Raw genomic sequence first — 115,343 nt, 5'->3', positions numbered from 1 at the left:
GAGTATTGGGTGGCGCAGCACTTGTATTCTTCGCTTACCTAGGATTTGATGCTGTTTCATCAGCAGCTGAAGAAGTAAAAAATCCTCAACGGAATATGCCCATTGGAATAATTGGTTCACTATTAATATGTACTGTTCTGTATGTCGTTGTCTCACTAGTACTAACAGGCATGGTGCCGTACACACAGCTAAACGTCAGTGACCCTGTAAGCTATGTCATGCAGCTCGTTCATCAAGATTGGATTGCTGGTATCATTTCATTAGGTGCAGTTGTAGGAATGATGACAGTTATTCTTGTTATGTCCTATGGAGGGACACGCTTACTATATGCACTAGGTCGTGATGGTTTACTACCAAAAAGCATGGCAGAGCTAAGTCCAAAATTCAAAACACCAGTGAAAAACACTTGGGTATTCGCAGTGCTTGTTGCTTTCTGTGCTGGCTTTGTTCCTTTGTCAAAGCTAACTGAGCTTGTCAATATGGGAACACTCGTAGCTTTCACAATCGTCTCAATTGGTGTCATTTATTTAAGAAAGAATAAAAACATTCCAGCAGGCGGTTTTAAAGTACCATTCTTCCCTGTGTTACCTATTTTGTCATTCTTCATGTGTTTATTTTTAATTTCACAGCTATCCGTACATACATGGATTGCTTGCGGACTATGGTTTATATTTGGCTTAATTATATACTTTGTATACGGGCTGAAGCATAGCACGATGAATTAGAGTGACAGGCACTCAAACAATTCTGAATTTTTTCTACTCATGTAGACTTCTGTGGGAACGCACGAAACGTAAGGCGCAACAAGATCGCATAAGTGTGAGTTGCGGGATAGGAATGCCCACGGAAGTGACAGGCACTCAAACAATTTTTTGTCCGATTAGAACAAATAAAATCCGCTGAAAGTTCAGCGGATTTTTACAATTTATAAGTCTTATCGAATTATTGCAACAATGTTTGTTCCTGAAGTTTTGCCGCAAAATATTTGCGCGCATCTGCGGTAAGAATTTGTAAATGCACTACCTCATCCTGCCGAGCAAACTCCACAAACATACCACTTAAGTTTTCATACACGTATTTGATTTTAAAGCCATTATCTAGAAAGTGGTCAACCTTTTTTATTTCTTCTGTACTTTGTAAGAAATCTGACATACCCACACCCCTCTTTTACATTCTACTCAGCACCTTTTATTTCAAGTATTGGATCAGCTTGATCTGCTGTCTCAACGTCATCTGAACTCGCTGCCGCCTGAGGCACTAATTCTTGCCCAAATAGTTCATCCAAGTTGTGACCGACAGTAATCCCTAAATACTTTACATCACTTGGATCTTCTATTTCAGCTTGTGGATACTTTTTGAACCACCAATACTTCGCTAACACATAGTAAACGAGTGCTCCTACAATAAATCCGACTAGCGACGAATACGCAGAAAAAACATTTGCAATTACACCACCGACAACCCAAGCGATTAAACCTGCTAAATTAAAGCCATTCATATATTTAAATTGGCCATTTAACTCATACAAATCTTTTACATTGACACGTCGTTTACGAATCAAATAATAATCTGCGAATAAAATACCGACTATTGCTGTTAATATACCGCCTATAATTAATAGCGCGTTCACTAAAACATCAAATAAGCTCCACGGCTGTGCAAGGATTCCGATAACCCCAGCAATGACAACGCCTACCCAGAACGGAACTTTTGGTCCGCCAATATTTGAGAATATAGTAGCTGCCGGTATTACATTAGCAGATGTATTCGTTGACCATTGTGCTAAAACGATCATTAATAAAAGTATCCCTAAAATAAAGCCACTCGCGCTCTGCTGTAATGCGTTGATTGGATCAGCAGATGCGACAGCCATATAACAAACCGCTCCGATTGTAACGATAAACGTATTCGTAATGGGCATAACAATTAACGAGCCGACTAACTGAGTTTTGTTACGTTTTAACCAATTGCGCTCATTTTTTGGTGCTTTAAAGAATCGAGAAAGGGACGGCATATCGGCTGCTAATGTAGCCCAGAAGCCCATATTTGCCATAATGACAATCATAAATGCTGTAAAAGCCGCTACACCTGTAGTTGGCGTTTCAACCCAAGACCAAACATCTTTTCCTTGAGCTGTGGCAGCATCTGCTAATGTTATATACATCCAACAGGAAATCAATATTATTATCGGCGCCGCTAAATCTGCAAAGCGCTCAATTGATTTAATGCCTAATGAAGTATTAAATAACTGAAGGGCGGCAAAGACAAGAAAGCATAGAAACCAATTATTAAAATCAAATAGTAAATTTAAAATACCGTTAATAGCCATTGCTCCGAAATAAGTGTTTATACCAAACCAACAGGCTGCTGTCACACCTCGAACTAACGACGGTATATGTGTTCCAAACGTACCGAAAGGAGCACGCATATATACAGGAAAAGACAAGCCATGCTCTATCCCGATATCACCAATTAACGTCATAAATACACCGATTAAACAAGAACCGATTAGCGTAGCCAAAATTACCATAGGTAAAGGTAAACTAATAATAGCAGCACCGCCAATGGCAAAGGCCGCTAATACTATAGCCATTCCTATCCAAATAACTGCAAAACCGAATGCTCCAATATTTCTTTGTTGATGTGTCACTGGAAGTAAATCAGGGGATTTCAAATAATTCCCGTCATGTTCCATACATTTCGCTCCTTTTTATTAGATTATGCATCGGCATCAAGCAATCCGAATGATGCGTACAGTCGATATCACTCAGACATGAGCCGCTAGCATGATTTTTCATTCAAGTAGCACATCATTACCTGGCATAGGGTAACTGCTCTACTGAATGAGATTTTCCGTGACATCTAATTGAGGTTTCCTCCCTTTACAGTAAAGGGAGGTGGAATAACAGTTACTAATTAACAGTCGAACGTTTTATTTAGATAGACTACTCATAATTAATTGACGTTCATTCCAAGTCATTGGTGCAATAGCAGATTTTCTTTCAACCATTGAAATTGCGCCATCGACTGGGCACACAATGGAGCATAAATTACAACCGACGCAATCTTCCTCACGAACCTTTAACATCGGCACTCCATTTTCTGTATATAAATCGATACATTGATGAGACGTATCTTCGCATGCAATATGGCACTTATTACAGTTAATACATACATCATTATTAATTTCCGGGACAATTTTATAATTTAAATCTAAATTGCCCCAGTCTGAATAGCGAGACACCGAGCGACCGACTAAGTCCATCACAGATGCAATCCCTTTGTCGTCTAAATAATTATTTAGTCCATCAATCATATCTTCGACAATACTAAATCCATGGTGCATCGCTGCTGTACATACTTGAACACCTGTTGCACCCATTAAAATAAACTCGGCGGCATCTTGCCAATTAGAAATACCACCTATACCCGATATCGGAACATTAATGTGAGGATTACGAGCGCACTCTGCTACCATATTCAGTGCAATTGGCTTAACAGCTGGACCACAATAGCCGCCATGCGCTCCTTTACCAGCAACATGAGGCACAGTGTTCCATGTATCTAAATCGACACCTGCCAAGCTATTAATTGTATTAATCATACTAATAGCATCTGCCCCACCTCTTGTCGCCGCTTCAGCCGTTACTGTTATATCCGTTATGTTAGGCGTTAACTTCACAATGACTGGTGTACGCGCTGCTTCTTTCACCCAATACGTTTGCTTTTCCACCAATTCAGGTACTTGACCAGAGGCGGAGCCCATTCCTCGTTCTGCCATCCCATGTGGACAACCAAAATTAAGCTCAAGACCATCTACCCCCACATCTTCTACTCGTTTTACAATTTCATGCCACTTTTCCTGCTTCGGTTCTACCATAAGGGAAGCAATAATGGCATGGTCAGGAAACCTTTTTTTCGTTTCATAGATTTCTTTTAAGTTTACTTCTAACGGTCGATCTGTAATTAATTCAATATTATTGAAGCCTGCCACTCGTTGTCCATTATAACTGACCGCTGCAAATCGTGAAGAAACATTTAAAATCGGTTCACCCAATGTTTTCCATACAGCACCACCCCACCCCGCTTCAAATGCGCGTTGCACTTGATAGCCTGAGTTCGTTGGCGGTGCTGATGCAAGCCAAAATGGATTTGGTGATTTGATCCCCGCTAAATCAATTCGTAAATCTGCCATGTCACTTCCCCCCTTATGCAATCTCGCTTGGTTTTCTTAAACGCTCATGAATCTTATAAGCTGCATCTTTACCTTGCTGAACTGCTGTTACAACCATTGCTTCACCTTGTCCGTTTCCAAACACAACATCGCCACATGCAAACACTTTTTTATTAGATGTTTGCATCGTCGTTTCATCAATATCGACAACCCCATTTGTATGCTGTATGCCAAAAGATTCAATTAATGATACGAAACGTGTTTGACCAATCGCTTTGATGACTGCATCCACGCTTATTATAAAGTTGGACCCAGCTATTTCTTCTGGTCTTTGGCGACCATCCGCTCCTGGTGCACCTAGCTTCATTTTCGTGCATTCAATGGCAACAACTTCACCAGCTTCATTGCCAATAATTTTTTTCGGCGCAGTTAACCAGTTAAACTCCACACCATCTTGCTTGGCAAATTCAAATTCAAAATTGTAGGCAGTCATTTCTTTTTGAGTTCTTCTATAAAGAATTTTCACATTGTCTGCACCTAATCGCACAGCACAAGTAGCACCATCAATTGCTGTATTACCAGCACCAATAACAGCTACGCGTTTCCCTACCATATCAGTTGGAAGCGCTCCCATTTTTGTTTGCTTTACAAACTCAATTGCATCGTGGACGCCGACAAGTTCTTCTCCCTCGATGCCAAGATTCGGCACTGCCCCCATACCAACTGCTAAAATAACACTGTCAAATTGTTCTAAAATTTCATCCGCGGAAATATCGATTCCAACCTTAGTATTTGTTTGAATATTTACACCAAGCTTCACAATTTGTTCAACTTCCCAATCAGCTACCTCATTTGGTAATCGGAATGACACGATACCATAGCTTCCTAGTCCACCTGCTTTCGATTCAGCTTCATAGATTGTGACACTATACCCAAAACGACTAAGCTCACGTGCCGCAGAAAGACCAGCTGGACCAGCTCCAATGATAGCGACCTTTAGTCCATTACTTTCGCCTTTCTTAAATAGCTGTGCATTTGTCTCCATTGCCCAATCAGTAGCATAACGCTGTAGTTCGCCAATTTTAATTGGCTTTGTTGAGGAATTTAATACACATGCCCCTTCACAGAGCTCTTCTGTTGGACAAACTCTTGCACAACTTGCACCAATTGGGTTTGCTTCTAATATAGTAGTAGCAGAGCCCTTCATATTACCTGATGCAATTTTTTTTATGAAATTTGGTATTTGAATACTCGTTGGACAAGCTTTAATACAAGGTGCGTCATAACAATAGAGACAACGATTTGCTTCTTCAATTGCTTCATTTTTTGTCATTCTGCTAGTTAATTCAACAAAATTACGTTTAAGTTGCTTCGTCATTTCATGTTCTTGAATCGGAACCATTTCCACATCCCCCTCATGTGTTCTTGATGTGACTCGCCATTGTTTAATAGCCGATTGTCTTGTTCTCCAGTCAAAACAATCGGCCATGTATAGCCTTTTATTGAATTATCACTTACTTGATTTAGTCCAGGGGTGACCCACTCAGACTGTAGGTCTCCTTGTTGGCATGCTTTCTCTACTTATAAAAATAGAGAATGCTGAAGCAAGTTATATTTTTATCGTTTCTGCAGCAGATGTTTTCAACTCTCGTTTTATAAAGCGCCCACTACCTAATACACCAACAAATTCTTTTTCTTTAATAACATATTCACCACGTACAAGGACAGAAATGGGTTCACCAGTAACTTCCCAACCTTCATACGCGTTGTAATCGACATTCATATGATGTGTTTTAGCTGAAATTTCGCGTTTTACATCCGGATCGAAAATAACAATATCAGCATCTGAGCCAATTGCAATTGTCCCTTTTTGTGGGAATAGACCGAAGATTTTTGCCGCACTCGTCGAAATCATATCGACAAATTCATTAATAGATATTTTGCCCTTTGCGACACCTTCTGAATATAAGATGCTAAAGCGGTCTTCAATAAACGGTCCACCATTCGGAATTTTTGAAAAATCATTTAATCCTAATTGTTTTTTACCATTAAAACTAAATGAGCATTGATCAGAACCAATTGTTTGTAATTGCTTTGCTTTTAGCGCATTCCATAGATGCTCCTGATGATATTTCGGACGAAGTGGTGGTGACCAAACGTATTTCGCCCCTTCAAAGCCTGGTTGTGCTAATGCAGACTGATCTAAAGTTAAATAAGGTGGACATGTTTCCCCATACACGTCGTAGCCTTTTTCACGTGCAGCAATAATTTCGTCTACCGCCTCTTTACAAGTAACATGGACAACATACAATGTTGCACCTGCTAAATGAGCTAGTTCAATCGCACGCTTTGTCGCTTCACCTTCTAACTCTGCTGGACGAGTAAGGGCGTGGTAAATAGGCTCTTTATGTCCCGCTTTTCTCGCCTCTTCAACAAGCTCGTCGATTACAGAGCCATTTTCACAATGCACCATAACGGTAGCGCCAACATCTTTTGCAATTTTAAAAGCTTTAAAAAGCGTGCGATCTGTCGCTTGGAATTCTTTTGCATAAGCCATAAAGACCTTTACAGATGTAATCCCTTCTTGCTCTAATAATACCGGTAACTCCACCTCTGTCTCTGGCGTTAAATCACCAATCATTAAGTGGAATCCATAATCAATCGCTGATTTCCCTTTTGCCTTTTCATGCCACTTCTCAACAGCTGTAGAAAGCTTGTTTTCACCAGCCGTTAAGCAAAAGTCTAAAATGGTTGTTGTGCCTCCAAACGCCGCCGCAATCGTACCAGATTTCCAGTCATCATCTGTCACTGTATTGTTAAAGGGCATATCTAAATGTGTATGCGGATCAATCCCTCCCGGCATAACATATTTGCCAGTAGCATCAATGATTTCTGCGCCTTCTACAGATAAATTTTTGCCAATTTGCACAATCTTTCCGTTTTCTATGAGAATATCTGCCTCGTACACATCTGAAGCAGTTATTACTCGTCCACCTTGAATGATTTTTTTCATGCTATCCCTCACCTTTCGTGTCAATTCAAGTAAATTATGTTGAATCTATTCTAGTAGCCTGATAGTTTGCAAAATCACCATAAAAATTTAACTTGCACTTAGCACAGCTGAGTCCGTCATGGTCCAATGTACTTATCTATTAATATTCTAGGAAAACTAATTTAACGTATACGATGCCCCTATACTAAATTTCGTTTGCATTGTTAGTACCGTTTCAAGTAGTACATCTGCTCCCTTTGCGCAATCTTCAAACGATGTTTCCTCCTCCTCGCAATGACTCTTGCCATGAATACTCGGTACAAAAATCATTGCTGAAGGAATCATACTAGCTATATATTGCGCATCATGTCCTGCACCACTAAACATCCGATAAGCGCTATAACCAAAGCGATGGCAGGACATTTCGATTTCATCACAAATTTGTGTATCAAACATTACCGTATCTCTACCCCACAGTTTAGCTGGCTGTATGCGGCAACCCATATCCTCTGTCGGTAAGGCATTCAAGATCTCTTCAACTCTTTGCATTACATCAGGCTTTTGATGACGCGAATCCATTGTAAACGTCACTTTATTTGGAATAACAGTATGAATATTAGGAAAAACATTCATTCGTCCAAACGTGAACACTAATTGTTCGTCAATTTCCCCAAGCTGTTCATGTAAAGACAGCATAGTTTTTGCTGCAACAATCATCGGATCTTTGCGCATTGACATCGGGGTCGTTCCAGCATGATTAGATTCACCTGTGATAGTAATTTCATAACATACCATTCCAAGTACCCCTTGGACAACGCCAATTTCTATTTGCTTTGCTTCTAGTACTGGCCCTTGTTCGATATGAAGTTCGATATAAGCGAGTGCTTCTATTAAACGATGCTGCGGGTCACCCTCATAACCACTAGCTTTTAATGCCTCTTGAAAGGACATGCCATTTTTATCAGCTGACTGTAGCATTTTGTCCTTGTCAAATTTTGAAGCAATTACGCCTGAGCTCATCATCGCTGGATCAAAGCGAGCACCTTCTTCATTTGTAAAATTAACAATCATTAATGGTACATCTAGCTCTACATCGTTGTCTTTCAATGTTCTGATCGCTTCTAAAGCTGTTAAAACACCTAAAACACCATCAAACTTGCCACCCTTTTCAACAGAATCTAAATGTGATCCCATGACAATTGGAGGAACTTCTTTTTTTCCTGGTAGAAGGGCATAGATATTGGCCATATCATCCACCTTGATTTCCATGCCTAATTCCTCGCAGCACTTACAAAAATAATCCCTAGCTAAAACATCCTCATTCGAAAGAGACAAACGCGTTACGCCACCGTTTATAGTAGCCCCAAACTGACTAAATTGTTCAATTGAATCTTGCAATCGTCTACTATTACATTTATACATATGCAAGTCCTCTCTTTCACAGTAGTTAATAAACATTCTAAAATAGATAAAATTTACGAGATATGGATATAAAACTAAAAAAATATGTGCATCTGCACATGATATATGGTAAGTTATGTTCATATTAAGGGGGGAAACTATGGGAACGATTCGCAAAATTGTGGAGGGAGTTCAATTCCCTATGCTGACATTAGTAGCTGGACAAAGTGGGGCACATCGTAGAGTTACCGGTATTAACGTAGTAGAGAGCATTGATTTAATTATGTTTTGCCGACCAAATGAACTAGTCGTCACTACAGGTATTAACTTATCACAGCAAGAAGATTCCTTAGAACAACTCGTTAAGTTAGCTTACGAAAAAAAAGTAGCAGGCTTTATTATTAACATAGGCCCTTATATTTCTGCTATTCCACAGTCGATCATCACTTTTGCTAACGAGCATGATTTCCCTGTTTTTCAAATGCCTTGGCATTGTCGCATAGCTGATTTATTAAAAACTACTTTTCAATTTATTGCGAACCATCATCAAGAGCACTCCATTGAAGAAAAGGTCCTTTATAATTTACTTTTTCACTATAAAAAACATATGGACACGACAAAAGAACAACTGGCGCAACTCGGATTCCCACAAGGTAGAGAGTTTGCCATCATCACTTGCTCAACGATAGGCACCCAGTCTAGCATTGACAGATATGAGGTCATGGTCCAATTTGCATTTCAACATCGCTATAAACGGTTTTTAAAACTAAAGCATAAAAATCACCTCATTTTTCTAATTGATAGAGCACAAATCAATACACCGAACATCCCCTTCTCGAAAATTGTTGAAGAAATCTATGATAAAATCAAACAAAAAAATGGCACTCTCGATATGATTATCGGTAAAGGAAACTATCAAAAAGAGCTCGAAAATATACGTAAAAGCTATGAAGAATCGTTAACTGTTATTCAACTAGCACAGCTTCATAACAATCGATTTTTATATAAATATAAAGATATTGGCGCCTATCAAATTATTATGGCCGTTCAAAACCAACCATTAATGCAAACCTTTAGCCAAGATATATTAGGTCAATTACATCGCTACGATGAGCTACACAACACGGATTATGTAGCATTTTTACGCATTTTTCTCGAGGAAAATGGCAGTACGAGTAAAATTAGCGAACGACAATTTATACATCGTAATACCGTCCTATATAAAATTAAAAAAATAGAAGTGCTTTTAGATATGGATTTAACAAATCCATTTACAAAAACTAATCTCTACTTAGCTTTTTTAATAGAAGATGTGTTAACACATCATTAATTATAGTTTGTAGTATGGCACTCCTCCCGTTATTAGTGTCTGAATTTTCAATCAATATATTGTCCTTCTAAAACAATTAAGCTATTCATATAAAGTAATAATGGAGTAAACGCCATCTGTTGCAAATAAGCGCAACATTAATGACTGGTAATAGGTTTTAGTAGTATTGCTATAAATTGAATAGTTCATCATTGCTAGAATTGAAGGAGGAATGTTTAGGATGGTAACGAATACAGGCGTAAAAGAACTAGGGCATTTTATTAATGGGGAAATTGTAGTTGGCAAAAGTGGGAACTTTTCAAATGTATACAACCCTAGTACAGGAGCAGTAATTGCACGTGTCCCTCTTGCAACAAAAGAAGAAGTGCAAGCGGCAATCGTTAGTGCTAAAAATGCTTTTCCAGCTTGGCGCGGACTTTCAGTTGGGAAACGTGCTGAAATTGTGCTGAAGTTTCGGCAATTACTAACAGCACGCATGGATGAATTAATCGACTTGATTTGTACAGAAAGTGGGAAAACGATTGAGGATGCCAAAGGTGAAATTACAAGAGGCTTAGAGTCAGTTGACTTGGCAATCAATGCCCCTCATTTAGTAAAAGGCGAATATTCAGTTAATGTAGGTGGGAATATTAATGCATATTCTGCAAAAGCACCACTTGGCGTTGTTGCAGCGATTTCCCCTTTTAATTTCCCCGTGATGGTTCCACTTGCTATTACAAGTATGGCAGTTGCAGTAGGGAATGCTGTTATTTTAAAACCGTCTGAGCGTGTTCCTTGCTCTGCACTCTTTTTATCAGAGCTTTGGAAGGAAGCTGGTTTACCAGATGGGATTTGGACAGTCATTAATGGTGACAAGGATACAGTCAATGAGCTTTTAACGAATCCTTCCATTGAGGCTATTTCATTTGTCGGATCAACACCAGTTGCTGAATATATTTATGCAACAGGCTCTAAACATGGGAAACGTGTCACAGCATTAGGTGGAGGCAAAAACAATATGGTTGTTATGCCTGATGCAGATTTAGAACAAGTTGCAAATGCCTTTTTAGGTGCAGCTTATGGTGCTGCATCACAACGATGTATGGCCATTTCTACAATCATTCCAGTTGGCGAAACTACAGCTGAAAAGCTTGTAAAAATATTAGCTGATAAAATTGCTGCTTTAAAAGTAGGACCTTATACTGATTCAGAAGTTGATTTTGGTCCTGTTATTACTCAACAATCGAAAGATGCCATCATCGGCTTTATTGAACGCAGTCTACAAGAAGGTGCTACTATCGTGTGCGATGGTCGTCAACCTGAAATTTCGAAAAAATCTAATGGTTTTTATTTAGGCCCAACATTATTGGATCACGTAAAACCAGGTATGGAAATTTATGAGCAGGAAGTATTCGGACCTGCTCGTAATGTCGTACGTGTTCAAACATTGGAGGAAGCTATTGATTTAATTAATAGGCACGAGTTAGGAAACGGCGTAACTATCTTTACTAATAATGGAGCAGCCGCTCGTAAGTTCACTTCTGAAATTGAAGTTGGTATGGTAGGCGTAAACGTGCCTATTCCAATTCCTGTCGGCTACCATAATTTTGGGGGATGGAAACGTTCAAAATTTGGTGAAGGTCATATGTTTGGACCAGATCAAGTCCGCTTCTTTACGAAAGCCAAGACAATTTCTGAAAAGTGGTTTGAGGATACTACAGAATCTGCTTCTTCCTTTGCTTTCCCAAGTAATAACGACTAAAAATACAAGCCGTCTCAGTTGTGCATATGAGACGGCTATTTGTTACGAAAAAACTGATGCACCAAAAGGGTCATCAGTTTTAAAAAGCTTACTTTTTCTTGTTATTATTATTGTTATTGTTATTTGTATCTTTTTTGTTCGTTTTTGGAACATCTGTGAAGTCTGCTTCTTCCCCAGCTTCCATACCATAACTCGGGTTGTTGTTAATACGAGTATGTGTATCGAAGTCCGCATCTTCATCCAAACGCTTCATTAGGATTGGAATTGATATAAGTCCAGCTATACCAACCAATGCATAAATCCACCTAGACAATACCGCAGTTTGTCCACCAAATAAATATGCGACTAAATCAAATCTAAAAAATCCGATAAGACCCCAGTTAATTGCACCAATAATTACGAGAACTAAGGCAATCCTATATACTGTTCCCATTCGTAGTACCTCCTTTCTTTCTTTAGTGGCAAAGCAAGTCAAATGTCTGGCAAAGCTAAACCTCACCATTATTCTGTTGTGACTAATAAGCCATTAGTGAATGTGTCATGTAAGTTATTTACAACACTCATAATGACGGTCTTATTTTTCGCAATAACTGTTTTTTTATACAAAGGTACGCTTTGCTAGTCCATAACTGCAAAAGAGCATACAAAAAGCACTAATAAATCTCCAAAATAAACATTTATTAGCGCTTAATATTTAGTTATAGTAAGTTACCTTTATGAAATGACTTTTCATGCTGAAGTAACCATTCTTTCCGCCATAAACCGCCAGCATAACCAGTTAAAGTTCCATTTGAGCCAATAATACGATGACAAGGAATAACAATACTAAGTTTATTTTTGCCATTTGCATTGCCAACAGCTCTTATCGCTTTTTCATTGCCAATTGACATGGCAATCGTTTTATAAGTCCCTATTTCAGCGTATCTTATATTAGTCAATGCTTGCCATACTCGTTTTTGAAAGCTGGTGCCTTCAACGCTATATGGAAAAGTAAAAGTAAAACGTTGTCCCTGAAAATATTCATCCAATTGCATTAGGCAATCAAGTAAAATTTTCGGTGTTGTATCTTTTTGGATATTTATTATTTGTTGTCGCTCGGAAAACATAATTGAACAAACAGCTTCATCACTTCCTATAATTTCTAAAATTCCGATAGGAGAATTGTAATCCACTTTATACTTTGTCATATAATGACCTCCATAAATAAAAGGTTGCATATGCTTGCCACCCTTGCCATTGTGCTTCAAACTTTTTTAATTCATCTATTGTCGGTTTTCGATCTAATGCTAGTTGCATTTTTAAGGCATTATGAAGTCCTACATCTGCAATAGGAAACGAGGTTGGATCATGAAAACATTTCATTAGGACATAATCCGCAGTCCATGCTCCAACTCCTCTTATTTCCATAAGCAATTTTTTCATGGTGGTACGATTTTGTTCCTTCAGCAATTTTTCTTTATTTAATGCACCACTTGCCATCGCATGTGCAATTGCAATGATATATTCGGCTTTTCGAACAGTAAATTGCAATGCTCTTACATCTTCTATTTGTAAAGACGCGATTTTTTCGCATGTTGGAAATACCCAATAGGTTTCCCCTTCATAAGTTACACTCTCACCAAAATGTTCAACAAATCGTTTTTTTAGTGTATAGGCGAATGTTAAATTTATTTGTTGTCCAACAATCGCCCATACAAGTGCTTCAAATAAATCAGGAATACCTATTATCCGTAATCCATAATATTTTTTTACAGGTTGCTGCAAAATAGCATCTTTTTGTGCCACTTTATAAAAAGGCGCCAAGTTTCGATCTAAGTCGAACCATTCCCTTATATAAGCTTTCACTTGTTCAACAGCAGCTTTGGAAGGCGCTTTAAGTGGAAAGTGAACCTGAATCTTTTGTGCGCTATAGCCAATTTTACATAAGATGAATTCATTATTAATTTTGAGTAATTTATATAAAATTTCATCTTTTATCGTATGCAGTACCTCTTGATTGGATCTAGCTAAAAATAATAAGCATTCATCATAGTTAAATAGCATTGGCGTACTGAGCTCGATGTGGCATTTTTCTTCAGACTGTTTCATAATCATAGCTCCTTATATTGAAGGCTTCGATATTCAGTAGGAGAGCATTTTTTTTGGCGACGAAAAACTTTGTAAAAATTAGAAGAACTGCGAAACCCAGTTTCAAAGCAAATTTCTAAAATGGTTAAATTCGTACTCTTTAGTAAATGTGCTGCTTTATCGATTCTTATTTTTTCTAAATAAGTTCGTGGTGTTTCAGCAGTTGCTTGTTTAAATAATCGTTCAAGATGGAATGGGCTTATCCCAACATGATTGGCAATATGCTGCAACGTAAGCGATTGCTTGTATTCCTTCATTAAAAATGATGTAACCGCTTTGATAAGCTGCGCATGTGGAGAGTGCTCAACTTCAGGTTGACACCGTTTACAAGCACGAAAGCCTGCTTGCTCAACCTTTGTTATATCATCGTAAAATGCTACATTTATTTTTTTCGGTTTTCTTGACCTGCACGAGGGACGACAATAAATTTTTGTCGTTTTCACTGCCGTAAAAAATAATCCATCATAAGTTCGATCACAAGCCATTATTTTCTCCCACATTTCATCAAATGAAAGATTTACGGTACTGTCCATTAAATGCCTCCTTGCCTCAGCTATTTTTCATATAAAAATGACGTATCTCTCGTCTCGACTAACTGAGTTGCATTTTTTGTCAAATAAGCAATGATTGTATCTGATAATGCATTGCCAAAGCTAAAACGTTTAACGCCTAGTTCTTGTAGCGTTTGACAATTCGTTAAACCTGGTAACGACATTAAATTAATGGGAGCATCTATAGCTGAAGTAATATCTTTTATTTCTTCATGATCTATCAGCCCCGGTATAAAAATTCCACTAGCACCACTGTCCACATATGCCTTTGCTCTAATCATTGTTTCCAAAAATGGCTGCTCTGTTTGAAAATATGTATCTGTCCTTGCATTAATAAAAAAGTCTTTATAGCCATTCTGATCTAATATTGTTCTCATTTTTTCTAATAGAGAGCAATGTTCATTCATATTTCTTAGTCCTTTTTGTTGTTTTAGTGAATCCTCAATATTGATACCTGCTACCCCAGTATCGGCTGTTCTTAATACATTATCCAAAATTGTTTTCGTATCGCTTCCATACCCTGCCTCAATATCTGCTGAAACTGGGATATTTACATTATCCGTAATCGCTTTAATTATAGCTAAATGTCTATTAAAATCTATACATTCACCATCTGCATAACCGAGCGAATTCGCGATTCCCCAGCTTGTTGTGCCAATTGCTTTAAATCCTACTTTTTCAAGTGTTAATGCTGATAGTAAATCCCAAGCATTCCCTAATAATAATAAATCTTGTGTGGTATGTAACGCATTGAATGTTTTTATTGTCGTCATATTTAATCCCCCTATACGTGATAGATTTCATCTTAACAGGGGTTCAACTGTCATTTCGTCCTCATTCTTGCTCTTATGGTCTACAGCAACAATTTAATTGTAATAATTTCTGTGTTATTTATTGGAAAACAAATAAACTAAAGAACAAAATATGGTATATTACTTAAGTAATACTTTGTTTAAGGAGCTATTTCCCTAATTTCCCAAGCATTATAAGGAATTTTATTTATGGAGAGTAGGCTAATAAATATGAAAAATAGAGTAGCAAAAAATTTTATATTCTTAAGTACAATCATTTTTATGTTTGGAATGCAATTACTCTTTCCTTTGAATAGTTATGCTACCAAACCTCCAGAACCTATTGTTTTAGGTAAATATTACGATATTTTTCGGGATTCTTCAAAATCTATTACGATTGAAGACATCTTATCTGATGAATATGACCAATCATTTATTAAAAGCACACAAAATTATTTGTTTTTCTGGCATACGAAAGATACGATATGGCTTAGACTTAATATCGATAAAATCATTCAGGATAAAGAAGAGGCCTATTGGTTGGAATCAATTGATAAACTAGACAATATTGAAATGTTTTTAGTAAAAGAAGATGGTTCATATGATATGCAAAAGAGTGGGATCTCCCATATAAAGGAGCAAAATATTCACTATCGTTCTAATTTATTTACAATTACAGACCCCTCTATCACAGAAATTTACGTGAAACTAGATGGCGCTCTACCAATAAGTTTAATATCATACCTTTATACAACAGAAAGCTTTATAGAAAAAATAATTTCCTATAAATTTTTTACTGGTACTTTTTATGGTTTTATGTTGGCTTTATTAATTTATAATTTATTTTTATTTTTTTCTTTAAAAGAAAAAGCGTATTTTTATTATGTCTTGTATATGTTCAGTTTTATCTTCTATCTAGCGACGATGAACTCCTTAGATTTAGAAATAGCAGGTCATTACATTCCTAAATGGTTCTTTGTTAGATCGTTAGTAATTGGTGGAAATTTAATACTTATATTTATGATCCTATTTTCTAAAGAGTTTTTAGAACTTAGAAAATATTTACCTAAATTCAATATTATAGCAAATACATTATTATTACTGTCTATTATCTCGTTGATATCAGTATTCATTATTCCTGATGTTGCCATCGTTAATAATTTCACAACTATTTTTGCAGTAGGCGTACTTTCATTTCTTTGGTTGTCGGGGCTACTTGTTTGGCTAAAAGGGCAAAAAATGGCCCGTTTTTATTTGGTTGGTTGGACGGTTTTATTAGGCTCCGTTATTGTCCAGGCGTTAGCTTTTCTAAGTATTATTCCATTTCATCCACGAATATTTGAGGATGTGCCTGCCATTGGCGCTATGTTTGAAGCTATCTTTTTATCATTAGCACTTGGAGATAAAATTAACCTAATAAAAAAAGAACATCAAAATATGCAGCAGCTGTTAAATGAGACGCTTGAACATAAAGTACAAGAACGAACGCAAGAATTGGAGAAAGCAAAACAGGAACTCGAAAATATTGCGAATACTGATAAATTAACGCAAATACCCAATCGTGTCCGTTTAGATTATGTATTGGATGAAGCTTTAACACAGGTACAAAATCATGCAACCCCACTCTCCATCATCTTACTCGATATAGATTATTTTAAAGCAGTGAATGATGAGTTTGGTCATCAAGTTGGGGATCTTGTATTAGTCAATGCTGCGGAGTTATTTAAAAACTCCATTAGGGCACAGGATACACTCGGCAGATGGGGCGGCGAAGAGTTTTTAGTGATATGTCCTCAAACGACATTAAATGAAGCACTACAACTAGCTGAGACGCTTCGGCATCAATTAGAACATTATTCTTTCCCAATCGTTAATCAAAAAACAAGTAGCTTTGGCGTGACGACTTATGTACAAGGCGATAATTTAACATCTTTATTAACAAGATGTGATCAAGCATTATACCAAGCAAAAAATAGTGGACGTAACTGTGTCGCATATTTAATTGGAGAAATTAATGTCTCCCCTACTCAGCAATTAGTACGATAGAGTCAATCCAAAAGCCGAATGGCCATCTAATCTTAAAAAGTCCCTTCTAGCATAATGCTAAAAGGGACTTTTCTTATTTCTGCCAATTACTTAATTCCTTTAAAAGCTCTGGTAATTGTAGTTTTCTTACATCTATCGGTGGTAATGCATGAATAAATTCTTTTCCATACGATTTTGTGCTAATACGGCGATCTAACACAATAAATGCACCCTTATCTTGCGAAGAACGAATTAATCGGCCAAAACCTTGCTTAAAACGCATAATCGCTTCAGGTAAAGACAGCTCCGTAAATGAGTTGCTCCCTTGCATTGTGAGGTGTTTGGCACGTGCCTTGAACACTGGCTCCTCCGGAGAAGAGAACGGTAGTCGTACAACTATTACAGATGAAAGTGCGTCACCTGGAACATCTACTCCTTCCCAAAAGCTATTTGTTCCAAATAACACTGCCTGGCTAAATTTCTGAAACGATTTGAGAATACGCATCCGACTACCACCTGTCACACCTTGTGCAAAGAGCATATAGTCATCGAGCAGTTCACTATCTTGTATTAGCTCAACTGTTTTTCGCAGCATATCTTGCGCAGTAAATAAGACAAAGCAGCGGCCTTCTGTCATGCGAACCGTGCGTGTAATGGCGTGCGCAACTGCCTCAATATATTCCGCCTGTGTAACTTTTTGAATATCCGGCATATCTGTGACGATAAACGCCTTCGCACCTGCATAATACGAAGGAGGTGCCTGTAACTGTACGACCTGCACACTGTCTGCAATACCTAGTTGCCGTGTAATAAAACGTTCATTGCCTGGTACAGTTAATGTTCCTGAAGTCCAGACGATACTTGCTTGGTTCCGTAGCGGTGCTAGTACCTTTTCGATTATTGGTGTAACATTTACCGGCTTTTTATAAACATGTAGACTACCTGGTACACTGCGCAAATCAAACTCAAACCACACTGAATTATCATCTTGTGATAAAAGGAAAATTTCCTCCCATTCAACAATTCTTAGCTTCATTTCACGAATCCAATAATGCCACTCAGATAATATAAATACTTCATTTTTGTCTAATTGTTCAATATTGTTTTCAAAAGCTTTGCCAGCTTCTACTGCAAGGTCTAGCCATTGCTGTAATAGTTTGCTTACTTGTAAAAGTGGCTCTTTTGCAAGTAATACATCCTCTAAAAACAGTGTACACTTGCTACTTGTCTGTTTGCCTTTAATTTGCTGTTGTACTTTTTGTACTACACGCTGGATTGTTTCGTCAAACACACGCTGGAGGCGTATAAATTGTTTATCGAGTTGCTGTAAGCTTTGCATCGGAATGCGCTGCTTCTTCTTTGCAGCCTGGCTAAATTGCTGAAAGAGCGCTGTTTCTTCCATTGTACCAATTTGGCCAAAAACATATTTCCATTGTGTATATGAAAAGACCGTTTCATCCTGTTGCATAGCTGCTTGAATAACTTGATGGGCTTCGTCAATTATCCAACCATCGATTTGTGTAAAAATTGGCGTTTGACGAACTAAATCACTAATGACCATCGAGTGATTCGTCACAATGCAATCCGCTGTTGCACTATTTTTTAATGCTTGCTCGTAGAAATCAAAGCCTTTTGTCGATTTTTCATCAGGTATTTTGCGGATTTTTTCTAAAAATAGCTGTCCTCCACCAGAAACATTAAGTTCACTTAACACACCAGTTTGGGTTTTTGTCAGCCATACAAGCAATTGTAAAATTGTAAAGGTATCGTCATATGATTCATCTGCATATGCTATACACTGCTCAAAGCGTGCAAGGTCAATATAATGTTGCATGCCTTTAAGTACTGCAACATTTACTTTTGTACCAAGAATTTTTTCGATTTTTGGTAGTTCCTCTTCTACAAGCTGCTCCTGTAAATGTGCTGTATACGTACTAATCGCTATCTTTTTATTGTGCTCTCGTGCATATAAAATACCAGGTAAAAGATAACCAACCGTTTTACCGATGCCTGTAGAAGCCTCTATAATACATTCTTCTTTCATGTTTAATGCTTGCCAAATCGTATCCATCATCGCAAATTGAGCTGGGCGTTGCTCGAACTTAGGCATAGCCTTTGTCATCATTGCTTCTTTGTCTTTTGCAGTTTGAGGATAAGGTGCTAGTTCAGGCTTAAAAACCTGTTTTTGGCGACCATCACAAATCGCAAAATTGCGATAGTAAGTAATATTTTCATCAGTCGAACTTTGATGGCGTTTTATTTGTAATGCCTCAAAGAAAAGCTGGGATAAATTAGATTTTAAACGGAACGAGCGTTTATGCATTTGTTCAAGCGTTAGCTGTGGAAGGTTTAGAAGCTCATTCCAACTACGTTTAAAAAGCTCAGCTGTTGCAAGTGCGTCATCGTCCGCTCTATGTGCATTTTCAAGTTCAATATTTAAATCCGCTGCTAAATCACCTAGCTTAAAACTAAGTGACATAGGGAATAAAATTTTTGCTAGCTCTACCGTATCCATTTTCTTACCATGCCATTTCGGTAAACCAGCTCGTTTGAATTCTGCTTGTAAAAAGGATAAGTCAAAATCGGTATTATGCGCGACAAAAACACAATCGGCAATCAATTCATATATGTAGTCCGCATGTGCCTCGAACGGCAAGGCATCTTTGACATCCTCGTCCGTAATATGCGTTAAATCTTGAATAAAGGACGGAATAGATTTACCCGGATAAATAAATTTCGTATAAGTTCGTTCTATTTCCCAATCCTTCATAATTACAATGGCAATTTGAATCATACGGTCACCATTTGCTGGAGAATGACCTGTCGTCTCCAAATCAACAATTGCATACTTTTGACTTTCCATCATACATCTCAACTCACAGTTCACATTAGATAGATGAATTTTATCATAAATTCATCGCGCTGGTCATCCTTCTGCCATTTTGAATGGAAGAAAAGACTTTTTTGCTAATGTTTTTCCATAAAACTCCTCTTAAATGTTTAAAAATTGTTTGAGTGCCTGACACTTGTGCATAGGCACCTAGCAAAACATAGGATTTTAAAAACGAAAAAATCCACTTCGCTTTCCCTGGGCACAGTGTAAGCCGCAGGAGTCTTCGTGGATTTTTACTTGGCTATACTGGAAAGACATGCATTGAAATTGTTTGAGTGCCTGGCACTTTTACATAGGCACCTAGCAAAACATAGGATTTTTACTTAGTTATAATAAATTCCCATACTTGCAGTGCTGCTTGATTTCAAAATTGTTTCAGAATTGTGTGAGTGACTGGCACTACAATATAGTTGCTTCAGGCTCGTAGGCAATCATTTCTTTTATTGTATTGCCCTCTCCCATAATCGCTACAGTTGGTTTATGTTCTTTTGCCTCTGCATTATCCACATAAACATAAGAGATAATAATGACGATGTCTCCGCGTTGTACGAGGCGCGCTGCTGCACCATTTACACAAATAACACCTGAGCCACGCTCACCTGCAATAATATACGTTTCAAAGCGAGCACCATTATTATTATTTACGATATGCACTTTTTCATTTGGTAGCATACCAACTGCATCTAAAATATCCTCATCGATTGTGATGGATCCTACATAATTTAAATCCGCTTCCGTTACAGTAGCACGGTGGATTTTGCTATTCATCATCATTCGTAACATGTTATTTTCCTTCTTTCACATTAAAGATACAATTATCGATTAATCGCGTTTGACCGATATAGACAGCAGCTGCTAAAAGGACTTGTGCCGTTTGAGCTGTTACTGGTAGTAGGTCTGGGTAAGCCAATAATTCAATATAATCAATTTTTCCATGTGTGCGTGCAGTGATGTGCGCCTTTGCTTTAGCCAGTGCGCCAGTTGCATCGCCATTTGTTAAAAAGCTATCTCTAGCAAGCTGTAAAGCCTCATATATAGCCGGTGCTTCACTACGATCTTTAGCACTCAAATAGACATTGCGCGAAGATTTTGCTAAGCCATCCTCCTCACGTACGATAGGCACGACACGCATTTCTAACGGGAAATGATAATCACGTACCATCGTAGCGATAATAGCCGCTTGCTGTGCATCCTTTTGACCGAAATACGCACGAGTTGGCTGAGTTAAGTGAAATAATATTGATACGACCTGTAATACGCCATCAAAATGCCCTGGTCGGCTTGCGCCACATAAAATTGTTGCCTGCTCGCCTGCATAGATGCGAATACCACCATTATGCGGGTATATCTCTTCAACACTTGGTGCAAAGACAATATCTACACCTACAGATTGTGCTAAAGCCGTGTCTCGTTCTAAATCACGAGGATAACTTTCAAAGTCCTCGTTTGGACCAAATTGCGTCGGATTAACGAAAATACTCATAACAACAAGGTCATTTTCTACACGTGCTTTAGACGCTAATGTTAAATGGCCTTCATGCAAATAACCCATCGTTGGCACTAAACCAATTGTTTTTTGCGCTTGCTTAGCCACTTGAATTTCTGCAGTTAGTGCTTCGATTGTCGTGATGACTTTCATTTATTTAACGCCTCCGTATAGCTGATCCAATGTTTCATCCTTCATCGTGAAGGAGTGGTTTAATGTAGGGAATGTCCCAGTCTTCACTGCATTTACAAAATTAGCAATACCACTACTTGCTTCACTTCCCATATCGGCATAGCGTTCCACAAATTTTGGTACATGATGTGATCCATAGCTAAGCATGTCATGGAAAACTAACACTTGTCCATCTGCTTCAAGTCCAGCGCCAATGCCAATCGTAGGAATAATTAGTGCAGCGGAAACTAGCTCTGTTAGCTGGTGTGGAATACATTCTAATACAATTGCACAAGCGCCCGCAGCTTCACACTTTTTGGCATCCTCAATAAGTTGTTTTGCCTGTTCGGCTGTCTTCCCCTGTACCTTATAGCCCCCAAGCACTCCTGCTAATTGCGGTTGCAAGCCTAAATGAGCAACGACCGGGATCCCAGCTGATGTTAATTTACTAATAACCGGCAATACATCCCCTGCCCCCTCTAGCTTGAGAGCATCTGCACCAGTCTCCTGCATCATGGATACCGCAGTTTTTAAAGTGTCATTAATATCACCTTGATAAGACCCAAATGGCATATCCACGATAACAAACGTATTTTTTGCCCCACGACGGACAGCTTTTGCATGGTGAACCATATCCGCTACGGTAACTGGCATCGTTGAAGGATAACCAAGTACTACCATTCCAAGCGAATCGCCTACGAGAATCATTTCAACGCCTGCTTCTTCTGCAAATATTGCGGAAGGATAATCGTACGCCGTTAACATAACAATTTTCTCTCCTGCTGCTTTCATTTTTAAAAAATCTGATGTCGTCTTCATTGTGTAGTCCTCCTTTTTTAAGGAAAAAAACAAAAAGACCTTTCTATTCCTTAAAATGGACAGAAAGGTCATGTGTTCGTTCAGAACCGTTTTACCTCATTGTTGTTAACATACCAGCAGGATTTTGTGTGCCTTTGCAACTAAAAATCCGTGACATGACGATAAGGTTTTAACTTCATTTAAACAAATAGAAACCAGCCATTTCAACTTTTTATAGTTAGACTGTTTCTACTTAATCAAGTTAAATTTTGAACGCATCGTTTTCTTCCGTCCCTGTCTATAAAGATCAAGGCAGATATTTGTTGTAATTTGTAAAATGCTTTTGAAGGTGCCGTTCACAAAGGATACTGCCCTTCAGCACTACTATAACAGATTCCAATTAATCTTCAAATATTTTTTTCTAGCAATGGACGTCCCATGGAAATTCGTCCGAACATTTTTTCACAAAAATTGACAAACACATATTATACGTCATATACTATCATCATACTATACAGCATATAATATAAAACCTTGTATAGGTAATTGAATGTGAGGTGGAAAGATGACATTTCAGCTAGGCTCCGCATTACTCGATGCTTGTGTACTTGCGATTGTTGATAAGGAGGATGTATACGGCTACTCATTAACACAGCAGGTACAATCTGTGATGGATATATCCGAATCAACGCTGTATCCGGTTTTACGCCGTTTACAAAAAGCAAACTACCTAACAACATATGACCAGCCCTACCAAGGGAGAAATAGACGGTATTATCAAATAACCGAGCAAGGGCGTATACGATTGCTAGAGCTTTTACAGGAATGGCAAATGTATAAGCAAAAAGTTGACTGTGTACTTTTAGGAGGGAAATTAGATGGATAGAGCAAGCTATTTAAAAAAGCTACGAAGCAAATTAAGCCGGCTTCCAGCGCACGAGCTTAATGCTGCGCTTGTCTATTATGAAGAATATTTTGATGAAGCAGGTGCAGAAAACGAACAGCAAGTCATTTCACAGTTAGGTTCTCCCTCTGTTGTTGCTACACAAATAATGGCGGACTTTGCTCTAAAGGATTTAGATGCAACACCCACATCTACAAAGAAAAATATGACCGCTATTTGGCTCATTATTCTTGCAATATTGTCGGCACCACTATCTTTACCATTACTTGCCGTTGCTTTAGCACTTATTATTTCGGTTGGCGCAGTTATTTTTAGCTTTGTTGTTGCCATTGTTGCAACGGTATTGAGTATCTTTTTAGGTGGTGTTGTTGCACTTATTGGAGGCGCTCTCGTATTAACTGAGCACTGGCCAACAGCATTACTCTTTATGGGAGTAGGACTAATAGTAACAGGATTAGGCGTCTTAATTTTCCCTGCCGTAGCCCGCTTAATCAAGAAAATTGGTATTGTTTGCGTAGAAGTATTGGCAAGCTTATTCCATAAAATCACGAAAAAGCGTAAGGGGGGATTTTAGATGATTTCTCGATATAAGCTCATTGCTATTAGTATGATTACTTTAGGCATTTTACTTGCCGTAATTGGTTTTTCCTCTGGAGGTAGATGGTCTATTGTAAAAGAGGAAAACGGCTTCACTGTACCAACTAAAAATGGGCTAGAAAATAATTCCTACAAACTCGAAGCATTTACAGACCTTCATGTAATCAATGACTATGGTGATGTCGAAATACTTCAGGCAGATAGCTTTGAATTAGAGACAAATGTTATTAAAAATACGGACGTAACTTATAGCTTGAAGGATGGTACATTGACAGTTGAAACAAAAAGTAAAAGAAAAAGCGGCATCTCCTTCGGTATTGGTACATTTAATTCACCTTCCATAAAAATTACTATTCCAAAAGGTGCAAAATTAACGTCGATTGTTATTGACAGTAATTTTGGCGATACAACGCTTAAAGGGCTTGACTACAAGCAACTAAGCCTTAATGAAGATTATGGAGATATTCTACTGAAGAATATTGTAGGAGAAAAAACGGAGATTACTCAGTCTTTCGGTGATTTAACACTCGAACAATTTACAAGTAACGGCTTTATTGTTGAGAGCGAGCATGGAGATATTGATATAGAGGGAACACTTAACGGTCAATCCAAGATTACATCTAGCTTTGGGGATGCCTCGTTGCACTTACAAAATAAAAAAAGAGAAGTTGGTTATGAATTAAAAACAAACTTCGGAGATATTACAGTGAATGATAGTTCACAAAATAGCAAGGTTTCCCAGCTACTTGCAGGAGAAAATCAACTCAATGTTTCGCTTTCTCATGGAGATTTAGAATTATCCCTAAAATAAACGACATCACTGACAAATGGCAAGTTGCGCTGGTAGAACAGCCATTTACTTAAAATAAAAGCTGCATGGAGAGTTAGGCAACCATGCAGCTTTAGTCATTTATAAAATTTTAATGTCACCCGAATAAACTGTACGTATTGTACCATCGCTTAGCGTTAGCTGTAGCACACCTTCATCTGTAATGCCGCTAGCAATACCTTCAAAACGTTCTCGTAAAGTCGTCACTTCGATACGCTGTCCTATTGTGCATGACATTTGCTCCCATAGCTCTTTAATACTGGCGAAGCCCTCTTTTACGAATAGCTCAGTAAACTGCTCTAAATATTGTAAAATCGTTGCGACAAGTGCAGCACGATTAATTTCCTCTCCTGCAGCTATGCGTAGCGATGTGGCAATATTTGTGATATCAGGAGAAAAATCTTTTTCTTGCTGGTTAGCATTGATACCGATCCCAACAAGTAATGCTTGTACAAGGTCTGCCTCTGCCTGCATTTCTGTTAAAATCCCCGTACATTTTTTGCCGTTTATAAGTAAATCATTTGGCCACTTTATTGCAGGCTCTACATGTTTATATAATGTTTTAATGGCCATTGTAACTGCAACGGCAACGACAAGTGTAAATGAAGATGCTTGCTGTGGTGATACATCGGGTCGTAAAATAATGGTCATCCAAATACCTGAACCTTTTGCTGATTCCCATGGTCTAGACATGCGACCACGTCCTGCCGTTTGTTCTTCCCCAATAACAATCGTTCCATCTGGGGCACCTTCTTGTGCTAGCTTATGCGCAATTGTTTGTGTAGAATCCACGACATCAAAATAGTGAATTTGTCGTCCTAATCGCTCTGTTTTTAAAAATAATTCTAATTGTGTTGGGCTTAAGCTATTCGGTACACCAGTTAACACATAGCCTTTTTTCTTAACAGTTTCAAAAGTGTAGCCTTCCTCCTGTAACGTCTGCATATGCTTCCAAATTGCAGTACGCGACACCCCTAGTGAATCTGCTAACTCTTGTCCTGAAACTGCCTCACCGCTAGCTGCTAATAATCTCTTTAAAATTTCATCCTTCATGGACATACTCATACTCAAACCAATCCTTTAGTATTTTTCTTCATTGCACCTAATCATAACAGGCAATAAGATTTACCATTCATGCTTTAAAATACTGTATAAAAGGGAATCTCGCCAGCCATCTCTTAATAGCAAATCTTGTCGTATTTTACCTTCTTTAGTCATGCCGATTTTTTCTAACACTTTTGCAGAGCCTAAATTTCTCGGGTCACAAGTTGCAAAAATACGGTGTAAATTTAATGTACTAAATCCAAATTCAATTAGTAGCTTCGATACTTCTGTAGCATACCCCTTTGCCCAATAATCTGGATGAATAATATAACCAATCTCACCTTGTCTATTCGTAAAATCTCGAATATTAATTTCCCCAGCACCGATTAACCGTTCCTTTTCCATAACAGCAAAAACAAAGCGACTTCTTGGCATGTTTGTAGCTTCCAACATTACTTGTGTGACAAACTCATATGACGCTTTTTCGGAATTCGGACCCCACGGTTGATATTGGCAAACAATTGGTTGAGATGCATATTCATGTACAGCTTTCCAATCGTGTTGCTCCATCTCTCTCAGTATAACTCTCTCACCTATTAAATGGTCAATCATCATCAACCCCCCTTGATTAAAATCTTATTTATGTATAAATCGTTTCTAGTTTTCACTCAAAATCCCAATAAAAAGATAAAGCAAGTGACCTTGTAATGACGGTATTTAAATGGTCACTTTTTGTCACTTGCAGTATTTTCATTATATAATCAACTATTTATCCTTTAAGATCATACTCCCGCTCAAACCAATCCTTAATGTGGTTTTGCTCATTAGTAAGTTCCCCATTCACAACGGCCGTTAAAATTAATTGCAAGGCTTCTTTTAACCATGGTCCCCGTTTTTGTCCAGACCATTGCAATAAATCCATTCCATTCACTACAAGTTCTTGGCGATGTCTTATTGGTAAGCTTGCCTGAACCTCCCGTATGCTTTGCTGCGAGTAGTTCATTAGCTCTTTCAACTGTGCAAAGTATTGTGCCGCTTCGAGCTCCTCTAGCGAATACGTAAAATAGTCCATACTTGTCCAGCCCTTTTGTAACGCATGGAACGCACCTAAAACAGCCTTAACAAATGCCATTTCTTTATTCGATAAACGATAGGCACGCAACACTTCCTGCCATTGGTCTCCTTGTATAAGAGCAAAATACGCCCAACCGCAAGTTGCATTTTGTACAGAAAAGCCTTGCCAATGTTCTACTTGAAAGTCACCTTGCAAATAGGACACTAGTCCACTTTTTTCAAGCTTTCGAATGCCATTATAAACATCTTTCCCTACCCACAGCTTATCAAGTTCAGCCTTAATGCGCTCTTTGGCAACCCAGGCAATATCGCAAGCCTTTTCCTGAATTGCCTGAAGTGTCTCAGCTTCGATTGTAAAGCCAAGCTGTGCTGAAAAACGCACAGCCCTTAGCATTCGTAAGGCATCCTCAGCAAAACGCACTTTTGCTTCTCCTACTGCTCGAATAACGCCAGCCTCAATATCCCGCTGCCCATTATAATAATCTACAAACGTGCCATCTCGACGCATAGCTATTGCATTCATCGTAAAATCACGGCGCTGTAAATCCTCTTTCAGGGACCTTACGAAATGAACTGCCTCTGGTCTTCGATGATCCGTATACTCGCCATCTGTGCGATACGTTGTAACTTCAACTGGTGCTGTTGGCTCAAGAACTAGCACGGTGCCATGTTGAATACCAATATCAACGGTACGTTTAAAAACAGTTTTAACTTCTTGTGGCAATGCATTTGTCGCTACGTCTACATCATGTGCTGGACGATTTAATAGGGCGTCTCGCACAGCTCCGCCTACGACAACTGCCTCAAAGCCTGCTTCCTCTAATTGTTCAATAACTGAGAAAGCAGCTTGCCATTCTTTATTGTTTTGCATGATTTTTTTCAGCAACCTTTTCATACAGTTGTTCATACTGCTCGACAATTTTTGATGAGTGGAATTTTTCACTAACTGCACGCATCGCTGCTTCGCGGAAACGAAGTAACTTATCTTCATCGTTCAATAACTGTACAGCATAGTCAGCTACAGCATCCGTATCGCCTAATTCCACTAAATAGCCATCTACACCATGATCAATGACTTCTGGTATTCCACCAACGGTCGTACCTATACATGGCACACCACAAGCCATTGCTTCAAGCAATACAAGTCCAAAAGATTCCTGTTGTGACAGTAATAGCTTCAGATCACTAATAGCGTACAATTCATCTAAATTTTCTTGTTTACCTAAAAATAAGACGTCCTTGACATACGGGCTTTCTTTTACTTGATCCATCACACGATGCTTTTCGGGTCCATCCCCTACTAACAATAGCTTCGCTTTTATATTTCCTCGGATTTTCATAAACGCATCAATAATATGAGGGAGATTCTTAATTTTACGGAAGTTCGAAACATGAATAATGACTTTTTCATCTTCTTGAATGCCAAACTGCTCTTTTAAGTTACCAGCATCTTGCGGACGATAGACACGCTCATCCACGAAGTTATAAATCGTTTCAATTGGCTTAACAGTATCAATAAGTTCGTAGGTTTGTTCTTTTAGGGACTCTGAAACTGCAGTTACAATATCAGACTTATCAATACCATATTTGATAGCTTGTGACAGCGTAGAATCCTGTCCAAGTACGGAAATATCCGTGCCATGGAGTGTTGTCACAATACCGATATTTTGCCCACTCATTTCTCGGGCTAGCACCGCACATACGGCATGTGGGATTGCATAATGTACATGTAGTACGTCTAACCCTTCATCTTTAATCACGTCCGCCATTTTACTCGCTAATGCAATATCATACGGCGAATACTGAAATACTGAATAATTGTTTACTTCTACTTCATGGAAAAAGACGGTCGGATAAATTTTATTCAATCGAAATGGTACGCTTGAGGTGATGAAATGAATTTCGTGCCCTCTCTCTGCAAGCATTTTTCCTAATTCTGTTGCAATAACACCAGAGCCTCCAACTGTTGGATAACAGGTAATGCCGATTTTTAGCTTTCTCATTCGATAATCATCCTTTCTAAATTCACGTCTTTTTATTCTCGTCTTTCTTGAATCAGTCTCCAATCCACAAAGCCCTCTTGTAGGCCTTTTAGTAGTATTTCTGCAGTTCCCATATTTGTTGCCAGTGGCACTTGGTAAACATCACAAAGACGGATAAGTGCAGAAACATCCGGCTCATGTGGTTGTGCTGTTAATGGGTCACGGAAGAAAATGACCATGTCCATTTCATTATTGGCAATCATAGCGCCAATTTGTTGGTCCCCACCAAGGGGACCCGAGCGAAAACGTGTAACCTCTAAGCTTGTAGCATCCATAACACGTTGCCCGGTTGTACCTGTTGCATAAAGCGTATGTTCATTTAAAATATCACGGTAAGCGATAGCAAACTGTACTAGATTATCTTTTTTGCGATCATGTGCAATTAATGCGATTTTCATAAATTTTCCATCCGTTCTTTAGATGATGTTTTCTAAACCATAAACTAGCTGATCCATTTTCATAACTTCTTCCACACAGAATGCAACGCCGGACATAAAGGAGTTACGATTTAATGAGTCATGACGGATTGTTAATAGTTGACCGTCTCCTCCAAACAATACTTGCTGATGTGCCACTAAACCAGGTAAGCGAACAGAATGAATTCGCATACCATCAAAATCAGCCCCTCTTGCTCCTTCAATCGTTTCTTTTTCCTGTGGATGACCTTGCGTTTTTTGTGCTCGCACCTCTTGGATCAGTTGTGCTGTTTTGACACCAGTACCAGATGGCGCATCCAACTTTTGGTCATGGTGCATTTCAATGATTTCTACATCTGGTAAGTATTTTGCTGCTTCTTTAGCAAATTTCATCATCAGGATTGCCCCAATTGCAAAGTTTGGTGCGATAATGCAGCCTAACTCCTTCTCATTAGCAAGTGCTGATAATTCTTCAAGCTGAGCATCTGTAAAACCAGTTGTGCCAATAACTGGTCGTACATTTAAATTTAAAGCCTCTTTTGTATGATTGTATACTGCATGTGGATTCGTTAAATCTACTAAAACATCAGGGGCAGTTGCTTCTACTAGCTCGTTCATATCTGTAAATATTGGTGCTGTATAGCTTGCTGGGAACATTTCTAAATCAGCTAATGTCTGGCCAACCTCTTTATAATCTAGTACAGCTACTAACTCCATTTTGGCATGTTTCATAACTGTATGTACAGCTTCAGCTCCCATTTTTCCTCTTGGCCCTGCAATTGCTACACGAATCGACATTATTCCTCTTCCTTTCTTGTCCAGCGATCCTTATCTCTCGTTTCAAATTTATGTATGACGCGTAAAAGTGCCTCATCTAATTTTATACCTTGTGCATTAGCAAAGCATACTAAAACAAAGAAAAAGTCACCTAATTCTTCTTCAATACTATTCGTTTCTTCAGTGTTTTTTTTCTTTTTCTGTCCGTAAACATCTTGCACTTCGCGTGACAATTCTCCAAGCTCTTCCGTTAAACGTGCGAGTAGTTCAAAAGGAGGGAAATAACCTTCCTTAAATTGCCCTATATAATCATCCACACGTTTTTGCAAGGCTTGCATCGTTATCTGTTCTGTCATCCAATATCACACTCCTATTTACCATCGTATAAAATTTACACCATTGTTGTCAAAAACAATAAAATGACAGATAATAAAACCACTACTTCATAGTTAGGAATTACAGGAGGTCTTATGTTTAAACAGATCAGAATTCGTAATATTATCGCAATAATGCTCGGAGCAGCCATTTTTAGCTTTGGTTTTGTACACTTTAACATGCAAAATCAGCTAGGTGAAGGTGGTTTTAGTGGGATTACCCTTGTTCTTTATTTTACACTAGGTTGGGATCCTGCATTACTTAATTTAATATTGAATATTCCAATGTTTATTTTAGGTTGGCGTCTACTTGGTAAAAAATCTTTTATTTACACATTAATAGGTACAATTTCAGTATCCATTTTCCTGAAAATCTTTCAGAAATATCAGTTCACAATTCACTTAGAGGATGATTTATTCCTTGTAGCATTGTTTGCGGGTGTTTTCGTTGGACTAGGGCTCGGTATTGTCTTCCGCTATGGTGGCACTACTGGCGGTGTGGATATATTAGCACGTCTAGGCCATAAATATCTAGGCTGGAGTATGGGGAAAACAATGTTCATGTTTGATGCTATTGTTATACTATTATCATGGCTAACATTTTTAGATGCACGTTCTATGATGTATACGCTTGTCGCTGTGTTCGTAGGTGCACGCGTCATCGATTTTGTTCAAGACGGAGCCTATGCAGGACGCGGAGCACTCATTATTTCGGAGAAGTCTAGCACAATTGCAGATTTGATTTCGTTACGCATGGAGAGAGGCGTGACGATTTTAGAAGGACATGGTCACTTTACTAAGCAGGCAAAAGAAGTAATATACTGCGTTGTTGGACGCAATGAAGTTGTACGTTTAAAATCGATTATCCATGAGGTCGATCCTCATGCCTTCGTCTCTATTTCTGAAGTTCGAGATGTTGCTGGTGAAGGCTTCACTCTCGACGATCAAAAACAACCATTACATTAAGAATACGTATAAAGAGCAAAAGTGTTAGATTGATGGTAGTTCAATCTAACACTTTTTATTGCTAAACACGATGTTGTCCGCTACGGCAGTTGCTTTCAGCAGATTTATTGGTGATTCGCGGACCTTTATCGGTGATTTCTTTCGTCTTACCGGCGATTCATGGACTTCTATCGGTGATTTCTCCTGCTTCACCGGCGATTCATCCCCACCTAGTAGTAGAGGCTTTCTACTCATTAACAAACAAATAAAAAAACTTGTTATAGTGGTCATCCCACTATAACAAGTTTTTCTTAGTCGTCATTACGCATATTTGTAAAGATTAAAATTAATCGTAATAATTCTAACACAGCTACTGCTGTAGCAGCTACATAAGTTAACGCAGCGGCACTTAACACTTTACGTGCTGGACGTTCCTCTTCATTCGTAATAATACCAAGTGAATTCATTTGCACGAGGGCACGCTTTGATGCGTCGAACTCAACTGGTAATGTTACTAATTGGAACACTACGCCTGCTGCTAGTAAGACGATACCTAACAATAACATATTAGATAAACCAGAAAAAATCCCGATCATAACGAAAACCCAAGAGAAGCCAGATGAAATATTCGCAACTGGAACTAGTTTACTGCGTAAAGTAAGCATAGAATATGCCTCTTTATGCTGTATGGCATGGCCTACTTCGTGGGCAGCAACTGCTGCACCTGCTACACTTGCCTCATAAAAGTTACTTTCTGATAATGCGACTGTTTTTGTCGCAGGGTTGTAGTGATCAGATAACACACCTTGTGTTGGCACAACTCGCACATCGTACAAGCCGTTCGCATCTAAGATCGCCCTTGCTACCTCAGCACCAGTTTGTCCCTTCATGGTACGTTCCTTTGCAAACTTATTATACGTACCTTTTACCTTCATTTGAGCGTACAATGGCAGTAGCATAATAATCGCAAAATAAACAATATACATGCCTGTTGACAATTTTCTAACCCCTTTCTACCTCGATACTATAATTCTATAGAGATTTCCCTAATTGGGCAAATATTTGCGCCACCTAATTGAGAAAATTGCGATGAAAATACAAGCAATTGATAACCAAAAAGTAAAATATCCAATGGCACTTGTATATTCAGCTAAATCACGATACATTGGCATTTGCCCAAATACATAGTCTATGACATCATTATGCAATGTCCATACAGCTGCAACCACAACATGCCAATATGAAAATACATATTTACCGATGTAAAGGACGCCTTGGAATGCCATCGCAAAATGTGAGCCGATAAGCATCCAGCCTTGCCAGCCAATGTAGCCTGTTTCAACGAGAGTCCAGAGATTCATTACATCTGCCCAAATACCATATTTAACTAATGTGACAAGTGCTAACACTTCCATTAATGGCCATCTTTTTCCTAATATCCATGCCAACAGCACAAAACAAAAAAACAAACTAGCAGTTGGACTATCTGGTACAAATATATAAAATATCGGCTTCGTAATCGCTAATTGCCAGCCATACCAATAATAGCCGTAAATTGTTCCTAATAAGTTGATAAGTAGTAATACGATTAAAAATGTTTTATGCGTAAGGAGGTACCAAATATTTGCACGTGTCATTTGCATGATTAAAACTCCTTTACTATCCGTCCATACTAAGATGTCTTTTTCTTTAATTTTTATGTATTTTTTGGTGGCTACGCCTCTATGGCACTTTTATGTTACAACAAGTGGCTCATTGCAAAATGAAGTTTTATCCATAGACTTTCCTAATTAATTATATCAAACCCATGTGCTTCATGTTTAATAAAAGCTAGAAAAAAAGAGTCAGTTTCCCGACTCTTTTTAAATTTATTCAGCTTTTAAGCTTTCGATAAATTCAGCTAGCTTTTGAAGATCTTCATCAGATCCTGTCCATAAACCTGCTGGCATTTTACCACTTGGTGAACCATTGTGGGCAATGTCTTTAATTTCATCAGCTGTTAAGCCTGTATTCATAAGTGTTGGCGCACCAGCACCACCTTCTAAGCCTTCACCATGACATGTGATACATGCAGAGCCAGCATAGATTTGGTAACCTTCTGAGCCTTTATCGAACTCTACAGTTTCCACGATAGCACCTTGAATTTTTTGAGCTTCCCAGTCATGATTTACAACTGACTCCCAAGTTAAATAGAACATAGCAGCCAATGTTAATAACATAAACGCAGTTGGTAACGGGCGTTTAGACGGACGGCGTTCTGGACTCTTATCTAAAAATGGCATTAATAATAGCGCTCCAAATGCTAGACCTGGAATGACAATTGCTCCGATAACATTATATGGACCAGAAGCAAATGAGTATTTTAAGAGTTGGTACATAAATAAGAAGTACCAGTCCGGTAATGGCGTGTATGCTCTTGTTGGATCAGCTGGCCCTTCAAGTGGAGATGGGTGAGCGACTGTTAACAATAAATAAGCGATTAAGAAAACAGCACCTACCATCCATTCTTTTAGTAAGAAGTTCGGCCAGAAAGCTTCAGTTTTACCTGGATATTCGGAATAATCCTTTGGAACGTTCGGCATTCTGTGATTCGCTTTAATTCGAGAATCGCCGACAAATTTCATTCCTTTTCCGCGATGCATAGTGTCCCCTCCTTTAAAAAATCATCGAACCGTCAAGAATTATTACAACGGCCCTGAAATTCCTTGACGTCGAATCATGATAAAGTGTGCTGCAAGTAACCCAAACAATACTGCAGGCAAGAAGAATACATGAATCGCAAAGAATCGTGTTAACGTTTGAGCACCAAGAATAGTACTGTCACCCGCTAATAATACTTTAATCATCGAACCAATAAATGGTACAGATGCCGCAATTTCGATACCTACTTTAGTAGCGAACAATGCTTTCATATCCCATGGTAATAAGTATCCTGTAAAGCCAAGACCCATCATTACACCAAAAATACCTACACCAACCATCCAGTTTAACTCACGAGGTTTCTTATAAGAACCTGTGAAGAATACACGAAGCGTATGTAAGAACATCATTACAATTACTAATGAAGCTCCCCAGTGGTGCATACCGCGTACGATTTCACCAAATGCTACTTCGTTTTGTAAATAATAAACTGATTTCCAGGCATTCACGACGTCTGGTACATAGTACATTGTTAAGAACATACCAGATAGAATTTGAATTACTGTGATGAAAAATGTTAATCCACCGAAGCAGTAAACGAATGCTGAAAAATGGTGTGCAGGGTTCACGTGCTCTGGCACTTCGTGGTCGGCAATATCACGCCAAATCGGTGTAATATCTAATCGTTCATCGACCCAATCATAAATTTTGTTTAGCACTGAATTCGTACCCCCTTACAAATTAAACTAGAGTATTTGCTCTTGCTGGACCAATCATTAAATAACCATCTTTTTCTTGTACTTCAAATTCATCCAACGGACCTAAAGGCGGTGTACCTGCAATGTTTTTCCCGTTTTTCTCGTAACGCCCTGCATGACAAGGACAGAAGAATTGATTTGGGTGTGCTGAATCGCCATTCCAGTCCACCATACATCCTAAATGCTTACAAACAGGTGATAGAGCAATTATTTGGTCGCCTTCTTTGTAAACCCAAGCTACGTTTGTAACATTAGATTTGTACCAAGCGTCAACTTGTTCAAATGTGAAGTCAACTTTAACTGGCTCTGCATTGATGTCCGTGACTTTATGTTCGGTTTTGATAAAATCCCCACCCTCATGCTTTTGTAAAACTGGGTCAATTGCAAAACGAACCATTGGCATCAACATGCCTGCCGCCATAAATCCGCCAACACCAGTAAGTGTGTAGCTTAGAAATTGACGACGTGAAACTCGATTGTTACTCATCCTTTTCCCCCCTCTAACTTTAAAGGTCAGTCCAACGGACATACTTTTACAAATAGTAATACTAGGACATATCTATGATATATCAAGTCCATAGCTTGGTCAATATAGCATTCTGTGGAAACCTGGAGAATGTGAACATTTATTGAAACAAATTGCTAAATTTGTGACCATTTGGTCGAAAATGCAGGTATTACTTGACGTAACTGATCTTCGAGAATGGTATTTTTCACGCTCATATCCATGGATTCTAGTGGAATAGCTGGTAACCAAATAATATTTACAACATCTCCAATATTTGTCCAAAAATGGTCACAAGTAATGAAGAACACATGCTTAAAGCCAGCAGTATGTAATTGTGTTTCTAATTGTACTGGCATTTCTTCGCTTTTCAAGGCAATACTATACGAAAATGGTGGCATGACTAGTAAGCGACCTTTAAACTGTTGTTCGATAAAAGCTGTAAGCGATAACAAAAAATCTGATTCTGCACCACTTTGCTTCAATTTTTCAGCACTAAAATCGATTCCTACGAGTGGAATAATTGCCGTATCGATAAAATCCTTCTGCGCTAAAAACGATGTCACATCGTTTGCGTTAAAATACATCCAATAACCCCCCAACTGTTACAAATATAAAAATGCCCTTTTCCACTCTTTTATAGGATAACCAATAAAAAGTGAAAACAATCATTCACTAGTCATGTTACCATATAGAGGTGGATAAAGGGCATTCAATTTTTACCTATTGACTTTAGACTATTGTAAATTGGCAGTTTCTTTTAAAACTTGTAACAAATTAGACAATTCATAAAATCGTTCTTCATCGCCTTTATCTAAGGCTTCATCAATTTGTGCGAGTAATTTTTCTTCTTGGAACACGAGTAAACTATTGGAAAGTAACTCTTCTGCCAGTAAACGGTCCTTTTCACTAACAATTAATGTTTCTGGCATATAAGGGTTTTCTTCAAGAACTGCTAAGTATTGTGCACTTGGCGGTATATTTGGGAAGTTCAATTGTATATACATATCTTCTTGTTCATGTAAACGTAAGTCATGGAACGATTTTTCAGCATCGGCTGTCATCACATTGCCTTTATAAAAACGAAATGGTACACCTGTTGAGTCTACTGTAGACATCACCATAGCTCTAGGACAATAGTGCGCTTCTTCTACAAACCGTATTCGTTTTAACAACTCATCATTACTTAATAAGTAATTTAAAATCCATACACACTCACGACGTTTTAATTGGTAATTTTTCAAAAACCAGCGAACAAATGCTTTTTTATCGACAACTGATACAGAAGCAGTCATACCCACTCCCTCCTTTACTCTAATTCTAAGCCTTCTAACATCTCTTGCCATTGTGGTTCACCCGGTTGAAGCTTGATTAAATGACCGAGAACTTCTTTAACTTCTGAACGCTTGCCTTCTTCTAATAAGAAATAAACATATTTTTCTAAAAATGCTGCGTCTTCCTTAAAATCAGTATATGCCAAATGGTAAAATTCGTATGCACGGTCGTACAATTCTAAATTTGCATATGCGTCTGCAGCGTAAGGATATAAAGTTATCCATTCAAAATCATTTTTTTGTAATGTCTCAAATAATTCAACGACATCTTCATAGCGTTCTTGTTGCGTAAATACGGAAATAAGTGTTAGCACGGCTTCCATATACTCAGGATCTAACGCAATTGCTTCTCGTAAAAATTTTTCTGCTTCTTCTGGCAGAGCGTTTTTTAATGCCATTTTACCTGCAAATAAGAATAATGATTTATCATACTCATCGCGCTTCAAGCCCTCTTTAATAGCTGCATAAGCTTTTTTATTGTCCTCTGTCATGGCATAGCTTTCCGCTAGCAATAAATAAGCTGAGAAATAGTCAGGGTCTAATTCTTTTAAGTCCTCTAATTGCTTAATCGCCAATTCATATTTTTGCGATTGGAACGCAGCATATGCAGCACCAAATAAAGTATCTGGCTTCACTTCGTCATCTAGAGCTGCTAAATAATAGTCTAAAGCTGTTTCATAGGCAGCGCCTGCACGATATACTTCAGCTAGTCGTTCAACGAGACTGATGCCTGCAAATTCCTCTTGTTGTTCATGTAATTCTTCGTAAAGGCGCGCAGCCTCTAGAAAACGTCCTGTCTCAAATGATAACTCTGCTTTAGCAAAATGTAGTAGTGGCTCATCAGGTAAAATTGCTAACGCCTCATTAATGCGCTTTTCTGCCACTTCAAATAAGCCTTGCATTTGATAATAATCGGCTAGCACTAGTAATGCTTGCGGATATTCTGGGGCTGTATCTTCGACTGCTAACAACATGTCTAATGCCTCGTCCTCATCACCAAGCTCCATTAAGACGTTGGCACGGTCAATTTTTAGTTGTGCCTCCTCTGGGAATAAAAATTGCAGATGCTCCAGTACACGGTCCGCTTCTTTCATGTAACCATATTGCATAAAAACTTCCGCTAGTGCGTATATTTCCTCAGGTAATTCCTTCATTAAAAAAGATTCTAGAAGCTGATCTATTAAAGCTAAATCCCCTTGCTCAAGTGCTTGCATCATTTCCGTCATTGCATTATTCACAGTCATTCACCTATTCTTTCATGTATATCTTTATGCTACAAAATATTTTCTTTTGAAACAAGAAAAAACTCCCCAAAAGGATTGGGGAGTCCAGACTATAGACAAACTCGAAGTTTTTCGAATTTGTCTATAGTCTTTTTTATTTAAAACTAATATAGGGGTTGACTACTGCCGTTGATTTCCGCTACGGGCGGGCGCTTTCCGCGGGCACACCGTAAGCCACAACCGTCGCAGTCGCGCCGTTTGTTGCGTCTTACGTTTTGTGCTGTTCCCGCAGGAGTCGCCACCCTTCGCTCCAATCAACTAAAAATTGTGTGAGTGCCTGGCACTAAGCAACTTATAAATAAGAAGTACTGCCGTTTATTTCTGCTACGGGCGGACGCTTTCCGCAGGCACATCGTAAGCCGCAACCCTCGCTAACGCGCGGTCTGTTGCGTCGTGCGTACTGTGCGTTCTGAGCAGGAGTCGCCTGTCCCGCAGTCTTATATAATTGCTACTTGGACAGGGCAAACAACCACTTTTTTACAATAAAAATAATAAAAGGATTGGGGAGTCTAGTGTTGACTATTTCTTCACAGACTCAACATGCTCGAAAAACGACGGGTAGGAAACAGCGATGCATTCTGCATCGTCTAATGTCACTGCCCCATCCGTTATTAACGCTGCCACAGCGCCCATCATACCGATACGGTGATCCCCGTATGTTTTCAGGCTTGCCCCATATAATGGCGTTGGTCCTTCGATAATCATACCATCCTCAGTTGCTTCGATACGAGCACCTAGTTTTTTTAGCTCATCCACCACTGCAGTAATGCGATCCGTTTCTTTGACCTTGAGCTCCTCAGCATCCTTGATAATTGTTTTCCCGTGTGCCTGTGTTGCTAAAAGTGCAAGAATCGGAATTTCGTCGATTAATCTCGGAATCATATTTCCTTGAATAATAGTTCCGTTTAAAGTAGACGTTTCAACAGTAATTGTTGCAGTTGGCTCAGATTGACCGTCTTCATTAGCTACTATTGTTATAGACGCTCCCATGTTCTGAAGAACTTCTATAATACCGTCACGCGTTGGATTAATCCCAACATTTTCTAAGACAATTTTACTATCATGACAAATTGCACCTGCTACTAAGAAAAATGCTGCAGATGAAATATCGCCTGGCACTGACACATGTGTGCCTGAAAGTGTTTGTCCGCCTTCAAAAGTAATTACCCCATCTGCTACAGTTATTTGCGCCCCAAATTGCTGTAGCATGCGCTCAGTATGGTCACGGGATACCTCTGTTTCACGTACAATTGTTGTACCTTGTGCACGTAAACCTGCTAGTAAAATAGCTGATTTCACTTGTGCACTGGCAACAGGCATTTGATAGTCAATCGCTTGTAGCTTTGTACCTTGGATGGCAAGTGGTGTATATTGTCCATCCGCACGACCTGTAATGTGAGCACCCATTTGACGTAATGGATCAATTACACGGCGCATCGGACGTTTACCGATGGATGCATCTCCTGTCATCACGCTATGTACTTTGGAACCAGCTAAAATCCCGAGCATTAAGCGTGTTGTTGTACCAGAGTTCCCTGTGTAAAGCACCTCGCTAGGTTCCTGCCAAGCTTCCATACCAGCGCTTTCGATTGTTACATTTGTACCGTCCACATCAATCTTCACACCAAGCTTGCGGAAACAATCAATAGTGCTTAAACAATCTTCACCAAGTAAAAAGCCGTCAACCGTTGTTTTTCCTGTTGCAATCGCCCCAAACATGACAGAACGATGTGAAACAGATTTATCACCAGGGATTGTTAATAGCCCTTGTAAAGATGGTTTATTATATTGTAATACTTTTTTACTCATAATTATCTCTCGCCTCCATATGAAGATAGAAAGCGCCGATATCTCGACGCTTTCTTCATTATATTTAGCCGTTCATCGCCTCTTATGAGACGTAAACGCACTAATCTATGAAATATACGTTTCAAAATTTGCTCGCTTTTGAATACATGCTGCGGCACGTTCACGATCACTTTCACTTTGCAGGCTAATCACAAGAATACCGAAGACATCTTCACGTGATTCTACAATTCGTAAATTCGTAATACTAATTGCTTCATCAGCTAGTAGGCCTGTTACCTCAGAAATCACCCCTGGATAGTCAGGAACATCGACGTACAAGTCAAAAGAAGTAAACATTGCTCCAGCACTAATTGGCAATTCATCACGTAGCTCTTTAGCAATAGCGAAATAACTTTCAATGTCTGCTGAGCTACCATTTAATAGCAGTTCCTTAACACGATTCATTTCAGTTTGCCAGCCTTCAAGCTGTGCTACTAATTCATCACGATTTTGAAGTGTAATATCACGCCACAGTATCGGATTAGAGGATGCAATACGTGTCACATCTCGGAACCCCCCTGCTGCAAGTGAGCGTGTCATTGGATATTCACCATTTTCCCCGCCTAATTGATGCACAAGGGATGCAGCAATAACATGTGGAAAATGACTAACTACAGCCGTCATATGATCGTGCTCACGTGCGGATACACTAACAACTTTTGCATGTGTAAATTTTAAAAGGCTTTCTAGCTGTGCCATATTAATAATTTCTTCGCCTGCAAGTGGTGTCAGCATATAATACGCATTTTCGAAAAGATGCGCTTTCGCAGCTAATACACCACTTTTATGAGAGCCTGCCATCGGGTGTCCACCGATAAACGTAATACCAAGCTCACGTAACTCCCCGGCTTTTTGCATAATCATTTTTTTCGTACTACCTGTATCTGTTACAATAACTTTATTTTTTAACGGCCATGTTTTTAATTGTTCCATCCACTCGAGCGTAGCGTTGACAGGCGTTCCAAAAATAATGATATCTACCTCTGCTGCAACGTCTTTTGGATCTGACACAATTTCATGAACAATGTTTAATGTTTTGGCATGTTCACGGGTTTTTTCATCCATGTCATAGCCAATAATTTTAGTTTCAGGTGCCTTTTGTAAAGCAAGAGCAATCGAGCCCCCAATTAAGCCTAAACCAATAACGAGCACTTTGCGTGTCATGCAAAAACCCCTTGTTCTTTTAACACTTCTTCAAGATGCTCTAATAATGCTGCATTTTGTGCTTCCGTACCAATGGTTACACGGATAAAACCTGGCGCACCTAGAGCATTACCACTACGAATAATAAAACCACGCTTCATAAGCTCTTGGAAAACAACATCACTATCAGCATTCGTGTTAAAGAAAATAAAGTTTGTATCAGATGGGTAGTATTTCAAATTATGTTTTTCACAAAAATCAACGTATTGTTTTTTACCTATTTCATTTGCTGCACAGCAAGTTTTTAAAAAGTCTTGATCACTTAATGCAATCGCCGCTACTGCTTGACTTAAAATTGTATTATTGAACGGTGCACGTACTGGATCCAGTTTTGAAATGACTTCTGGTTGACCGATTGCATAGCCTACTCGGAAAGAGGCAAGACCGTATGCTTTAGAAAATGTGCGCATTAATAGCACATTTGGATACTCATCAATTAAAGGTAGAGTTTCTTTATGACCTGGATGCGTCACATATTCGATATACGCTTCGTCTAAAACGACAAGCACATCGCTTGGTACTTTCGCTAAAAATGCACGTAAATCTGTATCTGCAATGACAACACCTGTTGGATTATTCGGACTACATACCCACACAATAGAAGTATGTTCATCAATAGCTGCTGCCATTGCGTCTAAGTCGTGTGCACCTTCTATACAAGGAATTTTACGAACTTCCGCACCTTCAATTTCAGCATTATGAATGTATTGTGAGAATGATGGATCTGCCATGACTGTATTCACGCCTGGATACAACAGAGCACGAGTAAGAATTGCAATAATATCATCTGAACCATTTCCAAAAAGAAGCTGTGTTTCTTTGACACCAACATGTTTAGCCACAGCTGAACGTAAATTTTGTGCATAGCCGTCTGGATAGATTGCATAGTTTACTGCACTATTTTGTAAATATGCTGTTACCTTAGGTGAGCAACCAAATGGGTTTTCATTTGATGCTAACTTTACGACTTCTTGTAAGCCAAATTCACGTTGTACTTCTTCAATTGGTTTACCTGGCTTATATGCTTGCATACCGTCCAATTGTTGTTTCCATTTCATCTCAAACATCTCCTCTTATTATTTAGCTTGGGCTAAATCTGGTCTTAATTTCACAGCATCATTTAAATAAATATGCTGAACATCTTTTTGAGCCATTTCCACATTCGCATGGATCAACACACGAATACATAATGGCAGGGCATCTGGCACATCCATTTCATGCATACACATAACAGGGACATACTGCCAGCCGTCCATTAACCTTACAGCACGCGCTGGAAACGCCGATGTAATATCTGGTGTCGTTGAAATAACGATTGATGCAATATCTTCTATCTCCACATGATTTGCTGCCACAACCTCACGCACTAATCTCGCTGTCTCATCCCATACAAGCTCTGGCTTGTCCAATTCAATTGTAATTGCACCTCTAAGTCCACGAATCATACAAGCACCTCCGCTAATAGCTGTCGGAATTCAGCATCTACCTCTTTGCATTCTGCTAAGTCAATTGGTCGCACAAAGGGATTTCCAATTTCTTCAAGTAACACAAATTGTAGGACACCATATTCCGCTTTTTTATCTTTTAATAAATAGTCTGTTAATTGTTCAAATGTATAATCATTCACCGCATCAAAAGGATAGCCATTATTCAGCGCAAAACGTAAAAATGCTGTTGTGAATTCACGATTCAACTTACCATATCGTTCACTTAATAATAGACAATATACAAGCCCAATCATCACAGCTTCACCATGTGCAACTTTCCCATAACCCGCAGCTGCTTCTATGGCATGGCCATATGTATGACCCAAATTTAAATATTTGCGCACTGACTGCTCTGTTTCATCCTCAGACACAATTTTCGCCTTTACTTCAATTCCAGCTTTTAAATGTTTGGCCAATTCAGCTGTACTAAAATGGATAACTGAATCTGCAGCCATTAGCTCTTGAAGCCAAATGGCATTTGATATCATCGCATGCTTAATGACCTCTGCTGTACCTGAACGCACTTCACGCTCAGATAAGCTATTTAAAAAGACTGTATCGTAAATTACCCCTTCTGGTTGATAGAACGCACCAATCATATTTTTGCCTAGTGGATGGTTAATAGCTGTTTTACCGCCTACTGCTGAGTCATGAGCTAAGATCGTCGTTGGTATTTGGATAAATGGCACTCCACGCATATATGTAGCTGCAACAAAGCCTGTTAAATCTCCAACTGCTCCGCCACCAAATGCAAAAATAAATGATTTACGTGAACATTTTTGTTCAAGCAAGAAAGTTTGTGCTGCATTGTATTGTTCAATTGTTTTACAAGCCTCACCACCTGGTAGCACAAATACCTCAAACGCATATGGGAAATTCTCCTTGAAATATTCCCCTTGGGCTGCCCACACATTGGCGTCTGTAAAAACAATAAGCTTATCTGCTTTTTGCAGTTTATCATCAAATGTTTTCACTGCTTCGGCTAAAAAATGATGCCCAAGCACTACCTCATATTGATGCGATTTTGTTGCTACTGGTACACGCATATATTAAAACTCCTTTGCGTAACGGCGTTGTTCTTCAATTTGTGCTTTTAATTGTGGTAGTTGGTCTCCATGGAATTGGTCCATAATTGCGTTGGCAATTTCCCAGGCAATAACATGCTCAGCTACTACTGAAGCTGCTGGTACTGCACAGCTGTCTGAACGTTCTACGCTTGCTTTAAACGGTTCTTTTGTCTCTATATCAATACTTTGCAATGGTTTATATAATGTAGGAATTGGCTTCATAACACCTCGAACAACAATCGGCATGCCTGTAGACATTCCGCCTTCTAAGCCGCCAAGTCGATTCGTAGCACGAGTATAGCCTTGCTCTTGGGACCAAATGATTTCGTCATGTACTTCTGAACCTTTACGGCGAGCCATTTCAAAACCAATACCAAATTCAACACCTTTAAAAGCATTAATAGACAACATTGCTGCTGCTAATTTTGCATCTAGTTTACGGTCGTAATGAGCATAAGAGCCAATACCAGCTGGCATACCTTCAACGATTACTTCAACAACACCGCCAATAGAATCGCCTGCTTTTTTCGCTTCATCGATTGCCTCAACCATTTTTGCTGAAGCAACAGGATCTACGCAGTAGCATGGATCTGCTTCGACGATTGCACGAATTTCATCTACAGTCTTTCCTTCAATGACAGATGTGTCTGCTTTAATGCCTACGATTTCCGTAACATGTGACACAATTGAAATACCGAGCTCATTTAATAATGCTTTTGCAACAGCCCCAACTGCAACACGGACAGTAGTTTCACGCGCAGAAGAACGTTCTAAAACATTTCGTAAATCTCGATGTCCATATTTCATGCCGCCTACTAAATCAGCATGTCCTGGACGTGGACGTGAAATTTGACGTTTAATATCATCAGGATTAACATCCTCTGCTAATGGTTCTGCGCCCATAATTTTCGTCCAATGCTTCCAGTCATCATTTGTGACAACTAGCGCGACAGGAGAGCCAAGTGTTTGCCCGTGGCGAACACCACCTACTATTTCTACTGTATCCGTTTCGATTTGCATACGACGACCACGGCCATGACCTCCTTGGCGACGTTTTAAATCATGGTTAATTTTTTCTGCTGTAATTGGTAAAAGTGACGGTAAACCCTCAATTATTGTAGTTAATTGCGGTCCGTGTGATTCTCCTGCTGTTAAGTAACGCATAAACGCTTTCTCCCTTCAACTCGCTAAAGTATGTATTTTTCACTATAACATATATTCTCTAAAAAAACAGTCCTTTTGCAAATGTCATAGCACGTATTCATAAATCAATAAAGATAGACAGCATAGCATTATATGCGAATATTCTGAACGATTTATTTAAAAAAAGAGGTCTTTTAACTAACTTAAGTGCCACACAATAAGTCCAAGATTTTTTTACGTGAAACCGATTTACTTTAATAAAAAATACGCTTTTTGCTTAAGCAAGCGAAAAGCGTACGGTCATCTATGTCTAGTGTCTTGGCAATTTATGTACGTGACAGTCATCTTATTTACTGTACGAAAGCTTTTCATCATTTAATTAATTATTTTTTTCGATAGAAGAATGTATCCTCTACTTCAAATTCGTAACGAGATGGATTAAAAATTTGCTCCGTTGACCCGACAAATAATATGCCATCTTGTCGTAATGCTTTACTGAAGTTCCCATATATTTGATCCTTTGCTTCTTCGGTAAAGTATATCATAACATTTCTGCACACGATTAAATCATAATGAGAATCGTAATGATCGTTAAGCAGATTATGCTTTTTAAATGTGACACAGCGCTTAATTTCATCTTTAACTCGGTAGAAGTTTCCTTCTTGCTCAAAATACTTTGCTTGAATATCTTTTGGCACCTCTGCTAAAGAACGCTCAGGATAAACACCTAGCTTTGCCTTTTGAATTACATTTTCATCTAAATCAGTGGCGATTATTTGAATTTGCGATAATGGTACTAATTGCGATAATACCATTGCTAATGAATATGGCTCTTCTCCAGTTGAACATGCAGCACTCCAAATTTTTAAACGCTTGTTGGATTGTAGTAACTTCGGGAAAATTTTCTTTTGTAACACTTCCCAACGCTTTCCATTTCGATAAAACTCAGACACATTAATCGTCATTCGATCTAAAAACTCATTCATCAAATCACGATCTTGCTCGAGTGCTTTTAGAAAATCAACAAAATTACGATATCCCTTTTTCTCGTAGAGTGAGGTCAATCGTCTTTTCATTTGCGCTTCTTTATATAACGCTAAATCAATTCCAGTTTTGCGCTTAATACCTTCAACAAATTGTTCATAATCAGACATACAGTCATCTTCCCCTCTAGCGTCGTATTTCCATTATAGCGGAAAAATGCCTTTACTGAAATAGTCTTTCCATGTATTCCATGTTACTTTGTCGTATTTTTCTTTTCTTCTAGTAGTAGCACTTTCGAATGTTCTAATTCTAGTCGCAATTTTTCTGTTTCTTTTGTATATGATTCCAATCTTAGCTTTTCTAATTCAACTTCTTGTTCTATTGTTTTTAATTTTAATTTTTGCCCTTTTGTACGTGCATCAGTAAATATACCAGCTAAAGCGACCATAATGCCGCCAATAATAGCAACAATAGCAATTTCCATTTTTTCTCTTCCCCCTTTCTATATAGATTATACGATAAAACTAAAAAATAGTTTCCTTTTTTGAAAGTTCTTCTATCAATTCTCTTTTTAATCGGGAGAAAGCTCGGCTCTTCCGTGCAGCAATCGCAGTCCTCCATTCCAAAAACTAAAAGAAGGCATCGAGTTTTCACTTCCTGATGCCTTCTATCGCTACTCTAAAATGAAGACGGTCTATTTACGCTTTCATTGATAGTTAAATTTCTACACGATAGTCTTTTAAATTTTCCCTTAGCTTTGCTTTCATGAATTTTCCTACAGATGTTTTCGGTACTTCATCTAAAAAGACTACATCATCAGGAATCCATGTTTTATGGAACTGTGACCGCAAACTGTCCAACAGCTCCTCCTTTGTAATCGAGTCTTTATGCTCAGGTTTTGGAACAACACATGCCAAAGGTCGTTCCAGCCACTTTTCATGTGGAATTGCTACCACTGCCGCTTCAAATACTTTCGGATGTGACATCAAAGCATTTTCAAGCTCCACTGACGAAATCCATTCGCCACCACTCTTAATTAAATCTTTTGTGCGATCTGTAATTTTAATATAGCCATCCGGCGTCATTACCGCAATATCTCCTGTGTATAACCAACCATCTTTAAAGGCTTCTGTTGTGCGCTCATCCTTATAATACTCATTTGCAATCCAAGGGCCTCTTAATGTAATTTCGCCCATTGTCTTGCCATCCCAAGGTACTTCACCTTGCTCATTCACAATGCGCATATCAAGAAGGGGCATCGTTATCCCTTGCGTTGTACGAACATGCATTTTTTCGTCTGTCGTATAGTTTTCCATGTGTGTTAAGTATGTTGATAAGCTAACAAGCGGTGATGTCTCTGTCATACCGTAGCCTGTATAATACGGAATGTTCTGCTCCTCCTCAAAGCCCCGCACAAGACCTATTGGAGATGCAGAACCTCCACAAATAATCGAACGTAAGGAAGATAAATCTCGGGGCTGTTGGCGTTGCTCTTGTAAAACGCCTAACCAAATAGTTGGAACCCCCGCTGTTAACGTTACTTTGTACTGCTCAAACAAATCGAGTAATAGCTGTGGCGTAAACATCGGTCCTGGTAGTACTTGCGTCGCTCCAAATAACACACTAGCAAACGGTAAGCCCCAGGCATTGGCATGAAACATTGGTACGACTGGTAACACTACATCGCGCTCGCATATTGCTATGCTATCAGCAAGTCCCGCTGTAATACTATGAAGAACAATACTGCGATGTGTATAAACAACCCCCTTTGGCATACCTGTTGTGGCACTCGTATAGCACATACCTGCTGGTGCATTTTCATCTATATCGTCAGGGAAGACAAAATCATCATTTGCCACTGCAAGAAGTGCTTCATAGGAAAGAGCATTCGGTAATGGCGTATTTTCTAACTCAACATCATCCCCCATGATAATAAAATGCTTTACCGTTGTAAGCTGTGACACAATGGGTGCAATGACAGGCACTAAATTTTCATCAATGAGTAAAATTTCATCTTCTGCATGATTAATTACATACACGATATGTTCAGGCGCTAGTCGAATATTTATCATATGCAGCACAGCACCTGCACACGGTACGGCAAAATATGCCTCTAAATGGCGATGATGATTCCAAGCAAAAGTACCAACTTTTACACCACGATCCATTCCAAGTGTCGTAAGAGCATCTGCTAATTTACGCGTACGCTTGGCAAACTCTTTATAAGTAAACTCATGGATTGTTGTAGCGCTTGTACGCGAATATATTTTCTTGGCATGAAAATGTCGCTCAGCTCGATTTAAAAAACTTGTTAGTAGTAAAGGTGTATCCATCATATGCATAATATCGCTCCCTTTCGTTTTCACATTTAACTGCTTTAACACCAAAGCTGACTGCTGCTACAAAAAAGATATTTACATTTAAGAATGAACTCATTTACTTTACAAACATTAAAAACTTGTTAAACCATTATTTTGGCTGCATTCGTATCGCACCATCAAGGCGAATAACCTCACCATTGAGCATGACATTATGAATAATACTTTCCACAAGCATCGCATACTCAGATGGTTTTCCAAGACGTTTTGGGAATGGCGTCATGCTAGCTAGTGCTGTACGAGCCGGCTCTGCTAATGATGCAAACATCGGCGTTTCGATTAGCCCAGGCGCAATGGTCATTACTCGTATGCCTATATCTGCAAGCTCCCGTGCAATTGGTAATGTCATTGCAGCTACCCCACCCTTTGAGGCGCTATATGCTGCTTGTCCAATTTGACCATCAAAAGCGGCAACCGACGCGGTATTAATAATAACGCCTCGTTGTCCATCTTCGTCAGGCTCGTTTTGCTGCATTTTTTCGGCTGCAAGTCGAATGACATTAAACGTGCCTATTAAATTAACTGAAATTACTTTAGAAAATAGCTCAAGTGCATGTACGCCACGTTTTGAAATCACTTTACTTGCATCAGCAATTCCCGCACAGTTAACCGCCACGTTAATTCGACCAAATGTAGCGATAGCATGCTCCAGCCCATCAGCTACATCTGCCTCCTTTGTAACATCAACGCGTACATAGCGAACACTTTCGCCTAATTCCTGTGTAATTATATGCCCTCTTTCATCATTAACATCGAAAATAATCGCTTTGCCGCCTTCGTTAACAATTTTTCGTACAGTCGCTTCCCCTAAGCCTGAAGCACCACCTGTTACAACCGCGACAACGTCATGACATTTCATAGAACCCAACCCCTTTACATTTTTTCAATAATTGTGGCATTTGCCATACCCATACCTTCGCAAATAGCGAGTAGGCCATAGCGTAAGTTTTCACGTTGCATCCGGTATAACATCGTCGTTAACAACTTTGTACCAGTAGCCCCTAGTGGGTGTCCTAAAGCAATTGCTCCACCATCTGGATTTAGCTTTGCTTGGTCTGCACCAATTTCATGTAACCAAGCAAGAGGAACAGGGGCAAATGCTTCATTCACCTCATACGTATCAATATCTTCAATTGTCAGTCCTGAGCGTTTTAAGGCTTGTCTCGTAGCCTCGATTGGACCTGTAAGCATAAGCGTTGGATCTGACCCTATTACAACGCGTGTCACTATTTTCGCAAGCGGTTGAATACCTAGCTCCTGTGCTTTTGCTAACGACATTAGCACGACAGCTGATGCACCGTCACTCATTTGGCTTGCATTGCCAGCTGTAATAACTCCGTGCTCTTGAAAAACTGTTTTCAAGTCATGTAATCGTTCGAGGGTCGTATCTGCTCGAGGTCCTTCATCGACTTCAAATGTAATAACGGTTCCATCCTCTTGCGTTATTTGGACAGGCATAATTTCCTGTTGAAAATGGCCTGCCTCTATCGCTGCTAATGCACGTCTATGGCTTTCATAAGCATAGTTATTCAACATGTCTTTTGAAAACTGCCATTTTGCCGCCATTTTTTCAGCTGATAGCCCTTGATGAATCATATGATAGTTTTCTTGTAAGCGTTTTCCTTTATGGGCAGTTTGCATGTTTGAAAACATTGGCACCCTTGTCATACTTTCAACACCACCAGCAATCACTACATCCATATCCCCTGCTAAAATAGCTTGTGCTCCAAAATGTACAGCTTGCTGGCTAGAACCGCATTGTCGATCAATCGTTACACCTGGAACCTTCTCCGGGAAACCTGCCATTAATAAAGCTGTACGTGCAATATTTGCACCTTGTTCACCTGTTTGTGTAACACAACCTAAAATAACATCCTCTACTTGTCCTTTGTCGATACCTGCACGCTTTATAACTTCCTGTAGTACATCTGCTGCTAAATCATCTGCACGTACTTCTTTTAATGCCCCTTTGCTTCGTCCTACCGCTGTACGAACAGCTGCTACAATCACTACTTCTCTCATATAAATACCCCTTTTCTAAAACGATTCTGTCATACCCCTTAATCCATTTACGTTTAAGTTTATTTGTTTGGTAGAAAATATATACCGCTTTCTGAAACTATTTACTAGTTAACAATTGTCTGAATATTATATTATTTATTTTACATGACGAAGTAGTTATTAACAATTCTTTATGTATTTAAATAGTGTAGATTAAACCAAACGCGTAGTCCTTCTTCAGTAATCAAGATTCGTCTTTTAACTCCCCCACAAATGCCAAAGTGATAGCACTTACTGCTACTGTTTCAACATTATTTTGAGCAATAAAAAAAGAGCGACTCCAAGTTAATGGATATCGCTCTATATTTTATAAAATTAAACTAAATCTTCACCGAAGAATAAGCCAATTTCACGCTCTGCAGAAGCAAGAGAGTCAGAACCGTGGATGATGTTGTGAGAAACAGTTGTAGCGTAGTCTCCACGGATTGTACCTGGGTTAGATTCTTCTGGTTTAGTAGCACCCATCATTGTACGAGCAAGTTTAATTACGTTTTCGCCTTCCCATACCATAGCGAATACTGGACCAGAAGTGATGAAGTCTACTAATTCACCGAAGAATGGACGTTCAGCATGCTCAGCATAGTGTTTTTCTGCTAATTCTTGAGGGATTACCATTAATTTAGCGGCTTTTAATACAAAACCGCGACGTTCAAAACGATCAACGATATCTCCTACTACTTGTCGTTCTACGCCATCAGGCTTAACCATTAAAAAAGTTTGTTCGATTGCCATGTTTAAAACACTCCTTAAATTCGTCTAACAGGTTTTACACCTACCGATAAATATTAACAAAAAATGAGCTTTAGCACAACAAAAAGCTAGAATTTACGCTTGCCCATAAACAAAGCGATGTCACGAAGCTTTTTCTTAATTGGATGTTTTGGTAAAGCATCTATTTCTTGTAAAGCTTTTTTCAAATACTTGTCGCTCATTTTATTAGCTTGTGTAATAGCATCAGATTTACGCACATATTGCAACATTTTTTGGCGCTCAGGCTCTGTTAATGTTCCCGCAAACACTTTTGCTAAATAAGGCTGCATCTGTTCATCATCTTTTAATAACAAAATCGGTAAAGTAATATTTCCTTGTAATAAGTCACTACCTGCTGGCTTCCCTAATTCTTTATCTGTCGCCATAATATCTAATACATCATCAATTATTTGAAAGCTCATGCCCACAAAGTAACCAAAGCGTTTCAAATGGCTTACTGTTTTGGCATCTACACCTGCTGCGACTGCACCAATCTCACAGCTAGAAGAAATAAGTAATGCCGTTTTACGTTTAATACGTCTGAAATAATCCTTTAAGCCCTGATCCAATCTAAACTTGTCTTCGATTTGAATAACTTCACCGTTACAAATTTCCACCATTGTTCGTGCCAAAATTTGATGAACAAGTGGATCCTCGATTTTTGTGATGTATTCAAGTGCACGCGCAAAAATAAAATCGCCCGTGTACATTGCTACTCTGTTATTCCATTGGGATTTGACAGTTGGACGTCCTCGTCGCATATCGGAATCATCAATCACATCATCATGCACTAGCGACGCCATGTGAATGAGCTCTAAAGGCACAGCCACATTTTTCATCTTTTCGATATCATAATCGCCAAATTTTGCGCCAAGCAACACAAAAATTGGTCGGATTCGTTTGCCACCAGCTTGTAATAAATGGAGAGAAGCATCGTTAATTAAATGCGAAGACGAATTCACCGCTTTTTCTAATTCTTGTTCGATGATATCAATATCTGACTTCAAATCGGAATAGAGTAGTTTTAACTTCATCTTTTCCACGCTTGAAAACCTTCCCCCATTAACGTATCTTTTTAAAGCCCATATGCATTGCCGCAGCACCGCCACTGTATGCTTTGTACGTTACTTTTTCTAAACCTGCCTGTTCAAACATTGCCGCTAGCTTTTTCATACCTGGGAAATTATTTGCGGATTCCTGTAACCAGGAATATTCTTTATAACTTTTCGCAAAAATTTTACCAAATATCGGCATGATAAATTTAAAATAAAAACGGAATAGTTGTCGATAGCCAGGAATTTCAGATTGCGACGTTTCTAAACATACAACCATGCCACCAGGTTTTACGACGCGATGCATTTCTTTTAACACTTGCAAATAATCTGGAACATTACGTAGACCAAAACCAATCGTCACATAGTCAAATGTATCGTCTGGAAAAGGCAATTCCATTGCATTCCCTTGTATAAGCTCAATTTGCGGATAAGGCGTTATTTTTTGTTCGCCCACTTTCAGCATGTTTTTACTGAAATCCAATCCCTTTACTTCGCCACTTTTTCCAACTGCCTCAGCTAACGCAATTGTCCAGTCAGCTGTCCCACAACAAACATCCAGCGCTTTCGATCCAGGCTTGACGGCCATATGCTTCATCGTATCGTTACGCCAGCCAACATGCATTTGGAAGCTAATAACGCCATTCAATTTATCATAGTTTTCCGAAATACTTTCAAATACTTCGTGAACGTGCTCTTCTTTCGATTTAGCCATTTTAGTAAAACCTCTCTTATCCGTTTGTAGAAGCAATAGATGCCTCTACACGTGCTTGTAGAGCTTGTTTCACATCACTTTGTAAAAATGATGCTTGGTCTATCACCTGCAACAGCTCTGTTTTTAAGCGGGCAATTTTATCTTGTAAGACGCCATTGAAGGTCGTGCCTGCCTGTAATGCACTTTGTTCAAGCGCTTTACTCATTAAAGATTTTTGTCCACGCTGATACATAGCCCATTCTCTTTCTAATCGTAACAATAATAAACTTTTTTCCATTAACGGAATATAATGATGCAATGCATAAAGCTCAAAAAACTTTGCAATTAAACCTGATTCAATATTGCTTATTGAAGAACACCATTGTTCAAATGTACGCTGTTCTGCCTCATATACTTTGATTTGATGTTCGCAGCGTGTCACGATTCCTTGTGACAAATTCCGAATCAATGCGACATTTCCTGACATTGCTAAAATTTCATAATATCGTCCACTATAAAAGTCCCCAGCTAAAACGGTTAGCTGCTGTTCTTTTGAAGTGGCATCTAGTTCTTTAATATGATCATGTGCCGCTAGAGCTGCATATACAATTCCAACAGTTATTGCCGCTTCCCTTTGCTCTTGTTGCCACTCTTCGCCATTCAAAAAGGGAACTAACAAGTAAAACAGTTGATTTTCATCGAGCACAGGGACTCCTGTGTATTTTTGCAAAGTTCTATGACGAACATCCATGAAAATCTCTGTTTTTAACTGTGCAATTGAATTTTGAATGTATGTTGCATTCATAGACCTTACTCCATTTCACTTTCAAATACGTTAATCATCTATATGACTTAACGTTTGCTCACTGAGTCATTATAGCATAAGCATCGTTTCGGAATAAAAAGTTTTTACTTTCACCAACATGAACGGGCAGTAGAAATCCACCATAGAAATGCTCAGAAAAAATTGGTAGGAAATCTACTTGCCCGTAAAAACCAGTTTCAAGAACACATACTTATTGTTCTCGTATGTGTCATGTATCCGTGCACAATATAACTAACAATCATCGACACTGTATATGGACCTTACCGATAAAAGCTACAATACAATACCTACGTTACTTTTTTCCTTCACTTTGGATAACACCGTGTGCTGTATGGATTTGCGCTTTGCCACGAATTTTCATGGCAGATGTATGCTCAGTAAATTGAGCAATCATGACTTCCCCTGCATCTAATTTTTCAGAATGATGGAATTTCGTATCCGTACCACGTGTTAAGCCTATTACATGTACGCCATCTTCTTCTGCCTGTATTACTATATAATCTTGCGCCATTGTCTGTACACTCCTTAAATCCGACAAATTCTTAGTCCATCATAACATAATTAGACAAGCAGTTTAAGACATTTGAATAAATGACAAGACTTCTCTACGTTTTACCTCATCTTGTTCATAAATGCCTCGTGCCACAGATGTAACAGTTTTAGATCCTGGTTTTTTCAGACCACGCATTGTCATGCACATATGCTCTGCCTCGATTACAACATAAACACCTTTTGGAGACAGCATTTCCATAATCGTATCAGCTACTGATGAAGTAATACGTTCTTGTAATTGTGGACGACGTGCAATTGTTTCAACCGCGCGACCTAATTTACTTAGTCCCGCTACAATGCCATCGTTTGGTATGTAAGCCACATGTGCTTTACCATAAAACGGCACTAAATGATGCTCACACATTGAATAAAATGGGATATCCTTTACAAGCACTAATTCTTCATGATCCTCATGGAAAACAGTTTTAAAATAATCTTTTGCATCTTCATGTAAGCCACTAAACATTTCAGCATACATTTTAGCAACACGTTTCGGCGTATCAAGCAATCCTTCACGATTAACATCCTCGCCTACAGCTTCTAAAATCATTTTTACTGCTTCTTCTATTTTCAATAAATCAACATTCGACATTCGTAAAAACCCTCCTGCGTATCAAAGCATTACACATTTCCTTATGCATCGTAGCATATCCAAAAGTTAAGCGCAAAACGACTTACCTGATTTAAAAGAAATTCAACGTATCTTCTTAAAGTTTTCGTTCATCGTGCTATGTATACAATAAAAACAAAGCCATTTTGTGACTAAAATTTTGTATTTTATAGAATTACTGCCATTCATTATATTTTATAAATAAGTTAAAAAGAGCAGCCTTCATGCTCGTTTACATGAAGACTGCTCTATGTAACTACTAGACGTGTATTATTTTACAGCATCTTTAAGCGCTTTACCTGGTTTGAAAGCAGGTACCTTGCTAGCAGCGATTTCGATTTCTTTACCAGTTTGTGGGTTACGACCTTTACGAGCCGCACGTTCACGTACTTCAAAGTTACCAAAACCAATTAATTGTACTTTGTCACCCTTTGCAAGAGCATCTTGAATTGTATCAAATACAGCTTCAACTGCTTTAGAAGCGTCTTTTTTAGAAAGACCTGCAGCTTCAGCAACAGAGTTTACTAATTCTGTTTTATTCACACCATTCACCTCCTCTCAAAGGGTCATGAACCAATTCTGTAAAAAGAGTAACACATAGGAAACCGCGACGCAACTGTATTCATTCATGATTATAACCAAAATATGCGTTTTTCACCCAAAAAACAAAAATAACAGGACTTTTCGCATAAAAACGAATAGCCCTGCACTATTTTTTTGCGCTCTAATTTCCATTTTATCTCTATAAAATAAAAGTAACCAATCCTCTATCGCCTTCATTCACCATACGCTCGATTGTTTGACGCATACGTTTTTTAGCTGTAGTAGGCACTGCACTCATTTTATAGCGAATTCCTTCTTTTAACACTTCATGCAATGGTGTACCAAAAAGTTGTGTTTGCCACAATGCTTCGCGATCATGTAAATAAGCATGATTTAAATCTTTCAGAAGTTGCTGACTGTGGAATTCAGAGCCAATAAGTGGTGCAAATTCGGATTCCATATCAACGCGAATAATATGATAGGATGGTGCTGTTGCCCTCATACGTACGCCATAGAAATTATTTTGCTTAATAAGTTCTGGAGCAGTTGGTTCGAATTCTTGCATCATTGGCAAAGTCACACCATATCCACTCTTATCCGCTTCAGTTATTGCATCTTTAAAGCGTTTTTGTGCTTCTTTTGCTTCAGCAGCCTCTTTAATAAATAGCAACCAATCACGCTTTGTTTCAATCGGTTCATCTAACCATTCATTACATACTGCCTTATACAATTCTCCTTGTAATGACACTCGAATGACGGCTGTACCGATTCCTGAATCTACGTGAACCACTTCACTTTGATCAATAAAATCAATCTCTTTAAAGGCATCAGATGCTTGTTGCACGTCTCTAATTTTCATGACAGATGAAAGCACTTCTTCCATCGAATCAATCAATGCCACGTTTAATGGATGTGTCGCATCAAGGACATCAAGCCAATCTGGTTTCTCAACCTCAATCGTCCGAATTGGAAACTCAAATAACGCTTCTTGCAAAATATATTGAATGTCAGAAGCACGCATTTGATCGATTGAAATCGCAATGACAGGAACGTTATAACGTTCAAATAGCTCATTTCGAAGCTGTACTGTTTCTTCTCGTGCTGGCATTTGACAATTTAATACGATAACGAACGGTTTTCCAATTTCTTTTAATTGTGCAACAATTTCTTCTTCCGCTTTTTCAGCTGCACGACGGCTAATACCATTTACTGTTCCATCAGTTGTCACTACAATACCGATATTCGCATGATCACGAATTACTTTATCCGTACCAATTTTCGCTGCTTCTTGGAATGGAATTGGCTCTGTATGCCAAGGTGTATGCACAAATTTTGGACCATTCTCATCCTCATAGCCCTTTGTACCATCAATGACATAACCAACGCAATCAGCTAAACGAATTTGGAATGTCATTTCATCTTCGCCGACCGCTATACGTGTCGCTTGAGCAGGCACAAACTTCGGCTCAGCAGTCATGATTACTGGGCCTGGCGAGCTTTGTGGCAGCTCGTCCTGTGCTCGCATTCTTTCTGTATCATCCACAATATTCGGTAACACTACAGCTTCCATTACTTTTTTTACAAATGTTGATTTACCTACACGAACTGGACCTACAACACCAATATAAACATCGCCATTTGTGCGCTCTGCAATTTCTTTAAATACTGCTTCACTCAAGGTTTCTGCCTCCTTTATCTACGCTTTTTCACTATATGCATCCACCAAGATAAATATGAAAAGCTCCTCAGTAGCAATATAAATAGAATTTATATTTCCGTTGAAAAATTGATTCCGCGGAATGAGGTAGTTTTTCCGCGATCCAGTGTGATAATTCCGCGATGTAATGCAATTATTCCGAATTGTTTGAGTGCCTGGCACTAATTTCGGCATAAAAAAGCCTCAATCATTAAATGATCTCTAACGATTGAGGTACTTAAAACTTTATTTTGATTCAGTAGCTTTACTTTCACTCTCCTGAGCTGCTTCCGCTTCTTCCTTCGCCTTTTTTGCATCCGCTTTATAAGCATCCATCATATAAGTTGGCTCGCCTTTTTCATCTACAGTGTATGGCACTGAATAGGCTGGAACAACGGGATATTTATCGACAAGTAATTGACGAATATCCTCGCCTGGCTTTACATCTGGCTTGTCCTCTTTTAATAGCTGACCTAAATCGATTGAATAATCCACATGCATTTCGCCATCGCCTGTCATAAATATCGGTAATTCCGCACCCGAATACGGACTTTTGACTGTTACTTCTGATTTGTAGCCTAATTTTTCAAAGTTAATTTGGTAGACATTATCAGCAATTGCACCCTTTGTCGGAATATACTGTGTGCCCAATTTGCGAATATTAATCTCTCGCATACGCTCCGCAGAGTTTAAATCTACTAATTTTACTTCAGCACTGTTTTCTGGATCCCAAATAATATATTGATAAATACCGCCTTTTTCATATGCATTTCCTGGAATTTGCGTAATATATTTTGGCATAAGTTTTTCAAAATCGATTAAATATTTTATATAGATATCCGTATCCAATTCACTGTTTTTAATTGGTACTAGGCCACCTGTAGCTTCACGATATTCATTGACAGCGCGTTGGACAGATGCTAATTGATCGACATCTGGCACTTGGTTTGCGGCCTTTTCCTCCTCAGGATATGCGCAACCACCTAGCAAAACGGCTATTGCCACTGTCAAAAGAAAAGCATTTAGTTTTTTCATTTCACGTTTTTCCCCCTTTTTAAGCTGGCCATGTGGCAATTATAAGTACCATTAAAAATGTTCCAAGTCCAAACAGTATGTATGCTAATAAATTTACGATTGTACGTAATAAACCATTTGAAATTTTATTGCGACCTAGATAAATTAAACCAACTGAAATAATCATAAAGCCGATACAATAAAAAGATACCCACATGATATCCAGTGCTGGCATATGTGCTAACGGACCCATTTAAGTCTACCACCTTTCTTCAATGACACGAGACAATCAACGTTTATTATACTATGGGCATCCTTAAAAAAGAAGGCGCTTTCCCAAAAGTAAAAAAGGAGTGCTATAAGGTGCTTAACATGCTATTTTTTTGATATACGAAAAAAATAATCCTTTCAAGCTCATATAAATTAAGCTGACCGCTACAACATATAACTCTCCGTGGAAATCATATCATATTTTTACTATAGGTGGAGAAATTCATCATTATAAAAATAACTTTTAAGGCAAAAAAAGTATTATTACCACCTATTACTTTACAATTTGTTCAAAAAAGAGACACCTCAGATCCTACTGAGATGCCTCTTTTGTGTCCATTTCATGACAAGTTATATATCGCTTACTAGTTCAAAACATTATGATTTAGTTCATCAGTTCATCGATTTCACGCTTTTTCACTCGCATCATTAATGCATCGACTGCCACTTTTGGCTCTACATCGTTAAACAATACGCCATAAAGTTCCGTCGAAATTGGCATGGCAACATCAAATTTTTCTGCCAGTTGATACGCTGCCTTCGTTGTGCGAACGCCTTCTACTACCATCCCCATTTGATCGAGTACTTCTGGCAGCTTCATGCCTTTACCTAACATATTTCCTGCTCGCCAATTTCGAGAATGCACGCTTGTACACGTTACGATTAAATCTCCCATGCCTGTCAGCCCCGCAAATGTAAATGGATTTCCGCCCATTTTAACACCTAGACGAGTAATTTCAGCAAGTCCACGTGTAATAAGTGCAGCCTTCGCATTATCACCATAATTTAAGCCATCTGTTATGCCCGCAGCTAACGCTATAACGTTTTTTAATGCCCCACCCATTTCCACGCCTATAACATCCTCATTCGTATATACGCGGAAAAACTGGTTCATAAACAAGTCCTGTACCTTCTCAGCCGCCTCTATATTGGCACAGGCTGCTGTAATCGTTGTTGGGGAATGTAATACTACTTCCTCAGCATGACTTGGCCCTGAGAGCACTACAATGTCTTCTACAAATTCAGAAGGCAAGCTTTCGGCCAAAATTTCAGATATACGTTTTAATGAATCTGGCTCAATTCCCTTTGAAACATGGACGAATAATACTTTTCTGTTTAATGTAGCAGTCATCTTTTCACAAGTTTCTCGTATAGCCTTAGTTGGCACTGCTACAACGATTGTATTAGAATGTGCTACTGCCTCTGCAATATCGTTTGTAGCATGTAAATTCTCTGGTAGTACCGTTTCTGGTAAATACTTTTTATTCGTATGCTGTGTATTAATTTCTTCTGCCTGATCGGCTCTATGTGTCCACACAAGGGTATCATGTCCATTTTCCGCAAGTACCATTGCAAGTGCTGATCCCCATGAGCCGGCTCCTAGTACACAAACTCGTTCCATTCAAATTCCCCCTCCTATTTCCTGTAGGTTAATCTTCACGGGCAAAATGCATGTTATCTAACAAATTTTAACCAAATTGTGATTTAGCCTAGTCCTTTGAAAAAAGACGCCACCCAACAACAATTGTCGGGTTGGCGTACTGAATAAGTTATATTTTAGATTATGCACGCGCACGTGTAATTAAACGAATTGGCGTACCTTCAAAATCAAATGTATCACGAATTCTATTTTCTAAAAATCGCTCATAAGAGAAGTGCATTAATTCCGTTTCATTTACAAATACCACAAATGTTGGTGGTTGAATCGCCACTTGTGTTGCATAGTAGATACGTAAGCGACGACCTTTATCAGTTGGGGCTGGATTACGTGCAACCGCATCTTCAATCACTTCATTTAGAATAGATGATTGGATACGCATCGCGTGATTTTCACTTACGCGCTGTACAATCGGTAATATTTGATGTACTCGTTGTTTTGTATTTGCTGACACGAAAATAATCGGTGCATAGTCTAAAAATAAAAAGTGCTCACGGATTTGATGTGTAAATACATTCATCGTTTTGTCGTCTTTTTCAATGGTATCCCATTTGTTGACAACAATGATAATTGCTTTACCAGCTTCATGCGCATAGCCTGCAATTTTTTTATCCTGTTCTTGAATGCCTTCTTCAGCATTAAGAACAACTAAAACAACGTCAGAACGCTCAATAGCACGTAGCGCACGTAAAACAGAATATTTCTCTGTCGTTTCGTACACTTTCCCTTTTTTACGCATACCGGCCGTATCAATAATTACATATTCATTCCCATCGTATTCGTAAGGCGTATCAATAGCATCTCGCGTTGTACCCGCAATGTTACTTACAATGACACGATCTTGACCTAGGAACGCATTCACTAATGATGATTTCCCGACATTTGGACGACCAATTAAAGAGAATTTAATAACGTCATCTCCGTATTGGTTTTCATCTTCTTGTGGGAAGTGCTTTGCACACTCGTCTAATAAATCTCCTAAGCCCAATCCGTGGGAGCCTGAAATTGGCCAAGGTTCACCAAATCCAAGTGCATAGAAATCATAAATCATTTCACGCATATCTGGATTATCAATTTTATTAACTGCTAAAACGATCGGCTTTTTTGTTTTGTATAAAATTTTTGCAACTTGCTCATCTGCTGCTGTTACGCCTTCACGACCATTCGTCATAAAAATAATAACATCTGCTTCTTCAATAGCGATTTCAGCTTGTTGACGAATTTGTTCTAAAAACGGCTCGTCTCCAATTTCGATACCACCTGTATCAATAATATTAAAATCATGTGTTAACCACTCTGCCGAACTATAAATACGATCACGTGTTACTCCCGGAATATCTTCTACTATCGAGACACGTTCTCCAACGATACGATTAAAAATCGTCGACTTACCTACGTTCGGACGACCTACGATGGCTACTACTGGTTTCGTCATCTGTACTTCATCCTTCCAACTTCTTGTCTTTCGCTATTATACACGAAAAATGCCATTATATCATAACATATCCATCATGGAGAGTACTTTTTAGCTTTCTCTTTAATATAACCGTTATTTTTTGTTCCAAGCGTTTCCTTTTTAGCAGGCATGGCTCCAGCTTGTTTATCCTGTTGTGGCTTACGATATGCTGAACGGAAAGCCCCGCCCGCAGCGAAAATCAACGGAAACTAAATGAAAAAAACTTTAGATAAAATAAAGCGAGGATACGATTGTATGCTCGTTGCAGCTTGTCATGTCCAAGTAGCCAGCTTTTTCAAATTCATGGCAGCAAAAGTAAACATCGCTTGCATGGACAATTTTTTAAGGCCTCTTAAGGTTGTCCATCGCATACCATACTTTTCTTTTGCAGCAACAAAGACACGTTCAATCGTTTCTTTGCGCTTTGCATAAATTTGTTTGATGTCATCTGAATGTCGCAAATGTTCAGCTTCTTCCACGTATGTTTCCCATATATGTCGTTGAATAAGTTTTTGATGATTCTTGCATTCTGTACCTTGTGATAACAATGGGCACAAATTGACGGATTCGATTTATATACTTGGGCGACCTAAAGATGAATAGAGGTTTTCCACTAATGGATAGAAACGAAAAATCAAGCGCTGCCTCTAGATCCATCACCTCAAATAGATTATTTTATTGATAGTAGACTGTTAGCATTACATATCAAGTTGATTGAAGCGGAGGTCGGGCGAATCCTGCTCAGAACATACAGTACGTAAGACGCAACAGAGCGCGCGTTAGCGAGGGTTGCGGCTTACGGTGTGCCCGCGGAAAGCGCCCGTTCGTAGCGGAAATCAACGGCAGTAGTCATCACTTCTATATTATTTTTTTTAAAAAAAGGTTCTTACTATCGTCTTGACCATACTGTCCGGACTCGATTTATATTGGCATACTCTTCCTTCATTTATAGTAGACTGCTAGCAATACATATAAAGTTGATTGGAGTGGAGGTCGGGCGAATCCTGCTCAGAACATACAGTACGTAAGACGCAACAGAGCGCGCGTTAGCGAGGGTTGCGGCTTACGGTGTGCCCGCGGAAAGCGCCCGCCCGTAGCGGAAATCAACGGCAGTAGTCATCTATTTTTAATGTAAATGAAAAAAGACTGTAGACAAACTCGAAATTTTTCGAGTTTGTCTACAGTCTGAAGCGAGGATACGATTGTATCCTCGCAGTTTGTTATTATTTAAAGTTTTTCAGTTGGTCGCCAATTACATCACCAAGAGAGAAGCCTGTGTTTTCTTCTGGTAATTCATAGTCGATTACTTCTTCCGCCTCTGGATTTTCCAATAAATCTTTAATACTTAATGCAAGGCGCCCTTCGTCAACGTTGACATCTAGCACCTTCACTTGTACCTCTTGCGCTTCTTTCAACGCTTCATGAGGCGTGTTAATATGCTTATGCGCAATTTGTGAAATATGCACTAAACCTTCCACTCCAGGGAACACTTCTACAAAAGCACCGAATGACGTCAGGCGTTTTACTTTGCCTACAAGTACAGTGCCTTTCGCAGCACGCTCTTCAATATTCGACCAAGGTCCAGGAACTGTATCCTTAATCGATAACGAAATACGCTCATTCTCTGGGTCTACTGAAAGAACCTTAACTTTTACTTCTTGTCCTTCTGATAATACCTCACTGACATCACTCACATGCTCATGTGATACTTGTGAAATATGGACAAGTCCATCGATACCACCAAGATCAATAAATGCACCAAATGATGCTATACGTTGCACTTTACCATCTAATACATCGCCAGCTTTGATTTGATTAATAACATTTTTCTTCTGAGAGGCTTTCTCTGATTCTACTACTGCGCGATGTGATAAAATTAAGCGATTTTTTTCTTTATCAAGCTCGACAATTTTAAAACTTAGTACTTTCCCTTTATAATCTTCAAAATTATCGACAAAATAATCTTCTACTAGGGATGCTGGAACGAACCCACGTACTCCTAAATCTACAACAAGACCACCTTTAACAATATCCTTTACTTCCGCTTCGAAAATTTCTCCAGCAGCAAATTGTTGTTCTAGTGTATCCCATGCTTTTAAGGCATCTACTTTACGTTTTGATAATACATAGTTTTCTTCTTCAACCTTTGTAATCATCAATTCTAACTCATCCCCAACGGAGATAGCGTCAGACGCTTTTTCAATGTGTAAGCTCGATAATTCACTTATTGGTACGATACCGTCAAACGGTGCACCCGGAATTGAAACAGTTACTGCTTTTTCATCAACCTGCTCTGCAATACCTTTGACGATATCACCTTCGTTAAACGTTTGTTCTGCATAGTTCATTTCTTCAGACATATGTAACCCTCCTTCGCATCTTCCCTTACTATTTTATTCGATATTGAAGACAAAGACAAAAATAAATCCTTTAAATTCAAAAAATGTCTGAAATTTTAGGATTTATACCATTTTTTCTTGTGCTAATTTTAAAATGGCTTGCGCTGCGGCATCAATTGATAGCTCCGTTGTGTCTAAATAAATAGCATCCGCTGCTTGAATCAATGGTGAAGCTTCACGCTCACTATCCATTTTATCGCGTAAAGCAATATCTTCTTGGAGCTTTTCTATTGAAGACGCTATCCCACGTTTTTCATTGTCAATATAGCGGCGTCTTGCACGTTCTTCTACAGTAGCAGACATAAAAATTTTAAGTTCTGCATTTTTTAACACATGTGTAGCAATATCACGTCCATCCATGACAACACCACCATTTGCGGCAAGTTTTTGCTGCTGCGCTACTAACAATTCACGCACTTTGGCATGTGCTGCTACTTGCGAAACAGAAGATGTCACTTCATTGGAGCGAATTGCATCAGATACGTTTTCGCCATCTAAAAAAACAAGTTGACCTTGAGGAGAAGGCTTTAATTCAATTGAGCTAGCTGCTAACATTTCTGCTAATTTTGCTTCATCATCTAAATGTATGTTTTGTTGCATTGCTTTATACGTAACTGCTCGATACATTGCTCCCGTATCGATATACGTGAATCCTAGTGATTCTGCAACGATTTTCGCGATTGTACTTTTGCCAGCACCTGCAGGACCATCAATCGCAATTTGAATGTTTTTGTTCATTATGCTTCCCTACTTTCTTTCACACCATATTGTAACATACTAACAAAAAAAAGCCCTCTACAAGCAAGAGGGCTACTGTGAATTTAATCATCGAATGGATTTATTTCTTTACGGCGATTTAATAGCTGTCGTTCAAAGCAAAAACGTACGATATGTTGTTGATCAATATCATCCGTATCCGTTAATTGAATGGTAGCAATTGTCTTGTCATCTTTTTCAAATATTCGAACAACTGCTGCTTCTGTAACGACGTAATTTACATCACCATTGGCAAATGGTAAGGCAATCGTTAACTTAATGTCATCGTCATCTTTAAAGGCTACATCACCTTTTAAGATAAGTGCGAGTCCACCTGCACTTATATCCGTTGTTACTAGTTGGTATTTATAATCTTTAAATTGAACTGCCACATCGACAGGTGTCTCAACACGAACGTATTCACGACGTTGAATTTTGATAAACTCATCCTCTTGTGGGCAATGCAACATAATCATCGGTATATTGCCTGCTTTGCGTCCAATTACTTCTGTATTGAAGGCGTAGGATTGTTTATCTTCTGTTCGAAAGGTTGCTCTAAATTCTGAACCATCTATTAAAAAAGCTGTTTTTTTAGTTATTACATTTGTTGGATAATCAATGTAAATTATATTGTCTCTTTGTTCAACCACCTTACAGCGGAATTTTTCAATACGTTCTGTATAAGTAGGTTCAAGTTGTAGTAGTGTACCAATTTTTATTTCCATGAGCATCTCCCCGAACAATATATATACCTCTATTATTGCATGGGATGTAAATTTTGGCTATATGAACTGGGAGCTTTTTCTATACTTAAGTTAAATATTCTACTTTTAACACATTGTGATTTTCCGCATCCACTACAATTCGGAATGTTTCTTGCGCTTGTTCGTCTCGAACTGCAATAACTTCATAGCAAAGTCGTTGCTCGAATTGTCCGTTATCCGTATAAATATTTCTCACTTCTTCTACACGTACATTGTCATCAAAGAAAGTTTTCCAATCAATTGGAATGGCTTTTTGTGGTTTTATCGCTTCTTCTTGTATATATTCCATTGCATTTGCGCCAAGTAACTCACCATTATCTTTTGCGATTTTTAACTGAACGCCGTCTGCATAAATTAATGCATTATCACCAGGATTAACGCGTGCAAAAGTAACATGCCAAGCTAAATGGTTTTCACGTGACTCAACAAATGCAACATCTTTCATCTCAAGTCTCTTTAAATGTTCTTCCGCTTTTTTAATAATTTCCTCTTGTGACAACTTAGCCTCATCTACAGGACGTTCAACTAAATAAGATAGTAAATGTCCTCCCTTTTCAGTTAAGTCAACATAGCCTAAGCGAATACCTTGGTGGAACTGTATGTGGTAAAACGGATATGGTGCTGTATCACTACTTTTTGTTACAGTAAACGTAGCATCTTTAATAATTGGGAATAAATATTTTACTTTTTCTAAAGCTTCTTTTTCCGTAATGACTGAATCTTGTAATGCTTTTAAGTCTAATTTTTTCTGCCAATCTGATTCACTCAATGTAAGCGGGAAATCACTTTCGCCATAATCTTTTAATGTCTTCTTAATATTATCAAATCCTGTATTAGGATTTTTATTGTCTACTTGACGCATCCAGACATCCATATTTCCATCTTGTTTATAATAATCAACAGTTGCTGTTGTCCATTCGTCAGATAAAGCTTGTAAATTCGTAGAAATTTGTGGCATCTTTTCGCGCCAAGCTTCATAATCTCCGGACTTCGCTGTTTTTTTCGCTTCATCACCAAGTCTTCCTAAATACCCCAGCCACTGATTAGAAAGCTCTTGCCCAATTGGAATATTCGAAATAGATGAACGCACTTCAGAGCTTAGTCGCCAAATAGAATCGAGCTCACTGTGTATTGCCTGTTCATCCTTAAATAACAGGGACTGTGAAACGGATCTTTGTAAATACGATAATTTTTCTGAGGCATCCGTTAGTTTTTCTGTATACTGCGCATGCACTGTACGTTGTAAACTTTCTTTATCTCCATGTAAATCAATACTGTATGCTCCTAAACCGATAACTGCTATCGTTAAAATAACGAGCATTGTTCTCATCTATTTTCCTCCTTTCTTATGAACAGAAAATATGCTCACCTATTTGTTTTATTTGAGGACGAGACCAAATCCACTTACTTGTTGCTGTTTTAGGGTTAAAATAATACAATGCATTCTCTGACGGATCCCAGCCATTCATTGCATCGATAACCGCTTCTTTTGCACGCTGGTTCGGTTCTAGCCAAATTTGTCCATCCGCTACTGCTGTAAACGCTAAAGGTTGGAAAATAATACCTGAAATCGTATTAGGAAAATCAGGGCTTTCTAATCTATTTAAGATTACAGCCGCTACGGCTACTTGGCCTTCATATGGTTCTCCCCTAGCTTCTCCGTAAACTGCATTGGCGATTAGCTGTAAATCACGTTCCGTATACTTTGGTGGAATTTGTGTATCGGTCCCATTACTATTACTACTACCAGTGCTTTCATTATTTGCTGTACCACCACCAGTATTCCCAGCATTCCCAGTATTCCCAGTACTTTTCACCTGTTGATCAAGTGGAACGCCACCATAATAGGTAAACTGATTGCCAGCTTTTAATTGCGCTTTCACCCAGTTTTCATCATAATCTGAATATCCTGCTAACGCTTTTTTCGTCTTTGTGCCTGCTATTCCATCTACTGGTATTCCATATTTTTCTTGGAAATTTCGTAATGCCCAGTAAGTGTTGTAGCCAAATTTCCCGTCAATTTTACTTTTATAAAATCCTAAGTATTGTAGTCTAGCCTGTAGCTCAATGACGTCATCTCCATAAGCACCACGGGTAATTTGTTGATCGCTAAACGCTGTTGCGTTGTTTTGTGGTATTGAGACTATACTAATCGCAAGTAGGAAAGCAAAAAGTATACTTATTAAACGCACAATCATCACTCCTTTTTTTATAGCTTGAAACAAACAGCACTTTTTATACATGTATAAAATAGAAAAAACGTAGAAATCATTTTTAGATTCCTACGCTTTCATATTTTTTTATGCATATGCAAATGTTGGATAAGATGATAATGTGCAAGCTTTACTTTACGTAAACCAAACCACCATAAAAATAGCATAAACGGTATCATTAAATATACCCAATGTCCTTTAAATGATAATATTGTATTGTATAAAATGTGTAATACTACGGGTGCGCAAATGGCCATCGCAATCATTTCTTTCGTCTTTGCATGCTTTGAAAACTTTGCACGACCATAATAATAGCCCATTACTACTCCAAACAGAGCGTGACTCGATACGGGTAATAATGCTCGCATGAATGCTGTATTCAAACCGAAAGAAAATAAATACAATACATTTTCAATCGTAGCAAACCCTAGAGATATACTTGCACCATACAATATGCCATCATAAGGATCATCAAATTCTACATGATTGTAGATAGCTATTAACAGAACAAACCATTTAAAAAACTCTTCAATGACACTTGAAAATAGTACATCTTGTAAATAAAGATATTGAAAAACCCCTTCTTCTGTTAATACATACTGTAAAAACAAGATAGGGAATGTTAAAAAAGCACCATACAAAAACGTTTGAAGTAAAGTTTTTCTTGGCTCCGTTGCCATTTGATTGCGCAAATAGAAGTAACTAAAAAGCGCTAGACCTGGAGCAATGGCAGCTGATAAAAGAATGATCATGTTGCCGGCTCCTTTCAACAGTAGACTGATAACATTATACCATGTAATGACAAAAATTTTTAAAAAGGAGATTTATTTTTTATGAGAAAAACAATTTTATTAATTCATACTGGCGGAACGATTTCCATGGCAATGAGTGAAGAGGGTGCGGTCATGCCAAACAAGGAAAATCCACTAATAAAAGAAAGTAAAAAATTAGATACACTTGCATCTATTAAGGAAGTGGAGGCATTTAATCTTCCTTCACCACATATTACACCAAAAGAAATGCTTAGTTTACGTAATTTAATTATGGAAAAAACTTCAACTGAACAATTTGATGGTGTCGTTATTACACACGGCACGGATACATTAGAAGAAACAGCATATTTCTTAGAGTTGACAACCAATTTATCCATTCCCATTGTCTTGACAGGTGCGATGCGTTCCTCTAATGAGTTAGGTGCAGATGGCATCTACAATTTAGTTGAAGCAGTTCGCGTAGCTGTAGATGACGAAGCCCGGGACAAAGGAGTACTCGTAGTAATGAACGACGAAGTCCATCTAGCAGTCAATACTACAAAAACGAGTACTAGTTCTGTCAATACGTTTCAATCGCCACAATACGGTCCAATCGGACTTATTACAAAATCGCGCATTTTGTTTCATCATGCCCCGATTCGCCGCCAATATGTAGACATACAGGGCTTAGCGAAACGAGTAGCCATGCTGAAAGTTTATGCAGGGATGGAGGTAGATTTACTCGACGTTGTCCTCGCCTGTCAATATGACGGTGTTGTACTTGAAGGACTTGGACAAGGAAATGTTCCACCAACGGTTGTAAAGGGCATTGAAAGTCTATTGGAACGCGGTATCCCTGTTGTGCTTGTATCCCGTTGCTTCAATGGCATTGCTGAAGGCGTATATGGTTACGTTGGTGGTGGTAAAATGCTAGAAGACTTAGGCGCAATTTTTGCGACAGGCATTAACGGACAAAAAGCACGATTAAAATTGCTAATTGGTTTAAATAAAGAAGGAAATCCATTGGACTTAAAGGAATTTTTCCAGTAAGTCCAATGAATTTCTCGTAAACGCCACTAAAAACAGGTGAATCGCCACTAAATCATGTCATAACGCCAATAAAACAAGCTAAATCGCCATTAAATCGAGAGAAACCGCTCATAAAGACGGCAGCTCGCCGATAAATCATTATTTAATATTAATAAAACATTGCAACTTATTCATCTACTGTTTGCTCATAATAAGTTAACAGATCATGTAAGCGACTTAGTGCTAACTCAAAATCAGGTTGGATTACTGACAACTGTATAAAATTTCGGTTGCGTAAATATTCACTATCTCCATGGACAAATAATCCGTTTAATTTTAAATCGGTTGATAAATTAGTGAGTTTCCTTGGGCATTGTATTGTCAAAATCATTGGATACGCTGTAGTTGCTAAGCGATAGTCCATAAATGGTAGCTGCAACAGCGCTTCATAGTGCTGTTGTAGCTGACAATAGCGAGCTGGATATGCTTGTAAAGCATTTACTACATTACCAATAAGCACTGCTGGTAACGTAGAGGGAATCACACCTTGCTGATAATTAGCTAAATCCAAGTAAGCAGGTATAGTAGAGGAAGGCTCCACAAGTTGTTGTGAAAATACAAATGACAAGCCACTAAGTGCCCCAATCGCTTTACCACTCACCGCTGTAGCTAAGTAGCATTCAGCTAATGAAAATGGCATTGCCCCAAATGAGCTAATACAATCAACACATAGCTTTAAATTATAGCGCTTAACTAATTGTAAAATGCCTTCTAAATCATTACATGTACCTGTTGAAGTTTCCCCGTGCACCATTAGTAGCCATTGATAGGAACCCGTTTGTAATAAAGCCTCCAATGACTGTAAATCAAATGCGCTTCCCCACTCTTGTGTAACGACGTCAAAATCTAATGACCATCGCTCAGCCTGCTTGTGAAGGCGTTCTCCAAATTCCCCATTCGTTAAAATAAGTCCATGACCCACTTTTTGTGCCTTGAGTTGTCCGAGCATCACCTCATTCGCTAATGTCCCTGTTCCTACTAATGTAGCGATATGGGCGGCATTTGATAATTCGAGAAGCTTGCTGCGCATACGTTCATATAGTGATTGAAAAGCTTGAGATCGGTGTGACATCTCAGAATACATAATAGCTCCTTGCTGTTTAACTGGCCCTGGGTAAAAGGTAAAACTTTCTTGTGCAAGTTTTTGTTGTAAGGATTGTTCGAATTGTTGCCTCGTTAATACCATTGGTAAAAACATAGCTTCAGCTGTACCTACTGCTGGTGCGAATTGGGTAAAGCCCATTTGCTTATACAGTTTTTCCTCACGCGTAGTACCCGAAATGACAGCTGCTGAGTAGCCTTTTTCATAAGCAAAAGCATTCAACGCCTGTGTCAATCTTAATAATACCCGTCCTGTACGATATTGCTTTTTCACTGCAAGTAAGCGAATTTCACAAAGCTTTGTACAAATTTCCTTTGGTAAATACTGCTCCACTTCACCAATTTTTTCATCAATTGAAAACGGTCGTTGATCTCGAAAGGCTAACATGCCAATAAGCTCAGTTCCTTTATAAACAACTAAATACGTATTTTCTTGATGGAAACGGTCTACTTTTCTTTTCATCGTATTTGGTTCATGCTGTGGAATTTCTTCAACAAAGGTTTCATAATTCAACTGCGCGATCGCATCAAATTCCTTTTCTGTCTGTGCGACTTTACACCAGTACATAAAATCACTTCCCTCTTCTTAAAGACTCCTTAATATTGGATGTATGATTAATCAACATACAAATAATTGCAGCTAGCATCGGTATGTATAGCGGTAATTGACCTGTTAGTACAATTGCTCCAATGTAAAACACAAAGCCACCCAGCATGCCAAGTGTAAGGCTTCTTGTTACACTAAACACAATTGCTGTGCCGACAATCATCAAGGAAAATATAGTCGGTGATAAGGCAAGCCCAACTCCTATAAATGTTGCCACGCCCTTGCCCCCATTAAATTTCAGCCAAATGGGATACATATGTCCGAGTATAACGAGACAGCCTCCTACAATAATTGCCCACTGTTCCAGATGCCAAATACTTCCTAGTAACACAACGAGAACACCTTTTAATGAATCCCCCAAAAATGTCCACATAAATGCAGCCTTACCTATTACACTCCCTGCATTTCGTGCACCTAGGTTTTTACTGCGTTCCTCTTGCAAATTGACACCATATACTTTTCCAACGAAAAAAGCAGTCAAAAAGTTTCCAATAAAATAGCTAATTATCCAATATAACCAAGTCATTTTCCCCCACCTTTTATAGCCTCTATTCTAAAAGAAGCTGTATAAGCAGTCACGCCTATACAGCTTCTTATATTATCTTCTTTCTGCAATTGTTTGTGCGATACAATCACCATGGAAGCGTCCATTTTCAATAAAAATTTCATTGGCATTATTGCCTGCTGCGATGACCCCAGCAATAAATAGCCCTGCTACATTTGTCTCCATTGTGTCAGGTTGACAATATGGTCGACCTGTTTCCTCATCAATTGTAACACCCATCGCTCGAATAAATGAATGGTCTGGGTGATAGCCTGTCATAGCAAAAACAAAGTCATTTTTTAATACTTCTTGACGACCGTCAATATTTACTACAACTTCATGCTCTCGAATTTCTACTACATTTGTATTAAAGTGCATTGTGACTTCCCCACTACGTACAACCCCGTCAAATTCAGGTAAAACCCACGGCTTAACGCTTGGAGAATATTCACTACCACGATACACAACTGTGACACGGGCTCCAGCCTTGTTCAATTCTAATGCTGCATCTACAGCTGAATTTTTCCCGCCGATTACAAGGACATCAGTATCAAAAAATTCATGTCCTTCTTTAAAGTAATGGTAAACTTTCGGTAATTCCTCACCAGGAATATCCATATAGTTAGGATGGTCGTAGTAACCTGTTGCTACTACAACATATGGAGTTTCATATACATCCTTATCGGTCGTTACCGTAAAAATCTCTCCATTTTTCATAACACTTCCGACTTTTTCAAAACGGTTAACTTGAATATTTTTCAAGCGCACTACTTCACGATAATAAACAAGTGCTTGATTTCGCTTTGGCTTGCGCCCCTCAATAATGAACGGTACGTCACCAATGGCTAAACGTTCACTCGTACTAAAGAAAGTTTGATGTGTTGGATAATTATAAATGGCATTTACGATATTTCCTTTTTCAATGACAATCGGTCGTAAACCAATTTTTTGTAAAGATATTGCTGCCGCTAAACCACAAGGGCCTCCTCCAACAATTATTGCATCAACTTGTTGCATTGTTTGACACTCCTATCAAATAGGCATCTGCGTATTAAACACAGATGCTTCGCTTTCATGCAGATTACATACTCATTTTTGGCATCTACATTTTAAAAAATAACTCTCGTCTATATTATACGCCTTCTACGCAATATTGGTTGTTTATTTACCCGAAATTTCAATGTCAATTATATGGCATTCAGGTTTCGCTCCTAAACGGAATGGCAATAGCGTTGTGCCATAGCCGTTACTCACAAGTGTCATCACACCGTCCCGTTCTCGATAGGAACCAAGCGGATGAACACCATACGGTCCAACTCTTATTTGACCACCGTGCAAATGTCCACCGATCATTAAGTCAGCTCTAAATTTCGCACGCACTCTGGCAAAGACACCAGGATTATGTGAAATAAAAACGACTAAATCATCCTCGCAAACTTTTTCAAAAGCGGCATCAAAACTATATTTCATCGTAGAAGTATCTTCAATAGCGCTTAGCCATAATCGATTCTTTTTAGGTAATAAGACAGCATCATTGGCAATAATTTCGACACTGTGTTGTTGTAAAATATCCCGAAATTGCTCCTCGCCTACTTCTCTATCATTATTCCCCCAAATAAAATAAGTCGGTCCTAACGGTGTCAATAAATCGAGATTGTCATGGATACGTTGAATAGGAGTGCGCCCATCTGCAAAATCTCCACCAATTATTACCGCATCAAATGTACCTTTTAATCGTTCTATCATTGGACGATTAATTTTTCGCAAATGCGTATCTGAAATAAAAAATAGTCGAATCTTTTCTTGTTCACCTTTGAGTGATAATTGATGATGCAACACATTATTTTCGTGCGCGACCTTCCACATATAGAGTAGGAAGGCGATAACTATTAAAAGAAATAGTCCAATATATATCATTCCCTCACTTCTCCTTATGACAGCAAAAAGGCGATTCATTATGCTGTAGAATCGCCTTTCTGCTAATCAGACGTTTGCCTCAACCATTCATTGGTGTTGACGTTTGTCCTTTATTTTATACTAGAAAAACAACATTGCCAAAGAATGACACCATTTTTCTTACGGTAGTTTAATGACTTGCCCAACAAATACAGTGTCATTAGGCATACCGTTCGCCGCTCGGATTTTCGCTAATGTTGCTTCACTACCATCACCGTAGTAATTTAATGCAATACGATATAGGTTTTCATTTGCTTTAACTGTATGTGTTTTCGCTTTTGCAGCATTTTGCTTTTCTTGTTCTGCTTTACGTGCTTGCTCAGCTTTTTTCGCTTCTTCTGCTTTTTTTGCTGCCTCAGCCTGTTGCTGTGCCAATTTAGCTTCCTCGGCTTTTTTCGCCTCTTCAGCTTTTTTCGCTTCTTCAGCAGCCTTTTGTTGTTCAGCTAACTTTTCAGCGTCTTTTTGTGCCTGTTCTTTGGCTTGGTCGTTTGCTTTAGCATCTTTGTCTTTATCAGATGATGTGGATGCTTCCGCTTTACTACCAGTCTTATCAATTTCTACAACAGAATCCAGCGTATCCTTTTCGGCTTCTTCAATTGTTTTACCAGGATCATAGAATTGCACGAAATAAATTAATATAGTTAATGGAATTAAAATAAATGTAACAAAAAGTATCGTCATTAACGGTGATTTACGTTTTGTATTTTTCGGCTTTTTGTTATTGCTTCCATTTTTATTCATTCTTGAAACTCTCGATAGATTTTGCTGTTCTTGTTGTTCTTCTTCAAATGACTGACGATGTTCTTCGATTTTATCACGATAGTCTTCTTTACTCATTCGACTTTCCTCCAACCTTGCTACGCATTCTTCTATCATTCTATTATGACGAATTTTGCGAAAAAAGTAAATGACCGTCAATTATAGTCTAATCGCTTAATAAAAGCTGTTTTAATCGACTTTCCCATGCAATCATGTCTACTTTTTTCTCTTCCTTAACGCGTACTATATTGATTTCATCATAATAGATTCCACAATTTTCACAACAGTTTTCAGGTTTTTTCTGCAATTTTTGCCCAAAATACCCGACAAGCTGCTCGCGAATACAGCCTTTTGTCTGAGTAATTTTTAACATTTCATCAACCGCCTGATATTTTTCAAGTGCAAAATAATTAAGTCGCGCTTTCACTTCCTGAACAGATTCCTGATGGTACCAGTAATCTAGCACACGAAAGGCAGTTTCACTCAACTCACCATTTTTCAACATTTGCGATGGCTCGATATGTTGTATTACAAGCTCTTGATAACGGTCGACATGACTTGCTGACGGCAAATCGCCTGTTACAACAAATTTCGCAAGCTCTTCGTCACCATCACTATAAAGTAAAATTGCAAGAGCTGGTTTTCCATCACGACCTGCGCGTCCTATTTCTTGCATATAATTAGCGACATTGGCTGGCATTGTTTCATGGATCACTTGTCGAATATTTGCCTTATTGATGCCCATACCAAAAGCATTTGTCGCCACAATCCAATCTAACTCTCCATCAATAAATTGCTGTTGAATAAATTGACGATCCTCTGCACTATACCCCGCATGATAGGCTGCTGCCCGAATACCTGCTTGCATGAATGTTTCACAATACTGCTCTGCACGCTTACGTGATGACATATACAAAATACCCGGTCCAGCTGTTTTTTTGACATGTTCTAAAATCCATCGTGCCTTATCAGCCCTATCCTCAAATCCAACACGCCCAAGATGAATATTAGGACGATCGACGTTATACATAAATTGAAACGGGGCGTTCAGCGACAGTGTCGTATGAATATCCTTTACTACTTTTTGCGTTGCAGTCGCTGACAAAGCTAACACTGGCGGGCGATTGTTTCGCGAAAACCAGTCACCAATTCGCAAATAATCTGGACGAAAATCAAATCCCCACTGCGATATACAATGCGCTTCATCAACGACAATGAGACTTAATGACATTTTCGCGAGTTTTTCCTGCACCTGTTGTTGCAAAAGCATTTCTGGTGACGTAAAAATAAAGCGATACTGTTCTAAAAAATGGAGTGCATATCGTTTTTCATCTGCTGCTAAAAATGAATTTAATGCTACTACTCTTTTTTCGCCAAAGCGTTTAAGTTGCTCTACCTGGTCCTGCATTAAAGACAATAAAGGTGACACGATTAACACTGGCTTTTGCAATATATATGCTGGCAGTTGATAGCACAGTGATTTACCCATGCCAGTTGGCAATAACGCAATTACATCTTTTCCATCAAGAATTGCTTCAATTACTTCCTTTTGACCTGGTCGGAATGTTGTATAGCCAAAGTGCTTAGCTAATGTTTGCTCTAGTTCCATTTATACTTCCCCTTTCGCGAGGACAAGTCTCAGCTGGAAATAACTCAAATCTTTTACTACTTCATGCAATGCCTTTAATTTTTTTGTTTGGTATTGCTTGGAAGCCTGCCAAACTTTTTCCGCTTCTTCATATGAGACGAATGGGCCAATCGAAAAGTTCGGTTCATTCATCGCTAACTCTACTAAATGATCCTCAATCGTACTTTGTTTCAATTTTCTTATTTGTACAATTTGTTCAATTGAATATCCTTGTTCATATAAAATGGCAGTTTGCTGTGCAGAATCAGTCAGCAACGCTTTAACCCGAAGTTCCTCAACCATTTGGCCAAGTAACGGGTAATTATTTGTTGCATGCACTTCATTCATTAATGTATGTAGTAATTCGATAAATGCTAATTGACTATCAAGCACAGTTTCCTTACGTTCACTAGAAAGCTGCTGCCATGTCCAACCAGGTAAACTATGGCCACTTAATCGATAAAGAACAAGTTGTTTATTATTATCTGATACAGGTAAGGTAGCTAATACACGAAGACACTCTTCAAGTAGTTGTTTTTGCAATTTTCCTGATTGATACTGATAGTCCTGCAAAAACTTACGTACCCATGACTGAACTTGGGCATCCTTACTAATAGGAGAAAATGAACGAATCCCCTCTTTTTGATAAGACAGACTTTGGACGACTAAAGAAAGACGAGCAAAAAATACATGCTCATTTCCTCGATAATGCCAGCCGTCAAATAAAAAAGCAGATGTTTGCTCTGCTCGCTGTAAACCGAGCTTTTTCATGGAATAATGACCAGAATCCTGCATACTTAACCAACTATATTGCAAAAAGGTTGCTACAGCCTCGTCAAATATCGCACGTGGTAGCTTTGGGAGTAATCCAAAAAAGTTATGTAGCTGAAACAGTCCAACATCTTGAATTGTCTGACCTGAACGCTTTCCTCTAAGGATATGATAAGCCGCAGAAACTGTTCGTTCATTATTAAGTTTTTGAAAGATTTGCAATAAAATTTGATAAAACATTGAAGCAAATTCCTCCAATTTAATAGTATTAGGTTGAAATGTAAGTTAAACATCTTTAAAATGAGTATGAAGCTTTGTAGGACCATCGTAAAAGGAGAGAAAGAAATGGCTAAATACACAATTGTTGATAAAGATACATGCATCGCTTGTGGCGCATGCGGAGCCGCAGCACCCGATATTTATGATTATGATGATGAAGGAATTGCCTTCGTTATTTTAGATGATAACATGGGAACTGCTGAAGTTCCAGAAGATCTACTAGAAGACATGCAAGACGCTTTTGAAGGTTGCCCAACAGATTCTATCAAAGTGGCTGAAGAACCTTTTGATGGCGACTCTTTAAAATTCGAATAGTAAAACATCATTACTAAATAAAGGCATCCTTCATTGGATGCTTCAGCTTGTCAACAAAAGGGATTAAGAATAGAAATCTTAATCCCTTTTGTTATTTTTATAGTAAAAAATGGGTCTTACTTTCGTTCTTGCCATACGCTTCGAGCATCCCCTCTCTATGAAGCTATTTGCCATGTCCAAGTTGCCATTATAGTAGACTGTTAGCAATACATATAAAGTTGATTGGAGCGGAGGGCGGGCGACTCCTGCGGGAACGCACAAAACGTAAGACGCAACAGACCGCGCGTTAGCGAGGGTTGCGGCTTACGATGTGCCCGCGGAAAGCGACCGCCCGTAGCGGAAATCAACGGCAGTAGACCTCTAAATTTATTTAATGATTAGAGCAGACGACTATCATATATAATCATAAGTGCGATAATCGTACTGTATTTTCACTTTTTCCTTTGAAAAAGCGTGTTGACACTAGTTGATTGGAGCGGAGGGCGGGCGACTCCTGCGGGAACAGCGCAAAACGTAAGACGCAACAAACCGCGCGTTAGCGAGGGTTGCGGCTTACGGTGTGCCCGCGGAAAGCGCCCGCCCGTAGCGGAAATCAATGGCAGTAGTCATCACTTCTATATTAATTTTTTTAAAAAAGGGTTCTTACTATCGTTTTGACCATACTGTCTGAACTCGATTTATATTGGCGATACCCTTCCTTCGTTTATAGTAGACTGTTAGCAATACATATAAAGTTGATTGGAGCGGAGGGCGGGCGACTCCTGCGGGAACAGCACAGTACGTAAGATGCAACAGACCGCGCGTTAGCGAGGGTTGCGGCTTACGATGTGCCCGCGGAAAGCGACCGCCCATAGCGGAAATCAACGGCAGTAGTCATCCCTATATTAGTTTTAAACAAAAAGGCATCCAATGAAGGATGCCTTTTTGTTTGAGTTTTATTTGTATTTTGGTATTAAGATAAAAAGTGGGTATATGTAATTTTAAATGAAATTGTAAGCTCTTTTCATCTTGTTATTGCAACCATAATTTATGTATGATAAGATTTTAGTAGTTGGTACTAATAACAGATATTATTTCGTAAAGGGGTTCTTATAAATGATGGACAATTTATTACAATTAAAAGATAAAAACATTGTCGTAATGGGTGTTGCAAACGACCGCAGTATTGCTTGGGGTATTGCAAAACGTTTATTTGACGTAGGTGCAAATGTTATTTTCACGTATCGCCAAGAACGTTCATTAAAAAAATTACAAAAGCAACTTGAAAACTACGGCCAAGCAGATGCATTTGTCGTACAATGTGACGTTAATAGTGATGAAAGCACAAAAGCAGCCTTCGATACAATCGGTGCAAAAGTTGGCGTTATCCACGGTATTGTTCACTCTGTAGCATTTGCCAATGCAGAAGACTTACACAATCGCTTTTTAGAAACAACACGCGATGGCTATGCATTCGCTCAAGATACAAGTGCGTACTCGCTTATTTCAACTGCAAAAGCAGCACACCCGTACATGACAGAAGGTGGCTCTATTGTAACGATGAGTTATTTAGGCGCTGAACGCGTACTTGATGGCTATAACGTAATGGGTGTTGCCAAAGCTGCATTAGAAGCGTCAATGCGCTACTTAGCTGCTGATATTGGTCAAGACAATATCCGTGTAAATGCAATTTCTGCTGGTGCTATTCGTACACTTGCGGCAAAAGGTGTTCCTTCATTCAATACGATTTTACACAAAATCGAAGAAACAGCGCCGTTAAAACGCAATGTTCAACAAGATGAAGTAGCTGATATGACAATCGTAATGTTATCTCACCTATCACGTGGGGTAACTGGCGAAACAATCTACATCGATGCTGGCTACAATATTATGGGTTAATAAAAGACAAAAAGTGTGAGATTGACCACAATCAATCTCACACTTTTTCTGTTGCATCCGTTGATGTCCGCTACAGCGCGTGCGTTCCCGCAGGAGTCACTCACCTCCGCTACCATCAACTAGTATTCTCTTGTAATTTTATTTACTACTAAAGATAGAAATTATATGCCGATTTTCCGCATTTCCTCTAGAATCTTTTCCATTTTGTCTTCAATATTTGTGTCAGTAAGTCGGTTAAAGTGTACCTCATCAACTATTTTTCCGTCACACATAAACAGTATACGATCTGTCCTTGCTGCAATCTTTGGATCATGCGTTACAAGCAGCACCGCTGTCCCTTCTGCATTAATTTCAGTAATGATGTCCATTATTTCCTGTGCTGATTTTGAATTAAGCGCACCAGTCGGCTCATCACCAAAAATAATTTTAGGATTGCTTATTAGTGCGCGGCAAATACCTGCACGTTGTAGCTGTCCTCCCGAAACTTGTGTAATATCACGTTTTTCAAGATCGCTTATACCTACCTTTTTCATAAGCGCTCTTGCTTTTTTTGTAATCTTATCAACTCTTTTTCTGTTATCTCGCATTGAAGGAAGTATGATATTATCCATAATATTTAAGTTTTTAAGTAAAGTCGGCTGCTGAAAAACAAACCCCATTTTTGTTCTCCGTAAATCGGCTAGCTCCTGTTCACTAAGTATTGACAAATCCATTCCATCAAAAGACACCTTTCCAGTGTCAATGCTATCCATTCCACTTACTGCATACATAAGTGTAGATTTCCCTGAGCCAGATGGACCCATAATGGCAACGAATTCCCCCTCGTTGATTTCAACGGACACACCATTGAGAACATTGTGCTTTTTTTCTCCTGCACCGAAAGATTTTACAATATTGTCTCCGATAATCATTTTTTTCATAAACTACTCCTTTATATTTTCGGATATTTTTATTTTCCCAGCCCCAGAAGTACTAATAATTGTTGCAATTAGTACCGAGCATGCCATCAGGAGCGGACAAAGTAAGTACGCCGCTAACGGATTGACCGAAAATGTAAATGACGAAGCCCCAAAAGAAGAGATAACCGCGCCTGCTAGTAATCCTCCGAGCGTGTTAGCAAGAACTGTACCAACAACAATTCCAATCATTAGAACGAATAATGAACGGGCGGCATACTGTGACGTAATATTTGAATTTGTAAAACCTAACGCTTTCATTACAGCAATAGAGTATCTATCCTTTACGATAAGCATTTTCATAAACAATATCGTAACTAATACAGTAATAAATAGCGCCACGGCAATTGCGGCACGTGAAGCCTTTCCAACTGCATCCATTGTTGAGCCGAAAGTTTGTAAGACGTAATCATTAATGTCTGAAACTTTTGCATAGGTAAAGCGATTTGTATACTCAATCATTCTACTATCCAGCACAGCTTTATCGGAAAATTCCACGCTAATAACACTCCACATCATGTCTGTAGAATTATCATTAAATATAGCCTTTGCGGTTTTTCCACCGTTTGTAATATCGGAATAAATGCCGCTTATCGTGAAATTTTGCTCCTTTCCTGCAATGATAAGTATCATACTATCGCCTATTTTTTTACTAAGCTCATCGGCATTTAACTCTGAAAGTGCAATTTCATTTTGTGAAACGGGTGCCCTCCCAGTTGAATATTTTATTGGAAAGATCGAATGGTCACCAAGTTCGATTTTTATATTCCGCTCTGTTCCTTCTTCCATTTTTACTTTAAATGTTTTTGTCGAAAGAACAGTATGCTTTGAAATGGTACTGTCGTTGTTTATGGTATATAAAATTTGTTCAGTTTTTTGAGAAATATTATCAGTCTGCTGAATGTCAATACGCATATCGTAGTTTCCAATACCCATATACTTGATGAAGTTATTTGAGGAAATCGTGTTGTAAAGGTTTAGTGGAACAATCATGATAAATGCCGAAATTACAAGCACTGTTAGCATTGTGGCGTAAAGTCTTTTTCTTGACAGTACATCTTTAATGCCAAGAAAAATATTTGTGTTAAAGAGACGGTTGCTGCTCAAGTAAAACCTCCTTGTAGCACCATTTTTTTCTTGGGAAATGCCATGGCGTATTGCTTCAGCAGCGGAAATTTTACGAAAGCGTTTCAACACCCCATTTACATAAGCAATAATTGCAAAAAATACAATAACTATACCAATTATTCCGAAAAGCGATGCAAGAGAAGAATTGTCGCTTTCCCCCATATAAAGCCTGATATTTTCAAGAAGCATGTTTTTGAACAATAAGGAACATACATAGCCGATAACACTACCTGCCAACGCAATGGCTGCATATTTTGCAAGATATATCTTCTTTATGTCTGAGACTGGTAATCCGATTGCCTTCATAACACCAATCTCGCGGTAGTCTACTTCGATTTTCGCAAGGAGGGTGAAACGAATGCACATAAATGCAATGGCTACGACTAGTACACTTATAAGAAGTATGATTGCTATCATCATCCCGTCTGAAAGTGCATTAATCGTTTTAAACAATGGAAATGTTATCGTCGGTCCATTCGCTTCAAGTCCAGCGGAAGCATAGGCGTTTTCAAATTCGCCGAGAGACGATAAATCCTTTAATCTAAACTCAATTAAATATTCCGTACGGCCAAAATCTTTTATGCCTGCATAATCATTTTTACTAATAAGAAATCTCTTCGAAGAGGAGAGCATGGAATTCATCTGTGAATCTCTTAGAAATCCTGCAACAGTGAATGATTGCCCACTTATCGCCGCAATGTCCCCGACCTTTACATTGTTTTCCTTCATATAACGTAATGGAACATAAAGCTCACCATCAGATGCGTTGATAATATTCCCATCAAGATCCAACAGGTAATCGAATTTCTCACTTTGAATGCTAAAACCATTATCCTGAACATTATTTACTAACGAACTATTGCCTAAAATAATTTGCGAGCCGTCAATATTAAGAAACTCAAGCACTTGAAAATCTTGGACGTTACTATGCTGTTCAGCAAATCCTTTAAGTCGTACTGTATTAATATCACCTACATGCATTTGCATAAAATGCGGGGTTTTCGCCTGCTTCATAAGTGTATCTAACGCCCCCGAAAGATTTACAACAAGTATCGCTGATAGCGCAACAAGCATAGCCGCGACCGCAACAAATATCATTGTTGTTAGCGAAATTAGTTTGCTATTTGAAATATCATTGCGGATTATTCTGTAATACATACGTCACCTCTGTTCGAGATTTTTAACAGATTGAAAAACATACCCCCACCAACTAGCCTTCCTGACCTAAGAAAAAAGGAATTTCCTGATAAACAGCCGAATTAATCTGTATTTTTCTCAACTCGGCTGCCTCCTTTTCCACTGTCAAACATCCTCATCATGTGCATAAGACTTCCACTTTCAACTCCTAAAAGTCGTTCGACGTTAAATATTAATGCTTGTATTCGACCGGCGAACTCAACATTCGTCAAATTGACCATCGCACCATCAAAAACAGTATTGGTATATGCAACAATCATTTCCATACACTCATACGGATATGGCGTATGAAATAGTCCTTGCTCAATACCTTCACGAATAATCCCCGTTAATACTGGTGGAACCTCGTTAACTATAACTTTTTGTATTTTCTGATGCATAAGAGCATTCTGTGGCTTATGCATATGCTCTATTACTTCTTTGCCGTTACCGTCACTAATATTCAATGCCATGACAACGCCTATAATACGCTCATAGACGGATATATTCTTATCTGCAGCAATTTTTTTGGCAGATTCTAAAATTTGCACCGTATAGCGTTCAATCAACGCATCCATAATATCCTCTTTCGACTTAAAGTGATAATACAGCGTACCCCGTGCAATACCTACTTTTTCTAGAATTTCGTTTGTACTTGTGCTATCAAAACCTTTTTGACCGAAAAGCTTATCAGCTACATCCAGTATTTCGTTTCGACGCTCTTCAGCTTCTTTTCGCATTTCTTCCCCCTTACTGACCGACTGTCTGTCTATACCATTTTATGGTACAACTTTCCATTTTGTCAATAATATATGCTAAATATTGTTTTCGAGGGGATAAAAAATCACCCCCTCTCTACGAACAGTTAGAGCTGAGGTGATTGTTCAATTTTCCGTCATATGAAAAATAAAATGGTTCTATCAACTTAATACTTCACTTTACTAAGTCGATAATTAACCGTTGTTTCGCAATGACGCTCTTTAATACAAATGTTAGCACACAAGCAATGACTAAAAATACTGTTATCATTGCGATTACGCCTACCCAGCCGAAGTGCATCCAAAACACACCCCCTGCGGTTCCACCCACACTCGAGCCAAAATAATAAAAAAATAAATACAGTGATGATGCTTGTGCCTTATCATGAGTGGCACGTTTGCTTACCCAGCCACTCGCTATTGAATGGGCCGCAAAAAATCCAAATGTAAAAACTGTAATACCTAATATTTTTAACGAAAGAAGACCTTGTAATGTAATAATTGCACCTGCAAGCATAATAGCAATTGCTAACAATAACATTTTTTGACGCCCAAACCGATCGGCCAAACTGCCAAACCATGCCGAGCTAAATGTCCCTACTAAATAAATAACGAATATCCACCCGACAATGGTGGCACTTAAATTATATGGTGGTGCCATTAATTTAAAACCAATATAGTTGTAAAGTGTCACAAAACTTCCCATTAACACAAAGCTGATACCAAATAAACAAAGCATAGATGGATCCTTTAAATGCTGAATAAGTGATTTTGTTAGCGCCTTTATTTGTAACGGCCGTGCCGTAAAATTTTTGGAATTCGGTAGCATCCATATAAATAACACACTTATCATCAAACTAATTATACCAAGCACAATCATGCCAACTTGCCAGTTATACAAGTCTGTCAACGTACCTATAATGACACGACCACTTAGCCCCCCTACAGAATTGCCGCTTATGTAAAGCCCCATCGCAACGCCTAAACTAGTCGGAGCAATTTCCTCACCTAAATAAGCCATAGCAATAGCTGGTAGCCCAGCAAACACAACCCCTTGAATAACACGCAATACTAATATAGTTTCAAAGTTTGGTGAAAAAGCTAGTGCTAACGTTAAAGCAGATGCTGCAAATATAGATATTGTCATTAACGACTTTCTTCCCCAAGCTTCAGATAACGAGCCGACAATTATCATACTAATCGATAGTGCCAATGTAGTTACCGATAATGACAAACTTGCAACTGCTGGTGAGACATGAAACTCTTCGGCAAACGTCGGTAGTAACGGTTGCGATACATATAAGTTCGCAAAGGTAATAAACCCTGCTAAAAATAAAGCCCAATTTGCTCTGTTAAATGCTTTTGTTCCCTTCTCTATATAGTCCATCTCTATCTCCTTCCAGTGACGAGTCCTATCTATCTATTATTCTAATACAACATTCTGTAAAAAACACTGGAAGGTTGTCAAATTTTAGACAAACTATACGAACTTTTCTTTTTGTCCCTCTATTTTTATTTGACAATTTCATAGAAATCATAATTCTGTGTCACTAATTTTTTAAATAATACATATGCCATAGAAAAATATCTTTTTTCTGTTAAATGAATGTTTTTACTATTTTGAATTAGCATTTAGTATGCTACAGTGAAGGAATAATCTAGAAATCAATGTTTTTATAAAGACTTGGAGGTATCTCATGAAAATGATTGAAGCTTTAGCTCTATCCGCGCACTATATCCATCTTGCATTAAAAGAGGAAGCGATTGTAGCTGTCATTGAGAAGGAAAGCGAAACAGTTGTAAAATATTTAGCAGGCAAACGTGTAGACACAGGTTATGTGGATGGACAAAAAGTAAATGCGAATGATCAAAATGTGTTTATCGCCTTTGCTGGAAAAAATGCAGATGTCATCATTCCCGAGGACGTATACGGCATTGCCATCAACGCTTTTGCATTTCCGATTCGAGAAAATGGTAAAGTTATTGGGGCACTAGCCTTTGGTTTACCAATTGATAATGAGCTCAAACTCGAACGTTATATGAATACAATGGATAATATCGTGAATAATCTTCAAGATAAAGTACATACTATCGCCTCCCATTCAGAAGAGTTAGCAGCAACGAGTGAGGAAATTAACAAACAGGCGCAACACGCGCTTGAGGATTCTGAAAAAACAAATGATGTTACAGATTTAATAAAAAGTATTTCTCGTCAAACAAATTTACTTGGCTTAAACGCATCGATTGAAGCGGCTCGCGCAGGTCAGCATGGAGCAGGTTTTAATATCGTAGCACAGGAAGTCAGAAAACTTTCATTTGAGACTTCTAGTGCAACGGAAAATATCGAAGCTTCACTTCGCAATATTAATAGAAATCTTGATAATCTAAAGCAAAATATGGGACAAATCAATGATGCAACAAATGAACAGGCCCAACTTGTACAAGATTTTAGTGAAATTATTGAAGAACTAACGACGCTAAGTCAAGAAATGAAGGGCTTTATGCATAATGCTTTGAAATAAAATATAGAATTGAGGCGGCAATAGTATGGAAATTATTATCAATCATGAATTATCGTTACGAACAGTCACTTTAGATGATGCAGAGGCTGTTTTCGCGCTAACAGATAATTCGAGAGAATATTTACGAGAATGGTTACCGTGGTTAGATTTCACAAAAGAGCTTTCGGATACAAAAAGCTATATAGAAGGCTGTATTGCGGGCTACGAAGCAAAAAGCAGCATGTCGCTAGCTATTATTTTCCGCGGTAAAATTGTAGGAATCGCGGGCTTTAATACTATTAATTATACTAATAAAATTGCAGCAATCGGCTATTGGCTAGGTAAAGACGCTCAAGGCCATGGCATAATGACCAAAACAGTACAAGCATTATTACAATATGCGTTTGACGAACTACAACTAAATAAGGTTGAAATCCGTGCTGCTGTGGGCAACTCAAAGAGCAGGGCTATCCCTGAACGACTTAATCTCACAACAGAAGGAACAATTCGTGCTGCAGAGTGGCTATACGACCACTACGTCGACCACGTCGTTTACGGCATGCTTGCGAGTGAGTGGAAATAAACGGCGATACCTACAATGTAATGAGATAGATTGCTGATAGAGTGTTGACAAGATGTTAGTAAATTTCCGTTATTCAAAAGCAATAAAATCTTAATTATTCCTTTTTTTGAAGTGAATTAAAAATTAGCAGAGAGCATTAGTTGATGGCAGCGGAAGCGTAGACTCCTATGGGAACGCACGCCACGTAACACACAATAAACCGCCGTAGCGAACATCAACGACAATACAAAAAAGTGTTAGATTGACGGCCGTCAATCTAACACTTTTTCTAATGGTTATTGTTCAACTGTTTCTTTTTGTTTTTCTGCAGTAGCAACAGGTTCTGGCTGTTTCACTAGCTCTGTCGCAATACGCTCTAGCTCTGGTCTCAATGTATGCTTACCAGCATAGCTTTCGATTAATTCCTTCACATCAATACCTGACGTTTCCTTTAATGTTTCCTGTAGTGTTGACATTAAGTTCGTGGCATAAGAAGTCACCTTATTGGCACCACTTCCGCCTTCTCCGCCACCAGTATCAACAACTGTAATTTTATCGATATTGCCTAGTGGACTTGCAAGTTCTTTCGCGTACTCTGGCATCATGCGAACAACCATATCAAGAACAGCTGCTTGACCGTAGTACTCGAAGGCTTCTGCAATTTTACGTTTCGCTTCAGCTTCTGCAAGACCTCGTAGGCGAATAATATCGGCTTCTGTTTCACCTTGCGCTCGCTCAGCATCCGCTTTCGCGATACCATCTAAACGAATCTTCTCCGCTTCTGCTTTTGCTAACGACTCAATACGATATTTCTCTGCATCTGCTTGTGCAAGCTCACGCATTTTTTCAGCTTCTGCATTTTGCTCTATAGCATAACGATCAGCGTCTGCCTTTTTCTTCACTTCTGAATCGTATTGCTTTTCACGACGTAAAATTTCTTTTTCTTCTAACTCAATTTGCTTTTGACGTTCGATAATGCGAATTTGCATTTCTTGTTCCGTTACTTCCTGTTTAGCACGTGCCGTTTCTAATTCATACGCTTGGTCGGCACGAGCTTTTGCAACATCTTGCTCACGACGGAATTCCGCCACCTTTAATTGATTTTCTTTTTCCGCTTCCGCAATTTCTGTTGCACGTTCAAGCTCAGCCTTTTGCGCTTCTTTCGATGCTTCTGCACGCTTAATACGCGTTTCTTTATCTGCTTCAGCAGTTGCAATATCTGCATCTCGTTTAACTTGTGCAATTCTTGGCTTACCAAGTGAATCAAGATAGCCATTTTTATCACGCACATCTTTTATTGTAAAGGAAACAATGACAAGACCCATCTTCGCTAAATCTTGAGAAGCTACACGTTGTACTTCCTGCGAGAATTTATCACGGTTTTTATAAATTTCCTCAACCGTCATGGAGCCTAAAATAGAACGTAAATGCCCTTCCAATACTTCACGTGCTTCCCCTTCACGTTCTGACTTTTGCTTGCCTAAAAACTGCTCAGCTGCAGTAGCGATTTCTGAAATCGAACCACCAATTTTAATAATTGCTGTACCGTCTGCCATTACTGGAACACCCTGTTCCGTATAAACTTCAGGTGTTGTAACTTCTAATTTACTTGATAGTAAGCTTAATGGTTGAGCTTGTTGGAAAATCGGGAAGACAAATGTACCGCCCCCACGAATAATTTTAATTCGATTTCCTGACTCATCTTTATGTACATTTTTTGAGCCAAGATAGCTACCCGTTACAATCAGTGCTTCATCAGGACCCGCTGTACGATACTTTGTTACATATAGTGCCACAAGAGCGATTAAAATAAATGCTACAATTCCTAGAACAATCAAAATCTCCATCGACATAATAGTATCTCTCCTTTAAATAAATTTTTTTTCATAGGCTCTCACAAAAAGAGTGCCTGCCCTCACTTCAACAACAAGGACTGTCGTATCATAATCAATTACCTCATTGTCAAAGCCTGTTGCACGCTTTGCAATCATACCGCTCGTAGTCTCAATGACAACTTCACCAAAGCCATCAGACGGTATCGGTACTATAACCTTACCTAACTGACCTTCAAGTGATTCTTCTGTATAGGCTAATGAGACATCAGCGGATTTTAGTGGAACGAGAATAAATAAATAAAATAGGGCACTTAAAATAACTCCAATTACAGCAGCTACACCTATATTCCAAACGCTAGGGAAAAAGGCTAACTTTTCTAAAATAAATCCAGCTGCTGACATTAACGTAATGAAAGAAAGAATGACACTTGGATTAAAAATCGGTAGACCCTCTCCTATGCCCTCGACAGCATCACCGAAAAACATAAACAAAACCGTTGCCAGTCCCGCGAAAATTAATACCACTAAATAAATTTGCTCCAATGTATAGCCAAATAGCGTCAAATAGATCACCCCTTTTCAACGTATTACCTACTATACGGATGCACTCAGAAAAAAGTTTCAAAATTTTTAAGATTATATTAATTTTTAAATTATGCAATTAGTTGTACAAAAATTGGTCATTCATTTGCGTCTATTTATTGTTCACTTCAAACCATGTTACAATAGAAAAGAATAAAGGCATCGAAGGAGATATTGCATGAAGCTATCCACCGTTTTAAATGTTTGTATTTTCATATTTTTCACCTTACTATTTGTCAATGATTTTTTCCCTGCCACGACGCTAGCAGAGCTATTGTCGAAGAAAATTATCCTTGTCATATTAATCGTTCTTGTATGTATACAAATGATGACTTCAAAAGGTACATATAAAAAGTTATCCAAAAAGGCGTATGCTGGATTAACGCTCTATACAATTGGCCTTTGGATTGTGCTCACATTATTAGGCGGTGAATCAGAAATTGGTTTATCTTATAATAGCCCTATCTTCTATCTTATTGTGATAGTACTTGGCTTTGATTTACTACGAGTTTATCGTCAATGGAAACGTGAAGAAGCAGAAAAAAATAACGTAAAATAAAAGCATGTCAGCCGATTAGGTTTAAACCAATTGGCGACATGCTTTTATCTTTCAATTAGGATTCTAATACATTTAATATTGTATCTAGTTCCTGTACAGCGTGATCTAAGCGTTCCTTCGCCTCGATATTTTGTTGCTTCAATTGATTATACTCTAATAAATTTTTTTCATGCTTTAATTTAATAGAAGATAAGCGTTCAATACGTGCCTCGACCTTGTCAATCGCTTGCTCACAAACAGCAGTCCATAATTTTTCCGATTGTTGCATTTCTGTCGTGGACGGATTATGTTGGCGCAAAATGCGTGCGTATACCATTTCGATTTGTTCAATTATCTCTGAGTAAAAATGACGCTCTACACGCGTAGTTTGGAACGTTGCATTCTCTACATCTTTAGCATATGGCGTAATTTGACGTAGTATCTTCCCAGCATTTTCTCCAAAACTATGCGATAAATTCAATACATTCATTAATTGCAATAGTAAGCGAATTTCTTCAAGATTAATAAGCTGTGAATCGATATTTTCTTTTACCTTTAATGATTCCATATATCGTCGACCGAAATGCTCAATTTCACCATTATGTTGTTCCACTAAATGTAAACTCGCATTTTCTTTTAAACTTTTAATATAACGAATCGCATGACTTCGTAGCTCCTCCATCGAAAGCATGTTGTCATTCCCTTGTTGTGGCTTACCTCGTTGAACATATGCAAATGCATCCACTTTGCGTGGCCATGTTGCTTCTTGGTTTTTTTCTGAGACATTGTAGCGTATATAAATTCCGTGCATTTCATATCCTCCAAGTCCATTAAACAAGTATCTCTAAAGACAATAAATCGAATACCACTTTTTTTCAAGTAATATACTTTTAAGATTCAAAAGTTTTTTGAACAAATGTTTATTTTGCTGACCTTATTTCTTGAATACTTTTTCCTTCAGTAAATGCATGGATAGATGTTATTTTACCTAATGACTGGAAATTCGCTTTTGTATAGACATTAGCGACTTGCTCACTAATAGGCAAAATCCACAAATAATTTAACCTGTTTATAACCGATTCTTTTTGAATATGTTGTAACAAATAACCGATCAAACCTTTTCCACGATAGTTTTCTAAAGTTGCTACACTTTCTATTCTTCCTTGTTTACCAGAAACAAATATATTTGCCGTGCAGCAAGCTACCCCGTCCATCCTTAATAAATAATACGTAAAATGCTGTGAACGATAAGTTTTATCGAACGCCTCTTTTATTATAGCAGGTTCACCAAATGTGGAAATGCTCATTTCAACTGCCAGTGCTTCCTGTACATTAGCATTTGTTACACGTTCAATTTGAATTGCTGGATTAACCGGTAATTGAACAGTTACTCCATTCCAGCATTGTACCTCATCTGTAAAAGATTCATATTGAAAGCCATGTGCCTCTAATGCCTCGATACAATGATGATTTTCCTCTAAATTGTATAAATACATTCTTGGTATAAGTCCTTTTGACGTATAAAAATGTTTTAAGTCTGTTAAAAACTTCTCCTCTTGCTCAATCTTTTTCCAAATATGCGCATGATTAGCGTCAAAGTATGTTGGCATTTCCTTATTGTAAAAGAATACACCTTGTGCACAACGTTCCATCTCACTAAAACTATTGATATAGTCAATGTCTAGTTGCATGATGTGCTCTAGCTTATGCATAGTCCGAACCCCCTTCTAGCCATTTTTCATATAGTGCTTCTAGTTGTTGCTCTAGTTTTTGACGTTGTTCCTTAACAAGTGTTGGTTCAGATAATTTAAACTCTAGCTTTTCAATTTGTTCATCAATTGGTAGCTCTTTATTACTTTGGACAATTGTCTTTGTGATTTTTTCTACTGCCAGTACTTGTTCCATCGGTAAATGCTTCTTCCTCGCCCATTCATAATCACCTTCATACACATGTATTGTTTGATGGTCAATCCATGCAATTTTTGTAAAGATCTTTTGTAAGAAGTAACGGTCATGCGATACACCGATGATTGTACCTTCAAACGATTCAAGCGTATCTTCTAATACTTCTCTTGCCTCAATATCTAAATGATTAGTCGGCTCATCTAAAATGAGTAAATTAATCTCTTCATGCATCAACTGTGCTAGACGCAGACGCATCTTTTCACCACCACTTAAGTCCTTCACTTTCTTGAATACGTCATACCCATAAAATAAAAACTGTGCAAGCATATGACGCCCCTCTGCCTCTGATACGGATACACACTCTCGAAAGGCATCAATTAAACGAATGGTCGGATTTTCATGTTCAAATTGTTGAGACAAATAGCCAATCGTTACACTATTACCTACTTTACACGTCCCTTGATTCGGTACAATTTCTCCTAACATCATTTTTAATAACGTAGATTTCCCACTACCGTTATTGCCCACAATCGCCAACCGTTCTCCGAAATAGATCGATAAATGACTATCCTGCAATAATGGCTTATCAAAAGCATGACTTACCGCTTTCATTTGTACAACTTCCTTGCCACTTCGTTCCGCCATCGTTAAAGCTAAATTCATTTTCTTTTTCGTGATTGGCTTTTTGACACGCGCTATCCGGTTTAATGCCTTTTCCATACTTTTAGCACGGCGATACAATGCAGCATTCGGTGGATTCGCTTCATTTGCCCACTGTCTTAAGCGCTTAATTGCTTCTTGCATTTTTTTTATTTTCTTTTGTTGTTCTTCATATTCAGCAAACTGCTGTTCAACTTTCGCTTCTTTTTGCGCAATAAAATCGTCATAATTCCCCTTATACGTAAACGCCTCTCCATCCTCAATTTCGATGATTTTTTGTGCCATTTGGTTCATAAATTGACGATCGTGCGATACGGCAATGACAATGCCAGAAAAATTACGAGTATAGTTTTCGAGCCATTCGATTGCTTGCATATCTAAATGATTTGTTGGTTCATCTAATAGTAAAATAGACGGGTTACTTAGCAGAATTTGACCAAGCATGACCTTTGTTTTTTCACCGCCACTTATACTTGCAAATGGCAATGGGAGTAATGGCGTAATACCAAGTCCATTTGCAATGGTCGCTAGTTGAGCATCAATTTCATAGCCCCCTTGCAACATAAATTGTTCTTGTGCATGACCATATTGTTGTAATACTTTGTCTGAAACGTTCACTTGCATTTCCTGTTCCATCGTAGTCATTTTTGCTTTTAGCGCATAGATGTCAGCAAATGCTTGCTCCAGCACTTCCTTTACTGTAAGCAAAGGGTAGCTAGGAATTTGATGTAGATAGCCAATTGTTGTTCCTTTACTTTTGATAATACGACCACTATCAGGTACATCTATACCTGCTAGTAATTGTAATAAAGTCGTTTTACCACTGCCATTTACGCCTACAATAGCTACATGTTCCCCTTTATTGACTTCCAGTTGAAGCCCTTCAAATAATATATTGCCACCTATTACCTTTTGAATTTGTTCAGCCTTCATTTGCATTGTTTTTCCTCCATAAAACGTGCGAAAAAACTTCTTTAGACAACAAAAAAGACCGCTCGATTAACAAGCAGTCTTTTCCTTTTTTATTTGTGAAAAAGAATGGCTAATCCGCTACGTGTAGTATTTGATTTTGCTTAAAAATAGACAGACCTATCCCGTTGTTAGCAAAATCGAAAGTTAGAACACGTGCAAAATACATAGCGGTATCCACTTTTACACTTGTTCTCGTAGCGTTTTGATTCATTCCTTTTCACCTCCGTTCTTATAATTAGTGCTATCATACCATATTACATAGAAATTGGGAATGTATATTTTATTTGTAGTAATCGAGTAGTAAGACGACACTTCGAAAGGATTTCTTGCGGTTCATTCAAATAGGAAATATGAATGCAAAAAATGTCTTTAACATCAACCCTTTTAGTACAATATTCTCAAAAAACGCAGCCTAAAATTCACTAATTATATTTAATTTAGAAATATACAAAAAGCTTAAGTAATTATATACTAATAGAAATGTTTTCCTTAAATGCATTTAAAACAGCAAGTATTTTTGTAATAACTTGCTGTCTATTTATGTGGATTAAAATGTGGAGGGATCTATGAAAAACTTACGTATGCAAACGAAAATGAGCTTGCTAATTGTGACGATTATTTTATTTGTTTTAATTGCTGTTGGACTTGTAAATATTAGTGAAATGAAAACGACCCTTGAATCAGAAAATAATACACGCCTTAGCCAAATCTATGATCTAAGTGTCTATAATTTGGAGCAAACATTGCCAGGTGAATGGCATTTGGAAAATGGTGAACTTTACAAAGGAGACGCAAAAATAGCGAACGAAACTGCATTAATCGATAAATTAGGAGAGTTATCTGAAGCAGCTATTACAATTTTTGCTAATGATACACGCGTTAATACAAATGTTATGGTAGATGGACAGCGTGCAATTGGCACAACTGCCGATCCGAAAGTAACAGAAGTCGTTATTACTCAAGGAAACATATATAGTGGAACAGCTGATGTAGTTGGTAAACCATACTTTACTCAATATGGACCGATAAAAAATGCTAATGGAGAAACAATTGGTATGATTTTTGCTGGTGTTCCCTCCTCTGAAATTAGTGCGGTAGCACAAAAAATGATGCTCAAAATGGGGGTAGTAGCCTTCATAGCTGCAATTATTGCTGTAATCGCAGGTACGTTACTTGTGCGTAATATTGTAAAACCTTTAAAACGTTTAAATACCCAACTCGAAACAATTTCTGCTGGAGAAGGCGATTTAACACAACAACTCGTTGTCAACACAAAAGATGAAATTGGAGATCTTGCAAAATCGTTCAATGCCATGCTCGAAACACTTCGTAAAATGATGCATCAAGTAGATGAAACAGCCAATCAAGTATCTGCTTCATCCGCTGAGCTATCTGCAACAGCAGGCTCCACAACAAGAACAACTGAACAATTAACAGCTAATATGCAAGAATTAGCAAGTGGCGCAAGTACGCAAAAACAAAGTGCCAATGAGAACGCCGAAGCCATGTATGATATTGCTGGCGGTATTCAACATGTAACGGAAACAAATATGGAAGTATCATCACATGCTACAGAAGCTTTTGATACGGCAAAACATGGTGAGAAAACAGCACAGGCCATGCAAGCGCAGATGCAGGCTATGACAGAGGCAGTTTTAGAAAGTGCCAAGTCAATCGTTGCACTTGATGCCCATGCTAATACAATCGGAAATATTGTCGAGGTCATTCATGCAATAGCTGACCAAACAAACTTACTTGCTTTAAATGCATCCATTGAAGCAGCACGTGCAGGAGAACATGGTAAGGGCTTTGCAGTCGTTGCAGAGGAAGTTCGTAAATTAGCTGAACAATCTAAAACATCTGCTGCTCAAATTACCGAGACCATTCATACAATGCAGCAGCTAGCACAAGAAGCGAGTGCGCATATGGAACAAAGTGAAAAAGAAGCCGCTTCAAGTGTAGACATTGTTCGTACAACAAATCTTGCATTTGAAAACATTACAACAAAAGTGGCTGTTGTCACAAATAAAATTCAAGAAGTTTCAGGGATTGCTGAAGAGTTATATGCTCGTATTGAACAGGCCAATGCATCTACTCAAATTATGGCTGAAATAGCCGTCGATGCACGAGAACAGTCAAAAGTCGTTTCACAGATTGCTGAGACGAACCTCTACTCGATGGAGGATATTAACAATGCGGCAACTACCCTTACAAAAAACGCAGAAACGCTGCAAAATTTAATTCATCAGTTTAAATATTAATAACTAAAGATTGTTCATCGATAAACCCGATGAGCAATCTTTTCACGTTTTCGCTTTTTTCACAAATAGTTTCACTAACGGTACAAGGAATATGGACACAATCAAAACACGGAATAGCTGAAATGCAGTCACAATGGTCACATTTGCATGAACAGATGCAGCGATAATCCCCATTTGGTCTAGCCCACCTGGTACGATACTCAAAAAACCTGTGCGAAAATCAAGCCCGTACAAGGTTTTCATAACAAATGATAAAGCATATGCAGAGCCTATAAAAAGACCCGCTGAAATAAATGCGTAAAAAATATGCTTCTTTGATAAATGTAAATCCTCTTTTTTCAGGAGCATGCCGATATAAATGCCAATAACGAGCTGTGCAATATGAAGAAATGATAATGGCATTTTGGGCACTTCAAGCCCAGCTATATTCAAGCCCATTAATAAAAATACTGGACCTAACATATAGCCTGTTGGAATTCTCACCTTTTGGGCTAGCCACCCTGCCATTCCACAAATAAGTAGTAAAATGAATAATCGCAATGAAAGACTTCCATCAACTGTGACGATATTTTCGCCTATGCCTGTCACCATTAATGGTACAAAGCCAACAATTAGCAGTACTCGCAACACCTGATAAAACGTAATCACAGCCATATTCATATTCCCTTGCTCCTCGGCAAAGGCAACAATTTGTGTCATTCCTCCTGGGACGCAACATGTTAGTGCAGTCGGAAAATCTAATTTAGTACGTTTTGCTACTATAAAACTAATAGCAAAAAATAACAGGATAAAAATCAAGTTAAGTACAATGATACTGCCTAAAAACTGTTGAATATCTTGTATCGCTTCTTTAGTAAAGGCAAAGCCAATGGAATATCCCGCTACGACTAAACCAATATTTCGAAAATATTTATGCCATTGCAATTGTACTTTTGTAAATAACTGTACACAAAGTACAGCGGCTATTGCCCCAAGCAACCATGGCATCGGAATATGTAAAAATTGAAATAACAGCGCTCCTAACAACCCAATACATAGTGTTAAGAACATCTGCTTATAAAATGTATACATTGCTCGCAACCCCTCAAGAATAATAGTTCTATTATGACCGCAACCTAGCCAATTTGCTACTCCTCCACACTTCTTAGAGAAAGCGCCTGCCACTAAAACAATTATGAATTTTCCGATATTTACAATCCTACGACTACACGCAATGGAAGTTAACAGCAGTTATTGAATAAAACCTACCTGTTAATCATTAATTTTTACCACTTATTAAACAATTTATCTTATCTAAAAATTTCTATGCTACATTAATATTAACCTGATTCAGTAAATAAATGCCTTTCCTTTTATAGGAGGTGAGGTACTACGTATTACCAAAGGAGGCCTCCAATGAAAATTCATTTAATGATTAATAGCGCGCTAGAAGAAACTGAGATCCACATACATGCAAAGGAGTATAACGAGCACATCGAAAAATTGATGAAGCAGTTGCAAGCAGCCCAAACGACCATGCTCGATGGTTATTTGCAGCAAGAAATTCATTTAATAAAAATTACAGATATTTATTCAATTTATGCTGAAGGCGCTAAAGTCTTTTTACAGACAGAGGAGCAAGAATTTGAATCAAAACGCAAATTATATGAGCTCGAAGCGCAATTAGGAAAAGATTTTGCACGAGTTAGTAAGTCCACCCTCGTCAACATTAATAAAATTGCTTCTATTCAGATGGGCAAAATTGGCGCAACAGAATTATTGCTAGATAATGATGTGTCCATTCATGTCAGCCGGAAGTATTTAAAAGAATTAAAACGCCAATTAGGTATTGGGAGGGATTCATAATATGAGAGTATTACGCATGATGATTATTGGTATACTCATCTCACTTAGCTCATCCTACACTTTAGTGACCTTAAGTCTCATTTCTAATCATGGAATGGCATCAGGACCGGAATTACTTGAGCAAATAATCATTGCAGCCATACTGGGGACTGTAATAGGTATACTATCTCTCATCTTTGAAATAGAGCGTTTACTTTTTTCTATTCAGCTCATTTTGCATTTTATTGCAGTTACGTTGTGCGTGATGATAGCAGGCTATTTTGGTCGTTGGTTCGAACATGGAGGCATTATGTATGTGCTCGTTTCAGAGATTATTATTTACTTCATTGTCTGGTGCGTTTTATATGTACTGCAAAAGAGCGATATTGAGAAAATCAATCATGTAATCCAAAAAAGAAAGGAATAGACAAATATGACGTTTGCGATTCAAGTCGAGCATTTACAAAAGCAATATGGCGAACAATTAGCAGTAAAAGGAATTTCCTTTAAGGTAGAACAAGGTTCTCTTTTCGCGTTTTTAGGTGCTAATGGTGCTGGGAAATCGACGACCATTGAAATATTATGCACATTATTACAAAAATCAAGTGGTACTGTAACGATTAATGGTTATACGCTCGATGAGAGGTCGCATAATGCAGAAATTCGTAAATCAATCGGCGTTGTCTTCCAGCAAAGTCTACTCGATGAACGATTAACGGTTCGTGAAAATATCATTCACCGTGGCAAAACATACGGTTTATCGAGAGCACAGCTTGCTGAAAACTACCAATTTGTCTCGACCTATTTACATCTAGATGATATTGAACAGCAAAAATATGGCACATTGTCTGGTGGTCAAAAAAGACGCGCAGATATAGCACGTGCACTCATTCATCGACCACAAATATTATTTTTAGATGAACCAACAACTGGACTCGATCCACAAACACGCCAATTCGTTTGGCAAACGATCAAACAACTCCAGGAAGAAACAAATATGACGGTATTTTTAACAACGCACTATATGGAAGAAGCTGCAGTTGCAGATCAGGTTATTGTGTTAAAACAAGGTCGCATTGTCGCTGAAGGAACACCTGATTCCTTAAAAACAAAATATGCTTATGACCAAATGGCACTTGTATTTCATGATCGTTCTTCAGGGTTAGAATGGCTGCAGGACACCACATTACATTTCACCGAAAAGCAAGGCGTTTTCTCAGTTCGAGTGGACTCTACTATGCATGCACTTACACTTTTAAAAAGTGCAGAACCCTTTTTAGCCTCGTTTGAAGTTATTAAAGGAACAATGGACGATGTCTTTATTCATATTATGGCACAAGGAGATGCTACGTAATGGAAGCAATGTTTAGCTTAATTCAACGTAATAACAAGGTTTTCAGGAGAGATAAAACCCAAGTCTTTTTCTCCCTCCTTTCCGTTATAATTGTCATCGTTCTTTACGCAGTGTTTCTTCAAAAAATGCAAGTCGATGCAATCGAGCAAATGACAGAGGCTACACCTGAATTGATTGCAATGGTCAATGAATGGCTAGTGGCAGGCTTATTATCAATGATGGCTGTTACAACAACTCTAGCAGCATTTGCTATTGCCATTCGTGATATTGAATCGAAGGCGACAGCAGACTTCCTAACTGCCCCTATTTCCCGTGCAACAATTCAGATGAGCTATGTCATGAATGCCTTTATTATCGGCTGCATCTTTTCTCTCATTGCCCTAGTAGGCTGTGAAATTTTCTTAGTGGCCACTGGCGGTCATTTACTTAGCTTTGGTGCCCTAATTAAAGTAATTGGTATACTGTTATTATCCGTGTTACTCGCGAGTGTATTTAATGTTTTTCTCGTACTATTTGTTAGCACACAAAATGCTTTTTCAACACTAAGTACAATCGTTGGCACAGTACTAGGCTTTTTATGTGGTGTCTACGTCCCTGTTGGCGTTCTACCAAACTTTGCCCAACAGCTTATTATGTATTTTCCAATCAGTCATACTACATTACTTTTGCGCAATGCTTTTATGGAAAGCTCAATAACGAAGGTTTTTGACGGTGTTCCTGTTGCACAGGTGGAAAGCTATAAGCTAAACTATGGTATTGTTTATGAGCTAAATGGGTATTCTCTTAGCACCTCAACAAGCTATATTGTTATTCTTGTAACAATCATTGTGCTTGCTATTTTATCAGTCTTTATTTTTAAAAAGAAAAATCCCTAATCGTCAATATGGGCACATCGCTTTCAAACGCGATGTGTCTTTTTATTGCTTTTTAACAAACGTTTTGTTATTTTAAATATAAATAAACAAACAAAATAAATTATTGTTTGTTTACAGGAGGTTTCACAATGGATGTAAATCAATTATTTTGGCAGGCTTCGATCGAGGACATTACGCATGGCTATACAAATGAAGCCACACACTACACTTGCCTTCTTTGTGGGGAGAAAATTGAAAAAGGTATTATTTATCCACATGAAGATTTACTATATGAGGCTGAAAAATTTATGCAACACCATATTACTGCTACACACCAATCAGTTTTTCATTACTTAAATGGTTTAAATAAAAAAATGACAGGATTAACAGAACATCAAAGTCATATTTTGCGCCTTTTTTATGAAGGCAAAACCGATCAGGAAATTAAAGAAGAACTAGAAATTGGGAGCGCAACAACTATTCGACATCATCGTTTTGCTTTAAAGGAAAAAGAGCGTCAAGCTAAAACATTCCTTGCCATGATGGAACTATTAAAACAACAAGATCAAAAGGAAGATTCTTTTGTGCCCATTCACAAAACGGCTACGATGGTCGACGATCGCTATAATATCACCCTTACTGAAGAACAACAGTTGCTTGAGAAATATTTTCCTAATGGCATCGGTCAAGAGCTCGTCCGCTTCCCAAAACGAGAAAAGCATAAAATCGTTGTGCTACGTGCTATTACAAAGCTTTTTGATGAGTCAAAAGAGTATACAGAAAAAGAGCTTAATGCAATAATTCAGCCAATATATGAGGACTATGTACAAATTCGTCGCTATTTAATTCAATACGGTTTTATGGATCGTCAAGATGATGGCAGTGCTTATTGGGTAAAAAAATAAGAAAGTAGGGTTAACAATGGACCACAAAAAAGAATTAAAAGAAATGTATAAAGAAATGAAAATTGAAGCAGGCGTTTTTACAATGACGAACAAACAAAATGGTAAAGTGTTTGTTGGAAGCTTCAATAACTTAAAACGATTAAACGGCTTTCAGTTTATGTTAAAAACAAATACTTATACGAATAAAGCATTACAGTCTGACTACAATACATTTGGCAAAGATGCTTTTCAGCTCGAGGTAGTGGAGTATTTGAAGGAAAAAGAAGATGGCTATTTTGATGCAAAAAAGGAACTCGAAAAGCTCGAAGAAAAGTGGCTTGAAGAGCTTCAGCCTTATGGTGAGCTGGGCTATAATTCTTAATTATATTTAAGTGACTGGCACTTCAAAATTCAGAATTGTTTCGGTGACTGGCACTTAGGGCACGACGTAAGCCGCAACACTCGCTATCGCGTGGTATGTTGCGTCTTACATTGCGTGCGTTCCCACAACCTACTAGAAAAATTCAGAATTGTTTGGGTGACTGGCACTTAATTGTGCTTTTTTTGTTAACTTTGCGAACACGAGGTCATAGGAGTGCTGGATTAAATTTTCAAGTAAGTCTACTGGAATATTCGCATCGATATAAATCGAATTCCAATGAGTTTTGTTCATATAGTAACCTGGAATGATTCCTTCATAGGTTTCTCGTAATTCTTCTGCTCGACTAGGTTCACATTTTAAAGTGATAATAGGCTTTCTTGTAGCATCTCCGCCCATCATCGCAAACATTTTCCCCCCTATATGATAGCGGTCTGCCTGCCATTCTTCTTTGTAATCATGAGTCGTTCCGCGTAGCTTTAAACAAAATGCATGAATCGTATCTTTTTGCATCGTTACCCCATCCTTCTATCCTAGAAAATAAAAACACACGTTCGATTATCATTATAATCAATAACGCGTGCTTTTAAAATACATTTTTTTCAAAAGTAACTATATTTAAGGTAATCATCAATGCATGTTTTTATTATTTAGAACCACGATCAAACACCCCGATTACTTCGGTCGTTTGCAAAATATTCACAAATGCTTTCGCATCTACTTCTTTTATTAAACTTTTCACTTCCGCCAGCTGGTAGCGTGTAATAACAGTAATTAGCACTTTTCGTCCCTCACCTGAATATCCGCCTTTAGCATCCATCATCGTAATGCCCCGATGCAGTCTAGTTAAAAGTTGTTGTTTCACATCCTCACCATTGCTCGTAATAATCATAAGCGTTAGCTTAATATTACTCGTATGGATTGTATCAACAACCTTCCCTGTGGCATAAATAGAAACGAGCGTCAGCAATGCTGCATCCCAACTAAAAACAAAACCTGAAATCGCCACTACTATCCCATTCATTGCTGAAATAAGTGCACCAAGGGGAAAATCTCTTTTGCGACTTAAAAGCATAGCAATAATATCAAAGCCGCCTGAGGAACCACTTGCACGGAAAATTAGACCTACACTCAGGCCAACAATTACCCCACCAAATAATGATGCCAATATCGGTTCCTCTGTTGCCTTATAAATCGGAATGATTAACAATGATAGGGACATTACCGCAACCGACAGTATTGTATACGCAATAAAGCGTTTCCCTAGCTTCATCACACCTAAAATTAACAACGGTAAATTTAATAAAAGATTCAATACACCAGTATTCAGAGGTGTAACAATACCAAGCATAATGGCAATCCCGCTTAATCCGCCACTCAAAATCTCATGCGGTATTAATAAAAAATTATATGCAAAAGCCATTAATATTGAAGCAAGCGTGATAATAATAATATTGCGCATGAATTCCCCTACCATTCTACAACGAACAATTTTGATAATCTTCACTTTAGAATACCCAACTTATTCGCCCGAAAAACCTAGACCTTCGTGTATTATTGTGACGTTCAAGCAATTCTATTTACTTTTTTTCTGCTCTTCCTTTAGCGGCTTTTCATTTTTCGGTTCTTCCGTTTCCGCCACTTTCATAATTCGATCAAGCATTGTGGGATGTGTATAGCGGAACCATTTAACAAGAAGCGGTGGATTGACTTCACTTAACCCTGATATCGTAAGCTTTTGGAATGCCGTTACCGCTGCCGTACGATCGCCCATCAATGATATGGCATAATTATCCGCTCTCGTTTCCTGATATCGTGATACATAGTTAGATAAAGGACTTGAAGCAAATAATAAAAAAGATGTAATGAGTAAAAATAGTGGCAAAGAATTGATGTCACCCATTTTCGTAATTTTCAATGCATGTCCGTACCGAGCAATCGCCCACCGCATACTTTTCGCTGTTATCCATAGCCCTATTAAGGTCAATAATAAATAACCCGCAATACCAAAATAAATATGCTTCTCAACATAATGTCCCATCTCGTGTGCCATGATAAATAAAATTTCATTATCTGTTAAGCGATTTAATGTCGTATCCCATAGTACAATTCTTGAATTACTACCGATTCCCGTAACATAAGCATTTAGGGCATTTGTCTTTTGGGCCATATTGACTTCATAGACATGCTCTGCCGGAATATTAGCTTGATCAGCTATTGCTAAAATTTTTGTTTCTAGCTCTTTGTTTTTTAACGGATAAAAATCATTGTATAACGGATCAATGACAACTGGCTGAAGAAACATAACAAAAATCGTAAATGGAATCGTTAATAGCCAAGCATATAGCCACCATCTCTTCGCGCTCTTTTTTATCAACCAATATATAACTGATACGACAATAAAGGTCATTCCAAAGTTGACCCAAAAATCAATAACTCCATCTCGCATCCATGAGGCAAATGCCTGTGTACTTATTCCATAGCTTTTACTTAAATTGTAGCGATAGTATTCAATTGGGAAAAGCACTACATAAAGCAAAAACGATAACAAAAATAAATAGGCAGCATTTTGTAGTAGTTTCCTTTTTGTTTGGGAAGTAGCAACTTTTTCAAAATAACGAGATACACCCATTAACAAAATGGCCATATAAGCGAGCCATTCAAACGGTGTTACTACAAAGAATAGGAAATTTCGTATTTTTGAATATTCACCACTTAAGTTTAATTCTTTTTCAGACATAAACATGACTGGGTCCGCAGCGGTACCTTGAAACGCCCGAGGTATTGTGCCACCGCCACTATGAAATATATACCAGTACATGCAAAGAACATAAGCACCAAATAATAGTAGCGCAACAATTCCCATTTTTTTCGCTATGTTATTTCCCCCTTACTCCACACAAAGTTCGTCCTATAGTAAGTGTAAGCTAATTTAAAAAAGTTAGAACAAACTTTATGTGTTTTTATTTCATCTCAAAAAAGATTGTCCATTTTTCAACATGAGAACAAACAGATGTATGTCTACTATCTTTTACCGTAACTCAATATTTATTACCTACTATGCTGTAAAAATATTTTACTGACTAAAGACTAGAAAATGATAAATAAAAAAATTTCGTATGTTTCTAACGGTTGCTTTGTCTCTACCGTAGAAGTATCACGAAATTTTTTTATGAAATCTTATTGAATCTTAATTGGAATATTAGTTCTCCATAACAAACGCCGTTTTCCCACGCTGATCCGCACTTAGAAAACCTGCTGCTTCTAGATGTTCACGCCATACTTTTTCAATCGTTGCAGCTTTTGCAGCATTGCTTTCTTTTGTCGATAGCTCTATCATGATCTCACCTTGATAATGCCAAACTTCAATATCTGCCTCATATCCTGCATAGCTTCCTTTATAAGTTGTTGCCTTGGCAGGTCCATACACGACCGCCTGTGATAACGTGTTATTAAACCAAGTAGCAGAGTCCCAATTTAAAATTTTCTTCGGCACATTGTCTAAAATTAATTTTTTTGCAGCACTTGTATCCACAGCATCGTAGTTAACTTTAGCAGTTTCCTTCAAGGACTCTTTTCGGCTAATTGTAAACGTACGATTACCGCCCTTAATATCCATTTCAAATTTATAGTTGGACTCGTCACCTGTAAAGCCGTGGCTTTCAGTTATCGCAAGCGCTTCTTCAAGTGGTGTATTGAGAAATCTCTTTTTATACGTAATGTCAATTTTATTGCTATCTTTATAAACACGCAAACGATTGTTATAGTCTGCACTTAGAAAATCTTTACTTTGTGTATCGAAGTAATAAATTTTTACTTCATCTTTTTTAGTAGCTGTGAAAAATTTCAAAAGATCTGACTCATTAAACAGCTCTGATTTCAAATTATATTTAATCTCATGCCCGGGCTCAATTGCCGCTTTTGCCTGTATAGTATTCAACACGCCAATTGTACATAATACCAATCCTATTACGCCTAATTTCATTGCAAGCCTGTTAAAATATTTTCTCATATATTTTCATCCTCATTTTCGATTATTTTTAAAAGTGTCGTTTCCATATTCGTTAACTGACTGTGAAAATAAATGGTTTGATGAGCATTTATGTGCTTTGACAGCACGATGGTATCTTGATAATCAGGATGTGTTTTGTAGAAAAAATGTTTTGTTTGATTTGGTGCTAATCGTTGCATATAACTGCCTTTATTAAAGTACCCTGTAAAGATTACAATTGCTGATGGTAAATCAGTTAGTAGCTTTGTAATTGTTACTTCATCTCGCTCTGGAACAAAATAAATAGCGTTACCTTCTATTGTAATATTTTGTAAACATTTACTTCTGAATGCTGGCAATAGCTTAGTAGATACTAGATTTTCGAGCGCATCGTAATACTCTTCAAAAAAAGGAAAAAAATCATTATCGATAGACACCTTTCTTGTAGTATGCTCAAAAAGGTAAAACGCAATATCAGCAGTTTTGCCTGAATAAGAAGAAGGAAAAATAATTGGTCTACTATCGTTGGTCTCGATAAAATCCGCTAATTGATGCAATATTTCTTTGTTGTTAATGTGCTTTTCAAAATGGCCGCTATCTATGAACGCAACGTTATAATCATTCTTTCCCATCATCGGAAGATTCGCCTTTAATAGATAGGAATCCATCACATAATCTCCTGAAAAAAATATCACCTCCTCTAAAAATCGAATGCTGTACCAAACGCTCCCTATTAAATGCCCGCTATAGCCCCATTGAAAAGAAAGATTATCGTTAATATTTATCCAACTGCCAATCGACTTTGGCTCAAACGTTTGAATATTTTTAAAAGATTGCTTTAATTGTTTCGCTGTTATTTCACTCATAATGAGTTGACCATCGTAGCCCAACTGTACAAGTAAAGGAAGCGCACCTACATGATCAATATGGGAATGAGAAATAAACACTGCATCTAGTTTTGCCACATGAGCTGCTGTTAAATTTGGCTTTGTTTTTTCACTATTGTTCATAACACCACAATCTAGTAAAATAGCACGCCCATCCTTTTCGAGATAAAAGCAGTTACGACCATACTCCCCAACTCCTCCTAAAATTTCTATATTAAGCACCGACGTGTCCTCCCCGTTTTTGAAGCCAATCTAATAGGAACATAAAAACAACGGTCATAGCGACTGTAATAACAGCAACAGCCATTCCTAGCCCAACATTGCCTTGTTCAAATTGGCTGTAGATAAACGTTGCTCCTGTCTCAACTGATGGTGGCAAAATAAGGAGACCTGCGACTAACTCACGCATTGAAATAATAAATGTCATCATCATGCCAGCAAGTATTCCCTGCATTAACAGTGGGATGAAAATATATCGATACATGTCCCAACTATTCCGTCCAAAAATAACAGCTGATTGGAAAATAGATTGATCTAACTGTGAAAATGTAGATTTTGTATATTGCACAGAGTATGGAAGGAAAAGCACACAATACGTCACAACTACCATTGTCTTTGTATTGTAAATTGTCGCTGGTAGCCAAGGTGCATTCCAAAACATAATTAAACCGACGACAAAAACAATTCCAGGTAAAATATTTGGCATTAGGCTAAAGAAATCTAACATTTGTTGCTTTTTCGTTTCACCCTTTTTAATGTATAGTGCAATAAAGAAACCAATTATCGCTGTAATAACGGCAGTTAAAATTGAAAAAACAACGCTATTTAAAAATGCTGCTAACCCAGCGCTTCCGCTAGTAAACACAGCCTGATAAGACGCAAAACTGAAATTGCCGGCACTTAAACCATCTCCTCGAACCTTTTGTAACGAAGTCACGATAATCGAAAAGTATGGAATGCCAATTGCAAACAATAACACAATACCTACATAAAACCATGCCCCAAGCTTGATATACCATCTATCTTTTATTTCACGAACAGCGGGTGTTTTCCCTGAAAGCACGCTATATGTAAACTTTCGTCCGATAAGATTTTGAACATACCAAACAACGAGACACACTGAAAGTAAAAATAATGAGAGCGATGTTGCCATCCGAATATCTACTGGCCATCTTGAAAGATAAGAGTGAATTTCTGTCGTAAAAACTTGAAATCCGATGCGACTTCCAAACGTTGCAGGCGTCCCAAATTCCGCCAGCGTTTTAATGAAAATCAGCAATACTCCTAGAACATAGCTTGAAACGAGTAAAGGCAATGTAACCTGCAGCCAATTTCTTAAAGAACTGCGGCCAAAAATAAGTGCAGCATCTAAAAATGAACCATTTATTCTAAGCAACGTATTTTTCAGCATTAAATATAAAAAAGGAAACAGGTGCAGGCTCATAACCATGACCATACCAAATAAAGAAAAAAAGGCATTCGATACCCAAGCGGTCCCCGGTACTAGCTGCTGTAAAAAACCATTATTTTGCATAAACAATATCCATCCCATAGAACCGATATAAGGAGGTGTCATAAAAGGAATCGTTAGGATAATATCTAGCCAATCATATTTATGTAAGCTTGTTTTTGTACGAATTAATGCCATAGGCAATGCTAGTATCGTAGTCCCTAAAATAACGAATATACCTAGCAATAAAGAATTGCCCAATGTCCGCCACAAACGATCATTGTCAAACATTCTACTAATTTGTGAAACGTCAACATGACCATCATGGACAAATGTATAATAAACAATGGCTACTAATGGCGCGATAGCAAACGTTGCGACAATCGTCAATAAGAGGCCAAAAGTGCGTTTGCCTTCCATGATCATCGTTGCCTCATTCCTTTCTTAGAAAACATAATATAGATAGTCCAAATAGAACATAATTGTTGTTTTAAAAAAATCCGCAATAGTCAGTGTTGTTTCTTAAAGATTAATTACTGACTAAAAGCGAATTTTTTCTCAACAAGTTAATCGCATCATTTAAAAGGAAAGATGCTTTTTGATTCCTTGGCTAGCCTTCTTAACGGAAAATATCATTAAACTTCGTTAATATATCAAGTTGCTTTGACTCTGAACCTTTCCAGTTCACATGTAACTGTGGAATTTCATCTAATGCAGCACGATCTTTTACAGCTATTTCGTTATTACCTGGCAGTAAATAAGCATCTGTCACTAGCTTTTGTCCTTCATCTGAAAGTAGGAAATTGACGTATGCTTTGGCACCTTCAACATTTTTAGCATCTTTCATAATACCTACTGCTCGAGGACTTACAACAGTTCCACTCTTCGGATAAACAATTTCTACTGGCTCCCCACTCGCTTTTGCTTTATAAGCCATATAGTCTACGCCTGAGATTGTTGCATTTTTATCACCTGTAATGACTGCATCTAATGCTTCCTTATTTGCACCATTCACTTGTAATCCATTGTTTTTCCATAATTGGATTGTATCCCAAGCCGTTTTTTCAGCTTCAGTATAGCCGTAAATAAAATCGACAGCAGAACCTGACAAACTTGGATCAGGGATATTCATTTTTCCTTGCCACTCTGGATTAGCTAAATCTGTCCATTCAGTTGGAATGTCTTTTGTATTTTTCGTATTGTAGGCAATACCTAATGCTGAGGCACTATAGCCATAGTAATAGCCCTCTGCATCTGACCAATCGCTATTCATTTTCGTAGCATTTTCTGCTTCTTTATAGCTAAGTAGCTGATTTGACTCCTTAAGTCCGTCCATCGATGCCACAGAAGCTAATACAACGATATCTGCCACAGGATTATTTTTCTCCGCTTCTAGACGAGATAAAATTTTGCCTGTTGTCCCTTGAAACATTTCTACTTTTATGCCCATTTTTTCTTCAAAAGCTTGTTGTATATTGGCAGCCAACCCATCTGGACCAGCTGAATATACCGTTAATGTTTGCACTTCTTTCGGCTTCGCGCTTGCTGCATCATTATTGACACTGTCAGCTGATTTATTATTGCCGCACCCCGCTAATGTTAATGCTACAAGAACCCCAGCAGTTGCTAGTAATTTGAAACGTTTTTTCACGTTAAACCCTCCAATTGATATATTTGTTTTGTATCTACAAAAACTTCGAGTTGCTTACCTTGTTCCAGTGGCACGGTTTCATAAAAGCTCCATTGCTTTCCTTCTACTTGTGCCTGTACTAAATATCGATCTCCAACGAAAGTACTTTTCACAATCATCGCTTGTTTCGCAATCGTTCCAGGATATTGTTTTCTCGATACACCCTCTGGACGTACAATACAATTACCTTTATCAAACCAATTAACCTTGCCTATAAAATCTGCTACATAAGGTGTTGCTGGTGCGTGATAAATCTCCTCTGGTGATCCAACCTGTGCAATTCTACCTGACTCCATCACAATAATTTGATCTGACATAGTCATTGCTTCCGTTTGATCATGTGTTACAAAAATAGCTTGGCAATCTAGTTCATGGATAATATGCATAATTTCATCCTGCATTTTTTCTCTAAGCACCGCGTCAAGTGCTGATAATGGTTCATCAAATAAAATTAACTTTGGATTCGTTGCCAGTGCCCGTGCAAGTGCTACCCGCTGTTGTTGACCACCCGACAATTGGCCTGGCTTGCGATTTTCATATCCTTCCATGTTCACCAAACGCATCACATACGCTACCCGTTCTGGTATTTCCGCCTTTGTTACAATTCCTTTTAAACCAAATGCGATGTTCTGGAAAATGGTCATATGTGGCCATAGCGCGAAATCTTGAAAGACCATGGCAATATTACGTTTATTTGGTTTGACATTTTTACGAAGCTTAGAAGAATAAATGATTTTGTCATCGAATGCAATTTCACCATTTGTTGGTTTCTCAAGACCAGCCAATATTTTCAATAATGTCGTTTTACCACAGCCCGATTGTCCTAATATTGTAATGAACTTACTGTTTAATTCCACATTAATGGGCCATAGCGCTTGGGCATGTCCATATTTTTTCTCTAAATTTGTAATTGAGATTTTCATTGTATCCTCCTCGTCTATCTCTACTATAGTTTCCAGATATTTAGAAAATATTAACCTATTATTAATATGTCGTTAAAAAAAATCTAATAAACTAAAGTTAATGCAATAGTTTATCGAATTTACTTTAGGGGGTTAAAATGAATCATCTTAAATTACAGGCATTTTGCTTACTCGTCGATTTTAAAAAATTAGCTCCCGTAGCTAAAGAGCTAGGTATTACACCACCTACTGTCTCCTTTCATATTCGCTCTATTGAAGAAGAATACGGTGTACGCTTATTTCGAACAAATGCAGGTGGCTATCGTTTAACTGAAGCGGGCGAAGGGCTTTTTCACTACGCACGCCAAATAGTACAATTACAAAACGATATGGATCGCTTCATGGAAAATCTACTAGCAGGAAATGTTGGCTCCATTCGTTTAGGTGCAAGTGCACTACCTGCCCATATTTTTATGCCTGAAATTATTAACCAAATCTCTACAGCTTATCCAGACATCAGAATTTCCTTAGAAGTAAAAACAGCACCTGAAATCGAAAAAATGGTAGCCTTGCAGGAGCTTGACTTTGGTTTAATAATGGAAACGAAGCAACAAAACCCAACACTTTCCTATGAAAAGATTGGTGAAGATTCGCTCGTTTTGGCTTTAAGCCCTAGTCACGAACTTGCAGCAAAAAAGGACATCTCACAATCAGATGTCCTTAAAAATAAAGTATTATTACACACTTCATCTAGTTCAACCAACCATTTTATTGAAAAGTGGCTAAATCCCTTCCAACCATCTTTCAATACAATTGAACTCGATTCTGTAAGTACGATTAAAAAAATGCTAACCTTTGGTAAAACAATTGCATTTCTGTCTGTTTCCCTGATTGAAGAAGAATTACAATCAGGCTTATTAGTGAAGAAAGACTTACATGATATAGCACTCAAACGGAAAATTCAGCTTATATACCCTCAGTCCAGACTAGACAATAAGATTGATGCATTTGTCAAAAGTGCCATTTACGATTTAGCACGAAAAATCCAGTCATAATACTCTTCATTGTAATTAATCAACTTGACTCACAGATACAAAACGTCTGTGAGCTCCTCCTCCTCTGTATGCACAAAATAGTTTCAGAAGCGGATCACTCCACACTCTCTCCCTTTTCAACAAATTCGTTAAAAATATTCGGCAATCTGACATAATTTCATAGCATGCTTTAATAACATGGATAGAAGACATGTTGATTCCTAATGAAAGGAGGGATAACAACTTGCTTACCGAGTTACTTAATATAGATACAATTCAAATTGTTAACAAAGTAGCTAACTGGCAAGATGCTATACACGTCGCTTCATCGCCACTATTACGGCAAAACAAAATAGAAAAGCGCTATATCCATGCAATGATACAATCCATCGAACAATACGGCCCATATGTCGTGCTTACACCTAAAGTTGCAATACCACATGCTCGTCCATCTGATGGAGTAAATGAATTGTCGATGAGCTTATTAAATTTACAAAACCCTGTACTATTTGGACCAGATAAGCCTGTATCACTAATTATCGTTTTAGCAGCTACTGATCCTACAGCACATTTACAGGCTTTAGTTGATTTAACACAAGTGTTACAAGAACCTAGTCAAATAGACAATATTATTGGATGCCAACGTCCAGAATGCATTATTGAGAAAATAAAAAAGTACGCTACAAAGGAGCAATGAAGATGAAAATTTTAGTCGTTTGCGGAAACGGCTTAGGCAGTAGCTTCATTATGGAACTGAATGTAAAAAAAGCACTACTTGCACTCGGAAAAGAAGCAGAGGTAACTCATACAGATTTAACATCTGCAACGGCAGAGAAGGCAGATATTTATATCGGTGCAGGAGATATTGTAGATCAATTAGATAATGGTGTGAGAAAAATCGTTCGTATCGTCAATATGATGAGTATTCCAGAAATAACATTAAAGCTTGGGCCGCTGCTTTAGGAAAAATTAATTTTACGGTTAATAGTCAGTGAGATTAACTATTTTCAAGTTTAGTTTTTAAAATTGGATAGGATGAGGTGTTGGTATGTTAGATGTTATGATGAATGACATTTTAGGTACACCAGCAATACTAGTCGGCCTATTTGCGCTTGTCGGCTTACTAATCCAAAAAAAGTCCCCTTCAACTGTTCTTTCAGGTACTTTAAAAACAATTATGGGCTTTGTCATCTTAGGTGCAGGTGCAGCCGTTTTAATTGGCTCTTTAACTCACTTTAGTAAAATGTTCGATCATGCTTTTCAGGTTCAAGGGGTTATCCCCAACAATGAAGCCATTGTAGCTGCAGCGCAAACAGCTTTTGGAACATCCACTGCCATGATTATGGTGTTCGGTATGATCATGAACTTATTGCTAGCGCGATTTACGCCTTTAAAATATATTTTTTTAACTGGTCATCATACATTATTTATGGCGTGTTTAATCGCGGCTTCGCTCTCAGTTGGTGGTATGAGTGGCATACCTCTTATTATTACCGGATCAATATTATTAGGTATTTGTATGGTTATTTTCCCTGCCATTTTACAGCCTACAGTGCGCCAAATTACAGGTAGTGATGATTTCGCAGTTGGCCATTTTGGAAGTATAGGCTACTATGTATCTGCTAAAATTGGGCAGCTATTTGGCAACAAAGCTAAAACAACAGAAGCGATACAAGTACCCAAGTCACTAGGATTTTTAAGAGATACATCAGTAGCAATTTCTTTAACAATGAGCATATTTTTTATTGTAGTGGCATTATTCGCAGGTCGTTCTTATATTGAAGCCCAATTATCCGGTGGATCAAATTTCATCGTTTTTGCAATTATCCAAGCGATTACCTTTGCTGCTGGAGTTTATATTATCCTTGCAGGCGTGCGCATGCTAATTGCTGAAATTATTCCGGCATTTAAAGGAATTGCCGACAAGCTCGTGCCAAATGCTAAGCCTGCATTAGATTGCCCGACGATTTTCCCATTCGCACCAAATGCAGTTATCATCGGCTTCCTCTTTAGTTTTTTAGCTGGTTTATTGTCCATGTTCGCACTCCCACTTATTGGGCTAAAAGTCATTATACCAGGTCTCGTGCCTCACTTTTTCACTGGTGCAGCCGCAGGCGTTTTTGGAAATGCGACAGGTGGTCGAATCGGCTCGATGGCAGGTGCCTTTGCCAACGGTTTAATCATTAGCTTCATCCCTGCTATTCTGCTTATCTTCATGGGTGACATCGGCTATGAAGGAACAACTTTTGGTGATTCAGACTTTGGCATTGTAGGTATTGTCATTATCAATATTTTAAAATTATTTGGTGCAGTGTAATAGTACCTCTCTATACCAAAAGTCTCGTTCTAAATATAAGAACGAGGCTTTTTCAACTATTTAATTGTCAGAATTGTTTGCGTGCCTGGCACTTCAAAACAGAAAGCATTCGAATCATCACTATGAAAAATACGATTACTGACAATTCAAGCGGGCTGTCCCACCCTGCCCATATACAAAGAGCACATACAATTGTTAGTACAGCATGAATTTCTTCTCTTAATGCAAGTGGTGTTCTCCCGGCTAACAAATCTCGAATCATGCCACCGCCAACACCCGTAAACATAGACGCAATAATAATAATGCCGATGTCATGCTGTAAGCTTTTTGCTAACAATCCGCCCTGTATAGCAAAAGAAGCTAAGCCAATTGAATCAAAGAAATAGCCCCAGCGGTTCCAGTGATGAATCCAATTCTTTTTGACAAATATAATAGTCGTCAGCGTAGCTAAAACAACTAATAAAGAATGCCGATCCCATATATCTGACACAGGTATATCCAATACAACATTACGGATAATGGAACCACCATAAGACGTAGTAAGACCGAGCACAAATATACCAATAAAAGAATATTTGGCCTGTATCGCAACAAATGCACCACTTATGGCGTATGCAATCATGCCAATGATGTGTAATACCATCCAGGTCACATGATCCAACCCCCTTTTTTATATACAAAAAAGCCCGCCCATAAAATAGTTGCGCATTAACAACGCAAGCTATTTTATGGCGGGCTAATATCATAGCAGTAATACCTACTAATTTATCCATCTCACCATATATCGTGAAAAATTTTATAGAGGCTGTGCAATATCCAAATGACACAACGACCATTAAATTTCCTAGTTAAAATTGTAATTGATTTTTATCATAAACTCAATATTAAATTTTATAATAGCGTTTCATACATAACTTGCCCCATTTGAGAGACGTCATAATCTCCTAATGCAGCCACTTCCGATTGGAAATCAGGTGCATTTAAAATCTCCTTCACCGCATCAATTAGTGGTCGGTTTTCAGGCGTCTTTAATAACACAATATCATAACGCTCTTTAACAACTGGAATAAAATCGACATGAATGAGCTTGGCGATTTTTTCAATTCCTATCCCAACATCAGCGTGTCCATTGGCAACAGCAGAAGCAACATCAAGATGGCTCATTTCTTCACGGGAATAGCCTTCAATAGTAGACGCTACAATATTATGAATACGCAATTGCTCATCTAACAAAGTGCGAGCACCTGAGCCTTTCTCACGGTTGATGAATGTAAATGACTTTGTTTGAAAATCTTCAAATGTGCGGATTTGCAATGGATTCCCTTTTTGAACATAGAAACCTGCTCTACGTGATACTACATTCATGAGGACAAACGGATGGCTCACAAAGATTTTCTTTACATAAGGCGTATTATAATCTCCTGTATCTCCATCAAACATATGTAAACTCGCTATATCACAGTCTCCATGATACAACGCCATTACACCATTAAAACTACCTTCATGTGAACGCAATACTTTCGTAGACTGCCTTTTCTCAATATATTTTGCTAAAATATCTAATACTAAATCTTGTCCACTAATAATTATTTTTGAATTATTTTTAGTCGGAGTAGCTACAGATGTCAATGGTGCACTACCTGTTTTTCGTTTTTGTATATAGGCTTGCAAGTCAGCACGATCTACCCGCATTTGCCTTCCTACACGGAAGACTGGCAATTCTTCCTTTTTCACTAAATCATAAATCGTCAATTTCGAAACTTTTAATAATTGTGCAACCTCTTCAATCGTATAGGATTGTTCTTGTGACATAAAACTTCTCCTCCTATATGCCTCTATTTACATGGTAACGTATTTATAGCTTTATGAACATCTTGAAATTTTCTACCAATTCTATCTTTCTTTTTTACTTATAACTGTTTATAATTTGTTATGTCTTGTTATAACGAGTTATAAAAGGAGTATTATCATAGTGAAAAAATTTTATAGTTTATTTGCGACACTAGCATTACTAGTTGGGCTACTTGCAGCCTGTGGTAACCAAGAAAAAGAGGTGACAGCAAACGAACCCGTTGAATTAACGATTTCTGCGGCAGCTAGTTTACAGGATGCCTTAGAAGAACTTAAAACAACTTATGAAAAACAACACGATACGATCAAAATCCTCTATAACTTTGGTGGTTCTGGTGCATTACAGCAACAAATTTTGCAGGGTGCTCCTGCAGATCTTTTCTTTTCAGCCGCAGAAGATAAATTCGATGCGCTTGTAGAAAAAGAAATGATTGATCAAAAGCAAGGAACGGATCTTTTAGCCAATGATTTAGTATTAATCGTTCCTAAAAATAATGACAAACAAATCAAATCCTTTGAAGATTTACAACAAGCAGGAAAAATCGCGCTTGGTACACCCGAAACGGTTCCTGCTGGGCAGTATGGCGTCGACACATTAAAAAATATGCAACTTTGGGATTCACTTGAATCGAAAGTAGTGTATACAAAAGATGTGCGTCAAGTACTTACTTACACAGAAACAGAAAACGTAGATGCTGGAATGGTTTATAAAACAGATGCCCTTGTCTCCGATAAAGTTGATATCGTTGCGACTGCTGATAATGCTATGCATGCACCGATTATTTATCCTGTAGGTGTCTTAAAAGCGAGTAAGCATGCTCAAGAAGCAGAGGATTTATATCAATTTTTACAAAGTGACGAAGCAATGAATATTTTTAAAAAGTATGGGTTTAAAGGAGCTCACTAAAAATGAGTACCGATTTTTGGTCTCCACTTAAACTTTCAATTGAAATTGCCTTTGTTGCGGGGATTCTCGCTATTATAGCAGGAATTTTACTGGGGAAATGGATGGCAACCCATCATTTTAAAGGAAAGCTATTGCTTGAAACCGTGTTGCTCTTACCTTTAGTATTACCTCCTACTGTAGTAGGTTTCCTGCTCATCGTTATTTTTGGGAAAAATAGTTTTTTTGGAAATCTAATTGTGTGGCTTTTCGATCAGCCAGTCATGTTCACATGGTGGGCGGCCGTTATCGCTTCTTCGATTGT

The 115,343-nt window shown here is 38.2% G+C and carries 114 protein-coding genes and 1 pseudogene (2 of these 115 only partly in view); 27 read left to right on the top strand and 88 right to left on the bottom strand.

Features of this window, described 5'->3' with window-relative positions:
• A protein-coding gene (locus tag ACQKNX_RS01760) for an APC family permease (protein WP_427427285.1) crosses the window boundary here: on the top strand, positions 1-725 show its 3' portion. 661 nt of this gene lie to the left of the window's left edge; 725 of the gene's 1,386 nt are visible here — the last part of the coding sequence; the start codon falls outside the window, past its left edge; its stop codon occupies positions 723-725.
• A 217-nt stretch (positions 726-942) separates the two neighbouring features.
• Here the strand turns inward: ACQKNX_RS01760 and ACQKNX_RS01755 are convergent, their stop codons facing one another.
• From ACQKNX_RS01755 to ACQKNX_RS01730, 6 genes are all read right to left on the bottom strand, one after another.
• Positions 943-1,152 carry a hypothetical protein gene (locus tag ACQKNX_RS01755; protein WP_401008216.1) on the bottom strand — a complete coding sequence of 70 codons (210 nt, stop codon included), beginning with the start codon at positions 1,150-1,152 and terminating at the stop codon, positions 943-945.
• Positions 1,153-1,174: 22 nt separating this feature from the next.
• The gene (locus ACQKNX_RS01750) at positions 1,175-2,695 is read right to left on the bottom strand and encodes an NCS1 family transporter (protein ID WP_427427284.1); all 1,521 of its coding nucleotides are present in this window, start codon (positions 2,693-2,695) and stop codon (positions 1,175-1,177) included.
• Between the two features lie 237 nt (positions 2,696-2,932).
• A complete protein-coding gene (preA, locus tag ACQKNX_RS01745; protein WP_427427283.1) occupies positions 2,933-4,195 on the bottom strand; it encodes an NAD-dependent dihydropyrimidine dehydrogenase subunit PreA in 1,263 nt (420 codons plus the stop codon).
• Positions 4,196-4,208: 13 nt separating this feature from the next.
• Positions 4,209-5,576 (bottom strand): NAD(P)-dependent oxidoreductase, encoded by a 1,368-nt coding sequence (locus ACQKNX_RS01740; RefSeq protein ID WP_427427282.1) that lies wholly within the window; start codon positions 5,574-5,576, stop codon positions 4,209-4,211.
• A gap of 207 nt (positions 5,577-5,783) precedes the next feature.
• Positions 5,784-7,187, bottom strand: a complete 1,404-nt coding sequence (gene hydA / locus ACQKNX_RS01735; protein WP_427427281.1) for a dihydropyrimidinase — start codon at positions 7,185-7,187, stop codon at positions 5,784-5,786.
• A 156-nt stretch (positions 7,188-7,343) separates the two neighbouring features.
• The gene (locus tag ACQKNX_RS01730; protein WP_427427280.1) at positions 7,344-8,588 is read right to left on the bottom strand and encodes a Zn-dependent hydrolase; all 1,245 of its coding nucleotides are present in this window, start codon (positions 8,586-8,588) and stop codon (positions 7,344-7,346) included.
• Positions 8,589-8,727: 139 nt separating this feature from the next.
• Here ACQKNX_RS01730 and ACQKNX_RS01725 point away from each other — a divergent pair, with 139 nt between their 5' ends.
• Positions 8,728-9,897, top strand: coding sequence for a PucR family transcriptional regulator (locus ACQKNX_RS01725; protein WP_427427279.1), 1,170 nt, complete (start codon positions 8,728-8,730; stop codon positions 9,895-9,897).
• A 220-nt stretch (positions 9,898-10,117) separates the two neighbouring features.
• A complete protein-coding gene (locus ACQKNX_RS01720) occupies positions 10,118-11,638 on the top strand; it encodes a CoA-acylating methylmalonate-semialdehyde dehydrogenase (RefSeq protein WP_427427278.1) in 1,521 nt (506 codons plus the stop codon).
• Between the two features lie 88 nt (positions 11,639-11,726).
• Here ACQKNX_RS01720 and ACQKNX_RS01715 read toward each other — a convergent pair whose 3' ends face one another.
• The 5 genes from ACQKNX_RS01715 to ACQKNX_RS01695 form a co-directional block, all read right to left on the bottom strand.
• Positions 11,727-12,071, bottom strand: a complete 345-nt coding sequence (locus ACQKNX_RS01715) for a DUF378 domain-containing protein (RefSeq protein ID WP_427427277.1) — start codon at positions 12,069-12,071, stop codon at positions 11,727-11,729.
• Between the two features lie 265 nt (positions 12,072-12,336).
• Positions 12,337-12,825, bottom strand: coding sequence for a methylated-DNA--[protein]-cysteine S-methyltransferase (locus ACQKNX_RS01710; protein WP_427427276.1), 489 nt, complete (start codon positions 12,823-12,825; stop codon positions 12,337-12,339).
• Entirely contained in the window at positions 12,812-13,726 is a 915-nt protein-coding gene (locus ACQKNX_RS01705) for a DNA-3-methyladenine glycosylase family protein (protein ID WP_427427275.1), read from the bottom strand. Before ACQKNX_RS01705 ends, ACQKNX_RS01710 begins: the two co-directional genes overlap by 14 nt.
• A gap of 2 nt (positions 13,727-13,728) precedes the next feature.
• The gene (locus tag ACQKNX_RS01700) at positions 13,729-14,298 is read right to left on the bottom strand and encodes a bifunctional transcriptional activator/DNA repair enzyme AdaA (protein WP_427427274.1); all 570 of its coding nucleotides are present in this window, start codon (positions 14,296-14,298) and stop codon (positions 13,729-13,731) included.
• A gap of 20 nt (positions 14,299-14,318) precedes the next feature.
• Positions 14,319-15,089, bottom strand: coding sequence for an isocitrate lyase/PEP mutase family protein (locus ACQKNX_RS01695; RefSeq protein WP_427427273.1), 771 nt, complete (start codon positions 15,087-15,089; stop codon positions 14,319-14,321).
• A 249-nt stretch (positions 15,090-15,338) separates the two neighbouring features.
• On the opposite strand from ACQKNX_RS01695, the gene ACQKNX_RS01690 reads away from it, so the two are divergent.
• The gene (locus ACQKNX_RS01690) at positions 15,339-17,153 is read left to right on the top strand and encodes a sensor domain-containing diguanylate cyclase (protein ID WP_427427272.1); all 1,815 of its coding nucleotides are present in this window, start codon (positions 15,339-15,341) and stop codon (positions 17,151-17,153) included.
• Between the two features lie 73 nt (positions 17,154-17,226).
• Here the strand turns inward: ACQKNX_RS01690 and dinG are convergent, their stop codons facing one another.
• From dinG to panB, 4 genes are all read right to left on the bottom strand, one after another.
• Positions 17,227-19,998 (bottom strand): ATP-dependent DNA helicase DinG, encoded by a 2,772-nt coding sequence (gene dinG, locus ACQKNX_RS01685; protein ID WP_427427271.1) that lies wholly within the window; start codon positions 19,996-19,998, stop codon positions 17,227-17,229.
• Positions 19,999-20,424: 426 nt separating this feature from the next.
• A complete protein-coding gene (panD, locus tag ACQKNX_RS01680) occupies positions 20,425-20,808 on the bottom strand; it encodes an aspartate 1-decarboxylase (protein WP_340825172.1) in 384 nt (127 codons plus the stop codon).
• Position 20,809: 1 nt separating this feature from the next.
• Entirely contained in the window at positions 20,810-21,664 is an 855-nt protein-coding gene (gene panC / locus ACQKNX_RS01675) for a pantoate--beta-alanine ligase (protein ID WP_427427270.1), read from the bottom strand.
• Positions 21,665-22,501 (bottom strand): 3-methyl-2-oxobutanoate hydroxymethyltransferase, encoded by an 837-nt coding sequence (gene panB / locus ACQKNX_RS01670; protein WP_427427269.1) that lies wholly within the window; start codon positions 22,499-22,501, stop codon positions 21,665-21,667.
• A gap of 544 nt (positions 22,502-23,045) precedes the next feature.
• Between panB and ACQKNX_RS01665 the strand changes: the two genes are divergently transcribed.
• Genes ACQKNX_RS01665 through ACQKNX_RS01655 form a run of 3 tightly spaced genes read left to right on the top strand, consistent with a single transcriptional unit; the run spans position 23,046 to position 24,792 of the window.
• A complete protein-coding gene (locus tag ACQKNX_RS01665; RefSeq protein WP_427427268.1) occupies positions 23,046-23,366 on the top strand; it encodes a PadR family transcriptional regulator in 321 nt (106 codons plus the stop codon).
• Positions 23,359-23,958 carry a DUF1700 domain-containing protein gene (locus ACQKNX_RS01660; RefSeq protein ID WP_427427267.1) on the top strand — a complete coding sequence of 200 codons (600 nt, stop codon included), beginning with the start codon at positions 23,359-23,361 and terminating at the stop codon, positions 23,956-23,958. Before ACQKNX_RS01665 ends, ACQKNX_RS01660 begins: the two co-directional genes overlap by 8 nt.
• Positions 23,959-24,792, top strand: coding sequence for a DUF4097 family beta strand repeat-containing protein (locus tag ACQKNX_RS01655; protein ID WP_427427266.1), 834 nt, complete (start codon positions 23,959-23,961; stop codon positions 24,790-24,792). It begins immediately after the preceding gene.
• A 99-nt stretch (positions 24,793-24,891) separates the two neighbouring features.
• Here ACQKNX_RS01655 and ACQKNX_RS01650 read toward each other — a convergent pair whose 3' ends face one another.
• The 7 genes from ACQKNX_RS01650 to ACQKNX_RS01620 all read right to left on the bottom strand — a co-directional run bounded on the left by ACQKNX_RS01650 (position 24,892) and on the right by ACQKNX_RS01620 (position 30,519).
• Positions 24,892-25,875, bottom strand: a complete 984-nt coding sequence (locus tag ACQKNX_RS01650; RefSeq protein ID WP_427427265.1) for a biotin--[acetyl-CoA-carboxylase] ligase — start codon at positions 25,873-25,875, stop codon at positions 24,892-24,894.
• Positions 25,876-25,935: 60 nt separating this feature from the next.
• Positions 25,936-26,466, bottom strand: a complete 531-nt coding sequence (locus tag ACQKNX_RS01645; RefSeq protein WP_427427264.1) for a GNAT family N-acetyltransferase — start codon at positions 26,464-26,466, stop codon at positions 25,936-25,938.
• 157 nt (positions 26,467-26,623) lie between these two features.
• Complete coding sequence (locus ACQKNX_RS01640; RefSeq protein ID WP_427427263.1) at positions 26,624-27,799, bottom strand: CCA tRNA nucleotidyltransferase; 1,176 nt, start codon at positions 27,797-27,799, stop codon at positions 26,624-26,626.
• Positions 27,786-28,931: an N-acetyl-alpha-D-glucosaminyl L-malate synthase BshA gene (bshA, locus tag ACQKNX_RS01635; protein ID WP_340825185.1), complete on the bottom strand. Its 1,146-nt coding sequence runs from the start codon at positions 28,929-28,931 to the stop codon at positions 27,786-27,788. The genes ACQKNX_RS01640 and bshA overlap by 14 nt, the downstream gene beginning before the upstream one ends.
• Positions 28,932-28,963: 32 nt before the next feature.
• Entirely contained in the window at positions 28,964-29,368 is a 405-nt protein-coding gene (mgsA, locus tag ACQKNX_RS01630) for a methylglyoxal synthase (RefSeq protein WP_427427262.1), read from the bottom strand.
• A gap of 18 nt (positions 29,369-29,386) precedes the next feature.
• Complete coding sequence (gene dapB / locus ACQKNX_RS01625; protein WP_340825187.1) at positions 29,387-30,184, bottom strand: 4-hydroxy-tetrahydrodipicolinate reductase; 798 nt, start codon at positions 30,182-30,184, stop codon at positions 29,387-29,389.
• Positions 30,184-30,519 carry a nucleotide pyrophosphohydrolase gene (locus ACQKNX_RS01620; RefSeq protein ID WP_427427261.1) on the bottom strand — a complete coding sequence of 112 codons (336 nt, stop codon included), beginning with the start codon at positions 30,517-30,519 and terminating at the stop codon, positions 30,184-30,186. Before ACQKNX_RS01620 ends, dapB begins: the two co-directional genes overlap by 1 nt.
• A 114-nt stretch (positions 30,520-30,633) precedes the next feature.
• Between ACQKNX_RS01620 and ACQKNX_RS01615 the strand changes: the two genes are divergently transcribed.
• Complete coding sequence (locus ACQKNX_RS01615; protein WP_402759918.1) at positions 30,634-31,503, top strand: YitT family protein; 870 nt, start codon at positions 30,634-30,636, stop codon at positions 31,501-31,503.
• Positions 31,504-31,793: 290 nt separating this feature from the next.
• Here ACQKNX_RS01615 and ACQKNX_RS01610 read toward each other — a convergent pair whose 3' ends face one another.
• The 38 genes and pseudogenes from ACQKNX_RS01610 to prsW all read right to left on the bottom strand — a co-directional run bounded on the left by ACQKNX_RS01610 (position 31,794) and on the right by prsW (position 67,958).
• On the bottom strand, positions 31,794-32,468 hold the full coding sequence (locus tag ACQKNX_RS01610) for a zinc metallopeptidase (protein WP_427428250.1): 675 nt from the start codon (positions 32,466-32,468) through the stop codon (positions 31,794-31,796).
• A gap of 60 nt (positions 32,469-32,528) precedes the next feature.
• Positions 32,529-33,125, bottom strand: a complete 597-nt coding sequence (locus ACQKNX_RS01605; RefSeq protein ID WP_340825189.1) for a DUF1405 domain-containing protein — start codon at positions 33,123-33,125, stop codon at positions 32,529-32,531.
• Positions 33,126-33,350: 225 nt separating this feature from the next.
• Positions 33,351-34,124 (bottom strand): menaquinol-cytochrome c reductase cytochrome b/c subunit, encoded by a 774-nt coding sequence (locus tag ACQKNX_RS01600; RefSeq protein ID WP_340825191.1) that lies wholly within the window; start codon positions 34,122-34,124, stop codon positions 33,351-33,353.
• A 42-nt stretch (positions 34,125-34,166) separates the two neighbouring features.
• Positions 34,167-34,841, bottom strand: a complete 675-nt coding sequence (gene qcrB / locus ACQKNX_RS01595) for a menaquinol-cytochrome c reductase cytochrome b subunit (protein WP_024364262.1) — start codon at positions 34,839-34,841, stop codon at positions 34,167-34,169.
• Between the two features lie 22 nt (positions 34,842-34,863).
• Positions 34,864-35,367, bottom strand: coding sequence for a ubiquinol-cytochrome c reductase iron-sulfur subunit (locus tag ACQKNX_RS01590; RefSeq protein ID WP_427427260.1), 504 nt, complete (start codon positions 35,365-35,367; stop codon positions 34,864-34,866).
• A gap of 155 nt (positions 35,368-35,522) precedes the next feature.
• On the bottom strand, positions 35,523-35,972 hold the full coding sequence (locus ACQKNX_RS01585; RefSeq protein WP_427427259.1) for a DUF2487 family protein: 450 nt from the start codon (positions 35,970-35,972) through the stop codon (positions 35,523-35,525).
• 150 nt (positions 35,973-36,122) lie between these two features.
• A complete protein-coding gene (locus ACQKNX_RS01580) occupies positions 36,123-36,680 on the bottom strand; it encodes a ReoY family proteolytic degradation factor (protein ID WP_024364265.1) in 558 nt (185 codons plus the stop codon).
• A 14-nt stretch (positions 36,681-36,694) separates the two neighbouring features.
• Entirely contained in the window at positions 36,695-37,963 is a 1,269-nt protein-coding gene (locus ACQKNX_RS01575) for a tetratricopeptide repeat protein (protein WP_427427258.1), read from the bottom strand.
• Positions 37,964-38,521: 558 nt separating this feature from the next.
• Positions 38,522-39,811, bottom strand: a complete 1,290-nt coding sequence (gene aroA, locus ACQKNX_RS01570; protein ID WP_427427257.1) for a 3-phosphoshikimate 1-carboxyvinyltransferase — start codon at positions 39,809-39,811, stop codon at positions 38,522-38,524.
• Between the two features lie 105 nt (positions 39,812-39,916).
• Complete coding sequence (locus ACQKNX_RS01565; protein WP_427427256.1) at positions 39,917-41,014, bottom strand: prephenate dehydrogenase; 1,098 nt, start codon at positions 41,012-41,014, stop codon at positions 39,917-39,919.
• Complete coding sequence (gene hisC, locus ACQKNX_RS01560) at positions 41,011-42,111, bottom strand: histidinol-phosphate transaminase (protein ID WP_427427255.1); 1,101 nt, start codon at positions 42,109-42,111, stop codon at positions 41,011-41,013. Before hisC ends, ACQKNX_RS01565 begins: the two co-directional genes overlap by 4 nt.
• Before the next feature lie 18 nt (positions 42,112-42,129).
• On the bottom strand, positions 42,130-42,498 hold the full coding sequence (aroH, locus tag ACQKNX_RS01555; protein ID WP_340825201.1) for a chorismate mutase: 369 nt from the start codon (positions 42,496-42,498) through the stop codon (positions 42,130-42,132).
• Positions 42,495-43,586: a 3-dehydroquinate synthase gene (gene aroB / locus ACQKNX_RS01550; protein ID WP_427427253.1), complete on the bottom strand. Its 1,092-nt coding sequence runs from the start codon at positions 43,584-43,586 to the stop codon at positions 42,495-42,497. Before aroB ends, aroH begins: the two co-directional genes overlap by 4 nt.
• Positions 43,587-43,589: 3 nt before the next feature.
• The gene (gene aroC / locus ACQKNX_RS01545) at positions 43,590-44,771 is read right to left on the bottom strand and encodes a chorismate synthase (RefSeq protein ID WP_427427252.1); all 1,182 of its coding nucleotides are present in this window, start codon (positions 44,769-44,771) and stop codon (positions 43,590-43,592) included.
• A 362-nt stretch (positions 44,772-45,133) separates the two neighbouring features.
• Entirely contained in the window at positions 45,134-45,904 is a 771-nt protein-coding gene (locus ACQKNX_RS01540; RefSeq protein ID WP_427427251.1) for a CheR family methyltransferase, read from the bottom strand.
• An 83-nt stretch (positions 45,905-45,987) separates the two neighbouring features.
• Entirely contained in the window at positions 45,988-46,218 is a 231-nt protein-coding gene (locus ACQKNX_RS01535) for a hypothetical protein (RefSeq protein WP_340825205.1), read from the bottom strand.
• Positions 46,219-46,450: 232 nt separating this feature from the next.
• Positions 46,451-48,076, bottom strand: coding sequence for a long-chain fatty acid--CoA ligase (locus tag ACQKNX_RS01530; RefSeq protein ID WP_427428249.1), 1,626 nt, complete (start codon positions 48,074-48,076; stop codon positions 46,451-46,453).
• 127 nt (positions 48,077-48,203) lie between these two features.
• Positions 48,204-48,971: a 3-hydroxyacyl-CoA dehydrogenase gene (locus tag ACQKNX_RS01525; protein WP_427427250.1), complete on the bottom strand. Its 768-nt coding sequence runs from the start codon at positions 48,969-48,971 to the stop codon at positions 48,204-48,206.
• A 14-nt stretch (positions 48,972-48,985) separates the two neighbouring features.
• A complete protein-coding gene (locus tag ACQKNX_RS01520) occupies positions 48,986-50,134 on the bottom strand; it encodes a thiolase family protein (protein ID WP_427427249.1) in 1,149 nt (382 codons plus the stop codon).
• A gap of 354 nt (positions 50,135-50,488) precedes the next feature.
• Complete coding sequence (gene ndk, locus ACQKNX_RS01515) at positions 50,489-50,905, bottom strand: nucleoside-diphosphate kinase (RefSeq protein WP_427427248.1); 417 nt, start codon at positions 50,903-50,905, stop codon at positions 50,489-50,491.
• Between the two features lie 86 nt (positions 50,906-50,991).
• The gene (gene hepT / locus ACQKNX_RS01510; protein ID WP_340825211.1) at positions 50,992-51,966 is read right to left on the bottom strand and encodes a heptaprenyl diphosphate synthase component II; all 975 of its coding nucleotides are present in this window, start codon (positions 51,964-51,966) and stop codon (positions 50,992-50,994) included.
• A gap of 19 nt (positions 51,967-51,985) precedes the next feature.
• Complete coding sequence (locus ACQKNX_RS01505; RefSeq protein WP_427427247.1) at positions 51,986-52,690, bottom strand: demethylmenaquinone methyltransferase; 705 nt, start codon at positions 52,688-52,690, stop codon at positions 51,986-51,988.
• A 16-nt stretch (positions 52,691-52,706) separates the two neighbouring features.
• Entirely contained in the window at positions 52,707-53,474 is a 768-nt protein-coding gene (locus tag ACQKNX_RS01500) for a heptaprenyl diphosphate synthase component 1 (protein WP_427427246.1), read from the bottom strand.
• A gap of 313 nt (positions 53,475-53,787) precedes the next feature.
• Positions 53,788-54,006: a trp RNA-binding attenuation protein MtrB gene (gene mtrB / locus ACQKNX_RS01495; protein WP_010858802.1), complete on the bottom strand. Its 219-nt coding sequence runs from the start codon at positions 54,004-54,006 to the stop codon at positions 53,788-53,790.
• A gap of 63 nt (positions 54,007-54,069) precedes the next feature.
• Positions 54,070-54,639, bottom strand: a complete 570-nt coding sequence (folE, locus tag ACQKNX_RS01490; RefSeq protein ID WP_173478452.1) for a GTP cyclohydrolase I FolE — start codon at positions 54,637-54,639, stop codon at positions 54,070-54,072.
• A gap of 288 nt (positions 54,640-54,927) precedes the next feature.
• Complete coding sequence (locus tag ACQKNX_RS01485; RefSeq protein WP_004232618.1) at positions 54,928-55,200, bottom strand: HU family DNA-binding protein; 273 nt, start codon at positions 55,198-55,200, stop codon at positions 54,928-54,930.
• Positions 55,201-55,399: 199 nt separating this feature from the next.
• Entirely contained in the window at positions 55,400-56,878 is a 1,479-nt protein-coding gene (gene spoIVA / locus ACQKNX_RS01480) for a stage IV sporulation protein A (protein ID WP_427427245.1), read from the bottom strand.
• 264 nt (positions 56,879-57,142) lie between these two features.
• Positions 57,143-57,931 carry a hypothetical protein gene (locus ACQKNX_RS01475; protein WP_340825216.1) on the bottom strand — a complete coding sequence of 263 codons (789 nt, stop codon included), beginning with the start codon at positions 57,929-57,931 and terminating at the stop codon, positions 57,143-57,145.
• Positions 57,932-57,950: 19 nt separating this feature from the next.
• Positions 57,951-58,163: a DUF2768 domain-containing protein gene (locus tag ACQKNX_RS01470; RefSeq protein WP_340825217.1), complete on the bottom strand. Its 213-nt coding sequence runs from the start codon at positions 58,161-58,163 to the stop codon at positions 57,951-57,953.
• A gap of 402 nt (positions 58,164-58,565) precedes the next feature.
• Positions 58,566-59,582, bottom strand: coding sequence for an NAD(P)H-dependent glycerol-3-phosphate dehydrogenase (locus ACQKNX_RS01465; protein WP_427427244.1), 1,017 nt, complete (start codon positions 59,580-59,582; stop codon positions 58,566-58,568).
• Positions 59,583-59,742: 160 nt separating this feature from the next.
• Positions 59,743-61,053, bottom strand: coding sequence for a ribosome biogenesis GTPase Der (der, locus tag ACQKNX_RS01460; protein WP_427427243.1), 1,311 nt, complete (start codon positions 61,051-61,053; stop codon positions 59,743-59,745).
• A 293-nt stretch (positions 61,054-61,346) separates the two neighbouring features.
• Positions 61,347-61,628 (bottom strand): annotated as a pseudogene (locus ACQKNX_RS01455) (transposase); the annotation flags it as partial.
• 669 nt (positions 61,629-62,297) lie between these two features.
• Entirely contained in the window at positions 62,298-63,434 is a 1,137-nt protein-coding gene (rpsA, locus tag ACQKNX_RS01450; RefSeq protein ID WP_427427242.1) for a 30S ribosomal protein S1, read from the bottom strand.
• Positions 63,435-63,536: 102 nt separating this feature from the next.
• Positions 63,537-64,211, bottom strand: coding sequence for a (d)CMP kinase (gene cmk, locus ACQKNX_RS01445; protein ID WP_340825223.1), 675 nt, complete (start codon positions 64,209-64,211; stop codon positions 63,537-63,539).
• An 83-nt stretch (positions 64,212-64,294) separates the two neighbouring features.
• Positions 64,295-64,954, bottom strand: coding sequence for a flagellar brake protein (locus ACQKNX_RS01440; protein ID WP_427427241.1), 660 nt, complete (start codon positions 64,952-64,954; stop codon positions 64,295-64,297).
• An 85-nt stretch (positions 64,955-65,039) separates the two neighbouring features.
• The gene (locus tag ACQKNX_RS01435; RefSeq protein WP_427427240.1) at positions 65,040-66,323 is read right to left on the bottom strand and encodes a PepSY1/2 domain-containing protein; all 1,284 of its coding nucleotides are present in this window, start codon (positions 66,321-66,323) and stop codon (positions 65,040-65,042) included.
• A gap of 16 nt (positions 66,324-66,339) precedes the next feature.
• On the bottom strand, positions 66,340-67,185 hold the full coding sequence (sleB, locus tag ACQKNX_RS01430; protein WP_427427239.1) for a spore cortex-lytic enzyme: 846 nt from the start codon (positions 67,183-67,185) through the stop codon (positions 66,340-66,342).
• A 98-nt stretch (positions 67,186-67,283) separates the two neighbouring features.
• Positions 67,284-67,958, bottom strand: coding sequence for a glutamic-type intramembrane protease PrsW (gene prsW, locus ACQKNX_RS01425; RefSeq protein ID WP_173478441.1), 675 nt, complete (start codon positions 67,956-67,958; stop codon positions 67,284-67,286).
• A gap of 81 nt (positions 67,959-68,039) precedes the next feature.
• Here prsW and ACQKNX_RS01420 point away from each other — a divergent pair, with 81 nt between their 5' ends.
• Positions 68,040-69,008, top strand: a complete 969-nt coding sequence (locus ACQKNX_RS01420) for an asparaginase (protein WP_173478440.1) — start codon at positions 68,040-68,042, stop codon at positions 69,006-69,008.
• Between the two features lie 166 nt (positions 69,009-69,174).
• On the opposite strand, the gene ACQKNX_RS01415 is transcribed toward ACQKNX_RS01420, so the two are convergent.
• The 7 genes from ACQKNX_RS01415 to ACQKNX_RS01385 form a co-directional block, all read right to left on the bottom strand.
• The gene (locus ACQKNX_RS01415) at positions 69,175-70,716 is read right to left on the bottom strand and encodes an aminotransferase class V-fold PLP-dependent enzyme (protein ID WP_427427238.1); all 1,542 of its coding nucleotides are present in this window, start codon (positions 70,714-70,716) and stop codon (positions 69,175-69,177) included.
• A gap of 4 nt (positions 70,717-70,720) precedes the next feature.
• Positions 70,721-71,281: a glycerol-3-phosphate acyltransferase gene (locus ACQKNX_RS01410; RefSeq protein ID WP_427427237.1), complete on the bottom strand. Its 561-nt coding sequence runs from the start codon at positions 71,279-71,281 to the stop codon at positions 70,721-70,723.
• A gap of 72 nt (positions 71,282-71,353) precedes the next feature.
• Positions 71,354-72,316, bottom strand: coding sequence for a YpdA family putative bacillithiol disulfide reductase (locus tag ACQKNX_RS01405; RefSeq protein ID WP_427427236.1), 963 nt, complete (start codon positions 72,314-72,316; stop codon positions 71,354-71,356).
• Between the two features lie 144 nt (positions 72,317-72,460).
• The gene (locus ACQKNX_RS01400; protein WP_427427235.1) at positions 72,461-73,216 is read right to left on the bottom strand and encodes a metallophosphoesterase; all 756 of its coding nucleotides are present in this window, start codon (positions 73,214-73,216) and stop codon (positions 72,461-72,463) included.
• Between the two features lie 159 nt (positions 73,217-73,375).
• Positions 73,376-74,092: a LysM peptidoglycan-binding domain-containing protein gene (locus ACQKNX_RS01395; protein ID WP_340825236.1), complete on the bottom strand. Its 717-nt coding sequence runs from the start codon at positions 74,090-74,092 to the stop codon at positions 73,376-73,378.
• 88 nt (positions 74,093-74,180) lie between these two features.
• Positions 74,181-75,623 carry a RecQ family ATP-dependent DNA helicase gene (locus ACQKNX_RS01390; RefSeq protein WP_427427234.1) on the bottom strand — a complete coding sequence of 481 codons (1,443 nt, stop codon included), beginning with the start codon at positions 75,621-75,623 and terminating at the stop codon, positions 74,181-74,183.
• Positions 75,624-76,652 carry a helix-turn-helix domain-containing protein gene (locus ACQKNX_RS01385; RefSeq protein WP_427427233.1) on the bottom strand — a complete coding sequence of 343 codons (1,029 nt, stop codon included), beginning with the start codon at positions 76,650-76,652 and terminating at the stop codon, positions 75,624-75,626.
• 105 nt (positions 76,653-76,757) lie between these two features.
• On the opposite strand from ACQKNX_RS01385, the gene ACQKNX_RS01380 reads away from it, so the two are divergent.
• Together ACQKNX_RS01380 and ACQKNX_RS01375 are read left to right on the top strand one after the other, a co-directional pair.
• Positions 76,758-77,006 carry a ferredoxin gene (locus ACQKNX_RS01380; protein WP_173478432.1) on the top strand — a complete coding sequence of 83 codons (249 nt, stop codon included), beginning with the start codon at positions 76,758-76,760 and terminating at the stop codon, positions 77,004-77,006.
• A gap of 1,095 nt (positions 77,007-78,101) precedes the next feature.
• Positions 78,102-78,884 (top strand): enoyl-ACP reductase FabI, encoded by a 783-nt coding sequence (locus ACQKNX_RS01375; protein WP_401008326.1) that lies wholly within the window; start codon positions 78,102-78,104, stop codon positions 78,882-78,884.
• Between the two features lie 161 nt (positions 78,885-79,045).
• Here the strand turns inward: ACQKNX_RS01375 and ACQKNX_RS01370 are convergent, their stop codons facing one another.
• The 4 genes from ACQKNX_RS01370 to ACQKNX_RS01355 form a co-directional block, all read right to left on the bottom strand.
• Positions 79,046-79,804: an ABC transporter ATP-binding protein gene (locus tag ACQKNX_RS01370; RefSeq protein ID WP_427427232.1), complete on the bottom strand. Its 759-nt coding sequence runs from the start codon at positions 79,802-79,804 to the stop codon at positions 79,046-79,048.
• Between the two features lie 3 nt (positions 79,805-79,807).
• Entirely contained in the window at positions 79,808-82,126 is a 2,319-nt protein-coding gene (locus ACQKNX_RS01365) for an ABC transporter permease (RefSeq protein ID WP_427427231.1), read from the bottom strand.
• A gap of 101 nt (positions 82,127-82,227) precedes the next feature.
• Entirely contained in the window at positions 82,228-82,884 is a 657-nt protein-coding gene (locus ACQKNX_RS01360) for a TetR/AcrR family transcriptional regulator (RefSeq protein WP_427427230.1), read from the bottom strand.
• A 193-nt stretch (positions 82,885-83,077) separates the two neighbouring features.
• Positions 83,078-84,289, bottom strand: a complete 1,212-nt coding sequence (locus ACQKNX_RS01355) for an MFS transporter (protein ID WP_427427229.1) — start codon at positions 84,287-84,289, stop codon at positions 83,078-83,080.
• Positions 84,290-84,599: 310 nt separating this feature from the next.
• Between ACQKNX_RS01355 and ACQKNX_RS01350 the strand changes: the two genes are divergently transcribed.
• Together ACQKNX_RS01350 and ACQKNX_RS01345 are read left to right on the top strand one after the other, a co-directional pair.
• Positions 84,600-85,424, top strand: coding sequence for a methyl-accepting chemotaxis protein (locus ACQKNX_RS01350; RefSeq protein WP_427427228.1), 825 nt, complete (start codon positions 84,600-84,602; stop codon positions 85,422-85,424).
• A 25-nt stretch (positions 85,425-85,449) separates the two neighbouring features.
• A complete protein-coding gene (locus tag ACQKNX_RS01345; protein WP_427427227.1) occupies positions 85,450-85,986 on the top strand; it encodes a GNAT family N-acetyltransferase in 537 nt (178 codons plus the stop codon).
• Positions 85,987-86,261: 275 nt separating this feature from the next.
• On the opposite strand, the gene ACQKNX_RS01340 is transcribed toward ACQKNX_RS01345, so the two are convergent.
• Both ACQKNX_RS01340 and ACQKNX_RS01335 read right to left on the bottom strand, forming a co-directional pair.
• Positions 86,262-87,818 carry an SPFH domain-containing protein gene (locus ACQKNX_RS01340; RefSeq protein ID WP_427427226.1) on the bottom strand — a complete coding sequence of 519 codons (1,557 nt, stop codon included), beginning with the start codon at positions 87,816-87,818 and terminating at the stop codon, positions 86,262-86,264.
• Between the two features lie 15 nt (positions 87,819-87,833).
• Positions 87,834-88,364 (bottom strand): NfeD family protein, encoded by a 531-nt coding sequence (locus tag ACQKNX_RS01335; RefSeq protein WP_340825251.1) that lies wholly within the window; start codon positions 88,362-88,364, stop codon positions 87,834-87,836.
• 196 nt (positions 88,365-88,560) lie between these two features.
• Between ACQKNX_RS01335 and ACQKNX_RS01330 the strand changes: the two genes are divergently transcribed.
• Positions 88,561-88,941: a hypothetical protein gene (locus tag ACQKNX_RS01330; protein ID WP_427427225.1), complete on the top strand. Its 381-nt coding sequence runs from the start codon at positions 88,561-88,563 to the stop codon at positions 88,939-88,941.
• A gap of 55 nt (positions 88,942-88,996) precedes the next feature.
• On the opposite strand, the gene ACQKNX_RS01325 is transcribed toward ACQKNX_RS01330, so the two are convergent.
• From ACQKNX_RS01325 to ACQKNX_RS01310, 4 genes are all read right to left on the bottom strand, one after another.
• Positions 88,997-89,731, bottom strand: a complete 735-nt coding sequence (locus ACQKNX_RS01325; RefSeq protein WP_427427224.1) for a hypothetical protein — start codon at positions 89,729-89,731, stop codon at positions 88,997-88,999.
• A gap of 109 nt (positions 89,732-89,840) precedes the next feature.
• Complete coding sequence (locus tag ACQKNX_RS01320) at positions 89,841-90,632, bottom strand: GNAT family N-acetyltransferase (protein WP_427427223.1); 792 nt, start codon at positions 90,630-90,632, stop codon at positions 89,841-89,843.
• Positions 90,625-92,424 carry a ribosomal protection-like ABC-F family protein gene (abc-f, locus tag ACQKNX_RS01315; protein ID WP_427427222.1) on the bottom strand — a complete coding sequence of 600 codons (1,800 nt, stop codon included), beginning with the start codon at positions 92,422-92,424 and terminating at the stop codon, positions 90,625-90,627. The genes ACQKNX_RS01320 and abc-f overlap by 8 nt, the downstream gene beginning before the upstream one ends.
• A 103-nt stretch (positions 92,425-92,527) precedes the next feature.
• The gene (locus ACQKNX_RS01310) at positions 92,528-92,668 is read right to left on the bottom strand and encodes an RAxF-45 family protein (protein WP_340825298.1); all 141 of its coding nucleotides are present in this window, start codon (positions 92,666-92,668) and stop codon (positions 92,528-92,530) included.
• A gap of 355 nt (positions 92,669-93,023) precedes the next feature.
• Between ACQKNX_RS01310 and ACQKNX_RS01305 the strand changes: the two genes are divergently transcribed.
• Positions 93,024-94,718 carry a methyl-accepting chemotaxis protein gene (locus ACQKNX_RS01305; RefSeq protein WP_427427221.1) on the top strand — a complete coding sequence of 565 codons (1,695 nt, stop codon included), beginning with the start codon at positions 93,024-93,026 and terminating at the stop codon, positions 94,716-94,718.
• A 42-nt stretch (positions 94,719-94,760) separates the two neighbouring features.
• Here ACQKNX_RS01305 and ACQKNX_RS01300 read toward each other — a convergent pair whose 3' ends face one another.
• On the bottom strand, positions 94,761-95,789 hold the full coding sequence (locus ACQKNX_RS01300; RefSeq protein WP_427427220.1) for an AbrB family transcriptional regulator: 1,029 nt from the start codon (positions 95,787-95,789) through the stop codon (positions 94,761-94,763).
• Positions 95,790-96,113: 324 nt separating this feature from the next.
• Between ACQKNX_RS01300 and ACQKNX_RS01295 the strand changes: the two genes are divergently transcribed.
• The 6 genes from ACQKNX_RS01295 to ACQKNX_RS01270 all read left to right on the top strand — a co-directional run bounded on the left by ACQKNX_RS01295 (position 96,114) and on the right by ACQKNX_RS01270 (position 100,016).
• Positions 96,114-96,563 carry a LytTR family DNA-binding domain-containing protein gene (locus ACQKNX_RS01295; protein WP_427427219.1) on the top strand — a complete coding sequence of 150 codons (450 nt, stop codon included), beginning with the start codon at positions 96,114-96,116 and terminating at the stop codon, positions 96,561-96,563.
• Between the two features lies 1 nt (position 96,564).
• Complete coding sequence (locus tag ACQKNX_RS01290) at positions 96,565-96,969, top strand: DUF3021 domain-containing protein (protein WP_427427218.1); 405 nt, start codon at positions 96,565-96,567, stop codon at positions 96,967-96,969.
• A 6-nt stretch (positions 96,970-96,975) separates the two neighbouring features.
• Positions 96,976-97,896 carry an ATP-binding cassette domain-containing protein gene (locus ACQKNX_RS01285; RefSeq protein WP_427427217.1) on the top strand — a complete coding sequence of 307 codons (921 nt, stop codon included), beginning with the start codon at positions 96,976-96,978 and terminating at the stop codon, positions 97,894-97,896.
• Complete coding sequence (locus ACQKNX_RS01280; RefSeq protein ID WP_427427216.1) at positions 97,896-98,771, top strand: ABC transporter permease; 876 nt, start codon at positions 97,896-97,898, stop codon at positions 98,769-98,771. Before ACQKNX_RS01285 ends, ACQKNX_RS01280 begins: the two co-directional genes overlap by 1 nt.
• Positions 98,772-98,899: 128 nt before the next feature.
• On the top strand, positions 98,900-99,655 hold the full coding sequence (locus ACQKNX_RS01275) for a DUF2087 domain-containing protein (protein WP_427427215.1): 756 nt from the start codon (positions 98,900-98,902) through the stop codon (positions 99,653-99,655).
• 16 nt (positions 99,656-99,671) lie between these two features.
• On the top strand, positions 99,672-100,016 hold the full coding sequence (locus tag ACQKNX_RS01270) for a GIY-YIG nuclease family protein (RefSeq protein ID WP_427427214.1): 345 nt from the start codon (positions 99,672-99,674) through the stop codon (positions 100,014-100,016).
• A gap of 132 nt (positions 100,017-100,148) precedes the next feature.
• Here the strand turns inward: ACQKNX_RS01270 and ACQKNX_RS01265 are convergent, their stop codons facing one another.
• The 8 genes from ACQKNX_RS01265 to ACQKNX_RS01230 all read right to left on the bottom strand — a co-directional run bounded on the left by ACQKNX_RS01265 (position 100,149) and on the right by ACQKNX_RS01230 (position 108,954).
• Positions 100,149-100,526, bottom strand: coding sequence for an MmcQ/YjbR family DNA-binding protein (locus ACQKNX_RS01265; RefSeq protein WP_427427213.1), 378 nt, complete (start codon positions 100,524-100,526; stop codon positions 100,149-100,151).
• A gap of 133 nt (positions 100,527-100,659) precedes the next feature.
• Positions 100,660-101,475 (bottom strand): YitT family protein, encoded by an 816-nt coding sequence (locus tag ACQKNX_RS01260; protein ID WP_427427212.1) that lies wholly within the window; start codon positions 101,473-101,475, stop codon positions 100,660-100,662.
• Positions 101,476-101,589: 114 nt separating this feature from the next.
• Positions 101,590-102,891: a M48 family metallopeptidase gene (locus ACQKNX_RS01255; protein ID WP_427428248.1), complete on the bottom strand. Its 1,302-nt coding sequence runs from the start codon at positions 102,889-102,891 to the stop codon at positions 101,590-101,592.
• 324 nt (positions 102,892-103,215) lie between these two features.
• Entirely contained in the window at positions 103,216-104,025 is an 810-nt protein-coding gene (locus tag ACQKNX_RS01250) for a hypothetical protein (RefSeq protein WP_427427211.1), read from the bottom strand.
• On the bottom strand, positions 104,022-105,113 hold the full coding sequence (locus ACQKNX_RS01245; protein ID WP_427427210.1) for an MBL fold metallo-hydrolase: 1,092 nt from the start codon (positions 105,111-105,113) through the stop codon (positions 104,022-104,024). Before ACQKNX_RS01245 ends, ACQKNX_RS01250 begins: the two co-directional genes overlap by 4 nt.
• Positions 105,106-106,767, bottom strand: a complete 1,662-nt coding sequence (locus tag ACQKNX_RS01240; RefSeq protein ID WP_427427209.1) for an ABC transporter permease — start codon at positions 106,765-106,767, stop codon at positions 105,106-105,108. The genes ACQKNX_RS01245 and ACQKNX_RS01240 overlap by 8 nt, the downstream gene beginning before the upstream one ends.
• A gap of 193 nt (positions 106,768-106,960) precedes the next feature.
• Entirely contained in the window at positions 106,961-107,992 is a 1,032-nt protein-coding gene (locus ACQKNX_RS01235; RefSeq protein ID WP_427427208.1) for an ABC transporter substrate-binding protein, read from the bottom strand.
• Positions 107,989-108,954, bottom strand: a complete 966-nt coding sequence (locus tag ACQKNX_RS01230; RefSeq protein ID WP_427427207.1) for an ABC transporter ATP-binding protein — start codon at positions 108,952-108,954, stop codon at positions 107,989-107,991. Before ACQKNX_RS01230 ends, ACQKNX_RS01235 begins: the two co-directional genes overlap by 4 nt.
• A 137-nt stretch (positions 108,955-109,091) precedes the next feature.
• On the opposite strand from ACQKNX_RS01230, the gene ACQKNX_RS01225 reads away from it, so the two are divergent.
• The 4 genes from ACQKNX_RS01225 (at position 109,092) to ACQKNX_RS01210 (ending at position 112,284) form a co-directional block, all read left to right on the top strand.
• Positions 109,092-109,988 (top strand): LysR family transcriptional regulator, encoded by an 897-nt coding sequence (locus ACQKNX_RS01225; RefSeq protein WP_427427206.1) that lies wholly within the window; start codon positions 109,092-109,094, stop codon positions 109,986-109,988.
• A 223-nt stretch (positions 109,989-110,211) separates the two neighbouring features.
• Complete coding sequence (locus tag ACQKNX_RS01220) at positions 110,212-110,664, top strand: PTS sugar transporter subunit IIA (RefSeq protein ID WP_427427205.1); 453 nt, start codon at positions 110,212-110,214, stop codon at positions 110,662-110,664.
• 2 nt (positions 110,665-110,666) lie between these two features.
• Positions 110,667-110,930 carry a PTS sugar transporter subunit IIB gene (locus ACQKNX_RS01215; protein ID WP_427427204.1) on the top strand — a complete coding sequence of 88 codons (264 nt, stop codon included), beginning with the start codon at positions 110,667-110,669 and terminating at the stop codon, positions 110,928-110,930.
• 85 nt (positions 110,931-111,015) lie between these two features.
• On the top strand, positions 111,016-112,284 hold the full coding sequence (locus ACQKNX_RS01210; protein WP_427427203.1) for a PTS ascorbate transporter subunit IIC: 1,269 nt from the start codon (positions 111,016-111,018) through the stop codon (positions 112,282-112,284).
• Between the two features lie 67 nt (positions 112,285-112,351).
• Here ACQKNX_RS01210 and ACQKNX_RS01205 read toward each other — a convergent pair whose 3' ends face one another.
• Complete coding sequence (locus tag ACQKNX_RS01205) at positions 112,352-112,927, bottom strand: trimeric intracellular cation channel family protein (protein WP_427428247.1); 576 nt, start codon at positions 112,925-112,927, stop codon at positions 112,352-112,354.
• Positions 112,928-113,175: 248 nt separating this feature from the next.
• The gene (locus tag ACQKNX_RS01200; RefSeq protein ID WP_427427202.1) at positions 113,176-114,096 is read right to left on the bottom strand and encodes a substrate-binding domain-containing protein; all 921 of its coding nucleotides are present in this window, start codon (positions 114,094-114,096) and stop codon (positions 113,176-113,178) included.
• A 160-nt stretch (positions 114,097-114,256) separates the two neighbouring features.
• Between ACQKNX_RS01200 and modA the strand changes: the two genes are divergently transcribed.
• Together modA and modB are read left to right on the top strand one after the other, a co-directional pair.
• Entirely contained in the window at positions 114,257-115,042 is a 786-nt protein-coding gene (modA, locus tag ACQKNX_RS01195) for a molybdate ABC transporter substrate-binding protein (RefSeq protein ID WP_427427201.1), read from the top strand.
• Positions 115,043-115,044: 2 nt separating this feature from the next.
• On the top strand, positions 115,045-115,343 hold the 5' portion of the coding sequence (gene modB / locus ACQKNX_RS01190) for a molybdate ABC transporter permease subunit (RefSeq protein ID WP_427427200.1). 358 nt of this gene lie beyond the right edge of the window; the window shows 299 of its 657 coding nt (coding positions 1-299); its start codon is at positions 115,045-115,047; its stop codon lies beyond the right edge, outside the window.

The sequence above is a fragment of the Lysinibacillus sp. NPDC093712 genome, from assembly GCF_050280025.1.
GTDB lineage: Bacteria > Bacillota > Bacilli > Bacillales_A > Planococcaceae > Lysinibacillus.
Note: the sequence above shows the minus strand (reverse complement) of the source record. Positions and strands in the feature narration are given on the sequence as shown.

Excerpts from the sequence above, each read along its gene's own strand:
- ACQKNX_RS01330 (WP_427427225.1), top strand. The coding sequence starts at position 88,561 with ATGAAGCTATCCACCGTTTTAAATGTTTGTATTTTCATATTTTTCACC.
- mtrB (WP_010858802.1), bottom strand. The coding sequence starts at position 54,006 with ATGGCGCAAGATTATATAGTAATACAGGCAGAAGAAGATGGCGTACAT.
- ACQKNX_RS01500 (WP_427427246.1), bottom strand. The coding sequence starts at position 53,474 with ATGAATGCAACATACATTCAAAATTCAATTGCACAGTTAAAAACAGAG.
- der (WP_427427243.1), bottom strand. The coding sequence starts at position 61,053 with ATGACGAAACCAGTAGTAGCCATCGTAGGTCGTCCGAACGTAGGTAAG.
- ACQKNX_RS01505 (WP_427427247.1), bottom strand. The coding sequence starts at position 52,690 with ATGGCTAAATCGAAAGAAGAGCACGTTCACGAAGTATTTGAAAGTATT.
- ACQKNX_RS01410 (WP_427427237.1), bottom strand. The coding sequence starts at position 71,281 with ATGACTTGGTTATATTGGATAATTAGCTATTTTATTGGAAACTTTTTG.
- dapB (WP_340825187.1), bottom strand. The coding sequence starts at position 30,184 with ATGTCGATTCGTGTAGCAATTGCAGGGCCAAGAGGAAAAATGGGAGCT.
- ACQKNX_RS01350 (WP_427427228.1), top strand. The coding sequence starts at position 84,600 with ATGAAAATGATTGAAGCTTTAGCTCTATCCGCGCACTATATCCATCTT.
- ACQKNX_RS01435 (WP_427427240.1), bottom strand. The coding sequence starts at position 66,323 with ATGAGAACAATGCTCGTTATTTTAACGATAGCAGTTATCGGTTTAGGA.
- bshA (WP_340825185.1), bottom strand. The coding sequence starts at position 28,931 with ATGAGAAAGCTAAAAATCGGCATTACCTGTTATCCAACAGTTGGAGGC.
- aroC (WP_427427252.1), bottom strand. The coding sequence starts at position 44,771 with ATGCGTTACTTAACAGCAGGAGAATCACACGGACCGCAATTAACTACA.
- ACQKNX_RS01270 (WP_427427214.1), top strand. The coding sequence starts at position 99,672 with ATGGACCACAAAAAAGAATTAAAAGAAATGTATAAAGAAATGAAAATT.
- aroH (WP_340825201.1), bottom strand. The coding sequence starts at position 42,498 with ATGATTCGTGGACTTAGAGGTGCAATTACAATTGAATTGGACAAGCCA.
- ACQKNX_RS01275 (WP_427427215.1), top strand. The coding sequence starts at position 98,900 with ATGGATGTAAATCAATTATTTTGGCAGGCTTCGATCGAGGACATTACG.
- ACQKNX_RS01420 (WP_173478440.1), top strand. The coding sequence starts at position 68,040 with ATGAGAAAAACAATTTTATTAATTCATACTGGCGGAACGATTTCCATG.
- ACQKNX_RS01320 (WP_427427223.1), bottom strand. The coding sequence starts at position 90,632 with ATGCATAAGCTAGAGCACATCATGCAACTAGACATTGACTATATCAAT.
- ACQKNX_RS01605 (WP_340825189.1), bottom strand. The coding sequence starts at position 33,125 with ATGCAAATGACACGTGCAAATATTTGGTACCTCCTTACGCATAAAACA.
- ACQKNX_RS01200 (WP_427427202.1), bottom strand. The coding sequence starts at position 114,096 with ATGTCACAAGAACAATCCTATACGATTGAAGAGGTTGCACAATTATTA.
- ACQKNX_RS01715 (WP_427427277.1), bottom strand. The coding sequence starts at position 12,071 with ATGGGAACAGTATATAGGATTGCCTTAGTTCTCGTAATTATTGGTGCA.
- ACQKNX_RS01375 (WP_401008326.1), top strand. The coding sequence starts at position 78,102 with ATGATGGACAATTTATTACAATTAAAAGATAAAAACATTGTCGTAATG.
- ACQKNX_RS01540 (WP_427427251.1), bottom strand. The coding sequence starts at position 45,904 with ATGTCTGATTATGAACAATTTGTTGAAGGTATTAAGCGCAAAACTGGA.
- dinG (WP_427427271.1), bottom strand. The coding sequence starts at position 19,998 with ATGATGGAAAGTCAAAAGTATGCAATTGTTGATTTGGAGACGACAGGT.
- ACQKNX_RS01360 (WP_427427230.1), bottom strand. The coding sequence starts at position 82,884 with ATGCGAAAAGAAGCTGAAGAGCGTCGAAACGAAATACTGGATGTAGCT.
- ACQKNX_RS01755 (WP_401008216.1), bottom strand. The coding sequence starts at position 1,152 with ATGTCAGATTTCTTACAAAGTACAGAAGAAATAAAAAAGGTTGACCAC.
- ACQKNX_RS01475 (WP_340825216.1), bottom strand. The coding sequence starts at position 57,931 with ATGAAAAAACTAAATGCTTTTCTTTTGACAGTGGCAATAGCCGTTTTG.
- ACQKNX_RS01240 (WP_427427209.1), bottom strand. The coding sequence starts at position 106,767 with ATGATCATGGAAGGCAAACGCACTTTTGGCCTCTTATTGACGATTGTC.
- ACQKNX_RS01575 (WP_427427258.1), bottom strand. The coding sequence starts at position 37,963 with ATGACTGTGAATAATGCAATGACGGAAATGATGCAAGCACTTGAGCAA.
- panC (WP_427427270.1), bottom strand. The coding sequence starts at position 21,664 with ATGAAAGTCATCACGACAATCGAAGCACTAACTGCAGAAATTCAAGTG.
- ACQKNX_RS01345 (WP_427427227.1), top strand. The coding sequence starts at position 85,450 with ATGGAAATTATTATCAATCATGAATTATCGTTACGAACAGTCACTTTA.
- ACQKNX_RS01310 (WP_340825298.1), bottom strand. The coding sequence starts at position 92,668 with ATGAATCAAAACGCTACGAGAACAAGTGTAAAAGTGGATACCGCTATG.
- ACQKNX_RS01400 (WP_427427235.1), bottom strand. The coding sequence starts at position 73,216 with ATGATATATATTGGACTATTTCTTTTAATAGTTATCGCCTTCCTACTC.
- ACQKNX_RS01525 (WP_427427250.1), bottom strand. The coding sequence starts at position 48,971 with ATGAAATGTCATGACGTTGTCGCGGTTGTAACAGGTGGTGCTTCAGGC.
- ACQKNX_RS01750 (WP_427427284.1), bottom strand. The coding sequence starts at position 2,695 with ATGGAACATGACGGGAATTATTTGAAATCCCCTGATTTACTTCCAGTG.
- ACQKNX_RS01290 (WP_427427218.1), top strand. The coding sequence starts at position 96,565 with ATGAGAGTATTACGCATGATGATTATTGGTATACTCATCTCACTTAGC.
- ACQKNX_RS01565 (WP_427427256.1), bottom strand. The coding sequence starts at position 41,014 with ATGACACGCAAAGTGCTCGTTATTGGTTTAGGCTTAATTGGGGGCTCG.
- ACQKNX_RS01225 (WP_427427206.1), top strand. The coding sequence starts at position 109,092 with ATGAATCATCTTAAATTACAGGCATTTTGCTTACTCGTCGATTTTAAA.
- ACQKNX_RS01615 (WP_402759918.1), top strand. The coding sequence starts at position 30,634 with ATGTTTAAACAGATCAGAATTCGTAATATTATCGCAATAATGCTCGGA.
- ACQKNX_RS01580 (WP_024364265.1), bottom strand. The coding sequence starts at position 36,680 with ATGACTGCTTCTGTATCAGTTGTCGATAAAAAAGCATTTGTTCGCTGG.
- ACQKNX_RS01210 (WP_427427203.1), top strand. The coding sequence starts at position 111,016 with ATGTTAGATGTTATGATGAATGACATTTTAGGTACACCAGCAATACTA.
- ACQKNX_RS01535 (WP_340825205.1), bottom strand. The coding sequence starts at position 46,218 with ATGGAAATTGCTATTGTTGCTATTATTGGCGGCATTATGGTCGCTTTA.
- folE (WP_173478452.1), bottom strand. The coding sequence starts at position 54,639 with ATGTCGAATGTTGATTTATTGAAAATAGAAGAAGCAGTAAAAATGATT.
- ACQKNX_RS01440 (WP_427427241.1), bottom strand. The coding sequence starts at position 64,954 with ATGGAAATAAAAATTGGTACACTACTACAACTTGAACCTACTTATACA.
- panD (WP_340825172.1), bottom strand. The coding sequence starts at position 20,808 with ATGTTACGAATGATGATGAATAGCAAAATCCACCGTGCTACTGTAACG.
- ACQKNX_RS01230 (WP_427427207.1), bottom strand. The coding sequence starts at position 108,954 with ATGAAAATCTCAATTACAAATTTAGAGAAAAAATATGGACATGCCCAA.
- ACQKNX_RS01710 (WP_427427276.1), bottom strand. The coding sequence starts at position 12,825 with ATGACAAAGTATAAAGTGGATTACAATTCTCCTATCGGAATTTTAGAA.
- aroB (WP_427427253.1), bottom strand. The coding sequence starts at position 43,586 with ATGCGTGTACCAGTAGCAACAAAATCGCATCAATATGAGGTAGTGCTT.
- ACQKNX_RS01265 (WP_427427213.1), bottom strand. The coding sequence starts at position 100,526 with ATGCAAAAAGATACGATTCATGCATTTTGTTTAAAGCTACGCGGAACG.
- ACQKNX_RS01660 (WP_427427267.1), top strand. The coding sequence starts at position 23,359 with ATGGATAGAGCAAGCTATTTAAAAAAGCTACGAAGCAAATTAAGCCGG.
- ACQKNX_RS01365 (WP_427427231.1), bottom strand. The coding sequence starts at position 82,126 with ATGTATTACAGAATAATCCGCAATGATATTTCAAATAGCAAACTAATT.
- ACQKNX_RS01700 (WP_427427274.1), bottom strand. The coding sequence starts at position 14,298 with ATGGACAGTACCGTAAATCTTTCATTTGATGAAATGTGGGAGAAAATA.
- ACQKNX_RS01730 (WP_427427280.1), bottom strand. The coding sequence starts at position 8,588 with ATGTATAAATGTAATAGTAGACGATTGCAAGATTCAATTGAACAATTT.
- ACQKNX_RS01640 (WP_427427263.1), bottom strand. The coding sequence starts at position 27,799 with ATGCAAAACAATAAAGAATGGCAAGCTGCTTTCTCAGTTATTGAACAA.
- ACQKNX_RS01250 (WP_427427211.1), bottom strand. The coding sequence starts at position 104,025 with ATGAGAAAATATTTTAACAGGCTTGCAATGAAATTAGGCGTAATAGGA.
- aroA (WP_427427257.1), bottom strand. The coding sequence starts at position 39,811 with ATGAGTAAAAAAGTATTACAATATAATAAACCATCTTTACAAGGGCTA.
- rpsA (WP_427427242.1), bottom strand. The coding sequence starts at position 63,434 with ATGTCTGAAGAAATGAACTATGCAGAACAAACGTTTAACGAAGGTGAT.
- ACQKNX_RS01690 (WP_427427272.1), top strand. The coding sequence starts at position 15,339 with ATGAAAAATAGAGTAGCAAAAAATTTTATATTCTTAAGTACAATCATT.
- ACQKNX_RS01205 (WP_427428247.1), bottom strand. The coding sequence starts at position 112,927 with ATGGTATTACACATCATTGGCATGATTGCATACGCCATAAGTGGTGCA.
- cmk (WP_340825223.1), bottom strand. The coding sequence starts at position 64,211 with ATGAACAAAAACATTCAAATTGCGATTGATGGTCCTGCAGGTGCTGGC.
- ACQKNX_RS01280 (WP_427427216.1), top strand. The coding sequence starts at position 97,896 with ATGGAAGCAATGTTTAGCTTAATTCAACGTAATAACAAGGTTTTCAGG.
- ACQKNX_RS01740 (WP_427427282.1), bottom strand. The coding sequence starts at position 5,576 with ATGGTTCCGATTCAAGAACATGAAATGACGAAGCAACTTAAACGTAAT.
- ACQKNX_RS01655 (WP_427427266.1), top strand. The coding sequence starts at position 23,959 with ATGATTTCTCGATATAAGCTCATTGCTATTAGTATGATTACTTTAGGC.
- ACQKNX_RS01520 (WP_427427249.1), bottom strand. The coding sequence starts at position 50,134 with ATGAGAGAAGTAGTGATTGTAGCAGCTGTTCGTACAGCGGTAGGACGA.
- ACQKNX_RS01665 (WP_427427268.1), top strand. The coding sequence starts at position 23,046 with ATGACATTTCAGCTAGGCTCCGCATTACTCGATGCTTGTGTACTTGCG.
- ACQKNX_RS01725 (WP_427427279.1), top strand. The coding sequence starts at position 8,728 with ATGGGAACGATTCGCAAAATTGTGGAGGGAGTTCAATTCCCTATGCTG.
- ACQKNX_RS01215 (WP_427427204.1), top strand. The coding sequence starts at position 110,667 with ATGAAAATTTTAGTCGTTTGCGGAAACGGCTTAGGCAGTAGCTTCATT.
- ACQKNX_RS01305 (WP_427427221.1), top strand. The coding sequence starts at position 93,024 with ATGAAAAACTTACGTATGCAAACGAAAATGAGCTTGCTAATTGTGACG.
- ACQKNX_RS01370 (WP_427427232.1), bottom strand. The coding sequence starts at position 79,804 with ATGAAAAAAATGATTATCGGAGACAATATTGTAAAATCTTTCGGTGCA.
- hydA (WP_427427281.1), bottom strand. The coding sequence starts at position 7,187 with ATGAAAAAAATCATTCAAGGTGGACGAGTAATAACTGCTTCAGATGTG.
- ACQKNX_RS01600 (WP_340825191.1), bottom strand. The coding sequence starts at position 34,124 with ATGCATCGCGGAAAAGGAATGAAATTTGTCGGCGATTCTCGAATTAAA.
- ACQKNX_RS01405 (WP_427427236.1), bottom strand. The coding sequence starts at position 72,316 with ATGCAACAAGTTGATGCAATAATTGTTGGAGGAGGCCCTTGTGGTTTA.
- ACQKNX_RS01610 (WP_427428250.1), bottom strand. The coding sequence starts at position 32,468 with ATGTATATTGTTTATTTTGCGATTATTATGCTACTGCCATTGTACGCT.
- ACQKNX_RS01300 (WP_427427220.1), bottom strand. The coding sequence starts at position 95,789 with ATGTATACATTTTATAAGCAGATGTTCTTAACACTATGTATTGGGTTG.
- ACQKNX_RS01325 (WP_427427224.1), bottom strand. The coding sequence starts at position 89,731 with ATGCACGGAATTTATATACGCTACAATGTCTCAGAAAAAAACCAAGAA.
- ACQKNX_RS01295 (WP_427427219.1), top strand. The coding sequence starts at position 96,114 with ATGAAAATTCATTTAATGATTAATAGCGCGCTAGAAGAAACTGAGATC.
- ACQKNX_RS01705 (WP_427427275.1), bottom strand. The coding sequence starts at position 13,726 with ATGAAACAGTCTGAAGAAAAATGCCACATCGAGCTCAGTACGCCAATG.
- ACQKNX_RS01590 (WP_427427260.1), bottom strand. The coding sequence starts at position 35,367 with ATGAGTAACAATCGAGTTTCACGTCGTCAATTTCTAAGCTACACACTT.
- ACQKNX_RS01645 (WP_427427264.1), bottom strand. The coding sequence starts at position 26,466 with ATGATTGACCATTTAATAGGTGAGAGAGTTATACTGAGAGAGATGGAG.
- ACQKNX_RS01385 (WP_427427233.1), bottom strand. The coding sequence starts at position 76,652 with ATGTTTTATCAAATTTTATTGCAAATCTTTCAAAAACTTAATAATGAA.
- ACQKNX_RS01390 (WP_427427234.1), bottom strand. The coding sequence starts at position 75,623 with ATGGAACTAGAGCAAACATTAGCTAAGCACTTTGGCTATACAACATTC.
- ACQKNX_RS01355 (WP_427427229.1), bottom strand. The coding sequence starts at position 84,289 with ATGGACTATATAGAGAAGGGAACAAAAGCATTTAACAGAGCAAATTGG.
- ACQKNX_RS01720 (WP_427427278.1), top strand. The coding sequence starts at position 10,118 with ATGGTAACGAATACAGGCGTAAAAGAACTAGGGCATTTTATTAATGGG.
- ACQKNX_RS01340 (WP_427427226.1), bottom strand. The coding sequence starts at position 87,818 with ATGTCGATGGAGATTTTGATTGTTCTAGGAATTGTAGCATTTATTTTA.
- prsW (WP_173478441.1), bottom strand. The coding sequence starts at position 67,958 with ATGATCATTCTTTTATCAGCTGCCATTGCTCCAGGTCTAGCGCTTTTT.
- ACQKNX_RS01695 (WP_427427273.1), bottom strand. The coding sequence starts at position 15,089 with ATGACGACAATAAAAACATTCAATGCGTTACATACCACACAAGATTTA.
- ACQKNX_RS01415 (WP_427427238.1), bottom strand. The coding sequence starts at position 70,716 with ATGTACTGGTGTAAAGTCGCACAGACAGAAAAGGAATTTGATGCGATC.
- ACQKNX_RS01620 (WP_427427261.1), bottom strand. The coding sequence starts at position 30,519 with ATGACAGAACAGATAACGATGCAAGCCTTGCAAAAACGTGTGGATGAT.
- ndk (WP_427427248.1), bottom strand. The coding sequence starts at position 50,905 with ATGGCAATCGAACAAACTTTTTTAATGGTTAAGCCTGATGGCGTAGAA.
- hisC (WP_427427255.1), bottom strand. The coding sequence starts at position 42,111 with ATGAAATGGAAACAACAATTGGACGGTATGCAAGCATATAAGCCAGGT.
- ACQKNX_RS01650 (WP_427427265.1), bottom strand. The coding sequence starts at position 25,875 with ATGAGTATGTCCATGAAGGATGAAATTTTAAAGAGATTATTAGCAGCT.
- ACQKNX_RS01585 (WP_427427259.1), bottom strand. The coding sequence starts at position 35,972 with ATGTATTTTAACGCAAACGATGTGACATCGTTTTTAGCGCAGAAGGAT.
- ACQKNX_RS01260 (WP_427427212.1), bottom strand. The coding sequence starts at position 101,475 with ATGCGCAATATTATTATTATCACGCTTGCTTCAATATTAATGGCTTTT.
- panB (WP_427427269.1), bottom strand. The coding sequence starts at position 22,501 with ATGAAGACGACATCAGATTTTTTAAAAATGAAAGCAGCAGGAGAGAAA.
- ACQKNX_RS01380 (WP_173478432.1), top strand. The coding sequence starts at position 76,758 with ATGGCTAAATACACAATTGTTGATAAAGATACATGCATCGCTTGTGGC.
- ACQKNX_RS01470 (WP_340825217.1), bottom strand. The coding sequence starts at position 58,163 with ATGGGTCCGTTAGCACATATGCCAGCACTGGATATCATGTGGGTATCT.
- preA (WP_427427283.1), bottom strand. The coding sequence starts at position 4,195 with ATGGCAGATTTACGAATTGATTTAGCGGGGATCAAATCACCAAATCCA.
- abc-f (WP_427427222.1), bottom strand. The coding sequence starts at position 92,424 with ATGCAAATGAAGGCTGAACAAATTCAAAAGGTAATAGGTGGCAATATA.
- ACQKNX_RS01465 (WP_427427244.1), bottom strand. The coding sequence starts at position 59,582 with ATGGAACGAGTTTGTGTACTAGGAGCCGGCTCATGGGGATCAGCACTT.
- ACQKNX_RS01530 (WP_427428249.1), bottom strand. The coding sequence starts at position 48,076 with ATGCATATGATGGATACACCTTTACTACTAACAAGTTTTTTAAATCGA.
- ACQKNX_RS01395 (WP_340825236.1), bottom strand. The coding sequence starts at position 74,092 with ATGAGTAAAGAAGACTATCGTGATAAAATCGAAGAACATCGTCAGTCA.
- mgsA (WP_427427262.1), bottom strand. The coding sequence starts at position 29,368 with ATGAAAATCGCATTAATTGCACATGATCGCAAAAAAGATAATCTAGTA.
- ACQKNX_RS01285 (WP_427427217.1), top strand. The coding sequence starts at position 96,976 with ATGACGTTTGCGATTCAAGTCGAGCATTTACAAAAGCAATATGGCGAA.